The organism is Candidatus Limnocylindrales bacterium, assembly GCA_035571835.1.
Classification (GTDB): Bacteria; Desulfobacterota; Binatia; order UBA1149; family CAITLU01; genus DATNBU01.
The window spans coordinates 173015-255338 of sequence record DATNBU010000045.1; the positions used below are offsets into that span (position 1 = coordinate 173015).

Here is an 82324-nt window from a genome sequence, read left to right on the forward strand (position 1 = left end):
CGTCTGGCAGGTGCTCGAAGAGCTCGGCGGTCCACTTTACGAGGAGAAGTTCTGCGAGTCGCACACGGGCATGCAGAGGAGCTGCATGCATTCGACCGACTGCTCGATCCGCGCGCTGTGGCGCAACATGAACGGAATCCTCAAGACCGCGCTGTCGGCCATTTCGCTGGCCGACCTGACGCGCAATGAAGGTGCCGTCGGTGCGTGGCTGGTGAGGCCCGGCGCACCCGGCACAGAGCCGGCCGCATTCGTGCGCGAGGCGCCGACTCCGTCTGTGCGGGGAGGCGTGTCATGAGCGCCGGCCAGGACGCCCGCGATCTCGTCGAGAGCGGCGAGTACAAGTACGGCTTCGTAACCGACATCGAGAGCGACATCGCTCCGCCGGGACTGTCGGAGGACACGATCCGGCTGCTGTCGGCCAAGAAGAACGAGCCCCAGTTCCTGCTCGACTGGCGCCTCAAGGCGTTTCGCTCGTGGCAGAAGATGTCGGCCGCCGACGGCGAGCCGAAGTGGGCGCAGCTCAAAATCGCGCCGATCGACTACCAGGCGATCAGTTACTACGCCGCGCCGAAGCAGAAGCCCGCGCTCTCGAGCATCGACGAAGTCGATCCGGAGCTGCGCGCGACGTTCAACAAGCTCGGGATTCCGCTCGACGAGCAGATGCTGCTCGCCGGCGTCGCGGTCGATGCGGTGTTCGACAGCGTCTCGGTCGCGACCACGTTCAAGGCCAAGCTTGCCGAAGTCGGCGTGATCTTCTGCTCGTTCTCGGAAGCGGTGCAGAACCATCCCGAGCTCATCCAGAAGTATCTCGGCTCGGTCGTGCCGATCAACGACAACTTCTATGCCGCGCTGAACTCGGCCGTCTTCACCGACGGAAGCTTCTGCTACATCCCGCCGGGCGTTCGCTGCCCGATGGAGCTGTCGACGTATTTCCGCATCAATGCGCAGAATACCGGCCAGTTCGAGCGCACTCTGATCGTCGCCGACGAAGGCTCGTACGTGAGCTATCTCGAAGGCTGCACCGCACCCAAGCGCGACGAGAACCAGCTCCACGCCGCAGTCGTCGAGCTGGTCGCGATGGAGAAGGCGCAGATCAAGTATTCGACGGTCCAGAACTGGTATCCGGGCGACAAGGAAGGCCGCGGCGGCATCTACAACTTCGTGACCAAGCGCGGCAAGTGCGCCGGCGCGCATTCGAAGATTTCGTGGACGCAGGTCGAGACCGGCTCGGCGATCACGTGGAAGTATCCGAGCTGCATCCTGCAGGGCGACTATTCGGTCGGCGAATTCTACTCGGTCGCCGTCACCAACAATCGCCAGCAGGCCGACACCGGCACCAAGATGCTGCACCTCGGCAAGAACACGTCGAGCACGATCGTCTCCAAGGGCATTGCGGCGGGCGAGGGGCAGCAGAGCTACCGCGGTCTCGTCTACGTGGCGCCGGGAGCCGAAGGCGCGCGCAACTACTCGCAGTGCGACTCGCTCTTGATCGGCGACCGCTGCGGCGCGCACACGTTCCCGTACATCGACGTCCGCAACTCGGCGTCGAAGGTCGAGCACGAAGCGTCGACGTCGAAGATCGGAGAGGACCAGCTCTTCTACTGCCAGCAGCGCGGCCTGTCCGCCGAAGATGCCGTCTCGCTGATCGTCAACGGATTCTGCAAGCAGGTCTTCCGCGAGCTGCCGATGGAGTTCGCCGTCGAAGCCCAGAAGCTGCTCGGCGTGACGCTAGAAGGGGCAATCGGATGAGTGTCGAGGGTTCCACGCCAATGCTGTCGATCCGCAATCTTCACGCCGAGATCGACGGCAAGCCGATCCTGCGCGGGCTCAACCTGGAAGTCGGTGCCGGCGAGGTCCACGCGGTCATGGGGCCGAACGGCTCCGGCAAGAGCACGCTCGCGCAGATCCTCGCAGGCCGCGACGTCTACAACATCACCGCCGGCGAAGTCCTCTACGACGGCCGCGACCTGCTCGCGATGCCGGCCGACGAACGCGCGCGCGAAGGCGTGTTTCTGTCGTTCCAGTATCCGGTCGAGCTTCCGGGCATCGCCAATTCGTACTTCCTCAAGGCGGCCCTCAACGCGCAGCGCCGGCATCGCGGACTGTCGGAGCTCGACGCCGTCGATTTCCTCACCACGGCGCGCGCCAGGATGAAGGTCGTCGGCCTCAGCGAAGAGCTGCTGCACCGCTCGGTCAACGAGGGCTTTTCGGGCGGCGAGAAGAAACGCAACGAGATTTTCCAGATGGCGATGCTCGAGCCGCGCCTTGCGATTCTCGACGAGACCGATTCGGGCCTCGACGTGGATGCGCTGCGGACGGTTGCCGAAGGTGTCAACAGTCTGCGCTCCGCTGAGCGCTCGATGCTGCTGATCACGCATTACCAGAGACTGCTCGACTACATCGTTCCCGATCGCACCCATGTGCTTGCCGGTGGTCGCATCGTGCGCTCCGGCGGCCCGGAGCTCGCCCTCGAAGTCGAAGAGCGCGGCTACAAGTGGATGGAGGAACATACGGCGACGGTCGAAAGCAAGGAGCCTCGGGCGATCGCCTGATCGCCGGAATTCGCGATGGCAACGGGCGGAAGCACGACAGCGACGTTCGCGAGCGACTTCGAGCGCGTGCGCGAACGTCTGCCCGGTGCACAGGCCGGATGGCTGTCGGCGCTGCGTCGCGACGCGATCGCCGAGCTTGCCGGGACCGGCTTTCCGTCGATCCACGACGAGGACTGGAAATACACGAGCGTGCTGCCGGCGCTGCGTGACCGCCTCGAGCCCGTGCTGCCATCTGAAGCTGTTCTCGACCAGAGCGCCGCGGCCCGATTGCTCGCGCTTGTCACCGGGCTCGATCCGGCGTCTCCGCTGCTGGTGTTCGCCGACGGATGCTTTCAGCCATCGCTGTCGCGCGCCGATGCGGCAAACGGGCTGCGCGTGACGAGCCTTCGTGCGCGACTCGAGTCCGATGCCGCACCGCTCGAGCGCTGGCTCGGAAAATATCTTCCGGCGCAGACGCACGGTTTTGCCGCGCTGAACACCGCCTTTCTCGACGACGGTCCGGTCATCGAGATCGCCGAAGGGGCGATTCTCGAGCAGCCGATCCATATCGTCCATCTGTCGACGCGCCGCGAGCGGCCATTCATCACGCACCCGCGCGGTCTCGTCATCGCCGGCGACGGAAGCTCGTCGGTCGTCGTCGAGCATTCGATCGGAGAGGCCGGCGCGCGCTACCTCACGAACCTCGCAACCGAGATCACGATCGGACACGGCGCGGCGTTCGGTCATGTCCGGGTCCAGGATGAGTCGCACACCGCGTATCACGTGGCGCGGATCCAGGTGGAGCAGGCGGCGGGCAGCACGTTCGTCTCGCACGCGTTCGGCTTCGGAGCGGCGCTGTCGCGGACCGAGATCGCCGTGAAGCTCGCGGGCGAAGAAGCCGAGTGCACACTGTCGGGTCTCTATGCGATGGACGGATCGCGGCACGTCGATCATCACCTGATGGTCGATCATGCAAGGCCGCGCACCAGGAGCCGCCAGCTCTACAAAGGCGTGCTCGACGATCGCTCGCGTGGCGTGTTCACCGGCCGCGTCGTCGTGCGCAAGGACTCGCAGAAGATCAAGGCCGTGCAGAACAACCCGAGCCTGCTGCTCGGTGCCGGCGCGGTCTCCGAAACCCGCCCGCAGCTCGAGATCTACGCTGACGACGTCGCGTGCAATCACGGAGCGACGATCGGCCGCCTGAGCGAAGACTCGATGTTCTACCTGCTTTCGCGCGGCATCGATCCCCTCGAAGCGCGACGCGTGCTGGTCTCCGGTTTCGCAGCCGAGGTCGTCGCCGGAGTGGTTCCCGAATCGCTGCGCGCTGCGCTCGTCGAAAAGGTCGGAATCCGGATGGGAGAGCTCGGCCGCGGAGGCGCGTCATGACCGTCGCAGCACGGGCAAGCGCGGGACCGGGCGGCCTCGACGTCGCGAACATTCGACGCCAGTTCCCGATCCTCTCGGAAAAGATCAGCGGACACCCGCTCGTGTATCTGGACAACGCTGCGAGCACGCAGAAGCCGCGCGCCGTGCTGGACGCGGTCGCGCATTACTACGAGCACGACAACGCCAATGTGCACCGCGGAGTGCACACGCTGAGCGAGCGTGCGACGGTCTGCTACGAAGGCGCGCGCTCGAAGATCGCGCAATTCGTCGGCGCAGCGGATTCATCGGAGATCATCTTCGTGCGCGGCGCGACCGAAGCGCTCAACCTGGTCGCAATGAGCTACGGCGGCGACGTGCTCGGCGAAGGCGACCAAGTGGTGCTCACCGAGATGGAGCACCATTCCAACATCGTGCCGTGGCAGATGATCTGCGCACGGACGGGCGCGCAGCTGCGTGTGGTGCCGATCCTCGAGAACGGCGAGCTCGACATGAAGGCCTATGCCGAGACGGTCGGAGCGCGGACGAAGATCGTCGCGGCCTCGCACGTTTCGAACGCGCTCGGCACGGTCAATCCGATCGCCGAGATGGCGCGCATCGCGCACGCCGCGGGCGCAACGATCGTCGTCGATGGCGCGCAGGCGGCCGGGCATCGGCCGGTCGACGTCGCGGCGCTCGGCTGCGATTTCTACGCGTTTTCCGGCCACAAGATGTATGCGCCCATGGGCATCGGCGGGCTGTGGGGAAGGCGCGAGCTGCTCGACGCGATGTCGCCGTGGCAGGGCGGCGGAGAGATGATTCTCACCGTCACGTTCGAAAAGACGACGTACAACGTCGCGCCTCACAAGTTCGAAGCCGGCACGCCGGACGTCGGCGGTGCCGTCGGCCTTGCTGCTGCCGTCGAATGGATCGAATCCCTCGGTCGCGAAGTGCTGGCGGACGCGGAGCATGCGCTGCTCGCGTACGCCGAAACGGCGCTCCTGTCGGTGCCGGGGCTTCGCATCGTCGGCACCGCCCGCGAGAAGTCGGCCGTCCATTCGTTCGTGCTCGAAGGCGTCCATCCGCACGACATCGGAACCATTCTCGACAGCGAAGGCATTGCGATCCGCACCGGCCATCACTGCGCGCAGCCGGTCATGGATCATTTCGGCATCGCCGGAACCGCGCGCGCTTCGTTTGCCGCCTACAATACGGCCGACGACGTCGACCGGCTCGTCGAAGGCCTCGCCAAGGTGCAGGAGATGTTCGCCTGATGTCGGATCTTCGCGACCTCTACCAGGAGCTGATCCTGGACCACGGCCGGCGGCCGCGTAATTTCGGCCCGCTGCCGGAGGCGACGCACGACGCGATCGGACACAACCCGCTGTGCGGCGACAAGATCACCGTTCACGCGCGCGTCCGCGACGACGTCGTCGAAGGAATCAGCTTCGAGGGGCAGGGCTGCGCAATCTCGCAGGCCTCGGCTTCGCTTCTGACCGAAGCCGTCAAAGGCAGGAAGATCGGCGACGTGAAGTCGCTGTTTCGTAAGCTGACCGCGCTCGTGACCGGGCGCGACGAAGATGCGAGCCGTGAGAGCGACGTCGAGCTCGGCAAGCTCGCGGTGTTCGAAGGCGTGCGCCAGTACCCGATGCGGGTCAAGTGCGCGACGCTCGCGTGGCACACGCTGAACAATGCGCTGGACGGCAAGGCGGCCGAAGTCGCCCGGACGGAATAGGCATGGACAATCCGGCAGAAGACAAGAACGTTCCGGTTACGCCGCAAGGCGAGGCATCCGCCGGCGCGGCCGGCGAGACACCAGCGGCTACCGCGCAAGCCGCAGCTCCCGCGGGCAGCGTCGACGTCCACAAGCTCGAGCAGCTCATCATCGATGCGCTGCACACCGTCTACGATCCGGAGATCCCGGTCGACATCTACGAGCTCGGCCTCATCTACAGCATCGATATCACGCCGGAAGGCAAGGTCGCGATCACGATGACGCTGACCACTCCGGCCTGTCCGGTTGCCGGCTCGATGCCCGGCCAGGTCGAGAAGACCGTCCGCATGATCGACGGCGTGACCGACGTGACGGTCGATCTGGTCTGGGAGCCGACGTGGGGCCCGGCGATGATGACCGAGTCGGCCCGGCTTCAGCTCAACATGTACTGAGCGGAGTCTCCCGCTCGAGGGTTCGAACCACTCATGTCCATCCTGCGCTTCCTCGGCCTTTCTTCCACCGAGTCGGAAAAAGTTTCGTCCGCGGAGACACAGACGGTTCGCAAGATCGTCGCGAGCCTCGATGCCATGCCGTCCGAGCGGGCACGCTTCGTCGCGTCGTTCGCGTACATCCTGTGCCGGGTGGCGCGCACCGATCTTCACATCAGCGACGAAGAAGCCGCTGCGATGGAGCGCATCGTGATCGAGAAGGCCGGCCTCACCGAAGACCAGGCCATCGTCGTGCTGCAGATCGCGAAGACCCAGGAGCTGCTGTTCGGCAGCACCGAAAACTTCCTCGTTACGCGCGAGTTCAACAAGCTCGCGACTCGCGAGCAGAAGATCGCGCTGATCGACTGCCTGTTTGCCGTCTCGGCGGCCGACGAATCGATCTCGACCGCCGAAGACAACGAGATCGTCCGCATCTGCGCGGAGCTACAGCTTCCGCGCGAGGAAGTGGTCGAGGCGCGCGGGCGTTATCGGAAGTATCTCGAAGTTCTCAAGAAAATACCCGTTACGGAAGCTTGAGTGCTTCGGTCCCCGGGTGGCTGGTGCGCGTAGAAGTCGGCGATGCCGTCAGAGCCGTGCAACAAGCAAGGCGCTCGAAAGCGCCTTGCTCGTTGCAATGAGCCGCAGAAACTACGCGCTATTGCCGGATAGAGGACTGTCCCTGTCCCCGTGCTCCCTCGACGGTCGCGGCTGATACCGGTGCAGGCGCTCCGCATCCCGGGACGCATTTCGCCGTGGCGCAGCAACTCGCGACGCATGTCGATCCGGCATCGCAGGAATCTCCCGCGCCGCAGTCCGGGAAGTCATCGCAGAGGAATGTTCCCGCGGAGCAGAAGCAACTGGAGAGATCCGCGGTCGGGAAGCTGGCGCAGTCGCCACCGCAGGAAATGAAACTGTTGCACTGCGTTTGCGTATCACATGGGCCTGGCAGGGTCGTGGTCGTGCTCGTGGTTGTGGTTGTAGTCGTCGCCGGATCGCAGGGAGTGAGGCACACTCCACCTGCGCCGCAGCAAGTGAAGGTCACACACTGCTGACCTGGGGCGCACTCGCTGCTGGCGGTGCACGAAGTCAGGTCGCCGCAGATATCATTGTGGAAACACGTCGTCTCGCAACCGGTCTGTTCGACGGCGTGTTGCGAATGACAATCCTGCTGGGCATTGCACAACGGCGGGCCGTCGGGGAGCGGGCAGCTGTCGCACGGGACCGGACCGGCCGTCGATGTGGTCGACGAGGTCGTCGTGGTCGACGAGGTTGTCGTCGTGGTAACGGCCACGCACTGGTTGGCGACGCAGCTGCTGCCGGGGTCGCAGGTGCCGCATTCCTGCGGGATGCCGCAGCCGTTGTCGATCGAGCCGCACTGCGCCGAGAGCGCCGCGCAGTCCTGCGGCGAGCAGCAATGACCGAACTTGTCGGTCGGAGGGATGGTGACGCAGAGTTTGCTCTTGCAACTCTTGCTTACGTGACAACTGGCGCCGTCAGGCTTGCCGCCAGCGCTGGCGACGCCGGCAGTCGCGAACATACCCAGCACGAGGATCGAAATGACAAAGCTTTTCTTCATGTGAGAACCCCTTTTTTCCACGCCGTATAGACCATCGCGACTTCGGCTCGATACCATCATGCGACGGCGACTGCGGCAAGGCATTCGGCGTGATCGTGTGCGAGATCGGCGGCGTTTCGGGCGTCCAAAGGAAAAGGATCTTAAGCGAGCACCGCAGGCCAGTCGGCACGGATCTCCATCGTCGCACGCGTGTCGTCGCATTCCTCGCCCTGGTCGATCACGCCGTCGCCGCAGCACGGCGTGGCACCAACCGTCGGGCTCGGCTTCTGCGATCTCAAAATGTGCGACGTCGACCACCGCGGAGGAATCACGGCCGCCGATGCGCTCTCCTATCCTTCGCGAAGCGACAGTCCTCGGCGAGTTCGTCTGCTACTTCGAACTGCTGCCTTGATGCTCGTCGGTGAATTTCGACTTCCTCATGACCTCTCCATTGGTCGGCCGGAAGTCCGGTATCTGTGTGTCCGGGATGGAGACGCACGTGGTTGCGGGTCCCGGTCGAGGGCGAAACACTCACAGCTCTGGCCAATTCCGCGCCCGATATGCAATCGTGCGCAGTATGGAGCGCCGCGACGTGCGAGCCAGCAAAGCCCGACGCCTTGCCCGGTGGGTCACCGCGGCGCTCGTTCTCGTCGCGTCGGCGGCGGGAGCGGTCGACGGTTCGCTCAAAGTCTTTTCTTCCGGTGCCGTCGCGGGCACCGGAATCGTCGTCAGGAACAAGCTGCTCGACGCCTCGACTGCCTCCGTCACCGTCGGCGGTGAGCCCGTCGCCGTGCTCTCGCGGCATCACCATCGCGTGCGGATCCTCGTGCCCGAGCACGGGCCCGGCACCGTTCCGGTCGTCGCGACGAGCGGAAACGACACGTTCCACGGACAGCTTCTGATCGTACCGCCGTTCGACGGCTCGGTCGTCGTGACGCCGGACGACGACGCGGCCGCCGGCGCGGTCGTCGGGCCGGACGGAGGAACGATCGTCGCGACCGACAGCAGCGACGTCCAGTTCGAGCTCGAGATTCCGGCCGGTGCCCTGACTTCGGATACCGCGATCACGATGACGCCGGCAGCGTCCATCGATGGTCTTCCTCTCGCCGGCCCCGCCGCCGCCGTCGATCTCGAGCCCGACGGCCTCGAGTTTGCCGTGCCGGCAACGCTGCGCATCACGTTTCCGGACAAACCGCCGCGACATCCTCTGGCATTCGGCTATGAGGCCGGCGGCGGCGGATTCACGATCGATACGCCGGTCGTCGTCGGATCGACGCTCGAAATTCCCGTCGTGCACTTCTCGGATCGCGGTGGGTCGGGCTCGCGCGCGGAGAACATGGCCAATCTGATCGCGGCCGAGCTCGACCACCTGAAGGGCAAGGATCTGACCATCGGCGAAACCGAAGAGCTGGCGGGCCTGATCTTCGAGTGGCTCGACATCTTCGGCGAGCGGATGTGCGAGGGGCAGGTGCAGCCGATCTGCGTCCAGGCCGCCAACCGCGTGCTCGAAAGCGTGCGCGATCTCCTCGCCGAGCGCTGTCCGGCGCCGCCGGCGACTCCGCCAGCGCCGACGCTGGGCCTCGTCTTCGAGCTGCTGCGCATCGAGAACGTCCGTGTCCAGCTCGCCGACCGGTACGGAGGCTCCATCGTCGATATGCCCGATGCCGGCCAGTGCATCGAGAGCATTTACGCTCTGCTGGTGACCCGCGCCGTCAACGCGTTCGTGCTGTTTCCGGTCGGCGACTCGCTCGACGAAGCCCTGGCCGCTTCCTCCGATGGCGACGAGCTCGACGGCTTTCCTCAACAGAAGACCGTGGCCGACGTCGACGGCGACGGCACCGTCAGCAACGCCGAATGGCTGATCTATCTGTCGATCTCGGCGCGCGACGTCGCGCCGGTGCCGGCGGACACCGCTTTCGATGCGTTCGTGACGACGATGGAAACTGTGCTCGAAGACGGGAAACACACCTGCACGAATGACTACGAGGACGGTCTGGAAATTCTCCAGCGCGGAGCCGCGATCGCCTTCCCGTTCGACCTGCTGGTCGTCGAGTACACCGAGGCCGGTGACGAGTGTGCACAGATCAAGGTGACGCCGGCGGCGATCAAGCTGGCACCCGGAGCGACGACCGACTTCGAAGCCACCGTCAACTACGAGGACTCGCCGCACATCCACTGGAGCGTGACCGGCGGGACGATCAATGACAGCGGAATGACCGGTCACTACACGGCGCCGACCGGCGAGGGCGAGTACACCGTGACGGCGACCGACGTGCTCTACCCGGGCACGAAGGGCAAGGCGACGGTCGTCGTCTGCGGCACAGCGCCGAACGACGCGCCCGGCATGGCTGCCGCCGGCGAAGACCAGTGTCTGGCCGACGTGTTCGTCCGTCCCGCCTCCGTCAAGCTCGGACCCGGCCAGAAGTGGCAGTTTGCCGCGACCGTCTTCGATGTCACCGATCCCCGCGTCACATGGTCGGCTACGGGAGGAACGATCAACGGCGCGGGGCTGTACACCGCGGGACAGACGCCCGGGACATACACCGTCACCGCGATCAGCGTGGAGGATCCGGCAAAGACAGCTTCCGCGACGGTCGCCATCGTCACGACGACCGGGCACCTGGAGATTTACAGCCGGTTCGCGATCGTCCATGCGTCGGGCAACTGCCCTGAGTCGGACGTGCAGTATCTTCCGCCCGATCCGCTCGCTTCACGGCACCCCGCGATTCTGGGCAACTGGAACCATACGGCATCGAGCTGCGAAGTGACGGCAACGCAGAACTCCACCGTGGACGCCAGGCCCGACGGAACGGCGTGGTTCGACGCAGTGCTATCGGGCACCGGAGGCTCGGTTCTCGACGTCGAGTTCTCGGCCGTCGGCGATCCCGTGCTGCTGACCTGCTCCGGAAGCGGCACCGCATCGAGCAACGAAGGGCTGTTCGAGGCGCTTCTCTACCGGGACTCGACGCTCATCGAGACGTTCTTCGTGCAGTTCCAGGCCAGCAGCATCCCCATTGCGATCAATCGTGAGCTCGAGGGCGGTTCGTACCGGATCTACCTGACGTCGGGCAACGCGTCGCTGTCGTTGCGGTGCAACGCCAACGCGCCCGTCATCGCGAGTCCCGACGACGACTGATGTTCACAGCGCGACGACTGAGACCGCTGCCGGATACCGCAGTCGAGAGTGCGTCGAATATCCGGCTCAGACGTAGCGTGTAACCAGATTGTCATGCCGCGCCTTGTAGCCGGCGTACCAGCGGCACAGCGGATACATCGCGGCGACGAGCAGCGCTGCACTGGCGAGTGCACCAGGGATGCCGAACGCATGGCCGAGCCCCGTAAGCTCGACGGCAATTCCCATCACGTAGAAGTGCAGCGCGTAGAAGAACAGTGCCGTCTGTCCGAAGATGGCAAGAGGCCGCAGCATGGCGCCGCGCGCTGCGGCGGCGGCAAAGCCGACGAGCAGCATTCCGAGCACGCCGAGCTCGAATGCCAGAAACGCGAGGCTCGGCGGATTCTTCGAAAGATCGAGCCACTGCTGGAGGCTGCCGTCGAGGCGCGGCGCGAGCGCGTTGCCGAAACCATTGAGCCCGCGCAGCACGAACGCGACCACCACGAGCGGAACGAGCGTTCTCGCCGCAGCGCGACCGATACGCTCGGTGGTCGCTGCCTCGCCGAGCGCGTATCCGGCCCAGCACCAGCCGAGCGCCATCACGCCGATCCACGGCAGCACGGGATAATCGAGGAACACATGCGGCGACGCGCGGCCGCCATTGTATAGCGCTGCGGCCAGGCCCTTCGGCACGTCGAGCCCTCCGAGCTCGGGCGTCAGCACCAGACCGAGCCCGACGATCGCGAGAACGGCACGCGGCAGGCGGCGGAGCAGCGCCATCGATGCAATGCCCGCACCGATTGCGGTCAGCACATCGAGCCCGAATGATTTCCAGAGATCGGACGCGTTGAGCCACACGAAGTCGATCAACACGATGAAGAGTCCGCGCGAGACGAGGAAGCGGTCAATGGCGGCTGCGCTCTCGCCGCGCTCCGTTTTCCGGCGGATCGAAAGGAACATCGATACGCCGGCCAGAGACACGAACGCCACCGGACAGATGTGGGTCGACCAGCGAAGGAAGAACTGATCGACCGGGAACGACGTCGCGCCGCCGTTCAGATTGCGGCTGCCTGGCACGACACGGCCGTGATTCAGCATCGCCGACGCATGGTCGACGGCCATCAGGATCATCGCCAGGCCGCGGGCCCAGTCTATGGGAAGCAATCGATCGGTGCGGATGGCCGGCGGCGGCCGATCGGAGATGTCGGGCAACTACTGCACCACTTCCCACGCTCCCGACGGCGAGTGCACCACGACCAGACGCGGCGGATAAGCCGTGAAGAGCGCGACGCTCGCGCACATCTGCGCGTCGTCGCCTTTGATCTTGTCGAACGCCGCGGGTTTGGGCGGAGCGTAGAGTTTTCCGGCGGAGCTCTGCACCACGACCGCGGGTCCGCCGGTCGTGACCATCTCGATCTTTTCTGCCGGCGCGACTTCCATCCTTACGCCTGCGGCGTAGGCCTTCTCGGCGCAGCCGGCTTTGCGCATCGATGCAATGTCGAGCTGCGGATTCTGTTTCAGCAACGCGTAGAACTTTGCGAAGTCGGGCTTGAACAACTCCGTCCGCTGCGAGGCAAGCTCGGTGAGCGCCTTCCTGTCGGCATCGCCGAGCGCGGCGACGGCAGCGTAGTGATGCCACGGCCGGTCGGTGGCGAAATCGGCCGTGAACTCGTGCTCGAACACGACTTTGCCTTTCGCCTGTTTCGCGTCGACGCCTTCGCCGCTCTGGTTGGTGGACGTGCCGCTGCCGGCGTCGCCGGTCGTCGTCGTCTGGTCGTTTACGATCGCCCAGCGCAGCTCGGCGCGGTACGGCGCCCTGGCGTCCGCCGGCTCGAATTCGACGCGGATGGTGTTTTTGCCACGGCGTACGACAGGGCCGAGCGAGCCGACCGGAACCCAGACGGCCGGTGCGACTTCCCGGTCCTCGAACAGCACCATCACTTCGTGCTTGTCGATCGAGTTCTCGCTGACGGGGATGTTGTTGATGTACACGCGGGCGTTGCCCGGCACGGTCTCGACGCGGTCCGACTTCACCTTGTCCCCGGTAAACGGCGTGAACTCGAACTCGACGTTCAGGACCTTGGCGCTGGCCGCTGCGGGAACGAGAAGCGCGACAAGCAGGACGAGCCTGCGCATCATATGGCGTGCAGAAGCGGGGAATCGCCGGCGGCGAGCCCGGTCATTGCGATGCTCGCTTCCCAGAGCTCCTTCGCGCGTCCCGCGTCGTACGACTGATCCGACGACGGAGTCTCGCACCAGCGTGTATGCGACGGATAGTAGCGCGCGCCGCTGGCGCCCCGCCGCGGGTCGAGCACGAGGTCGGCGAGCGCGCTTCCCGATTTCTCCGCCGTGCTGATGCCGGGCACGAAGCGGGTCAGCCCGGACGCCATCGCCGGCATCACCGATTCCCACACGTAGCGCATCCATCCCGGATACTCGCGCGCGAGACCGGATCCCGGCACCAGGCCGGGGTCGAACGCGTTGATCGCAATCGGCCGGCTCGCGCCGCCGAGTCCGATCGCTTCCATCCGTCGCGCGAGCTCATAGGCGAACCACAGGTTGCAGAGCTTGCTGTTCACGTAGGCCAGACCGCCGTTGTACTTGTCGCGCGACGCATTGCCCGTGGCCGCAAGCGTTTCGAGATCGCCGATCTTCGCTTTGGGCATTCCGGTGACACGCTTCGGGTCGTGGACACCCGACGAGACGATGACGATGCGCGCCGGTGCATTCGCGGCCAGCGTTTCGAGCAGCAGGTTGGTCAGCAGGAAATGCCCGAGATGATTGACCGCGAACGTCAGCTCGTAACCGCGATCGGAAAGCACCGGGCCCTTTGTGAACTGCAGGCCGGCGTTGCAGACCAGCGACTGCAGAGCAAGATTGCGTGCGCGCAGCGCAGTCACTGCGCTCCGGATCGACTCCGGTGATGCAAGGTCCAGATCCATCGCCTCGATGCGATCTGCGCCGCTTTCGGCAGCGATCCTGCGAACGGCCTCGTCGGACAGCCGGCGGTTGCGGCTCGCGATGATCACGTGCCGCCCTGCCTTCGCGAGCGCTCGCGCGCATTCGTAGCCGATTCCCGAATTGCCGCCGGTGACGAGGACCGTCTGTTCACTCATGAAGTTGCCTCGATGAATTTCGCGACGACGCCGGCGAGCTCCTCGCCCTTGTCTTCCTGCAGGAAATGCCCGCCGCCCGTGATGGTCGTGTGGGGCTGGCCGTTGCAGCCCGGGATCATTTTCTGGAAACGGGCGTCGCCTCCGGCAGTCACCGGGTCGTTGTCGCTGAACGCGGTAAGAAACGGTTTGTTCCAGCGCTCCAGTACCTTCCACGCGCGGCGGTTGTCTTCGCTTGCCGGATTGTCGGGCGACGCGGGCACGAGCGTCGGAAACTGGCGGGCTCCGGATTTGTAGGATTCATCCGGAAACGGGGCATCGTAGGCGGCAAGCACGTCCGGGCTCAGCTCGGTCGACGTTGCTCCCTGCAGGATCCGCGAGGTCGGGAACACAGGAACCTCCTGCGAGAACTTCCGCCACGCAAGAAAGGCTTCGCCGGGAGACTGGTCGCCGGTCGGCAGAAACGTATTGGCCGCGACGACGCGGTCGAAGCGGCCTTCCTGCTCGGCAACCAGACGAAGACCGAGCAGCCCTCCCCAGTCCTGGCAGACGAGCGTGATGTGCGTGAGGTCGAGCCGGTCGAAGACGAGCTCACGCAGCCATGCGACGTGTCGTGCGTACGTATAGCTCTCGCGCTCGGCGGGCTTGTCCGAGCGCCCGAAGCCGACGAGGTCCGGAGCAACGCACCGATGTCCCGCAGAGACGAGGACGGGAATCATCTTGCGATAGAGGTAGCTCCATGACGGCTCGCCGTGCAGCAGAAGAACCGGCGCGCTGCCGCGTGGACCTTCGTCCACGTAATGCATCCGCAGCGTGCCGCCTTCGCCGTCGGCGACGTCCGCATAGTGCGGCCGGAACGGATAGCCGGAGAGATTGGCGAAGCGTTCGTCAGGCGTTCGAAGGACTTTCATGGCGCGAGCGTAGGATGGATGACGGCTTGGAGCCAGCGACGACGCCCGGTGCGGGTACGCCCGTGCGACCCGCGCTGTTGTCTATTGCCACGGTCCGGATATCTCGGCGGCCGGCGCCCGCAACGGTCGCCGGAGAGGAACCGCATGCAGCTCATCGGAATGCTCGATTCTCCATATGTTCGTCGCTCGGCGATCTCGCTTCGCATGCTTGGAGTTCTGTTCGAACACCGCGCGGTATCGGTGTTCCGCCACTTCGACGAGTTCCGCGGCATCAACCCCGTGGTCAAGGCGCCCACGCTGGTCTGCGACGACGGCACCGTGCTGATGGATTCCAACCTGATCGTCGCGCATGCCGAAGACGTCGCGCCGGCGGGAAGAACGCTGATGCCCGCCGCGGCTGCCGAGCGTGTGGCGGCGTACCGCGTGCTCGGCCTTGCGCTTGCCGCGTGCGAGAAGAGCATTTCGATTGTCTACGAGCGCCAGCTTCGCCCGGTGGAAAAGCAGCATGCGCCGTGGATCGAACGCGTAACCGGCCAGCTCCTTGCGGCTTGCTCGACGCTCGAGCAGGAGCTGACGAGCCCGCGTGCCCTGTCCGTCCTAACGCCGAGCCTGCAGCCGGGCATCACCGCGGTTGTCACGTGGCGCTTCCTTCAGATGATGGTTCCCGAGATCGTCATTGCGGCCGAATATCCCGGGTGGGCCGCGCTTTCCGCGGAAGCAGAAAAGCTTCCCGCGTTCGTCGAGTTCCCGCCGGAGTAATGCGCCGCAGTCGTGACGCCGCGGCTGCGACCGCCTGGGCGCGCGCGGCGATCCGTCCCCCGGATGCTGCGGCAATGAGCTCCCTTGACCGCCTCGCCACTCGGACGTAGCGTCGGCGCCCTGTGAACACGCAGCGCGCTTCCACTTCTTGAGTGCAACAGGAGGACCTCGCCATGGCCGCAACCGCCGCAGCCTTCCGCACCGATCTGCCCGCGTCCGCTTCGAAATCCGGCAAGCTCTTCATCGACAACAAATTCGTCGATGCCGCGAGCGGAAAAACATTCGAGACCGTTGATCCCTCGACCGAGGAAGTCCTGACCACCGTCGCAGAAGGCGACAAGGCGGACGTGGACAAGGCGGTCGCAGCGGCGCGGCGCGCGTTCGAAAGCGGACCGTGGCCGAAGATGAGCGCGCGCGAGCGCGGCCGCATGCTGCTTCGCATCGCGGATCTCATCATGAAGAACAAGGACGAGCTCGCGCAGCTCGAGACGCTCGACAACGGAAAGCCGATCGCCGAGACGGCTAACGTCGACATCCCGCAGGCTGCCGAAGTCTTCGCGTACTACGGCGGCTGGGCCGACAAGGTCTTCGGCCAGACGATTCCGGTCAGCGATTCGTTTTTCACGTACACGCTGCGCGAGCCGCACGGCGTCTGCGGACAGATCATCCCGTGGAATTTTCCGTTGCTGATGGCTTCGTGGAAACTTGCGCCGGCTCTTGCATGCGGCAACACCAGCGTGCTCAAGCCCGCGGAGCAGACGCCCCTTACGGCGCTTCGTCTTGCCGAGCTGCTGCTCGAAGCCGACGTGCCGGCCGGCGTCGTCAACATCATCACCGGCTTCGGACCGACCGCCGGTGCGGCCATCGCCGAGCACCGCGACGTGGACAAGGTCGCGTTCACCGGCTCGACCGAAGTCGGTCGCGTAATCCAGCGCGCTGCTGCGGGAAATCTCAAGAGCGTATCGCTCGAGCTCGGCGGCAAGTCGCCCAATATCGTGTTTGCCGATGCCGACCTGGCCGAGGCCGTCAAGGGCGCGATGCAGGGGATTTTCTTCAATCAGGGCGAAGTCTGCTGCGCGGGCTCGCGACTTTTCGTCGAGGAGAAGGCGCACGACGAATTCGTCGCGAAACTGGCCGAGCATGCGCGTGCGATCCGTGTCGGCGATCCGCTCGATCCTTCGACACAGATGGGCGCGCAGGTCAGCGAAGAACAGTTCACCAAAATCCTCGGCTACATCGAATCCGGCAAATCGGGCGGCGCGCGTCTCGTCACCGGCGGCGCGCGTGCCAAAGACAAGGGATACTTCCTGCAGCCGACGATCTTCTCCGGCGTGAAGCCGGACATGAAGATCGCGCAGGAGGAAATCTTCGGACCGGTAGTATCGACGCTGACGTTCCGCGATCTCGACGAAGTGGTCGCGGCCGGCAATGCGACCAACTACGGCCTCGCTGCGGCGGTGTGGACGCGCGACATTTCGAAAGCGCATCGCGTCGCGCGCGCGCTCAAGGCCGGCACGGTCTGGGTCAATACGTACAACATGTTCGACGCCGGCGTACCGTTCGGCGGTTACAAGGAAAGCGGCATCGGCCGCGAGCTCGGATCGCAGGCGCTCGACCTGTACACGCAGACCAAGGCGGTGTGGGTCGCGCTCTAGACGAGCGGCACCGATTCGGTCTCAGTCGGTCGTCGCGCCTGCCGAGTGGAGGGTCCTGCGCACGGCGCGGCGTGCGCGGCGGAACGCTTCGGCGTCGCCGTGAAGCTGGAAGGCCCAGTTGGCCTCCTGCACGAATGCGTGGATCTCGAACGCGAGCTGGGACGGGTCAGCGTCCGGCCCGAGGTCCCCGGCCTCGCGCGCCGCTTCCGCTTCGGCTTCGAGAATTGCGAGCCAGCCGCGGGTAAGCTCGACGACGCGGTCACGGACCCGCCCCGGCCGGTCGTCGATTTCCGGCGAAACCGCGGCAAAGAAGCACCCACCGCGAAACGGTCCTTTTTCGAGATAGCGTATCCACGCTTCGGCGACCTCGACGAGTCGTGGAAGTCCCCCGGCGTGGGCTCGCTCCTCGCCGACGACGGCTTTCTCGAACGCCTCGGCGGCGGCGTCGACAATCGCCATCTGAAGGTCTTCCTTCGAGCCGAAATGGGCGAACAGCCCGCTTTTGCTCATGGAAATCGAGTCGCTCAGCCGGCCGATCGTCACTCCCGACAAGCCGTCGATCGATGCGAGATCGAGCGCGCGCTTCAGGATGTCCGTCCGAGTGTCGCGGGTTGCCTGCTGACTTCGCTTCGGCATCCCGCATTTATAGGCCGACCGTTCGCTATCGGTAAAGAGCACGACCGTTCTTTTTAGGATCATGCGGTTAATGGACGATGGTACGCCTCTCGATGGCTGCCCGGCCCACGTCGCCCTCCCAATCCGGCGCGCTTGCCGGTTCGATCTGCGAACCTCGCTGAGGGTTTGCGCGGGATGGAGACCTGGGCCGGCGGGCCCCGGGACGAATCCCCGTTGCTCGTGCCCTGCTTTCAATGTCATCCCGAACATAGCCGGGTTCTGCGGATCTTCGCGTTCGTATATAACCCGCCGACAATCTTATGGACCTTGCCCTCCCATCCTCTGAACCTGGCGCTCCCTCGGTTGAGTCGCTGATCAAGATCTTCAGCTTCTATCGAGATGCCGAGATCCGTGGCGCAGCGCTTCTGATGAAGATGACCCAGTGGGAGAAGGACCCCGAAGCGCAGGTGCTTTTTTCGCGGCACGTCGCCGACGAGACCCGTCACGCATGGCTGTGGACGAAACGGATCCGGCAGCTCGGGGGAATGCCGGTCGAAGTTCCCGACGGCTACCAGCGCAGGCTCGGCAAGGCGATCGGTTTTCCCGCGAACATCGTCGACCTGTTCGCGCTGACGGTGATCGTCGAAGAACGTTCGGTTGCGCGTTACACCGAACACGCCGCGAGCCGCTACTGCGATGAGCTGACGCGCGAAGTTCTCGACGAGCTCACCAAGGACGAGAAGTGGCACATCTCGTGGATGGAGGAGTGGATGCTGCGCATGGCAAAGGAACGCGGCATCGAAGACAAGGCCCGCGCGCAGCTCGCACGCTATCGCAAGCTCGAGCTCGAAGTGTTCGAAGCGTTCAAGGAAGACGAGCGCCGTTGGCTCGGCTTCTCGTTCTCGGATGTCGAGCCCGTAACGGCAGCGGTCGGAATCTGACCCGACTGCCGCACGCACCTGGACCTCCGCGCTGCTGGCAAATGCTTCACTCGTGCCGAATGCTCCGCTAGTGCGAGGCATCCCGATGTTGCCTAACGCCGCGCTCGTCGGTGTTCCCGGATCGCGCGAAAAGCTCGTCACGCCTGCGCTCGTTCTCGATCTCGATATCCTCGAAGCAAACATCGCTCGCATGGCCGACCACTGCCGGCGCGCGGGAATCGCACTTCGCCCGCACGCCAAGACGCACAAGTCCGCCCGCATCGCACGGTTGCAGATCGAAGCGGGAGCCATCGGCATCTGCTGCGCAACGATCGGCGAAGCCGAAATCATGGTCGGGAGCGGAATCGGCGGCGTTCTGATCACTTCGCCCGTGGTGCATCCGGCGAACATCGAACGGCTCGTTCGCCTGCACGGCCGAGCGACCGATCTGATGTGCGTCGTCGATCACCCGGACAACGTGCGCGCAATCGCGGATCGAATGAGCGCGAGCGCTCCAAGTCTTCGACTGCTCGTCGACGTCGACATCGGCCTCGGTCGCACCGGTGCGAGCACGGTGCACGACGTGGTTTCGCTTGCGAAGCAGATCGATGATTCGCCGCATCTCTCGTTCGCCGGCGTGCAGGGGTATGCCGGACACGTGCAGCACATCGAGAGCGTTGCTGCGCGCGCCGAGCTTGCGGCGGGCGGCCTCGCGAAGATGGCCGAAGTCGTCGATGCACTCGCCGCAATCGGAAAGAAGCCGGCGATCGTGAGCGGCGGCGGCACGGGGACGCACGACATCGACTTCCGCGGCGGCGTGTTCACCGAGCTTCAGGCCGGATCGTATACCGTGATGGACGTCGAGTACGCCGATCTCCAGTGGGATGCGGCTACGCCGGCACGATTGCCGTTCCAGACCGCGCTGTTCGTGCGGACGACGGTCATCAGCAACAACGCGGCGGGAATGGTGACCACCGACGCCGGACTCAAGCGCTTTGCGACCGACGGCCCGCGGCCTCGTATCGCACGCGGCGCTCCCGAAGGTGCAGTCTACGCGCTGACCGGCGATGAGCATGGATGCGTGGTCTTTGCCGACGCGTCGCAGTCGCTGCCGCTCGGCGCGGCCGTCGAGTGCGTGGTTCCGCACTGTGATCCGACGGTGAACCTCTACGACCATTTTCATTGCGTGCGCGGAGATACGCTCGTCGACTTGTGGCCGGTCGATGCTCGCGGCGCGTACTGAGCGCGGGCTGCGCGACCTGGAGGTTTTGCCGCCCGCATTTTCGCCGGTGCGGACGATTCGGGTTTGTTACGGAACCGCAGCGCCGGTCGCATCGCCGACGGTGGCAGCAAGCTCGACCAGAACCGGCCTCACGAACGGCAGGAACGAAGACTCGATCTTCACGTCGAGCGCGTCGGTCCCGCCGGAAACCGGAGACGAGAGAGGCGGCATCCGCAGCACGATCTCATCGTCACCGGAAAGTCGTACGGTCGACCGGCTCTCGAGAGCGGTGTCCGGCCGCCGCACCTCGATGCGGATCTCGTCGACGGAGCGCCCGGTCCTGGCCTCGATGCGCAGCACGATGTCGCGCCGGTCCCGAAGCGCGTCCGAAAGCGCAATCCGGCAGTGCACGACGGGAGGCGCGGCCGACCACAGGTCGCGGCGCGCGCGAAGCGGCGGCGGCTGGCACTCTGCGCGCGCGACGGTCGTCGTCTGCGTGATGCCGGCGGCCCGGGCGAGAGCGGGCGGCGTGCGGGGCTCGCGAGCCGACGGGTCGATCTCGCACAGCGAGTAGCCGGTGGTTTCGAGCAGCCTGCTGCGGCAGCGCGGCATCGCGTCTTTGCGACGCGGATCGAAGATCGCGTGCGTCGGTGCGACGGCCGCCGCAGCGGCCAGTGCCTGCGCATCGTCGTCGCCGGCAAGCAGTGCGGCACGTGCGCGCAGCCGTGCTTCGCCGCGCTCGCGGGATCCCGAAAACACGATCGTCGAACGGTCGAGCCCGGCGACGACTCGCCGGGCCGTCAGTGCGGGCAGGCGCTCGGCAAGCTCCGGCGCGGCAACCACGAGAGCGTCGAGCGGCAGCGTGCGAACGGCATGCACGAGCAGATGAAACGGTGTGGCGCGCGGTTCGGCGACGCGCCCGCGAATTTCACCGAGCCGGTCGCGCGCACCGGCTGCCGCGACCGGCAGTCCGAGCGCAACGAGAAGCAGCGTCGCGGCAATCTCGCCGCGTGAAAACCGGCTCGCGAGCGAGTCAGCGGTCAGTGCGACGAGCGGCGCGACCGGCAGCAGCCACAGCACGCGGTAGACCATCCACGGCGGAATGACGGCTCCGGCGAGCGACGGAAGCGGCGGAACGAACGCAATTGCGAGCGGCAGCGTCGTCGCGATCAGAAGCAGCGAGCGCGGAGCGTCGCGAATCGGGATGCGTGCACGATCGCGCTGCGGCCGAAGCAGCACGATCGGCACGCCGGCAAGCGCGAGCAGCATCAGCGGGTGCAGCAGCAGGCGCGGGCTGACGACGAATCCGCCCGAGCGCCCTGCGACCGGGAATTCGATCAACCGGCCCCGTCCTTCGTGAACTCGCACGACCGGATGTCCGGGTTCGGACAGTTCGGCCCCGATGTCCGCAAGCCGCTCGCGAACGATGAGGCCGGAAACCGCCGGCGCAATGGCAATCACGCCGAGAAGTGCGCCTGCTGCGAGCATGCGTTGCCGCCGTTCGGGTTGCGCGCCCACAACCACAGCCGCAGGCAGCAGGATCACGAGCACGAACGCGTACGCGAGGGCATGCACGGCAGCAGTGGCTACCGCTGCCACTGCAAGCAGGACCCAGCCGCTGCGATCCGGATCGCGTACGATGCGAAGAAACGCCGCGCTGCACAGCGGCAGCAGTGCCGCTGCCGCGAGCACCTTGTCTTCGCCGGCGCGAGCCAGGACCGGGACGACCGAGCCGCTCCACAGGAGCATCGTGGCGATCACGCTCAGTCGTGCGCGCCGTCCGCTGCCGAACAACTCGCCGGCAAGCGCGAACGCCGCCGAGCACGACGCGAGAACCACGAGAACCGGGGCGCATCTCTCGTAAAGGAACACCGGATCGACGCCGGACATGCGCGACCACAGCGCAAGCCCGAACAGCCACGGATGAACGCCGAAGCGCGCGAACGACTGACCGGTTGCTAGAAACGGCTCGGCCAGCGAGAGCACCGGCGCCTCGAGCCACGACCGGACGTAGGCGAGGTACCACCAGCGGTCCACGCTGCCGAGCGGCGCGAAGACGACCGCGGCGATCACCGCAGCAATCAGCAGAAGCGCGAGAACGACCTGGACTGCCGGTGACGATCGCGTCGCAGAATCCACTGTCGCGGCTGCGGGCCGCGTCGCCGGTACGAGCCAGCGCAGCAACAGCGCGAGCGGCGCGGTAACCGCTGCCACACAAAGCGGTGCCGCATCAATGGACGATCCGAGCGCAAGACAGGCTGCGAAGGCAGCGGTCAGCATGACGAGCGACGCAGCGAACGCGTATGCCAATCGCTCGCTCGCGGGCAGCCGTATCCGCGCTGACGCAAGCACGGCCGCACCCGGCGCGACGAAGATCGCGAGCCCGGAGACGATGATCGCGATCGCAGAAGCGATCACGAGCGGTCAGGCCGCCGGCGCCATGAGCTTGAGGTACATCGAGCAGATCTCGGGCCCCATGTCGGTCGGAAGCCCGAGGATCGGCAGATCCATTCCGGCGCGCCGCCATTCGGACAGGCGCGTCCGGCAGAAGCCGGGCTCGCCCGCGATCACCAGCGCATCGAGCAGCTCCTGCGAGACGGCGGCTGCAGCTTCCGGCCGCTGTTTGGCCACGTAGAGATCGCGCACGACGTCGCAGTTCTCGCGATAGCCCATGCGCGAAAGCATCTCGTGGTAGTAGACGCCCATTCCGCCGATGTAGAACGAGATGATGCCGCGCGCCGAATGGTAGCTCATCTCCTTGTCGGGCATCGGAATCACCGTCGTGAACGGCGCGACCGAAATGTCGTCGACGCTTCGGCCGCTCTTCGCTGCTCCTTCCGCGAGGACGGCGATGCCTTTCTCGAGCTGCTGATACGGCCAGAACGTCGGCATCCAGCCGTCGGCGAGCTCGCCGACCATGCGGATCGCCTTGTCATTGAGGCATGCGCAATAGATCGGGATGCGCTCGCGCACCGGCGTCATCGCGAGCTGGAAATGCCGGAACTCCCACAGGTCGGCTCCGGCTTCGTTCAGCCGCTGTCCGGAGATCAGGCACTGGATCACCTTGATGTACTGCCGCATGCGCGTCAGCGGCTTGTCGTACGGAATGCCGTGAAATCCTTCGATGACCTTCTCGCCCGACGTGCCGAGCCCGAGAATCACGCGCCCTTCGGAGATCTCGTCGAGCGTCGCAGCGTGCATCGCCAGCAGACCGGGCGAACGGCTGAAGACGTTGACGATCCCGGTTGCGAGCTTGATGCGTCTGGTGTGACACGCGATCTCGGTCAGCAGGCCGAAGGCCTCGTAGCCCCAGGCTTCGGGAATCCAGAACGATTCGTAACCGAGCTCGTCGGCCTCCTGCGCATGGCGCAGCACCTGCTTGCGATTGAAGTTTTTCCAGAAGGCGACGATGCCTGATCGTTCGGTCACCCTGTTCTCCTTGCGAGCGGACCCCGCGGCGATTTTACGAAGAAAGCCGGCAGGCATCGGCGCGGCTTGCGGTCGGCGCGGCACAGATCCGGCCGCACTTAAGAAAGACGGGTCGCGCGAGTCAAATGCCGCGCCGCCGAACCCAGGCCCGCACGATGCATGCTTGCGCCGCCGCGAGATGCCTGCGGCCGCGAGACTTCCTTCGATCGCAGGATCGGCATAGAGCACGTGCCGGAAGACCGGGACGCTCCCGGCTCTCGTACCGGGGCATCGTGAACAATCGTCGAAGCAGTCGTTCGTTCCTGCGCTCGCTGACTGGCAGCGGCGGTCTTCTTCGCGGGCCGCTCGCAAGAACTGCTGTGTTCATCGCAGCCGCCGTGCTCACGGTCGCTGCCGGACGCTGGACGACGGCGGATACCGGGCGAGTTGCCGGGCCGCACCGCGGCGTCGTTCCGGCCGGCGTTTCCGGAAAAGCACGCGTCGTCGACGGCGATACGATCGAAGTCGGCGGCGTACGGATTCGTCTGTTCGGGATCGACGCTCCGGAGCTTCACCAGTCGTGCAGGCGGCCCGGCGGGGAACGTTATGCGTGCGGCGATTTCGCTCGCGGCGCCCTCGTCGCCGCAATCGGAGGTCAGGCGGTGTCGTGCTCGCGGCGAGATGTCGACAAATACGGCCGCATGGTCGGCGTCTGCACCGGTTCTTCCGGCGATCTCGCCGGGAATGTCGTCACGCGCGGAGCCGCCATGGCGTATCGTCACTACAGCCTCGACTACGTTGACGAAGAAGAGCGGGCACGCCGGGACCATACCGGCATCTGGCAGGGGTCGTTCGAGGCTCCGTGGGAATTTCGGCACAACGAGCCGGCGAAGCATGCGTCGCCGGCGAAGCGTACGTACTGATAGCGATGTCGACCATCCGGACAATCCCGCTCGTCGACGATGCCGTGCTGCTGACGCTCGCCAGGCCTCCTGCCAATGCGATCGATGAGCACCTGCTGATCGACCTGCACGCGACGCTCGTCTCGTTGCGGACCGACGACTCGGTTCGCGCCGTGGTCATCACCGGAAGCGGTGCGTTCTTCAGTGCCGGGTTCGATTTCTCCGCGCCCCGTCGCGATGACGAGATCGCGCTCGACCTGTACCGGCGCTATCGCGACTGTCACCTCGCGCTGCTGACGATGCCGAAGCCCACGATTGCGTGGATCAACGGCCATGCGATTGCAGGAGGCTTCGTGATCGCGCTCGCGTGCGACCACCGGATCGCGGCCGGTGGCGACTATCGAATCGGCATGAACGAGGTTGCCGTGGGCGCGTCGTTTCCGCGCACGGCCATGGAGATCGTTCGCCTGCGGCTCACCCATGCGCAGGCCAGCGAGCTGGTTCTCGGCGCACAGCTTTTTCCGTCCTCGAAAGCGGTCGCGCTAGGCCTTGCGCACGAGATCGTTGCACGTGAATCGATCGAGACGCACGTTCGCGCTCTCGCCGGACGCCTCGCTGCATTTCCGTGCGATGCCTACGCGCGAACCAAGCAGGCGCTCGTCGCCGACGCCGAGAGACGCATCCTCGCCGAGACCGACAGCGAAGCGGTCGCGACGATGTCGGTCTGGATCTCCGACGAAAGCCGCGCGGCGCGCCGGCGCCAGCGCGAAAAACTCAACGTCCGGTAGACAAAGGAGAGACCCATGAGCCTTTCGGGAAAAACGCTGTTCATCACCGGTGCCAGCCGCGGGATCGGCCTCGCGATCGGCCTGCGCGCCGCGCGCGACGGCGCCAACGTTGCCATTGCGGCCAAAACCGCCGAGCCGCATCCGAAGCTCGAAGGCACGATCTATACGGCCGCGAAAGAGATCGAGGATGCCGGCGGAAAGGCTCTTCCGTTGATCGTCGACGTGCGCGACGAGTCGAGCGTCCAGGCGGCGGTGGACAAAACCGTCGCGACGTTCGGCGGCATCGACATCTGCATCAACAACGCATCGGCCATACAGCTGACCGGCACGCTCGAAACCGACATGAAGCGTTACGACCTGATGCACCAGATCAACACGCGCGGCACGTACGTGACGTCGAAAGCCTGCATTCCGCACCTCAAGCGCGCGTCCAATCCGCACGTCCTCAATCTGTCGCCGCCGCTCGACATGAAGCCGCGCTGGTTCGGCGGTCACGTGGCGTACACGATGGCCAAGTACGGCATGTCGATGTGCGTGCTCGGCATGGCCGAGGAGTTCAAGGACGACGGAATCGCGTTCAATGCGCTGTGGCCGCGCACGGGAATCGCGACGGCGGCAATCCGCAATGCGCTGGCGGGCGACGAAGGCATGCGCGCGTGCCGCACCACCGACATCATGGCCGACGCGGCGCACTGGATCTTCACGCAGCCGGCCCGGCTGACGACCGGCAACTTCTACATCGACGACGTGCTGCTGTACGCCGCCGGCGAGCGCGACTTCGACAAATACCGCGTCGATCCGACGAGGGAGCTGATGCGCGACTTCTTCGTCCCTGACGACTGCGCGCTTCCGCCGGGTGTATCGCTGGCGCCGGCGCGGACGTGAACCCGGACGAATCGAACTTGAGAAGGGCACGGAGTCCCGGCTCGAGACGCTTGACGTGAGCACCGGCGCTGACGCCCCGGCGATTCCAGCCGGCGTCGTGACCGAAAACGCGGCGATGAAGAGCGCGCCGTTCTGGCGGCGCGAGCCGTACGCCGTGTTCTTCCCGCTCGGCATCCTGCTTTCGTGGGCCGGCGTCGGCCGGTGGATCGAGTTCGTGCTGTCCGGACGGAGCGAAGACTACGTTGCCGTCTACATTTTCCACAGCATGACGCAGATCGAAGGCTTCCTGCTCTCGTTCGCGCTCGGATTCCTGTTCACGATGATTCCGCGCCGCAGCGGCACCTGGCCTCCATCCGTCATCGAGATGGCCATCGGCATCGCTGCTCCGCTGGCTACGGCCGTTGCCGCCGCGAACGGACAATGGGCGCTCTCGCAAGCCGGGTGGATGGCAGCCTGCGTCCTGCTCGTCCAGTTCGTCGTGCGGCGATTCGCATCGGCTGCGGCGCGCCGGCGTCCGCCCGCGAGCTTCGTGTGGATCCCCGTCGCGCTCCTGCTCGGCCTCGCCGGCTCCGTCATGACGGGCGTGGGAGGGGCGCTCGGTGCGTCGTGGATGTGGCTTCACAACCTCGGGCAGCAGTTCGTGCTGCAGGGCGTTTTCATCGCGCTCGTGCTCGGCGTGGGCGGACTTGCGCTGCCGCTGATGACCCGCGGCGTCGCGCCGCCGGACGCGTCATTGTCTCCGAGGGACCTGCGCGGGATCTTCGGGCACGTGCTCGCAGCCGTGCTCGTGGTCGCGAGTTTCTTTGTCCAACTGAACGTATCGGTTCGCGCTGGCTGCGCTCTCCGTGCTGCGGTCATCGCGGCTGTGCTCGTTCTCGGTGCGGAACTGTGGCGGCTGCCGACGCGTGCGGGGCTCAATCGCCGCGTGATCTGGCTGGCGGCGTGGTGCCTGCCGGCGGGCTTCGCATTCGCGTCGATCTATCCGCAGTACTACCAGGCCGGAATCCACATCAGTTTCATCTCCGGCTTCGCGATGCTGACGCTCGGCGTGAGCACGCACGTGATCCTCGGACATGGAGACCGCAGCGATCTGCTGAACGGACAGCCGTGGCAGGTGGCGGCCATTCTCGGCCTGATGATCGCCGCAACGGTTTGTCGTGTCGCAACCACGGTCGACATGGTTCACCGCAACGCGTGGATGGTCACGGCAGCGATGTTCTTTCTGGCGGCGACCGGCGTCTGGACGGTGCTGCTGGTGCCGGTGCTGCGCACGCGCGCGAAAGGATCGGCAGGAACAGGCTTGCCTTGAGCGCTTCGTCGCGGGGCGCATTCGCCGCAACGATCGCAATCACTCCGCTTTCTTCGGCACCAGCTTCATCGTGTACGGGTGATTGAAGTAGTGGATGAAGAGGTCGCTCGAATATTTCTGCGCCATCGCGGCAGCTACGCGCTCGGCCATCTCCGGAGTGTTGACCATCTCGATGTTGTCGAACTGCTGGCCGGCGATCTTGATCGACGTCAGCGGTTTGGTCCTGCTGCAGTCGACACGGCCTGCTGCTCGCGATCCGAGGCGCACCCACGCATCGCCGTCGAGCACGACCACCCAGACGTACGACCAGTACTCGCCTTCGTCGGGACAGTCGGTGCGGAACTGCAGCGTCTCCTCGTCCGTCCATTTTTCCGGTGTCCATTCGGCAGCGTGCGCGAATGTCGCGGCAAACATGAGGAACGTAGCGGCAAACAGGCTGGCAAGTTTCATGGAACCTCCGTCGTGCGCGCGCGCAACGCTGGCGGACGACGGAAAACGTTTATGCGTCCTGCCGTGACGCGGCAAGAGGCGGCACGTGCAGCCAAGGGCGAGGCCGATCACTCGAAAGCAGGGATCAGGCGGCGCGGCTTCGATTGGCGAGGATCACGCCGAGCAGCGTGCGGATCTCGGGGACGCAGGATCCGCAGTTGGTGCCGGCCCTGGTGCAACTGCCGACCTCTTCCGGCGTCTGCAGTCCGTGCCGGTCGATCGCTTCGTCGATCGCCGAGCGGCGCACGTTAAAGCACGAGCAGATGATCGGGCTGTTGTCGGTCGCTCCGGCAAGCGGCCTTCCGGCCAGTAACGCCATGCGATCGTTCTCGTCGAGCGCGGGTTTTGCGAGCAGGCCGGCAATCCAGTCGCGTGACGGCATTTGCGCACGACGCGACAGGAAAACGCACGCGGCAATCCGGTCATCGCGGACGATGGCCGCCCGATAGATTCCAGCGCCTTCGTCGGCGTACTCGAGAAGGTCCGCGCGGCCCGGCTGCACGTTGAGGAGCAGACGTCCGCGTGCGGCGAGATCCTGCTCCGGCCGCAGGCCCGCGAGCTCGAAGCGCACGAATCCGTCGCCGCAGACCCTGGTCCACAGCTCGGCATCCGGAACTTTCTGCGTGGTGCGTCCGAACAGCACGCCGTGCCAGGCCGGCACGACCCGTTCGATCGCTGCGGGCGTATGCTTGAGCTCGGGCTCGCCCGACGCGGGATCGACGGCCGGATTGACGAGCGCACCGACGCGGCCTGAAGCGCAATTCGCGTCGCTCCAGTGCATCGGTGCGAACAACATTCCGCGCGGCATCTCACCGCTGGTTCGCGAGCGCAGGACGGCCGCCCCCCACGCGGTCGTCACCTTGACGAAGTCGCCGTCGTCGAGCCGGATTGTCGCGGCGTCATCGGGGTGGAGATCCACGTACGGCTCCGGCATGTGATCGGAAAGACGCGGCGAGGTGCCGGTGCGCGTCATCGTGTGCCACTGGTCGCGGATGCGTCCGGTGTTCAGGACGAACGGGAAACGCATGCACGTCTCGTGCGACGGACGCCGCGGCGTCGTCGGAACCAGATGCGCGCAGCCGCTCGGATGAAAAAATGCTCCATGTTCGGCCAGTCGCGCCGTTCCGCGATGACCGCGCTCGGGTACAGGCCACTGGATCGGCTCGAGCGATTCGTACTCCTCCGCCGACAGTCCGGCCAGGCCGCCGATATCGAATGCACGCGCGCCGTCGTTGCCAGCGGACGACAGTCGCGCATGCTCGTCGAAGATCTCGTGGACCGATTCGAACGCGAACGCGTCGGCATAACCCATGCGCTCGGCAACCCTGCTCAGGATCCACCAGTCCGGCCTGGCTTCGCCGGGCGGATTCAGGAACGCGCGTTGTCGCGAGATGCGGCGCTCGGAGTTCGTCGTGGTACCGTCGCGCTCGCCCCACGCGGCAGCCGGTAGCAGCACGTCAGCAAGCACGGCCGTATCGGTGTCCGCCGCGCAGTCGGAAACCACGACGAAGTCGCAGCTCGCGATTGCATCGCGCACGCGATCGGCCGCCGGGAGGCTGACGGCAGGATTGGTCGCGACGATCCACAGCGCCTTGATGCGTCCCTCGCGCACCGCTTCGAACAGGTCGACCGCCTTGAGTCCCGGTCGCGACGCGATGCGAGGGCTCTTCCAGAACTCCTGCACGATGCGCCGGTGTCCCGGGTCGTCGAGCGACATGTGCGCCGCGAGCATGTTCGCCATGCCGCCGACTTCACGGCCGCCCATCGCGTTCGGCTGTCCGGTCAACGAGAACGGACCCATGCCCGGTTTGCCGATGCGACCGGTCAGCAGATGGCAGTTGACGATGCTCGTGACTTTGTCGGATCCGGACGACGACTGGTTGACGCCTTGCGAGAACGCCGTCACGACGCGCGCGGTCGCGGCGAACATGCGGTAGAACTCTTCGAGGTCGGAGACCGCGAGACCGCAGGCGGCTGCGACGACGGCCGAGGATCTTGCGCTCTCTCGCGCCGCGGCAACCGCTTCGACTGCACCGATCGTGTGCTCTTCGAGGAAGTCGTAGTCGCGGCAGCCTTCGCGATCGAGCCAAGCCAGCAGCCCGTTGAACAATTCCACGTCGCTGCCGGCGCGGATCGCAAGATGCAGGTCGGCGATGCCGGCGGTTGGCGTCTGCCTCGGGTCGATGACGACGATGCGCATGTCGGGTCGCCGCTGGCGCGCGTCCTCGAGCCGGCGGAACAGCACGGGATGGCACCACGCCAGGTTCGAACCGACGAGCACGACGAGATCGGCAAGATCGAAATCCTCGTAACAGCCCGGAACGATGTCTTCGCCGAACGCCCTCTGGTGGCCGACGACCGACGACGACATGCAAAGCCGCGAGTTCGTGTCGATGTTGGCCGAGCCGATGAATCCCTTCATCAGCTTGTTGAAGACGTAGTAGTCCTCGGTCAGGAGCTGCCCGGATACGTAGAAAGCGACCGAGTCCGGGCCGTGCTTTGCGATCGTATCGCGAAACCGGTGTGCGACGAGCTCGAGAGCTTCGTCCCAGCCGGTATCGCGCCCGTGGACTCGCGGACGAAGAAGACGTCCGCCATGGCCGAGCGTTTCGGCGAGAGCTGCGCCTTTCGAACACAGCAGCCCGCCGTTGGCCGGATGTGCGGCGTCGCCGGCGATCGTCGTATTGCCGTCAGCGGTGGTCGCGACGATCCCGCAGCCGACGCCGCAGTACGCGCACGTCGTGCGCACCGGAGTCGGCTGCTCGCTCATCGGGCTCCCGCGTTCGCCTGGGCCTCGCCGAACAGCAGCGCTTCGCGAATCGACGCCACGTCGCGGCCGTCGCGCATCATCTCGCAGTACCACGCGCCGTCGCTGACGTCGCCGTAGAGCAGCGCTCCCTGCATGCGGTTGTCGCGAAGCACGAGCCGCTTGTAGATCCCGCGCGCCGGATCCTTGAGCACGATCGATTCGGCGCCGCTGCCGCCGCGCACGTCTCCCGCAGAGAAGACGCTGACGCCGGTGACCTTGAGCTGCGCCGGCGCAAGCGGCGAGCGGTAGCGCGAGACGCCGAGCTCGGCGAGATGCGTCGCGCACACGCGCGCCTGTTCCCACAGCGGAGCCACGAGGCCGAACGTCACGCGCCGATGCTGTACGCATTCGCCGATCGCGTAGACGCGCGGATCGAACGTCTGCATCGTGTCGTCGACCAGAATGCCGCGTCCGCATTGCAGCTCGGCCGCGGCGGCAAGAGCGATGTTCGGCCGGATTCCGAGCGCAGTCACGACGAGATCCGCGCGAAGCTCGCTGCCATCGTCCAGCATCACGCTTGCCGCGCGGCCTTCGCTGTTCGAGCCGAACCCGAGCGTCCGTGTGCCGGTCCGGCAGGCGATGCCGCGCTGCTCGAGCGATTCGCGCAGCAGCCGGCCGGCCTCCGGGTCGAGCTGGCGGTTCATCAGCGTGTCGGAGCGGTGCACGATCGTGACAGTCATGCCGCGCTGGAGAAGCCCCGAGGCCGCTTCGACTCCGAGCATTCCGCCGCCGATCACGACCGCGTGACCGCCGCCGCCGGCCACGCGCAGCATCTCTTCGACGTCGTCTACCGTGCGGAAGCGGATCACTCCGGGCAGGTCACTGCCGGGTACGTCGAGCTCGACCGGAACCGAGCCCGTAGCGAGCACGAGCCGATCGTATTCGCAGCGCACGCCGCCGGCCGATTCGACGACGCGGCGTACGCGGTCGATGCGCGTAACCGGATCGCCGGCGTGCAGTGTAATTCCCCGGCTCTGGTACCAGGCGCGGTCGTGTCCGGCGATGTCGTCGAACGTCTTGTCGCCGCCGAGCACGCTCGAGAGCAGCACGCGGTTGTATCCGCCGCGCGGCTCGGCGCCGAAGACGGTGATCTCGTAGCGATTGGGTGCGAGCGCGAGCAGCTCCTCGAGCGCGCGCATTCCCGCCATGCCGTTGCCGACCAGAACGAGCCGCCGTTTCCTCAGCGGGATCGGCGCGCGCACGACCTTGCGCTCGACCATCACCCGCCCTTCGATGAGGCGCACCCGGTGTGTTGCGACCGCGACGTCCGGATTCTCGAGGCAGCGTCCCGTCGCGAGGTTGAAGTGCTGCTTGTACAGCGGCGATGCCACGACGAGCTCACCGCCGATGTCTCCGACGATGCCGCGCGACAGCACGTTGGCCCCGCCGATCGGATCGGCGTTGTCGATGGCGTAGACGCCGGACGTCGTGTGGAAGATCGCGATCTGGCGGCCATCGACGAGGGCGCAGACGCCGGAATCCGGCAGGATGTCGTCGAGCGCGCAGACGTCGCGCCATGTGGTGGCCGCCGGTGCGGGCGTTGCCAGCTTTGCCGTCGCGGTTCTCATGAATTCCCCCCGATATGCTCGAGCCGCTCTTGTTGCGTGGCCGGCCGGATCTGACCGCGCTCCTCGACGAACAGCACGTCGGGATCCTTGCGGTCGTCGTTGACGAAATGGCGGAAGCGGCGAAGCGTGGCCGGATCCTCGACGGCCTTCTTCCATTCGCACTCGTAGCTCGCGACGACCGAGGCCATGTCGGCCTCGAGCTCGCTCGCGATGCCGAGCGAGTCTTCGCAGACGACCGCCTTCAGGTAGTCGAGGCCGCCTTCGAGATGCTCGAGCCACGTGGCGGTGCGCTGCAGCCTTTCGGCCGTGCGCACGTAGAACATCAGGAAGCGGTCGATGAAGCGGACGAGCGTGGCCTCATCGAGGCCCGTCGCGAGCAGGTCGGCGTGACGCGGCTTCATGCCGCCGTTGCCGCCCACGTACAGGTTCCAGCCGTTCTCGGTTGCGATGACGCCAACGTCCTTGCTCTGCGCTTCCGCGCATTCGCGCGTGCAGCCGGACACGGCGAGCTTGATCTTGTGCGGCGCGCGCAGGCCCTTGTAACGATCCTCGAGCCGGATCGCGAGACCCACGCTGTCCTGCACGCCGTAGCGGCACCACGTCGAGCCGACGCACGATTTGACCGTGCGCAGCGCCTTTCCGTATGCGTGGCCGGACTCGAAACCGGCAGCGATCAGCTCCTCCCAGATGAGCGGGAGCTGATGCAGATGCGCGCCGAGAAGATCGATGCGCTGTCCGCCGGTGATCTTCGTGTACAGCCTGTACTTGCGCGCGACCTCGCCGATCGCGATCAGCTTTTCCGGCGTGATCTCTCCGCCCGGAACGCGCGGCACCACCGAATACGTGCCGTCTTTCTGCATGTTGGCCAGGTAGCGGTCGTTGGTGTCCTGCAGCGGGGTGCGATCCGGCGACAGCACGAACTCGTTCCAGCACGACGCGAGGATCGACGCGACGGCGGGTTTGCAGATGTCGCAGCCGCGGCCGCGGCCGTGCTTCGCAATCAGCGTGTCGAAGTCGCGGATGTTGCCGCTGCGCACGAGATGGAAGACCTGCTGGCGCGAGAACGGGATGTGCTCGCAAAGCCTGCGATCGATCGCGACGCCGCGCCTGGCCATCTCGGCGTTGAGGATCTGCGTGACCAGCGACGTGCATCCGCCGCACGAGGTTCCGGCCTTGGTCGCCGATTTGACGGCGCCGAGGGTCGAGCAGCCGCCCGAGATCGCTGCGCAGATCGCGCCTTTGCTCACGTTGTTGCACGAGCAGATCTGCGCCGCGTCGGGCAGCTCGGCCTTCGATGCAGCAGGAGCGCCGTCGCGCGCCGGCACGATCAGCGCTTCCGGCCCGTCCGGGATCGCGCTTCCGCTCTGGACGAGGTGCAGCAGCGAGCCGTAATCGTCGGTATCGCCGACGAGGATCGCTCCGAGCAGGCGGCTGCCGTCTTCGCTGACGACGATCTTCTTGTACGAATCGCTTCTGCCGTCGACGAACGACCAGCAGCGCGCTCCGGGAGTCGCAGCGTGTGCGTCGCCGAGCGACGCGACTCCGACGCCGAGCAGCTTGAGCTTGGTGCTCATGTCGGCGCCCGCGAACTCCGCATCATCCTCGCCCGTTGCGCTTTGGTGGTTGCGGCGGCCGATGTCGGCGGCTGCCACGCGGGCCATCTCGTAGCCGGGTGCGACCAGGCCGAACGTCTTTCCTTGCCAGACGGCGCATTCGCCGATCGCATAGATCGCCGGATCGCTCGTCCGGCAGCGGCCGTCGATCGCGATTCCGCCGCGGGCGCCGACCTCGAGACCGCATGCGCGGGCGAGCTCGTCGCGAGGGCGAATGCCGGCCGACCAGACCACTACGTCGACGTCGAGCGCGCTCCCGCCGGCGAACTGCATCCGGTGCGGATGCGTGTCGCTGCCGGCAATTTCGAGGGTGTTCTTCCCGGTGTGGACCGTGACGCCGAGGCTCTCGATCTTGCGCCGCAGCAGGCTTCCGCCCGCGTCGTCGACCTGGACGGCCATCAGGCGCGGAGCGAATTCGACGACGTGGGTTTCGAGGCCGAGATCGTGAAGCGCCTTGGCCGCTTCGAGCCCGAGCAGGCCGCCACCGACTACCGCACCGCGTGCTGCGCGCTCATTCGCCGACGCCCTCGCAGCACATGCGGCATTGCGGATGGCCTCGAGGTCTTCGATCGTGCGGTAGACGAAGCAGCCTTCGCGGTCGCGGCCCGGCACCGGCGGAACGAACGGAGCCGAGCCGGTCGCGAGCACGAGCACGGCCCACGCGACTTCGCGGCCGGCGGCCGTGCGCACGACGCTCGCGTCGCGGTCGATCGAGACGACCCGGTCGTCGAGCTCGAGCGTGATCGCGTGCTTTTCGAAGAACCCCGGCTCGACCATCGAGAGGTCGCCCGCGGTCTTTCCGGAAAACAGCGACGTCAGCTGCACGCGATCGTATGCGGCGCGCGGCTCTTCGGTGAAGACGGAAATCGCGAGGCCGGGCGCTGCCGCGACGATGGTTTCGAGAAACCGCTGGCCCACCATGCCGTTGCCTACGACGACGAGTCCGGCAGTGCTTCGCGTTTCCATCCAATGATTCCTCGACCCAAAAAAAACGCTGCCGACAAGGCGGACCATCCTTTCGGATGGATCCGGTTGTCGGCAGCGCTGCCCTTCGGACCCCACACTAGGCCCGTTCCATTCGTGCCGGCGGAGATGAACCGGCACTCGGCGGCTGTAACTGCAACGCACGTGCCACGACTGCCGCGTCAGGCAGCTCGCAAAAACACCGTTGGAAACGCTCGAATTGCGAAATCCGCGGCTTGGGGAAGACGAGACGAGATGCACAAGCGTCGAGCATCGCGTCGCATCTGCACGCAATTCGGGCATCGCCCGGGCTCTTCAGACCCGTCCGTCAGCCATCACGCCGGTATCGGTCCCGGGTGCGAACCGCGTGCGAATTGTCGCTCGCGATGCCTCGCGGCGCCCATCGATAGGCCGGCGCACGGCCGATGGCATGGACGTTGCTCAGCACCCGGCGAGGCCTGTTTTGTATTTCCGCTGCACAGATCCGCACGAGACCGGATGACCGAGCCGTCGCTGCGCATTCTCGTCGTGGATCCCGACAGCATCCGGGCATCCATCGTCGAGGACGGTCTGCGCGAGGCGGGCTACGAGAACGTCACGATCATCCGTGAGATGGACAACCTCCTGCGACGCATCGTCGACGTCGATCCGGAGGTCATCTTCATCGATCTCGAAAACCCCAACCGCGACGTGCTCGAACAGATGTTCCAGGTCTCGCGCTGCGTCCACCGCCCGATCGCGATGTTCGTCGACGAATCCGACAGCGGCATGATCGAGGCCGCCGTCGACGCCGGCGTCGGTGCGTACGTCGTCGACGGGCTGCGCAAGGAAAGGATCCGCTCGATTCTCGACACGGCGGTCAGCCGCTTCAATGCATTCAGCAAGCTTCGTGACGAGCTCGACCGCACGCGCCAGGCGCTCGAGGAACGCAAGCTCGTCGAGCGCGCCAAGGGAATCCTCATGAAAGCACGCGGCGTCGACGAGGCCGGCGCCTACGAGCTCATGCGCAAGGCCGCGATGAACGAAAACCGCCGGATTCCGGACGTGGCCCAGAGCGTCGTTACCGCGTCGAGGCTGCTGCGATGAGCGATCTCATGCCGGTGACGGTCGGCTTCATCCCGCTCGTCGACTGCGCGTTCCTCGCGGTCGCGCGCGAGAAAGGATTCGCTGCGGCCGAGGGAATCGACCTGACGCTGGTGCGGGAATCGTCGTGGGCGAGCATCCGCGACCGCCTGATCGTCGGCCATTTCGACGCCGCGCACCTGCTCGGTCCGATGACGGTGGCCTCCACGCTCGGGATTCGCCACGTCGCAGTTCCAATGATCGCGCCGTTCGCGCTCGGCCTCGGCGGCAACGCGGTCACGTTCTCGACGGCGCTGCGCGATGCGGTGTACAGAGAAGGCGCGCCGTCGGGCCTGCCGCCTCGCACGTCCGATGGATGGCGCCGCCGCGCGCTCGACGTCGGCGAGGCGCTGCGGCGCGTAGTCCGCCAGCGCGGCGCGCTCGGGCTCGAACCGCTCACGTTCGCCGTGGTTTTTCCGTTCTCGTGCCACAACTACACGCTTCGCTACTGGCTCGCCGCGGTCGGAATCGACCCCGATCGCGATGTCCGCATCGTCGTCATTCCGCCGCCGCTGCTCGCCGACTCGATGCGCGCCGGTTATGTGGACGGCTTCTGCGCCGGTGAGCCGTGGAACAGCGCCGCGGTGGCCGGCGGAGTCGGCAGCATCGAGTTTCCGACCACGGCGATCTGGCGTCAGTGCCCGGACAAGGTTCTCGGCTGCCGTTTCGACTGGGCAGAGCGTCGCACCGACGACCTCTTCGCGTTGATGCGAAGCCTCTACCGCGCTGCGGTCTGGTGCGACGAAGCCGGCAACCACGCCGAGCTGGCGCGCATCCTCGCCGAACCGAGCTATGTCGGCGCCGCGCCGGAGATGATCGAGCCGGCACTTTCCGGCGTCTTCACGCTTTCGGAGGCCATGCCCGTCGCCAAAGTCGACGACTTCCATATCTCGCTGCGCAACGCTGCGACGTTTCCGTGGACCAGTCATGCGCTCTGGTTTTATTCGCAGATGGTGCGCTGGGGACAGACGGTGTGGTCGGAAGCGGGCCTCGCACGCTCGGTCAGGACGTACCGTCCCGATCTGTACCGTCGTGCGCTCGCATCGGTTGATGTCGACATCCCTGCAACCGACTCGAAGATCGAAGGCGCAAGCAACTCGGAGATCGAGCTTCCTTCCTCCAGGGGCAGGCTTCGAATCGCTCCATGTGGTTTCCTCGACGATCGCATCTTCGATCCATCGGACGTTCGCGCATACGTCGATGGCTTCGAAGGCGACGAGCCGATCTGATTCGTCGCTCGCGCTGCACGGATTTCATGCAATGCCACGACTCGGGTGCACGGCGCGTGTGCACGCGCGGAAGTCAGCGTTGCCGCGTCGCGGCGTAAGTGTGCGCCACTCCTCATTCCACACACTTGCTGCACACCTTCCGATTCGATGGCACATGGGTTGCACTGTGCCGGCCAGGCCGACCGCGGACTGCGCGTGCTGCGCAAACCGCATGGACGGCCACGCGATCCCAACAGCGGGATCGCACGGCAGCGACGCCGACTCTCGCGCGCGACATCCTGGTTGTCGCCGCACGCGAAGGTCGGCGTCTTTTTTTTGGTGCACAGCCGGAGGCGAATGTGAGCGGACAGGTCGATATGAAGATTCTGATGCCGGTCGTGACCCACCATGAGGACGAGGAGGACGCCGAGATAGTGCCTGCTCCGCCCGCGCCTTTGCCGAGCGGCAGGCTTTCGCGTGCTCTGTCGATCGATTCGCTGCTTCGAGGCCTGACGATGGCAGGGCTCGGATTCGTCGTGCCGATGGTAAAGCTGCTGCGCGGCGAGGATCCGCGCGAACAGCTTCGCGAGCTCTGGCAGCTGGTCGGCGTGCCGCTGGTCGCCATCGGCGTTTTCCTGCTGCTGTGGAGCCGCTTGTCGGCTGGAGTCCAGACCAGCCTCGGGCAGATTCCCGGACCGGCTGCGGTTGCGCACCAGGCAGTCGTGTTGTGGGACGCGCACAAGGCCGGAAGAGCCGAAGCGGCCGCATTCTACGAGCACCAGGCGGTTCGCAATGCGGAAAAACTTGCCGCGGACCCCAAAGCCGAGGTCGTGGTCCGCAAGTACACCGGCCGGCCGACGTTCATCGACCAGATCTTTACCAGCCTGAAGACCGTGTTCGTCGGCTTCCTGCTGGCATCGATCGTCGCGATTCCGCTTGGCGTCGTCTGCGGGCTCAGCCCGACGATGAACGCCGCGTTCAACCCGCTGATCCAGCTGTTCAAGCCTGTCTCGCCGCTGGCGTGGCTGCCGATCGTCACGATGGTGGTCAGCGCCGTCTATGTGAGCGACAACCCGGCCTTCGAGAAATCATTCCTGAATTCGGCGATCACCGTGACGCTGTGCTCATTGTGGCCCACGGTGATCAACACGTCGCTCGGCGTCGCATCGATCGACCGCGACCTCATCAACGTGGCGCGCACGCTGCAGCTCGACTGGCGCACGCGGCTGTTCAAGCTCGTGCTGCCGTCGTCGCTGCCGCTGATCTTCACCGGCCTTCGCCTCTCGCTCGGCGTCGGCTGGATGGTCCTCATCGCCGCCGAGATGCTCGCGCAGAATCCGGGGCTCGGGAAGTTCGTCTGGGACGAATTCCAGAACGGCAGCTCGGATTCTCTGGCGCGCATCATGGTTGCCGTGCTGGCGATCGGCAGCATCGGCTTTCTGCTCGACCGCGTGATGATGACGATCCAGGGCCTGTTCAGCTACGAGAGGCGCTGAGCGATGGCACTGCTCGAGCTCGACGGCATCGCAAAGACCTACGTGCGCGGTTCGGTAACGACCGAGGTCCTCGCGGACATCCACCTTTCGATCGAAGACGGGGAGTTCCTGGCGATCGTCGGATTCTCCGGCAGCGGCAAGACCACGCTGATTTCGATGCTGGCCGGGCTGCTCGCGCCCGACGCGGGCGAAATCCGGCTGCGGGGAAGCAAGATCACCGGTGCAGGCCCGGATCGAGGCGTCGTCTTCCAGAGCTACTCGCTGTTTCCGTGGCTCACGGTGACCGGCAACGTTGCGCTCGCGGTCGATGCATGTTCGCCGGATCTTTCGCGCGGCGAGCGCGCGGCCGAGGTTCGCAAGTACGTCGAGCTGGTCGGGCTCGCGCACGCGTGCGACCGCCATCCGGCCGAGCTTTCGGGCGGCATGCGGCAACGTGTCGCGCTCGCCCGCGCGCTCGCCACGAGGCCGCAGATCCTGCTGCTCGACGAGCCGCTGTCGGCGCTCGACGCGCTGACGCGTGCCAACATGCAGGACGAGCTCGAACACATCCGCCGGCACCAGAAGCGCACGATTGTGCTCGTGACCAACGACGTCGACGAAGCGCTGCTGCTCGCGGACCGCATCGTCCCGCTGACGCCGGGGCCGGGTGCGACGCTCGGGCCGGAATTTCGCGTCGACATTGCGCGCCCGCGCGATCGCCGCGCCGTCAACCACGATCCGGCTTATCGAAAGCTTCGCGGCGAGATCACCGAATACCTGCTCGACCTCGCCGCTTCGCGCGCGGTGCCGCTGGACGATCAGCGCGAGGCTCCGACCGCCGTCCCGAAAAACCTGAGCAAGGTGAAGAGGCCCGCGCGGATGGTAACGACGAAGGATCTCTCGCCGCCGCGGCTTCCGTCGGAAGATGCCGGCGAACCTCTGCCGGCGGTGCTTCGCAATCTCGGCCGCAGCCACGTCCACGACAGCCGGCGGTTCGTCGAGTTCTCGCAGGTCACCAAGACCTATCCGACCAGGGACGGTCTGCTCACGGTCGTCGACCGGATCGATCTCGATGTCGCCAAAGGCGAGTTCATTTCGCTGATCGGACATTCGGGCTGCGGAAAGTCGACGCTGCTGTCGATGGCCGCCGGCCTTACCGACGTGACCGGCGGCGGAATCATCCTCGACGGCCGCGAGGTCGAGGCTGCCGGTCCGGATCGCGGAGTCGTCTTCCAGGCGCCGAACCTTCTTCCGTGGCTGACGTCGCGCGAGAACGTCGCGATCGGAGTAGATCGCGTCTATCCGCACGTTGCCGCTGCCGAGCGCCGCGACATCACCGAATATTATCTGTCGCGGGTAGGGCTGGCCGACGCGATGGATCGCAAGCCCGGCGAGCTTTCGAACGGAATGAAACAGCGTGTCGGTCTTGCGCGCGCGTTCGCATTATCTCCGAAGCTGCTGCTGCTCGACGAGCCGTTCGGCATGCTCGATGCGCTCACGCGCTGGGAGCTCCAGGAGCTGCTGATGGAGATCTGGACGCGCACGCGCGTGACGGCGATCTGCGTGACGCACGACATCGACGAGGCGATCCTGCTTGCCGACCGCGTGGTGATGATGACGAACGGTCCGCGTGCACAGATCGGAAAGATCATGGCCGTCGATCTTCCGAGGCCGCGAAGCCGCAAGACCGTCCTCGACCATCCCCGCTACTACGAGTATCGAGAAGAGCTCCTCACCTTCCTCGAGGAGTGTGTGCACAGCAGCGCTGCAGACGCGGCGTAATCAGGTTACGAAACCAGGGACACCCGAAGGCCGTTTACGGAGGACACGTCATGTCTGAAAAAAGGGGAATGAGCCGCGCGTTTGCGGCGCTTGCGATCGCACTGCCGCTTTCTGCAGGGATTGCCGCTGCCGCCGGGGAAACCCCGGCGGCGGCCGACGCACCGCACTCGGCGCTGTCGAAACTGAAGATTTCCGGTGCGTGGAGATTTCGTAACGAAGTCTGGGATTTCTTCGAGCCGTCGGGTGTTGCTGGGGCGAACAACACGTACGACTTCGTCGGCAGCGACCTGCGGCTTGCCGCGACCTGGACCGACGACTGGTTCGATGCGCTCGTCGAAGGGCAGGGCGTGTTCCTCGGGAATCTTCCCGATCATGCGACCGGCGGCCCCACGGAAGGACCGCTCGGACTCGGCGCGCTCTACCGCGCGAACAACGGCGACAACGAAAACGAAGGCGACGTGTATCTTCGCCAGGGTGCGCTCAAGCTGAAGAAGCTCGGCGTTCCGGGCCTGTGGGTCCGGGGCGGGCGCCTGTCGCTGTCCGAAGGCAAGGAGGCGATCTCTGCAGAGCCCACGCTCGCATGGCTTGCGAACATGCGCATCGCGGAGCGACTGATCGGCCCGTTCGATTTCACGTATGCCGGGCGCTCGTTCGATTCCGCGCAGGTCTCGTGGACGCACGATGCGTACAATGTGACCGCGTTCGGCGGCAAGCCGACGCAGGGTGGAGTGGCCATCGACGGAATGGACGAGATCGACGATATCGCCGTCGGCTATGCGTCGGTCAACCTTACGAGCCCGTCGTACGCGAAGAACACGGCGGCGCGCCTGTTCTACATCTACTACGAGGACGACCGGCCGGTCGACAACAAGCCGCTCGTGATGCTCGACAACCGGCCGCTTGCGATCCGGCAAGCCGACGTGAGCAACATCAGTATTCATACGATCGGCGGAGACGTGCTCCAGGTGGTGCCGACTCCGATCGGTCCCGTCGATCTGCTCGGATGGTTTGCCTACCAGGGCGGCGACTGGGGTTCGCTCGATCACAGCGCGTGGGCGTTCGCATTCGAGGCGGGTCTCCAGCCGTCGAAGCTCCCGTGGAAACCGTGGCTGCGCGCCGGCTTCGACATGGGCTCCGGCGACAACAACAACACCGACGGCGATCACGAAACGTTCTTCCAGATCCTGCCGACCGCGCGCGTCTATTCGTGGTCGACGTTCTACAACCTGATGAACAGCGAGGACGCTTTCGTGCAGGTCATCCTGCGGCCGAAAGCCGGCCTCGTGTGGCGAACCGATCTTCACGTCGTGAGGCTCAGCGACGATGACGATCTGTGGTACTTCGGCGGCGGCGCGGCACGCGAGCACAAGCAGCCGGGATTCGGTTTCGGCGGGCGCCCGTCGGACGGAAAGGACTCGCTGATGGAAGTTCTCGAGACGCAGGTCTCGTACAACTGGAACGATTACGTGGCGACGACGTTCTACTACGGCCACATGTTCGGCGAAGACGTCGTCGAGTCCGACTTCAGCGGGAAGTCGGCGAACTACGCGTTCATGGAGTTCACGCTGAAGCTGCCGCCGATGGGTCCGAACTAGCCGCCGGCGCCGCAACGCGCGGAAGCGCTTGCGGCTTCCTCCGAAGCGAATAGTTTTTCCACGCTTCGCACGGAGGGATACTCATGGGACGGATACAGAGATGGAACGTAGTTGCGCTGGCGGCCGGTGTCTTGCTGACCGCTTCGACTTCCGCCATGGCAGCGGCGGCGTGCGGTGACGTCAATGCCAACGGCACCGTGACGTCGTCCGATGCACTGGCGGTGCTCAAGGAGGCCGTCGGCCAGCCGGTGAATCTGCAGTGCGGGGCTCCGGCGCAGCCGCTCAAAACCGGCGACACGATCAATCGCGGGTCGCGTTCCGACGGGTTTCTGGAGACCGGCGTCGCCCGATCGTTCCTCGACAACGGCGACGGCACGATCACCGACGACGCGACCGGGCTGACATGGGAGAAGAAGGACAACGCCGGCGGCATTCACGACCGCGACAACGAATACACGTGGTCGACCGGAAATGGCGAGATCAACGGCACGATCGTGTCGGACTTTCTCGCCGGCCTGAATGCATCCGGCGGATTCGCAGGACACACGGACTGGCGCATTCCGAATCGTTTCGAGCTCGAAACGCTGCTCAACGCCGGCGAAGAGGTACCGTCGACGTGGCCGGTGTTCGCAACCACCTGCAACGGCGGCTGCACGATTCATACCTGCAGCTGCACGCTGTCGGGATACTACTGGACGTCGACGACGTTCCAGAGCGACACGAGCGGCGCGTGGGCCATCCGTTTCAACGACGGCGGAGTGAACGCGATCCTGAAGACCACGACGCTTCACGCGCGCGCGGTGCGCGGCGGGCTGTGACGCGACATCGCGGGATTACGGAACGATTGTCACAGCGGTTACCGCAATCTCGGCCGTGATTCCGACAGCATCGGTATCGGTCGCGTCGTCAACCACGACCGGAAAATCCTCCGGTACCGGTGCGTCGGAAGCTCGGAAAATACACCGCGCGAGATCGATTGGCGCGGCAATCGGGCCCAGTGAGATCATTCCGAGTTTCAACGTGCGGATCGCTTCGACATCGTTCGGAGCGAACAGCGCGCCGCTGACAAGGCTGGTGCAAGCGGCTCCCGCTCCCGTACCCACGAACCCGCCCGGGACAGCGGAGTAGTCCGTGTGGAACTGCAGCGCGCCGGCACCCGCACTTGCCGAGGTCAGGCGGAAAAGCACGCTGTAGTCCCGGTCGGGTTCGTGCGTGTCCGTCGGACCTTCGGTGGTCGAAGGCGGGATCGTCGACGGAATGGTCGTCGTCCCCACGATCTCGTGGCAGTCGATGTTCGAGACGACGACGTCCGGCAGCGGCGTGACCGGAACGAGCACTGTAGTCGACGCTTCCGTGACGGTGATGGCGAAGTCGGACGCGACCGGCGTCGTTCTTGCTGCGAACGCGCAGTCGGCGACGAGTATCGGGCCGGTAAATCCATCCAGGCTGATGACGCCGGCGGTCAACGTCTCCCGCCCGTCGTCATCGCTGTACTGCGACAGTGTGCCCACGAGCAGCGAGGTACACTCCACATCCTCACCAGAACCGGAAAACTCGCCGGGCGCGGCGCTGTAGTCGGTGTCGAACACCAGCGAGCCGAGTGTGACATCGTCCGTCAGGCGGAAGTAAACGTGGCACGCGAGAGCGCCTCCGAGCGTGCTCGACGTGGTCGAAGACGATGTGGACGTGATCGCAACCGAAGTCGACGTGATCGCAACCGAAGTCGACGTGGTGGTGGTCGGCAGGGCGCAGACCGGAAGGCGCCGGCAGTACGGCTCCTCGCAATCGATCAGGCCGTTCTCGTCGTCGTCGAACCCGTTATAGCAATTTCGTTCGGGCGGCAGGCCTGATCCGTCGTTGCAGCCGGTCACCAGGACCGCGAGCGTAAGAGTCGCAGCGGTCAATCCGATCCGGCGAGACCTTGTCGTCATTCGATAGCCTCTGCCGGTCGGGCCGAGACAGTACAAGGGCCGAAGGCATTCTCGCACAGGTTCGCGCGCGGGCGCTAGGGCCGGCCGTCGCCGAGCTCGCTGCGGCTTGACGACGTCGTCGCGCGCTCTTGACGATCGTCGTCGCGCGCTCGCTTCGCCTTGACGATCGCTGTCGCGCCGCCTATCGAGTCGCCATGACTGCTGCCGAGTTTGAAGCCGCGGGGCTGTACGACCCCAGGTCACCGAAAGCGGCGCAGCGCCTCGAGCTGCTCGAATGGCTCGATGCGCGCGGAATCACGCTCGACCAGATGAAGCACGCGAACGCGATCGGTCAGTTGCAGTTCGTCGCATCGATGTCGTTCATTCGGCCCGGCCCGTACCTGACCCAGCAGGAGCTTGCCGACCGGCTGGGATCGACGATGGAGCAGGTCGACGAGTTTCGGACTGCATTCGGACTTCCTCCGGTCGCTTCGGATGCGCCGTGGTGCAACGAGGCCGAGGCAAAAATGTTCGCCGCAGTCGGCGGCGGTCTCGGACTGTTCGGAAGCTCCGGCATGCTTCGGCTTTCGCGCGTCATCGGCTCGTCGGTCGCACGCATCGCCGAGGCGATGGCTACGACCAATCACGAGCGCATGCGTGCGATTGTCGGCAGCGGCGCGTCGGAGCTCGAGATCGCGAAGGCCAATCTCCGCGCCAGTCAGACCTCCGATGCTCCGGCGCTCATCACCCATGGGTTGCTGCCGCTTCACCTGCAGCTCGCGTCGATTCGGCTTCGCGAGCGCCGCCGCGAGTACGAGCAGCTTACCGTGCACGGCTGTGTCGGATTCGTCGATCTGGTCGGCTCGACGACCTTGTCGCGCAAAGTATCCGTAAGCGACCTCGCGTCGATCGTCGATCGATTCGAAGAAGTGGCCTACGAAGTCGCGACCAATCGCCGCGGACGCGTCATCAAGTTCATCGGTGACGAAGTCATGTTCGTGACCGGCGATGCAGCATCGGCATGCGACATCGCGCTGACGCTGATCGAGCGTTTCGCCGACGACGACGCGGTGACGCCGCGCGCGGGCCTTGCCGAAGGCGAGATGCTCGATCGCGGAGGCGACTACTACGGGCCGGTCGTGAACCTTGCCGCCAGGCTGGCCGAGCTTGCGGTACCGAACGAAGTTCTGCTCTCGGCCGATCTGGCCGATCAGGCGTCGAGCAAAGGGCTGCGGTGGGAATCCGCAGGACGGCGGATGCTGCGCGGATTCGACGAACCGGTTTCGCTGATCAGTGTCAGCCGCGCGTAGCCGGACCGGCTCTGTTCGCAACGAGCCCACGAACCGGCGGTGCCTGCGCCCGGCGAGTCGGCGAAGATTGCGCGATCAGCGTCGCACGCGCGCCGCGACCTGACGCAGCAGGCCCTCGGCAAGACCGACTCCGGGCGTGAGCGCCTTTGTCACTTCGGCCTCGCGCATGATCATCCGCAATACGATCGCGGCGATCACGATCACGTCCGCGCGATCCGGCCGCAGCTCGAGGCGTGTCTCGCGCTCGCCGGGCGTCATCTCGAGCAGCCGCTCGATCATCGAATCCAGATCCGAGAGCTTGACCTTGCCGATCTTGCTCTTGCCGAGAAGCGCGACGCGCAGTCGTCCGAGCGCGTTCGGATTGCCGCCGGTTGCGACGCAGACCTCGACCGGCTTCTTTTTGAGCTGCGCGCGGATCAGGTCGGCCGCGGCGCCCTGGAACGGTACGAGGAGCTCTTCGAGATCGCGTTCCGATTTTCCGGCGGCACGCATTTGCGAGAGCAGGCGAACACCGCCCATCGGAAGCGCAAGGCATCCGAGCGCAACGCCGTCACGCGCAACCGTGATCTCCACGCTGCCGCCGCCCATGTCGACGAGCAGCGACGTCTTCCCGAGCAGATCGACTTCTGCGGCCACGCCGGCGAAAACCAGATGAGCCTCTTCGAGACCGTCGATGATCTCGATCTGAATGCCGGTTGCCGCAAGAACGTGCGCGACCAGATCCTTGCCGTTGGCCGTATCGCGAGTCGCGCTGGTTGCGACGGCGCGGTAGTGCTCGATGCCGTTGGCGCGCATCAGTCCGGCGAAACGTTCGAACGCACCCGCAGCCGCGGCGAACGTAGCCTCCGAGAATTGCCCGTGTGTGAACGCATCGGCACCGAGGCGCACCGATTCGCGAATGTTCTCGAGCTCGCGGAATGCCCCGTTCGCTTCCACGCGGCCGATCGCGAAACGGATTCCGTTCGAGCCGGCGTCGATGGCGGCGACGAGAATGGGTTGCGGATCGCTGGTGGTCGTCATGGGAGCCCCTGAAGCTGCGACAGGGGATCATGCCCGTTTTCGCAACGGAAGTGAGCCGGTGCGAAACGGCGCTCAGGGGAGCCCGTGCGTGTTTCTCCTGCCTCGTCGAGTGGCGTAAGGTTCCCGACCATGTCGACAGCAACCGCCGAAACCTCCGTCCTTCCGATCGACTGGAACGAGATCACCGAGCACGCGACGAAGCTTCTCGGAGATTACATCCGCATCAATACGACGAATCCGCCGGGCGGCGAGGAAGCCGGCGCGGTGTTCCTGCGCGAGGCGCTCAAGCGCGAAGGGATCGAATCGAAATTCTACGACGCGGGCAGCGGCCGCGTGTCGATGTCCGCGCGCGTCCCGGCAACCGTCAATCGCGGCAACAAGCCGATCGTGCTGCTGTCGCATATCGACGTCGTGCCGGTGGAGCCCGAGCACTGGAAGATGGATCCGTTCTCGGGCGCTGTCGTCGAGAACGCGATCTGGGGACGCGGCGCGCTCGACATGAAAGGCATGGGGGTGATGGAGCTGCTGACGATGGTGCTCGCAAAGCGCCACGCCATCCCGCTCGATCGCGACCTGGTCTTCGTTGCCGTCGCCGACGAGGAAGAGGGCGGCATCTACGGCGTGCATCATCTGGCCGAGCATCACGCCGACATCCTCGAGTCCGACTACGTCTTCAACGAAGGCGCCTACGGGTTCTGCGAGTTCATGGGCCGTGAAGCGAAGATCGTCGGCATTGCGCCGAGCGAGAAGAGCCCGTGCTGGCTGAAGCTCAAGGCGAAGGGAATGCCGGGCCATGCGTCGGTGCCGCATTCGAAGAACGCGCTCGTCAAGCTCGTCAAGGCGCTCGCGCGCGTCGAAGCAGCCGAGCGGCGCATCGTGCTGACGCCCGCTGTCGAAGCGATGCTGCGTACTCTCGCGCAGAAAGGCTTTCTACCCGCCGATCTCGATCCTCGCGACGAAGGCGTCCTGACCATGCTGACGTCGATGGATGCGCACCTGTCGGCGATCACGCACGACACCTGCAGCATCACGAGCGTTCATGCCGGACAGAAGATCAACGTGATTCCCGCGGGAGCGGAAGCGACGGTGGATTGCCGCCTGCTGCCGACGACCGATCCGCTCGAATTCGTCGCCGAAATCCGGCGCGTCGTTGACGATCCGGACGTCGAGGTCGAGATCGTCTACCAGCACGACTCCGGCATGTCGTCGATGGATACGCCGGTCGTGAGCATCGCCGCGCAGGTCATCCGCGAGAAGCTCGGCGAGGATGCGTTCCTGATGCCGCAGCTTTCACCGGGGTTCACCGATTCGCATGCGTACCGTGCGGCCGGCGGGCAGGCGTATGGCTTTACGCCGGCGTTGCTCACGCGCGAGGAGCTTACGACGATCCACGGGCACAACGAGCGGATCAGCGTCGCGAACCTGCGGTTGGGGACGGAGGTTCTGTTCGAGGTCGTGCGGAGGCTTGCGTCGCACGGCTGAACGCCGTCTCGATCTGCCGAATCGCGTATACGAGTCAGGGGCAGCGGTAGCGCATCGCCACTCTCGCGGCGGGATCGAGTCCGCGTGCGGTTTCGTCCCGAATGACTTCGAGAAGCTCCGGCGACAGCTCCGCTGGCGGAATCTCCTCAAATCCCATCCGTGAGTAGAACGGCATGTTCCACGGCACCGACCGGAACGTCGTCAGCGTCAGTTCCTCGTAACCGCCCTTCACCGCCCATGCGCAGATCGTGCGGACGAGCGCCGCACCGATGCCGCGGCGACCGTGATCGGGATGAACGTCGATCTCGTTGAGATGCGGCATGCCGTCCGCGAGCATCTCGACGATCGCGAAGCCGACGGGAACGTCCTCTTCAAGCGCAACCCAGAGGCGACCTTGCGCCTGCGCTGCGTGAAGGGCGTCAGGATGCGTGCTCTCGGTGAGGATCGACTCGGGCGCATGACCAATGAGCAGCCGCGCGGCGGCAAGCTCGATCGCTGCAAAGCGACCGACATCCGAAGGTCGTGCGAGTTGGATCGTAAACATGCGCAGAGCAGAGCCGATTGTCCGCAACCTTCAACCGAGCGGAGGTCCTTCCTCGAAGTACGGCAGGTCGTCGGCAAGCTGGAGCCAGCCGAGTTTGTGGCTCATCCAGCTGTGCGCCATCGGCGGAAATCTCTCCGGGTCGTCGAGACTGCAGGTCGTCACGTCGAGCGCATTGACGTAGCTCGCCAGCACGTACGTCAGCGGCGTGCCGCAGCGTCCGCAGAACGTCCGCGTGACATTCGGCGACGAGTGAAACTCCACCGGTTTGCCGGAGGTGAATGAGAAACTTCCGGTACTGACGTGCAGCCACGGCACGACTGGTGCCGCCGAAGCCTTCCGGCAGGTGCGGCACAGGCATGTGCCGCTGCTCAGCGGATGGCCTTGAATACGATATCGGACGTCACCGCAGAGACATCCGCCTTCGACAGACTCACCCATGCGTCACCTCGCTGGCGTCGATCACCTCAATCTGACCAGTCATTCTCGGAACCCGATGCGACAAAGCCTGCTTGCCGGATGGATTCGAGAACATCGTCGGGCGACCGCCATGTGTAGAAGAACAACCTCGGGACTACCGTGCGCCGATTGTGATGAATCTCGAGGCCCCATGACAGGTAGCGTATCCTTACGAAGCGTTTGAGCGAGGTCACTTCGTTCGGCCGGAACGAGACCTCGCCGGTTTCGGCGCTGATCCGGAGCTCATTCGACGACGCAAAGAGCCGGGCGCGGCCCCATCTGGCAATGACGTGACTGCGCCCGCCGGCTGCGAGCCCTTTTTGCGATCGCTTCGAGATGGGGCAGCGTCATGATCTCCCGGCTATCGCGCGCCGCACACCGAGGCTTGCCCACACCAGCAGCGAAATGCCAGCCAGCGCGAACTTGACCGAAGCAAACGTGCCGGCTCGCATGCCGTATGTGGAAGTGTCGCCGCCCGACACGATCTGAATCAACGAATAGTTCTCGAGCGCGTCCGCGAGGCCTGCAACGATGGAGCCTGCAGCAACCAGTTCGACGAGCCGCCGGAGCCGCGGCTCGAGACTCACGGAAGTCAGCAGCAGACCGACGCACAGCACGCCGGCGTAGGCGAGCATGAACAGATAGTCGAGCCCGAGACTCAACATTGCGGACTCCCGACCTTTCGCGCCCCACTCTTCGAGTATCGCGGAGCACGATTCAGCAAAACCGCAGAACTCGAATGATACGATTCCGTGCGGGGAGTGCACCGTTCTCAGATCGACGTCGATTTTCCCCATCGCAATGGCTGTTGGTACAAACAGTGTTGTGAGGATCCAGAACGATTGCTTCAACGTCATGTGCAAGCCCGCTCCTTGTTGCTTATGTCTTCGACCGCTCCATGCGTATCGCGACGTTGCGCGAGACTGCTGCGGTGATCACCACGGCGAGTACGGTGATCGAGACCTGGATGATACCCCGCAACCAGTAGTCCGGAGTGTCAATCCACATGTCGTGCCCGATCGGAAGCCCCGTGAATGTTCCATACACGGTGACGAGAACGATGGGCGGTACGGCGAGCCACAGTCCGTTCGTCAAAGCCTCGCGTGCAGTACGGGACACAATGCCGGCGGCAACTATCGCGGCGAGAATCGGAAGAAGGTAAGCCAACCACCACACGATTGGTACGTGTCGCATTTCCGGAAGCCGAGGGATGATCCCCAGGCGATAGATCAACTCGGACGCCACCCAGGCGGAGATTCCGAGCGCCGCGAGTGTAAGAGATTTGCCAGAGTGTCTCATCGCCGAATCAGTTCATGCGAGGGGAGAGAAGAAAAACCGTTTCGTATCCGATGGCCGAGCTTCAGCATAGAGGCTGCACGGCGGAGCGGGCGCGACTCTTCGCGTCGCTTCCTCGGAATCAGCGTACCCGCTCCTCTACTGCTCCTCGCGACGCCAGCGTTCGAAGTCGCGGGCTCCATGAATGAACGCAAGAATCGTGATCCTGGTCTCGGCTACGCGATAGAGCAGCCGGTAGGCGTAGACGAAAGTTTCCCGAACCAAGGGGTCGTTAATTTCGGGAACGATCCGACCGCGCTCGCTCAACGTGGAGAGTGAACCTGCGGCCTCCAACGTCCGGTGGGCGATTGACTGCGCGCCGCTTGGCGAATCCTTTGCGACGTGTGCGAGTACTTCTTCCAGCTCACGTTGCGCGCTCTGCGACCAGACTACTGGCCTTGGCCGAGTTGCCATTTGCGGCGCAAGGCATCGGCCACTTCGGCGTGAGGAATGACCCGCCCCGCCTCCGCGTCCGCAAGGCCCGTCTCGACGGCCTGAATTACGTGCAAGTGATAGAGGACCTCTTCCAGCGTACAGTCTTCCGGAAGGCGGTCGAGAAGATCACGGACAGCCTGTTTCGTCTGCATTGTAGGTCTCACCTCAACAATACGAACTCTACTCCCAAACTCGCCCGGCGGTAAATGATATAGAGAGACTGACGTTGTGCTGAGTAGCCGGCCAGAAGACCACCTGTCCCGCTCCCACCGCCCGAATTGGCCCTTGCCGCCGGCCTTCAATCCTCCACAATGCCCCGTCGACCAGGAGGAACAGCGCATGTCCGAACTCAGATCCGCCGCCGCCACGCATCCTATGACCGACGTCGTCCGCGGCGCCATCGTCGGCGCACCGCTCGCGGCGCTTCTCGGCATGGAGCTCGTCGATGTCGAAGACGATGCGGTCCGCGTGCGCCTCCCGTTCCGCCCCGAAGTCACGACCATCGGCGACCTCGTCCATGGCGGCGCAATCTCCGCGCTCGTCGATGTCTCGGCAACGGCTGCAGCATGGACTCGCGCCGATCTCGCGCGCTCGCCGCGCGGCACGACGATCGGCTTCAGCCTGAACTTCCTGCAGGGCGCGGTCGCAACCGACCTCGTCGCGGCGGCCCGCATCATCCAGCGCGGCCGCTCGGTCCAGGTCTGCGAAGTCGACGTGCGAAACGCGGCGGGCGACGCGGTCGCGCGTGCGATGGTCACCTACAAGCTCGATCACAAAGCCGAGGTCCGCTCGGCAACCTGACGTCAGCCGGACAGAGTCGCCGCGTACTCTCGAATCGCATCGAGAAACGCATCGCCGAATCGCTCGAGCTTGACCTCGCCGACACCAGTGATCGCCGACAGCGCATCGCGCGACGTCGGCACGTCGCGCGCCATCTCGCGCAGCGTGACGTCGCCGAAGACGATATACGCCGGCACCGCCAGCTTGTCGGCGATCTCGCGCCGCAGCGTGCGCAGAATCTCGAACAGCGTCTCGTCGCAGACGATGTCGCCGGCGCGTCCCTTCGGCGTGCGCGGTGCGGACGCATCTCCCGAGCTTTTGCCGGCGCGCGTGCTTCGCTCCGGAAGCTGCGCAAGCATCACCTGGCTGCGCGAGCGAAGCACTTCGATGCCTTCTTCGGTGACGTCGACGGTCGGAAACTCGCCGGTCGACGAGCGCAGATAGCCGAGCCGCAGAAGCTCGCGCCCGATCGACTGCCATTCGCCGCGCGTGTGCTCTTTCCCGATGCCCCACGTCGTGAGCTTTTCGTGTCCCCAGCGGCGGATGCGCTCGGTGTCGCCGCCGGTCAGCACTTCCGCGTGATGCGCGAGGCCAAACGTCGCATCGCCGCGAAACCCGGCCACACGGGCGCGGATGACCGTGCTCAGGAACTTCTGCGCGGCAACTGTTCCGTCTCGCAACTCGCGCGGGACGAGGCAGTTGTCGCACGCACCGCAACCCTCGGCAGCGGACGGATCGCCGAAGTACGCGAGCAGGGAATGGCGGCGGCAAGACGTCGTCTCGGAGTACTCGATCATCTGCCGGAGCTGGCGCTCGGCGATGCGCCGTTGCGCCGGATCGGAGATGTCGTCGAGGAAACCGATCTGCTTGGCGGCGTCGGATGCGCGGAAGAGCAGCAGGCATTCGGCGGGAAGACCGTCGCGGCCGGCGCGGCCCGTCTCCTGATAGTAACCTTCGACGTTCTTCGGAAGGTCGTGGTGCACGACGAAGCGGACGTTCGGCTTGTGCACGCCCATGCCGAACGCAATCGTCGCGCAGATGACGCGTGCTTCGTCGCGAAGAAATGCTTCCTGGTTGCGCGAGCGCTGCTTGTCAGTGAGCCCCGCGTGATAGGGCCGTGCGGCGATCCCGTGACCCGACAGATGCTCGGCGAGCGACTCGCAGGTCTTGCGGCTCTGGCAGTAGACGATGCCGCTGTCGTGCGGACGCTCGCGAAGAAACGCGAGCACCTGCGCCGACGGCTTCTCCTTGTCGGCGACGCGGTACGTGAGGTTCGCGCGGTTGAAGCTCGCGACGAAGATCGCCGGATCGCGAAGCTTGAGCTGCGCGAGGATGTCCTCGCGGACGCGTTCGGTCGCCGTTGCAGTCAGTGCGAGAAACGGGACCTGCGGAAGCATCTTGCGAAGCTCGGCAAGACGCCGGTACTCGGGACGGAAATCGTGGCCCCACTCCGAGATGCAGTGCGCTTCGTCGACGGCCACGGCGCCGACGTTCCATTCGCGCAGGCGTTCAAAGAACGAGCCGGCAAACAGCCGTTCGGGCGCTACATAAAGCAGCCGCCAGCGGCCGGCGAACAGCTCGCGAAGCCGCGAGCGCGCTTCGGCTTCGTCGAGCGTCGAGTTGAGGAACGTTGCGGCGACGCCCATCGCTTCCAGCGAATCGACCTGGTCTTTCATCAGCGCGATGAGCGGAGAGATGACGATCGTCAGGCCGGGCCGCAGCAGGGCCGGAAGCTGGTAGCACAGCGACTTGCCGGCGCCGGTCGGAAGAAGCGCGAGGACGTCGCGTCCGGCGAGCGTCGCGGCGACGATCTCCTCCTGGAGCGGGCGGAATCTCTCGTAGCCGAAGACCTGCTTCAGCGCGTCATGAAGTCGTCCGGAGCCCTCGGCGACGATCTCCGGCGCGGCAGTCAGCATCGCGCGCAACTACCACGTTGACGGGGCAGCCGCGATGCCATCGAAGGAATGAATGGCGACGGCGCACCGCGCGATGTGCACAATTCTTCGGCCCGGACAGGTGCAGAAGTATTCCTGGCTCTTCGGCCAGCTGTTCCCGCAATGCGCAAAAGCTCAGGGGAGGGCGGCTCGTACTGGCATCGAAAGGGCCGCATAGTAGCTGCGAGCGGGAGATCCGCGACACGGAATGAACGTACTGTTCGTGCATGGCTTCGGGGGAGCAAAAGGGCGAGTGGAACGCGCCCTTGCGGACGCGGCGCGCGGCGGGCCGCACTACCTGCTGTCGGTTCGCTGGCCGAGCGGCGACCTGCGCGAGATGCGGGCGAGGGCCGTCGTCGAAGTGGCGAGGAAAGTCGCCGAGCACAAAAGCATCTCGAAAGGTCTGATGCAGGCGGCGATGTTCGGCAGCCAGCAGGCATCCGATGCGTGGGCGCAGGCCGTTGCGAACGTGCCGGCGGGCGCGGCCGAACTGGCCAAGGCACTCGAGATGTCGCACTCGACGGGCCGGCCTGTGTCGCTGATCGCGTTCAGTCTCGGGTGCCGCGTCGTTCTTTATGCGATGCGCGCCGGTGTGATTCCGCCGGGAAGCGTCGAGCGCGTTGTGTTTGCCGGGTCGGCCGCGCCGGCGTCGGCCTTCGATGTGCTGCCGCCGGTGATCGAAAGCGGGACCGGCGTCACGCACGTGTTCTCGCGACGCGATGCGATCCTCGACCGGCTTTATCCGCTCGGGAAAGACACGGCGCGGCCGTCCGGCCGCGAGCCGCTGGAAATCCCGGGGGTCGAGAACCTCGAGGTCGACGTCGGACATCGAAGTTATGCGTCGATCGCGGGAACGCTGTGGGGTCTTGCGCTGTCGCCTGGCAGCCGCCCGGTCATCTCGCTGTAGACCGGCGCGACCTTATCTCGCCACCCGCGAGATCATTGAAGAAATAAAAATGTACCTGTCCCCATTTTATTTTTCCTCGGTGTCTTCGGTGGCTTCGCGCACGGCTTGGCCGGTGTCGTGGGCGGCGTCGCGAGTGGCGTCGGCGGCGTCGTGCGCGCCTTCGCGGATGGCGTGGCCGGTTTCGTGGGCGGCATCGCGAGTGGCATCGGCTGCGTCGTGGGCACCCTCGCGGACGGCATGGCCGGTTTCGCGTGCGGCCTGGCGCGTTCGCTGGGCGGCGTGACGGGACTCGGCAGCGGCGCGGCGGGCAGCGCGCCTTGTCGCACGGGCTGCACGCCTTGCTTCTCGACGTGTTGCCCGGGCTGCGCGCCGTGCCGCCCGAGCGGTGCTGTCGACCGCATGCTCGGCGGTATCTGCGGCCGCGTGCCCGACGGCCCGTGCCGCGTCGCCTGTTGCGTGAGCGGCATCGCGCCACGGATGATCCGAACCTTGTGCTTCGGCAGAACCCGCCGGGCCGAATGGGAAAGTAATGGTCGCGGCCAGAACCGAGGCGGCCAGCGCCGGGCAGCGGCGGAGAATCGATCGGCTGGTCGTAGGGAAGCTCGTTGTGTTCATGCGACCGAGCTTAAACCCGCAGCCGTTCGCGAAAAAGGTGCGAGCGCACGCATTTCATTCGAGTTCGGCCCGCTGCGCAGGCAGGTTAGCCGCAATCGGAAGTCTACGAGGCGTCACGGCGCGTCGTAAGGTCCCTCAAACGTGGCACTCAAAGAGGAATTTGCGTCGTCGGGTGCATGGTTGTTCCGCTGGCGGAGCTACCTGCCGCTCGTGCTGCTGCCGCTGTTCGTCTACGGCCTCAGCGGCTTCGCGGAGAAAAGCGTCGACGAGAGCCTCGGCGAGCGCTTCGAAGTGTTCTGCATGCTGGTCTCGTTCGCGGGACTGCTCGTAAGAGCCGCGACCGTCGCGCAGACGCCGGCTCGCACCTCGGGCCGCAACACGCTCGAGCAGGTCGCCGACTCGATGAACACGACCGGCATGTATTCGATCGTCCGGCATCCGCTCTATCTCGGAAACTTCCTGATCTGGCTCGGCGTTGCGATGTTTACGCAGAGCATGCTCATCGTCCTCGTCTCGGTGCTCGCGTTCGCGCTCTACTACGAACGCATCATGTTCGCCGAAGAGAGGTTCCTGCGCTCGAAGTTCCGCGAGAAGTTCGACCGGTGGGCCGATCGCACGCCGGCGTTCCTGCCGGATCTGCGCCGCTGGAAGGCGTCGGCGATTCCGTTCTCGTGGAAGCTGGTGCTCCGGCGCGAGTACTCGGGCTTCTTCGCGATCGTCGTCACGTACACCGTGTTCCACGTGCTGCGCGGGTATTTCGAACGCGGATGGTTCCGGCTCGAGCCGGCGTGGGCGATGTTTCTGGCGTTCGGCGTCGCCGCTTACGTGGCGCTTCGCTCGGCAAAGAAACGCGAGCGGCGGGCGGCGGGAATGTCGCGGCTGTGATGCGGGCGGCTGCACCCGCATCGCGCTGATTCTACGGAGCGCCCTTCGCGCGCTCGACGGCAATCGTTCCGGGTTATCCTTGGGTGCGCACGCCCGACCAGTCATGCGCCTGTTCACCCGCGGCCGGTTTCACGTCGACGAGAAACCCCGTGAGATGCGCCATGCCGGAAACTTTCTCGATCCTCCCCGGCCCGTCCGGCGACAACAGGTTCACGTTCACGCCGCGCGTCTTGCTTGCCACGCTGAGACCGCTTGCAGCCTGATGTCCCCAGCCATGTGGCAGCGCTACGGTGCCCGGCATCAGCTCCGGAAGCAGCTTGATCGGGACGCGCACTGTCGCCGTGTCGGTCGTGACGTCGGCGAGCGCTCCTTCTGCAATACCGGCCGCGCGCGCGTCGTCCGGATGCATGTAAAGGTAGTTCGTCACGCGGTCGGCTTCGACGAATTCGTCGAGGTTGTGAGTCCACGAGTTGTGCGTGGTCACGGCGCGGCGGGTGATGAGCTTGAGCTTGCCGGCATTGGCGAGCTCTTTGTCGAAATCGGCTTCGAGCTTTGCGGCCTGCTCGACGAGCACTGGCGGCGCGAGGTCGACGCGGTGGTCGGAGGTGATCACGCGTTTTCCGAGGAACGTCTCGGCCTGATGATCCGGACGGATGCGGCCGTGCGGCTCGCGCATGAGCTTGTTGAAGCCGCCCTGCTTCGTACCGCGCAGGATGAGCGACAGGATCGCCTTCTGCGGAACGGAGGGTTGCTGCTGGCGGCGTCCTGCCGAATGCAGCTTCTTCGAAAGCTCGAGCGCGGCCTGCACCGGCTTCGAGCCGAACAGCGACACTCCGCTCGCACGCGCGAGGTCGACGTAGATGGTCGCTTCGTCGCGCTGCTCACCTTCCGGCTCCGCGACCCGGTCGGTCGCCTGCAGATACGGTTTCGACTGAAGCCCGAGCATCAGCGGAAAGATGAACGGAAGATCGGGACGCTGAAGCGGCGACGTGCACGGCAGGTTGTAATGCGCGAGCTCGCCGGTCTCGGTGCGGAAGATGTCGAGCGTGACCAGGAGCTCGAGCTTCTTGAATGCATCGCGAAGCCGGCCGCCGTTGGCCATCGTCAGCAGCGGGTTGCCGCCGGTCACGAACAGTGCGCGCACCTGGCCGTTGCCGGGCGTTTCGATCTCCTCTGCGAGAATTCCCCCGGGCAGAGCATCGTTGGTGGCGGTAAATCCGCCGACGCGCGACTTGTGATCGCTCAGCAGCGTTCCGGTCTTCTTGCCGAACGCGATGAAGTCGGTGACGCCCATGCCGACGAGCGTGCCGCCGCGACGGTCGAGATTGCCGGACACGGCGTTGATGCACTCCTGGATCCAGAACGCGAGCGAGCCGTTGCCGCCCATGTTGACGCCGGTCGACGAGTACATCGCTGCACCGTTAGCGTTGCGGTACGCGGCGACCATCTCGCGAAGCTTGTCGGCAGGAATCTGCGTGACTTCGGCGGTGCGCTCGGGCGTCCACGGCGCGCAGAGCTGTTCGAGCTCGCCCATGCCGCGCATGTGCTGCGCGACGCGGTCGCGGCTGACGCCGCCTGTCGCAATCAGCTCGCGCAGGAACGACAGGAAGTAGAACACGTCGGTACCCGGGCGGATGAATACGTGTTCGCCGGCCACTTTTGCGGTTTCGGTGCGCCGCGGATCGACGATGTAGATCTTCGCACCGCGCGCCTCGAGATCGCGCAGGCGCTTGATGGGATTGGAAACCTGAAGAAAGCTCCACTTCGAAATGGCCGGATTCGCTCCGGTGATGATCAGGCATTCGGTGTGGTCGAGGTCGGGGAACGGCTGCGTGAACGGAAAGCCGTACACCTGGCGGGACACGGCGAACTTGTTCGCACAGTCCTGCGTTGCCGACGAATACATGCTCTTGCTGCCGAGCCCCGTCATGAAGCCCTGCGCGAACGCGGGATGCAGTACGCCGAAACCGGCGGCGGTGCCCACGTACATGGCGATCGAGTTCGGCCCGGTGTCGCCGCGAATGGCCTTGACCTTCGCACCGATCTCGTAGTTCGCCTGCTCCCACGAGATGCGCTGCCAGCGGCTGCCGATGCGCTTCATCGGATACTTCAGCCGGTCGGGCGAGTCGTACATGCGGTGCTGCTTGAGCCCCTTCGCGCACGCGAAGCCGCCGGTGACGATGTGCGCGGTATCGGGACGGATGTCGGTGACCCGTCCGTCCTCGACATCCACTTCGAGGCCGCACAGCGCTTCGCAGATGCGGCAGAACGTCTGGCGGGTCTCCTTCATCGGGCTCCTTTGCGCGAAGTGTCAGCGCATGCCGTCGAGGAACGCGGCCTGGTCGGCAGAATCGAGGCGCCGGTAGTAGCACGTCTCGCGCGTGTGTCCGCGCGAATCCTTTGTGTGGCAGCATCCGGTGCGCGTCGGGCGCACGATGTACAGCAGCGAGTTCTGCTCGCAGTTGATGCGCACGTCGACGAGCTCGAGCACGTCGCCCGAGGTTTCACCCTTGCGCCACAGCTCGTTGCGAGACGTCGACCACAGCACTGCGCGGCGCGTCTTCAGGGTCTCGGCAAGCGCCAGGTCGTTGGCGTACGCGATGTACAGGACCTCTTTGGTATCGGCATGCTGAAGGACGACCGGCACGACGCGCTGCGGCTGCTCGCCCGCCGCGGCAATCTTGGCGAGCTTGTGAAAATCCAGCGCGACGGTCGTTCCCTCTTCGAGTGCCTCGAGATCCTTCGACATACATGCCTCCGGGCGCCGTCTTAGCGGGAAGGGCGGCCGGAGTCATCCGCGGCATGATCGATGCCAGGCGAGGGCAATCACTGTACGTGCCCGCGGGCGCTGTCTTATCGAAAGGCGCCGCCGGGCCGGCCGGTTCGCCTGGGAGAAGATCTCGACGCAACACGTCGAGCATCGAGATCCTCTGTCGTCGTCATCGGCCTTGTGGGCACCGCGTCGGCGCTCGCTGCTGCGCTGATTCGTCGCTCAGCAACTCCATTTCGCTGCGGACGGAACGGGACGAAGGCGCGTTCGCAATGGTCACAGTGGCGCATGAGTAGTAAGTAAGGCGGATGAGTGCCGCCTTCTCCCGAGCAATTGCGATGCCGGCAACGCTTCGGCTCGCCGCGGCAGACGCCGATTCGTACCCGGACTCCGATGCCGTCCGCGCTTACATGCTCGTGCAGACAAGGGCGATACTTCTGTCTCGCGCGAGCGCCGTGGTCTGGACGATCCTTGCGGCGATCGTAATCTTTTCGGCTGCCAAGGCGTGGTTCGAACCTGCGACCGGATATCTCTGGTACGGCCCCGCTCTCGCGCTCGCCCTGATACAGGTCGTGATGCTCGGCCTGCTTCGACAGCATGCGACAACCTCGCGGCTCGAAGGAGTCCTGCTTGCGGACACCTGCGCAGTGTGCGCGCTCATTGCGTGGCTTGGCATCGCTGCAGGGCGAACGACGGGCGCCGACTTCTTTCTCATTGGTCTGGCCATCAATACGGCTGCAATCGTGCCGTGGGGGCCGCGTTCTCAGGCATGGCTGGCTATGGGCGCGGCCGCAGCAATCGTCGGCAACGCCTATGTTGTCAACGGAGCACTGTTCGGTTCGCTGGATTTCCGAACCTTCGTTCCGGCCGTGGTGCTGATCGGCGCGTCGATCTACACGAGCTCGATGCTGGAGTCTGCGCGCCTGCGAAGTGCGCGCGCCGATCTGCTTCGTGAACGCGCCGAAGCAGAAACTCGCGAGCTCAATGCCACGCTCGAGCAACGCGTCGTCGATCGAACGGCCGAGCTGCGGGCGGCCAACCAGGAGCTCGAAGCATTCGCACATTCGGTATCGCACGATTTGCGCGCACCGCTGCGCGCGATGAACGGCCTGAGCCAGGCCCTGGTCGAAGACCACGCCGAGAGCCTGCACGAAGATGCCAGAGACTATCTGCAGCGGATCCGCGCGGAAGCGACTCGTCTCGGTGAGCTCATCGACGATCTGCTTCGGCTCTCGCGCGTGACGCGCACCGTCATGACGCGGTCCGACGTTGACTTGAGTGCGCTCGTGTCCGAGATCGCGGAGAGATTGCGGACTTCTCGACCGGACCGCGACGTAGTCTTCACGATCGCCGGCGGGCTGCATGAGCATTGCGATGGTCCGCTTGTCAGGGTGCTGCTCCAGAACGTTCTGGAGAATGCCTTCAAGTTCAGCCAGAAAACCCCGGTTGCCCGGATCGAATTCGGATGCGAGCAGCATGGTCGCGATCGGCGCTACTTCGTCAGGGATAACGGCGTCGGTTTCGAAATGAAGTTCGTCGACAAGGTCTTCGGCGCGTTCGAACGGCTGCACAGCTCCGCGGATTTCGAAGGCACCGGCATCGGGCTGGCAACGGCCGACCGGATCGTGCGACGGCACGGTGGAATGATTTCGGCCGAAGGAGAGCCGGGCAAGGGCGCGACGATTCGCTTTACCCTGTGTCCGGCGCGGGAAGATCTCTCATGACAGAACCTACCGTGCTTCTCGTCGAGGACGACCCCAATGACGAGCTGCTCACGATTCGGGCGCTCCGCAAGGAAAACATCGCGAATCACATCGTGGTCGTCCGCGACGGTCAGGAGGCACTCGATTATCTTTTCGCTACCGGGGCCTACGCCGGCCGCAACCTGGCCGTACTGCCGCACGTGATGCTTCTCGATCTCAAATTGCCCAAGGTCAATGGTCTCGAAGTTCTTGCGCGCGTGCGCGGTGACGATCGGCTGAGCACGCTTCCGGTCGTAATTCTCACATCGTCGGCGATGGATCGCGACATCGTCGAAGGTTATCGCCTCGGCGCCAACGGCTACGTTCAAAAACCGGTGGGTGCGGACGAGTTCCGCGACGCCGTGCAGAGACTCGGACTGTATTGGCTGCTGGTCAACAAAGTACCGGCAAGCTCGTGAAGCCGGCCTCGGCAGTCCGTCCGTCGAGCGCCGCCTCCAATATGCCGATCCCTTTAAGGCTGCTACTCATCGAGGACAACGAATTCGATGCGGTCCTCATCTCCAAGGAACTCGCGCGAAACGGGTATGACGTTACCTGGGAACGGGTCGATACGGCGCAGGCACTCGCCGCCGCGCTGGAACGCCCCTGGGACCTGATTACCTGCGACTGGATCATGCCGCGCTTCGGTGCGCCGGCCGCCCTGGAAATCCTGCGGCAGCATGGCGTGGACTCGCCGATCATCGTTCTTTCCGGAGAGGTCGGCGAAGAGATGGCCGTGACCGCCATGAAGGCCGGAGCACACGATTTCGTGGGGAAGAACAACCTCGCGCGACTGGTTCCGGCCCTTCAGCGCGAGCTGCAGGAAGTCGAGATCCGGCGCGCACGCAAGCGCGAGGAGGCACTGCGCGACGAAGAAATTCGCAGGCTGGCGTTCCAGCATCAGTCTGTCGAGAACGCGCTTCGTGACACCGAGGAGCTCTATCGGCTGACCACCGAGAGCTCACGCGATCTCGTCACGATCATCAACCTCCGCAACGAGATCCGTTTCATGAGCCCTTCGGTGTTCGCGCTGATGGGACGCAACGTGGAACAGGAGATGAATACCGCCGCTTTCGCCAACGTGCATCCCGACGACGTCGAGGAACTGATCGGACTGTGGGGTAAGGCTTTCACCGGCGAGACGGTCAGCTACTGCCACCGCGCACGTCATGAGGACGGAACCTGGAGGTGGCTCGAAGGCTGGGGCCGTCTCGTCGAGTTCCGCGGCGAGAAATGCGCGCTCGCCGTGTCGCGCGATGTAACCGAGCGCAAGCTCGCCGAAGAGGCCCTGCGTTTGAGCGAGGATCGCTACCGCGACCTCATCGAGAACGCCCACGATCTGATTTACGTGCACGACCTCCAGGGCAATTTCCTCTCCGTCAATCGGGCCGCCGAAATCGTCAGCGGATATTCGCGGGACGAGCTGCTGACGATGAACATCACCCAGATCGTCGCGCCGGAGCACATCGACCGCGGCCGCGAGATCCGGCGCTCGCAGATCGCCGGCGACGCGCCTTTCGAGTCAGAGATCGTGATCGTGACGAAAGACGGGCGGCGCGTAGCGCTCGAAGTCAGTCCGCGCCTGACCGAACGCGATGGTGTAAAGGCGCTGCAGGGCATCGCCCGCGACATCACCGACCGCAAGCGCGCGGAGGAACAGAGCCAGACCCATCTGCGCATGCTGCAGGGTATGGAGAAAATCGACCGCGTCATCCGCCTCGCCGACGACCCGGACGACATGATGGCCGATGTCCTCGACATGGTTCTGTCGCTCTTCCAATGCGACCGCGCGTGGCTCCTGCATCCGTGCGATCCGGATGCGGCCTCGTGGCGCGTTCCGATGGAGCGTTGCCGTCCTGAATATCCGGGAGCCTTTGATCGCGGGCACGAGATCCCGATGCTTCCGGAGGCGCGCGCGGCATTTCGGGCGGCGCTCGATTGCGACGGCCCGGTCGTTTTCGACCAGCACTCCGGGCGCGAGATGCCCGCGCAGACCGCGCTCGAATTTTCGATCCGCTCCCAGGTGTTCCTCGCGGTTCATCCGAGACGAGGAAAGCCATGGCTTTTCGGGCTGCACCAGTGCTCGTACGAACGCGCCTGGACGCCGGAAGAACTGACGCTCCTGACCGAAACGGGGCGGCGAATCGCCGACGGCCTGAGCAGCCTGATGTTTCTTCGCGAGCTCCGCAGCAGTGAGCAGCGCTACAGGGATCTGTTCGAGAACGCGCCCGACGTCATCTACCTGCACGACCTGTCGGGAAACTTTCTGAACATCAACCGGGCCGGAGAAAAGGTCACGGGTTATACCCGTGAAGAGCTGCTGTCGCTCAATCTCGTGCGCCTCGTCGCGCCCGAAGACTTCCCGCGCATGCGTGACCTGCTACGGGCGCAGATCTCCGGACAGGCGCCGGTGGTCGCAGAACTGGCGATCATCGCCAAGGATGGCCGCCGCGTGACACTCGAAGTCACGCCGCGACTGACGCATGTCGGCGAAGACCATGTCTGGGAAGGCATCGCGCACGACATCACCGACAGAAAAGCCGCCGAGGACCAGATCCGCGCGCTCAACGAGAGCCTCGAGCGTCGTGTCGCCGAGCGAACGAAGAACCTCGCCGCAATCAACCACGAGCTCGAGTCGTTCAGTGCATCGGTTTCGCACGACCTGCGGGGACCGCTTCGGATCATCAATGGTTTCAGCCGCGCGCTGGAAGACGAATTCGCGCGCGTGCTCGAAGAACGAGGCCTTCAATATCTTCATCGTATTCGCAGCTCGGCGACGCGCATGGGCCAGCTCATCGACGACTTGCTGGGACTGTCACGCGTCACTACCGGCAAGCTGCAGTGGGAATCGGTCGACCTCAGTGCGATCGCGCGCGCGGTCGCCATCGAGCTGCAAAAACCCCACCCCGAGCGGCGCATCGACTGGCGCATTGCGTCGGGACTGGTCGGGTGCGGCGACGCCGGTCTGCTTCGGGTCGCGCTCGAGAACCTGCTCGGCAATGCCTGGAAATACACGAGCAAGCACTCGAACGCGCGCATCGAGTTCGGCGTAATGCCGGGCGCCGAGTGCCTGGAACGCACGAGTGTCGATTCCGCTGTCGAGCCGGACGATCGCGTCTATTACATACGGGACGATGGTGCGGGCTTCGACATGAAGCTGGCAGACGAGCTGTTCAAGGCGTTCCGGCGGCTCCATTCCGAAGGGGAGTTCGAAGGCAGCGGAATCGGGCTCGCGACCGTCCAGCGGATCGTTCACTGCCATGGTGGTCGCATCTGGGCGGAAGCAGCTCCCGAGCAGGGAGCTTCGTTCTACTTCACCCTCGGCAAACCCGACACGGAGATCGAGTCTTAGCGCCGCGGACTCCTTGCTGGAGCCGCGGACGGCGCCGGCGGCGCGCTCGCGACAGCGGCCGCAATCGCGTCCGCCAGGCGGTCGATGCAGCGGTTGAGCGCTTCGACAATGCTTGCCGGATCGTTTCCAGCGGGCTCTTCGAACACCGACTCCGTGCCGGCGATCACCGCGCCGGTTGCGGCGACTTCGACGCTCCACCGCGCGTCGAGCACGGCGCGGCCGTCCGACGTCGCTTCGAAGCGCAGCACGTCGACGGGCACCTTGAAGTCCACGCGAGTGGTCGAGTACCACGGATAAGCCACCGCGTGCCCGGTGCCGATGCGCGAGCCGGTTCGATAAAGCAGCGCTCGCGAAAAGCTGTCCTTGACCGACTCCGCCCAGAACGCGTCCGGCACGTACTCCACGCTCCCGCCGGCGCCCATGCGAACGATGTTCTGCGTGTCGAGATAGCCCGGGAGCTTGACGGGGCCGAGACCGAAATGAATGTCGGAGCGGCCGCGGGACGTGACGGCGGATGTTCCGCTCGACGAAATGACGAAGTATCGCGAGCGATCGGGAGCGGCGCGCAGCAGCGAACAGCCGGCAGCGAGCATGGCGGCGGCGAGCGCTGCCGCGCGCAGAACCGTGTGATGTCCGGCGCGCAGTCTCGAAAAGGCGTCAATCACTGCTTCCTCACTTTCATGGCGTCGTTCACGGGGCAGCCTCCGGCGCCGGTGCTTCGCGGTTTCGCCTGCGTTCTCCCTTGCCTCGCAGCAGCGCGTCGGGCTGGCGTTCGAGCAGGGCCGCGAGGTCATGAACGGTCTTCGCGGTCACGGCCGCATCGCCGAGCGTCTTCTCGAGCGCGACGATGAGCGGCGAATCCGGCTGCAGCACCGCGCCGGCATTGACGGACGCCACGCGAAGATCGGCGAGCGTCGCGCGAAGCTGGGCAAGCGTCGGCTCGATTTCTTTCTTCAGCGGCTCGAGCGTGGCCCGCGTCGTGTCGGAGGTCTGCTTCAGGCTGGTCAATGTAGCATCCAATGTACCGAGAGTATCGTCGAGATGATCGATCGCGTCGTGCAGGCCCTGCGAGTCGAGCAGCGTCCTTGCCGACGTGGCCGCGGTCTTGATCTCCTCCACAAGCCCTTTGATGTCGATCTGCTGGAGGTCGGCGAAGAACTGCGCGGCCTTCGTGGTGGCCTGTTCGAACGGCGTGGGAAGCGTCGGGATCTCCGGGTACGGAGAATGGGTCTGGTCGCCGAGCCGGAGGCCGCGCGTTGCCGGAAACAGGTCGAGCTTCACGTACAGCACGCCGGTGACGAGACTCTCGCTGGAAAGCTGCGCGCGAAGGCCGCGCGCGACCAGGTCGGCGATCGTCGGCGGATCCGGCTTGACGAGCGAGCCCAGGTTCGAGGTCTTGTCGGCGTCGAGCTCGATCACCACCGGAACGTAGAATTTCTCGCGCGTGCCGGTAAGCGCAGCCATGTCGCCGATGCCGAGCAGGATGCTCGAGACGGTGCCGATCTGGACGCCTTTGAGCTTCACGTTGGCGCCGACCGAAAGGCCGCTGACGTCGCTTTCGAAATAGAGGATGTACTTGTAGCTCTCGCGGAAGAACCGACCCGAGCCGAAGATCGTCACTCCGACCAGCCCGAGCGCGACCGCACCGACGACGAACGCGCCGATCAGGGTCGGGCTACTTTTCTTGGACATGGCCTTGGTCCTCGTCTCCTGCGCTGCGATTGAGGAAGCGCCGTACTTTCGGATCCGGATGCGAATCGCGCAGCTCGCGTGGGTTTCCCTGGGCAATCATCGTTCGCGTGTCGATGTCGAGGAAGACGCTATTGTTACCGATTGTGAAGATGCTCGCGAGCTCGTGCGTGACGACCACTGCGGTCGACCCGAGGCTCGCCTGCAGCTCGAGGATCAGCTCGTCGAGCAGGCGCGAGCTGATCGGATCGAGTCCGGCCGACGGCTCGTCGAAGAACAGGATGTCGGGATCGAGCGCCATCGCACGCGCGAGGCCCGCCCGTTTCTGCATGCCGCCGCTGATCTGCGACGGATAATAGTCCTCGAAGCCGGCAAGGCCGACGAGCGAGAGCTTGAGCGCAGCGATCTCGCGGATCTGGGCCGGCTTGAGGTCGGTGAACTCGGCGAGCGGAAGCGCGACGTTTTCGGCGAGCGTCATCGAGCTCCACAGCCCGCCGCCCTGATAGAGCACGCCGAACGTGCGCAGCATCTGTTCGCGCTTCTCGGGTGACGCGTTCGTGAAGCTTTCGCTGCCGTAGAAGATCTCGCCTTTGGCGGGCTCGAGCAGGCCGATCATGTGGCGCAGCAGCGTGCTCTTTCCGCAACCGCTCGCGCCCATGATGATGAACACGTCGCCGCGCTGGACGGTGAAATTGATGTCGCGCATGACGACGAAGTCGCCGAACGCCATCGTGACATCCTGCACCGTGATGCGCGCATCCGGATCGACGGCGGGCGCGCCGCTGTTTCCCTGCTTCAGGGCGATCGCGGCCGCCGTCGCGGCGAGCTCTGCATCAGATGCCGAGGACATAGAACACCACTGCAAAGATTCCACACGCCGAGATGATCGCGACGATGCTGCTGACGACCGCCCTGGTCGTCGCTTCGCCAACGGCCGATGAGCTGCTTCCCGACTGGATTCCGCGCAGGCAGCCGAACAGCGCGACCAGCACCCCGTACACGGCGGCCTTGACGAGACCGCCGACGAGATCGTCGAGCGTAACCGCCCACTGCGTGTACTGATAATACGTGACCGGCGACAGCCCGAGGCCGACCACGCCGACCGCCGCTCCGCCCAGAATTCCGACCGCGTCCGAGTACAGGCACAGAAGCGGCATCATCAGCGCCAGCGCGATCATCCGCGGGATCACCAGGAATTCGAGCGGGGAGATGCCCATCGTCGAGAGTGCGTCGATTTCCTGGTTCACCTTCATGCTTCCGAGTGCGGCGGCGTACGCGGCCCCGGTGCGTCCCGCCATGACGATTGCGGTCATCATCGCGCCCATTTCGCGCACCATCGCGATGCCGACGAGATTGGCGACGTAGATCTCCGCACCGAACTGCTCGAGCTGTACGGCGCCGACGAACGCAAGGATCGTCCCGACGAGGAAACTGATCAGCGTAACGATCGGGAGCGCTTCGACGCCGGCCTCCTGCATGTGAACCGACAGGTCCGAGCGGCGAAACCTCGCCCGGCCGCGAATCACGCTGCCGAACGCGATCACGATGCTGCCGACGAACTCGAGCGCTTCGAGGGCATTGTGGCCTGTGCGCGTCGTCCACAGCCCGATGCGCGTGACGACGCTGGGCTGAACCTGCTGCGCGCGGGCACCTTCGCGTTCCGGAACGGTCTCGGCGAGCTTCAGCATGCTGCGCGCGCCGTCCGGCAGCCCCTGACGGTCGAGATGAACGCCGTGCTCTGCAAGCAGATGCGTGAACCGGATCAGGAAGACGAGAAGCCCCGAGTCCCAGCGCTCGACCGCCGAGGTGTCGAAACGGACCACTTTGTGACCGAGTGCAATGACCTGCCTGGCGGCATTTTCCGGCTCCGGCAGGTTCTCGCGGATCGACCAGACGCCGCTCAGGTTGACGACAGCCTCATCGTGGTCGCCGCTGACGACGATCGAGGACTTCGTGTCCTCCATATCGATGGGCTCGGCAGCCTCGCTCCGGGCGGCTTCGTTCGTCGCGCTGCGCAGGGCCATCCTCTACGGGATATCGGCCAGCGGACCGGCTGGCAAGCCTTGTGTGGCAATCGGGGGCGACCCTTCGGATTACGGTGATCCGTTCGAGTCGGCGGCGCGCGAAGCCATCGAGCCCGGGATTCGTGGAAGTTGGAGGACCGGGCGATCCCGGCTACCGTCGCCCGCATTGAGACAGGCTTTCACGACGATCGAAATCGGAACCCGCGAGCCGGGTTTGTTCGAAATCACGCACGAAGTTTCCGAGTGGGCTTCGGCGAGCGACATCGCCGACGGCCTGCTGACGATGTTCATCCGGCACACATCGGCGTCGCTCGTGATTCAGGAGAACGCCGATCCGGACGTGCTCACCGATCTCGATGCATTTCTTCGGCGGATCGTGCCGGAGGACACGCGGCTGTACCGGCATACCGCCGAAGGCGCCGATGACATGCCTGCGCATATCCGTTCGGCGCTGACGTCCACGCAGCTTTCCGTTCCGCTGCGCGGCGGCCGGCTCAGGCTCGGCACATGGCAGGGCATCTACGTGTTCGAGCATCGGCGCGGCCGCTTCCGCCGCAGCGTGGACCTTCACATCGTCGGCGACTGACCACCGAACAAATCGAGGACCACTCCGATTCCGGCCTTCCGGTCCGGCCGGTCAACCGTGACGTGCCGCGCGAAATGCTTCCATGTCGTGCGCCGGGGGCGGCATCGGGCGGATCGGCACGGGCTCCGGCATCACGACTCGCGCGCCCATCGACGGGGCCAGACGGTTGAGCGATTCCCTCAGGCACGCGAGTCCCTTGGTCATCGTCGGCCGAAACAGCATCCCGAAGATCGGATCGAGCAGCACCAGCGGTGCGAACAGATGGATGTCGGACGTCCACCGGATCCGCGAGCCGCCGCGAAACGGCGTCACGGTGACGCAATCGGTGACTTTCGTGATGAGACTGCGCCCCATGAACATCACACGGCGACCGGGCTCGTACACTTCGACGTGGTAGTCGAGCGTCGTGTTGACGCCCATCAGGCGCATCGTGACGCGGAATTCGGTTCCCAGCCCGACGGCACCCGGCGTGCACTGTTCGACCCGCGTGATGCTCGGATCCCAGGACGGAGCGTTGTTGAGGTCGCTCAGATACAGAAATGCGCCGGACGGCGGCGCATCGGTTACGATCCTTTCGTCGAAATTCATTCCGCGGAATGTACCTGAACCGAACCGCTCGTGTCCGATTTTCGGTCCCTCAAGCGGGCGCGATATTTAACGCGCGTCGCGTTTTTGCGCGAGCAAAATCCGCGCCGCCCGCACAGCCGCACGCCGAACGTGGCCGCGCGAGCGCAGGACGTCGACGTGATGGCCCAGGATTATGCTCGTGATTACGCAAAGTGATCGCGTGCGAACCGACCGATCATTGCGACGCCCCTTTCTGCCGGGCACCGAACGTGACTTCGATCGTCGTTCCGCCGCCATCGCGCGCCACGGCACGCGCCGTGCCGCCGTGACTCTCGGCGATGCGTCGAACCAGCGCCAGCCCGAGCCCGACTCCGCCCCCTTCGCCCTCGCTCGTGCCGGATCTCCTGTAAAAGGCCTCGAAAACCCGCTCCCGCTCGACATCGGGAATACCGGGACCGCGATCGCTCACGCGCAGCACCGCTCCGCCACCCGGCGCCGGTGCGACATCGGCTTCGATTGCCGACCCCGAGCCGTAGCGGCGTGCATTTTCGAACAGGTTTCGAGCAAGCCGCCGCAGCAGCCGCGCGTCGCCGCGTAGCGTGACCGCGGTGCCGCCTACGTCGGCGCCGACGCGCGCACCTTCTTCGGCGACGAGCGCAAGCAGATCGACGTCGTCGTTCCTGTCGACGTCCGGCGAAGCGTCGAGCCGGCTCGTCAGAAGGATTTCGCCGATCAGATCGTCGAGCTCGTCGATGTCGCTGGCGATCCTTTCGCGCACGTCGCGCCGCGTGTCGACGCCAAGCAGCTCGATGGCGACGCGCATGCGGGCAAGCGGTGAGCGCAGCTCGTGCGACGCCGTCGCGAGCGCATCCTTCTGTGCGTGCACGAGACGTTCGATCCGCTCGGCGGCGCGATTGAAGCTGCGCGCGAGCTCGGCGATCTCGTCGCTGCCTTCGACGTTGACCCTGGCGCGAAGGTTGCCGCTGCCGAGAGTGTCGACTCCGGCGCGAAGGCGCTCGAGCCGGCGTGTCAGCCGGCGCGCAAGCGGAAGGCTCGCGAGCGCGAGCATTGCCGCAAGCACCGCAATCATCAGCAGCGCACCGAGCGGCCGGTGGCGGCCGGCGTGATCGGCGAGCAGCCGCCTGCCGTCGGGCAGCGCCATCACTGCGAGCATTCCATGACCGGCAGAGTGCGCGATGCCGCTGCCGGAAAAGCGCGTATGCGGCGCCGCAATCACTGGGCCGGCGCTGGCAACAGGCCGTCCATCGGCATCGAGCAGCGTCAGGTCGGCCTCGAATTTTCCGGCCAGCCGTTCGAGCGCGATCTTCTGCTCGTCGGCCGGACGATCGGGGGGTGGCAGCACTTCGCCGATCAGCTCGGCCATGCCGCCGAGGAACATTTCGGCCTCGCGATCGCGCGGCGCGATCCACCACAGGCAGCTCGCCGCGACGGCAAACAGCACGAGCGCCGTGACCAGCGCCAGGTAGATCTGCAGATAGAGGCGATGGCGAAGGCTGTGGCGATGAAGCCGCTTCAAATCTTTTCCTCTTCCGCCGGCATCCGCTCAGCTCGCATCCTCGTCCTGGCGGCGCGCGAAAAGGTAGCCGGTGCCGCGGATCGTCAGCACGCGGCGCGGATGCTGCGGATCGTCCTCGATCGCAGCGCGGATGCGCGAGACGTGCACGTCGATGCTGCGGTCGAAAGCCTCGTGCTCACTGCCGCGCACCTTGTTCATGATCGTGTCTCGCGTCATCACGCGGCCGGCGCTCTCGGCCAGCGCGCACAGAAGATCGAACTGGTACGACGTCAGCGGCTTGTCGTCGCCGTCGACGCGAACAGTGCGGGCATCGCGATCGATCTCGAGCCGGCCGAAGCGGAGAACCGAATCCGCGGCGAGCACTGGCGCTCCGGAGCGCCGCAGCACGGCTTTGAGCCGCGCCAGCAGCTCGCGCGGATTGAACGGCTTCGGAAGATAGTCGTCGGCACCGAGCTCGAGTCCGACGATGCGATCGGTGTCTTCGCCGCGCGCGGTCAGCATCACGATCGGGACCTGCGAGCGGCTGCGGATCGTGCGGCAGACGTCGAATCCGTCGCGGTCGGGAAGCATCACGTCCAGGATGACCGCGTCGAATTCCTCTCGCGTCAGCGCGTCGAGGCCGCCGGCGGCATCCCCGCGCGTCGTCACGTCCATGCCCGACTTGCCGAGGTACTCGGCCACCATCGCGGCCAGCGCGCGGTCGTCTTCGACGATGAGGATACGTTCCGACATGTTGCTTCCGGCGCCGGGCCTGCAGCTCGCGCTGCGCCGGTTCGCGAATCTATGCGCTCAGTGATGATGGCGGAAGCGGTCGAGGTGCTGGATGAGCTCGGCGCGCTGCTCGGTGGTCAGCACCTCGGCCGTATCGCCGAGCGCCGACGCGACGACGCGCGACAGGTTGTCGGCGAGACCGATCTCCTCGACCCGCAGCCGTTCGATGGCCGCGCGGTCGATCGTCGGCGCTTCCAGGATCGCGTGAAGCTGGTCGCGGTTCGAGCGGTGTTTCTCGACGATCGGGAACAGGCTGTCGACGGTTCCGTCGATGATCTTCTCGACGCGCTGCTGCTGGTCGGGCGTGGCGTCCAGCCGGTGAAGCGCGAACGCCGCGAAGAACTCCGCGTGGTCGCGGGCTTCTTCGAGCGTCGGGGGCCCGTCGCCGGCGCGCGAGATCGCGCCGAGGGCGGCCTCGGCAACCGGCATCGTCGCTCCGATCGCGAAACCGATCAGGCCGGCGCCGATTACGCCGAGGACCAGGCCGGCCACGAAGCCGCGCCGCTTTCGGTTAGGGCACGAGGATTCGGGGACTTCGTGGTTCGGGTCTGAAGAAGAGGAGGACGGGAGGGCGGGGGTGTCGTAAGTGTTCATACAGGCTCCTTCTTTTCCGGCGGCTTCTCGCCGGATGCTATGCGGCGGTTTGCGCCGGATGCTTGCCGGGACGGCATCGGCGGCCCGGTTCTGGCCGGAATCTGTCCGGCTCGGGAAGGAGACTAGGCGCGCGAGGTTTCGGGGATTGGTCGCGCAGGTAAAGTTTCGTAAAGGCGACGCGGCCAGGATCGGACGCCGCCGCAGCGCCGCGCGCTACTGCGCGGCCTGCACGGAGTCGGGATCGTCTTCGGTCGGCGTCATCGTCAGCACGAGCGCGGCGGCGACGATCAGGCCGATGTCTTCGCGAAGACGCAGCTCGAACGCGAGCCAGGTCCCCATCGCCGCCCAGAACAGCGGCACCGCGAACAGCACGCGCGCGTACGGTGCGCGCGTCAGCAGCAGCATTCCGAACGTGAAGATCGTAACCGGCGTCGGCACTCCGAAGCTCGGCGACGTCGGATGCGCGTGGCCGAGCAGGGCGGCCAGCGCCGGATACGCAACCAGCGAATAGAAGATCAGCAGGATGCCGGCGAGGTGACGCGGGCCGGTGTGCGTCCAGAAGCGCACGTCATGGCGGGCAACGCCGAAATTGAGCAGCAGCGCCGCCTGCATCGCGAACACCGCGCCGAATACGTAACCGAGCGGCGTGATGCGGCTCAGGAATCCGCAGCAGTAGATCAGGCCCGACCACGCCCACAGCACCGAAAGCAGCGCGCACGCGATGCGGTCGCGCTGCGATCCCGGGAATAGCGCGAGGCACACCGCGACGAATGCGACGAGGCCGAGAACTTCGGGCGCAGGCCACAGCGCCTCGTTGTAGGCGGTGAACACGCCGAGAAATTCGTCGCGTCCGAGATTGAGCGGCAAGGTTCCGGCCTCGTCCTGTCAGGCGGACGCGCCGAAATAATCGGGTTCGTTGCCGGGAGTCCACTTGATGTTGCAGCCGAGACTCGGTCGCTGGTCGGCGGCGACCTGGCGTCCGGCAAGCAGCGCATCCATCGCAGCACGAAGGTCGCGGCCGCTTACCGGCTCGCTGTTTCCCGGACGGCTCGAATCGAGCTGGCCGCGATAGACCAGCGGGCGATGGCCGTCGGCTGCGGCCGGACCGAACAGGAAAAAGTCCGGCGTACAGGCCGCGTGATACTGCCTGGCCACCTGCTGCGTCGAATCGAACAGGAACGGGAATCTCCAGCCGAGCTCGACGGCCAGCGCACGCATGTGCTCGGGGCCGTCCTGGGGATGCGTCTCGATGCTGTTCGCATTGATTGCGACGATCGAGATCCGGCCGTCGTAGTCGCGTGCGAGGCGCGAGAACTCGCCCCGTACATGCACGACGTACGGGCAGTGGTTGCAGATGAACATGACCAGAAGCGGACGCACGGCCGGGAAGTCGCTGAGCGCGACGTCACGTCCCGTCACGGCATCCGGCAACCGGAAGTCCGGTGCCGGCGTACCGAGAGGGAGCATGTCGGATGCGGTTTTGACCATGGGCGAACGTCCGCGCCGAACATAGCGGGAACGGTTCGCTCTGGGGAATCCTCAGAAATTGTACGCGATTGCGATGCCGCCCGGGTGCGGAGCGAAATGCCATTCGCCGAGCTTCGAGAGGCGCGTTCCATCGAACTGCTGGTGATAGTCGTTCCAGTCGTTCGCGGCACGCGTCGGGTGCGTCCACAGGAACGCTTCCGAAGAGACCTCGCTGACGGCGAACGACGTCCAGCCGTCGGACTGGTCGTGCTTGAACGCTTCGGCGATCACGAGCCCGTGCGCGAGGTTGAGCGTGAGGCTCCACACGTGGCGCTTCCAGTCCCAGCGCATGTTCGCTTCCTTGGCGGCAGTTTCCATCGTCTTTTCGGCAAGGTGCAGGCGCTCGGTGCAGTTCGCGCTCGACGACTTCGGAATCGCGCGGACGCGGTCGGCGCCGTAACGCGCGACATGCGGCCGGAACGTGAGGTCCGCCATTCCGAGCACGGCCTTTCCTGCGGTGATGAAGTTGTTGACCTGCGCGCCGTTGTCGTCGTGCAGAGTACCCTGCGTAACGCCGGCCACGACGCCGATCGTGAAGATCGCCATCCAGCTTCCCCACCAGAGCTTCGCGCGGGGCTGGCCGTCCTCGAGTCGTGTCTCGAGGAAATCGAGACGGGCTTCGGTGTTGGGGTCGCACGCCTGGGCGCTCGCGATCGACGGCGCGAGAAGGGCGACTGTGACGAGCATCGCGGCGAGGCAGCGACGGGGGGCACGGGCGATCTGCATGGCAATTTCTCCGATCCGGACGGTTCCGGGATTGTCAGTAGGGCACGGTCTTACATCGATGGTTCACGGGAGAACAGCGATCTGTCAACGAGGATCGAGGATGATCACGGGAATCTCCCGCATCGTGCGGGCCTGGTAGTCGGCGTAGTCGGGATACATCCTGCACAGCGCGGGCCAGTAGTGACTTTTTTCTCCGGCATCGCCGCGCCGGGCCTTCATCGGGCGCCGGGTCCTGCCGATTTCGATCTCGACGTCGGGGTTCGCGTCGATGTTCTTTACCCACAGAGGGTCTTTGGCCATGCCGCCCTGCGAGCCGACCACCACCACGCGCGGCCCGTCCTCCAGGTAAAGAAGCGGCGCTGTTCGCCGCTCGCCCGACTTCCGGCCGACCGTGGTCAGCAGCAGGATCGGGGCGCCGTGCATCCAGACAGCGCCGAACCGGCCGCCGCTCCATCGGTAGATCCAGGTGTTGACCAGCGACATCACCCGGATGATCGGCTTGGCAATGCGCTCCTCGGTGGCGGTGAACGGGCGCGGCATTTTTACGGCGTCAGCCATTTGTGAAGGATCCTTCTGTCAGCAGGAAATCGGAAGCGACTCGAGCCCGCGAAAGACGAACTGGTCGCGGAAGTGTGCGTCGCCGGCTGCTGCGAGCTTCGGGCAGCGTTCGAGCAGCCGACCGATCGCGAGCACGGCTTCTCCGCGTGCGAGGTTTGCGCCGAGGCAGAAATGGATGCCGCTGCCGAACGACAGCGGTTCGATATCCTTCCGGCGGACATCGAGCGTATCGGGATCGGGGTACCTCGCCGGATCGCGATTGGCGGCGCCGAGGATCGTGACGATGCCTTCGCCTGCGCGGATGCGATGCCCGGCAATCTCGATGTCTTCGAATGCGGCGCGCCCCGAGAGCAGGATCGAGCCGTCGAAACGCACGAGCTCTTCGATCGCGTTCGGGACCAGCGACGGATCCGCACGCAGCACATCGATCTGGTCGGGATGGCCGAGAAGATGGTGGACGCCGTTGCCGATCAGGTTGGTCGTCGTCTCGAAGCCCGCGCCGAACAGCAGAAGGCTCATTCCGACGATCTCGTCGTCGCTCAGGCGATCGCCGCCCTCCTCGGCCTGCGCCATGCCGCTCATCATGTCGTCGCACGGTGATCTTCTTTTGTCGGCGAGGAGTGCGTGGAAATACTCGGACATCCACGCGACCGACGCGTCGGCGGCTTCGACGTCGGCGCGCGTCACGTTCATCTCGAGCGTTCGCGTGTTGAGTCGCACGCCTTCGCGAAACGGCGCGCGGTCGGCTTCGGGCACGCCGAGAAGATCGCCGATCACGGTAACTGGAAGCGGAAACGCGAGCGCATCGAGGAGGTCGCCGCCGCCGGCTTCCACGAGCGGATCGAGCAGCTTGTCGACGGTTGCGGCCATGCGCGGTTTGAGCCGCTCGACGGTGCGCGGCGTAAAAGCCCTGGCGACCAGGCGCCGCAGCCGCGTGTGCTGCGGAGGATTGGCGAACAGCAGGGTCGAGTCGCCGTAGCCGAGCGACTGGTGCTCGCGCCAGTCGTCGAACCCCGCGCGTTCCATCATTCCGGGCCAGTCTTTTCCGCAGCGCGGGTCGCGCAGCGCGCTGTGGCAGTCGTCGTAGCGGGTCAGGACCCAGTTGCCGAAGCTGCTCTTGAAGATCGGAGAAGCGCTGCGGACTTCATGAAGCGTCGGATACGGGTCGCGGCGAACCTCCGGATCCATGATGAGCGTAAGGAACGCGGCATCGGCGCGTGCCGGATCGTCGTGCGCTCCCGAATGTGCAGTGCTCATGCTGATCCTCCGTCCCCGCCCGGGACCGTACTTCCAGGTTTCATCGAACGAAACCGCGACAGGCCCCGAGCTCCAAGGTACGAAACCGACGGCCCGATTTCTACGGCTTCGGCTTGAGTGAGTCGACGACACGGGTTCCGACCGGTTCGTCGAGCTCGGTGTCGGTGCATTCGGTCAGCCGCGCGAGCATCTGGTAGTAGCCGATCGTCAGGATCGTCTCGACGATCTCGCGGTCGCTCAGGTGTTTCTTCGCTGCAGCGAATGCCGCGTCGCTGCAGCGTACCTTCTTTGCGCTCTCGTCGACGAACGCGAGGAACGCCTTCTCCTTCTCATCGAAGCACGATGCTCCGAGGTTGCCGTCCTCGATGGCCTTGATCTGCTCGGCCGTGGCGCCGCACGCTTCGGCGATCGGCACGTGCTGGATCCATTCGTATCGCCCGCCGTACGAATGAACGGCCTGAAGGATCGCATACTCGCGAAGCTTCGGCTCGAGCTGCTGCGCCGACAGGATCGACTGGCCGAGGCGCATGAGCGGCCGGAAGCTCATCGGTGCATGCGCCATCATGCGGAAGATGTTGAGCGGCACCGGAAGTGCGCGAAAGGCCGACTGCACGTCCGGCGAAGCGCTTTCGATATCGACGAGAGGAATTCGCTGCATGAGCTTTCTCCAGTATGCGGTCAGGCCATGAACAGGCCGCCATTCGTATCGAGCGAGACACCGTTGATGTACGACGCGTCGTCCGACGCGAGGAACGCGATCGCGCCGGCCTGCTCGTCGGGAGACGAAAGCCGGCGAATCGGCATGAAGTACTCGTAGGCGGCGATGCGCTGGGCGCGAGCCTGAGCCTCTTCTTCGGTGGCGGCCTTGCGGACGCCGCCGGCGCGGATCATCGGCGTATCCACTCCGCCCGGGCAGATCGCATTGACGCGGATGCCGCGCGGGCCGTAGTCGAATGCGAGATGCCGCGTCAGCCCGAGCAGGCCCGCCTTGCTCGACGTGTAGGCGAGACCGCCGTTGGCGCTCTTGGAGCGGCCCGCAAGCGACGAGACGTTGACGACCGCGCCGCGGCCGCGTGCGGCCATCGACGGCATAAGCGCGCGGCAGCAGTGAAACGGTCCGCTGAGATTGACCGCGAGCACACGGTTCCAGCGCTCGTCGTCGAGCGTTTCGATGCCGTCTCTGGTCGCGGTGTCGCCGGTGCCGGCGACGTTGGCGAGGATGTCGACTGCGCCGAGCAACGTCTCGACCGCGGCTGCGGCTGCACGGACACTCGCGGAATCGGCGACGTCGCATTCGATCTCGATCGTGCGCGCACCGAGAGCTTCGATTTCGCGCCGAACCGCGGCGGCACCCGCGGCGTCGCGATCGACGCATGCGACCGCAGCGCCCTCGCGCGCGAATCGAAGCGCGGTTGCGCGTCCGATCCCGCTGGCGGCGCCCGTCACGAACGCAACGCGTCCGGCAAATCGAGTGACGTCCACCGGCGCCTGATAGCGGTCACGACCGGCGCGGTCCACAGGGCGCCGCTCCTGCATGTAACCGCCGCGATCTGCCGGCGTCCTGACGCGGCAGGGAGACGATCATGAAGCCGATGAACCCAATCGCCGCCGGCGCGGCGCTCGCGTTGCAACTGTGGAATTCCGCACCGGCTTCGGCCGTCGAGCTGTCGGTACCGACTGACTTTCCGACGATCCAGGCGGCCATCGACGCGGCTCCGGATGGGGCAGTGATCTCGGTCGCTGCCGGCACCTGGTTCGAGGACATCGACTTTGCCGGCAAGGATATCGTCGTCCAGGGCGAGGGCTCGGATTCGGTCATTCATGGAACCGGCACCGGTCCGGTGGTGCGCTTCACGAGCGGCGAGGGCCCGGGGGCGAAACTCGATTCGTTCACGATCACCGGCGGGTTTGCGCAGACCGGCGGCGGCATCGAGATCGTGGGTTCGAGCCCGACGATCGTTCGCAATGTCATCGCCGGCAACTCGGCAAGCCGTGTGGGCAGCGGGATGTTCATCGGCGGTGCATCGTCGAGCCCGCTCGTCGCGAACAACCTGATGATGTTCAATACCGGTGCGGGAGGAGATCCTCACACCGTGCAGATCGAGGGCTCGTCTCCGCGACTCGTCAACAACACGATCGTCCGCAACGACAGCAACGCGATCCTGACGTCGGGCGAAGGCCATCCGGAGATCCGCAACAACATCCTCGCCCGCAACGGCACTCGCATCAACGGCTCGCCGGTCAAGGGTCGCGGCATCTGCGATTTCGCAGCCGGCACGATCACAAAGTACAACCTGTTCTTCCGCAATGCGGTGGCGGCGATCCTGACTGCGGGGAAAGATTTCCGCCGGATCCGCAGCGCCGAGTACGAGCTTCAGGACGAACGTCTTGCCGACAATCTCGACGGCGCGACACGATTCTCCGCCGGACGGATCCCGCGAACGCTGTCTGCCGCGACGCCGGCCGGGTTCATACCCCGTGAAGATGCACCCGGCGCGAGCCGTGCGGCGCACGGCGGCGATCCATCGCCCGAATACGCAAACACCGACGGCAGCCGCAATACGATCGGCTTTACCGGCGGCCCGTTCGCGCCGCTGCTCGAAGAGCGTTGAACGAAAATCGGGGTCAGACACTGATTTCGGAAAATCAGTGTCTGACCCCGATTTCCACGAATGTCCGTCCCCGATTCCTGCGCTACGACGTGAGCTGGCGGAGGATCGTTGCCGAGTCGAAGTAGACGCGTTCGCAGACGAGGTTCTTACCTTCGAACACGAAGAACGCGGTCATGCGGCAGCGGAACTCGCGGCCGGTCGGATCGATGCCGGCGAGCGGGCCCTTGTGCGTGCCGAGCAGCCAGAATTCGGTGATCACGGCGTCGTCGGCGTGGTGAAGCGCAATCAGCTCGTTGCGCTGGTCGGGAAATGCCGTGCGGCTGGTACGGAAGTAATCGCTGACCGCCTCGGCGCCGTCGTGGATCTGATCGGTCGGGATCAGCTCGTAGCGAGGGTGGTGGAACGTCGCGAGCGTGCGGTCGAACTCGTGGACGTTCTCCGACTCCATGTGCTCGCGCACGATGCGCTCGCGATGTGCACGCAGCTCGGCGCGATCAGACTGCTCGCTCATGATGCTTCCTCCGCCGCACTCGTGCTGCGGTTCTGTTCGATGATCGTTGCGCGCGCGAGCGCGAGCAGCCTTCCGGACGCGTCGGTAAAGCGGATCTGCGTGTGCATCGTACGGCCGGACCGATGAAGGATCTCGCCCTCGACGAAGAAATCTCCGTCGATACGGTGGAAGTAGTCGACAGTCAGGCTCGCGGTGTTGAGCCACGTGCTCGGCGGCTCGTGGCGCCCACCTGCACGTCCGGTAAAGACTGCGATGAAATCTGCATACGTCGGCGTGAATCCGCCGAACAGGTCGCCGCGCGGGTTTCGAACCTGCGGCGGCAGATGACACGAGACCTTGAGGAAGCCCGTGCGCTCTTCGACCACGGTCCAGTCGTACGCTTCGAGAAAATCGCCGACCGGATGGCCGCGACCGACCAGGCGCGCCGGATCGGTCGTGCGCCATTTGCGCGCGAGCGTTTCGATCGAGCGCGAAGCGCCTTCGCGCGCGCCCGGCTGCGCACCGTCGGCCATCAATGGCCTCCGTCGTCGACGCCCGGATCCAGCGACGGCTCCGGACGCGAAGGCGCGGACGGTTGGCTCGCAGCCGCTGCCGGCGCGGAACCGGCTGACGCTGCGGGCGGCGAAGCGTCGGATTCGGTTTCGGGAACCGTCGTCGCCGCCGCACCGGCCGATTTCTTTTCAGCGTCCGCTGCGGCGTCGGCCTCCTCCTTGCGGAACTGTTCCTTCGCTGCATCTCCGCGCGCGGTGATCGCGGCGACTGCGTTTCGCTGCTCGGCCGCGAGGTCGGCCTTTCCGGCTTTGTCGTACGAATCGGCCAGCGCCTGGCGGTTGTCGGCCACATCGGGCGCAAGCTCCACGGATTTGCGCAGCGCATCGATGCTGGCGTCGTACTTGCCGGCATCGTAGCGGCAAAGTCCGATGTAGTACCACGCAAACGATGCGAGCGATGGATCGAGCTGCATCGCCTGCGACAGTGCCGGCTCGGCGACTTCCGGTTTGCCGAGGTCGCGATAGACCACGCCGCGGTTGTAGTAGATCTGCGCCGCAAGCTTCTTCGTCTCGGCGTTCTGCTTCTCGATCGGCGCGGGCATCATCGACAGGGCCGTGTCGTACGTCTGCAGAGCTTTGTCGGAGATCCCGAACTTCTGGTAAATGAAGCCGAGCGCGGCCTGGTTGTCGTAGGAGTCGGCTTTCTCTTTGACGAGCCGGCGATAGGGCGAAAGTTTCTCCGCCAGCTCGGTTCGCGTCTGCGCGATCATGCTCTGCGTCTTGGCGTTCGACGGCTGCATCTTCAGCGCCTGGTCGAGCGTCTCGAGACTCTTCCCGTAATTGCCGGATACGCGGTACGTAACCGCGAGCGCCTGCACGTACTCGACGCGCTTCGGATCGGCGGCAACCACCTTCTTCAGCGTCGCGATCGCCTGCGGGAATTTCTCCCGGCCGCGGTACGACCAGGCAAGATAGTAGAGCGCCACGGGATCGTTCGGCCGCACGGCGAGAACTTTCTTCGCTGATTCCTCGGCGTCGCCGTACGACTGGAGGTCGATCAGCAGGTGCATCAGCTCGACTTGCGGCTCGATCGACGACGGCCTGAGCTCGTACGACCGGCGGCAGTCGCCGATCGCATCGAACGTTTCGTGGCGTGCGGCGCGGTCGCGGCAGCGGGCGAGCAGGTGATCGGGGTTGTCGTTGTCGAACTTGTCGGGCGGCGGCGCCGTCGCAGGAGGAGCGCTCAGCGGCACCTGCACCGAACCTTCGCCGGCCTCGAGCGACGGAATCGGTGCAGGCGTCGTGGCCGAGCCGCCGCTTGCCGCCTGTGCGAGCGCCGCGTGCTGCGCCGCCTTGATCCCCTCTTCGACGCTCTCGTCGCGCTTCGACGCGCATCCCGCTGCCAGGACAAGCAGTGCGCCCGACGCAATCATCCGGCCGGACGCACGAAACCATCGGTTCGTCATAAGGCCGACATCCTAAGAGACATCGCGCGAAGGATCCATGCGCGACGCGGCCGGAACGGGCGGATCAACGGCGGAGACAACTCGAATACCGGGACAGTCCCGGTTCTCGTGAAGGTGCGGGCAGCGGCTTTTCGTGCAGGTGCGGGCGCGGCTTCTGGTGCGCAGCGCGGCGCAGCTAGCGCCGGTCGGCACAGCGCGCGGCCGCGGTCGAGATCCGAACGATGCGCAGATCGCCGAACGGTGTGCCGACGCCGCTGTTCAGCGTCAGTGCGACCGACAGGTTGCGATCGAGGTCGGCCCACGCGCCCGATCCGCCGAAACCGAAGTGGCCGATTCCGTGGCGGACGGTCGTTCCCATGCCGAGCGTGAACGGCCGGTGGTAGCCGAGCCGCCAGTGCATCGGGAACGGGATCACGCGATCGAGCGTGCGGTTCTGTACCGTGGAGGCACGGTGAAGCGTCTTCTCGGACATCAGCCGGACACCGTCGAGAGCTCCGCCGCCGGCCAGCGCGGCATACATGCCGGCGAGCGCGCGCGCGGTGAAGATCCCGTTGGCCGATGGGATGCAGGCCGCTGCGAACTCTGCGGAATTGAAATCGAGCTCGTCGATTCCGTGCGGCATCAGCGCGCGCTCGGCTTCACGAAGGTCGACCGGAATTCCGATCATCTGCAGCCAGCGGCTCGCGGCGGCCAGATAGCTGCGCGTGCGATCGGCGCCGCCGCGCTGCCCGTGAAGCCCCGCAAGACCGAGCGTCGCCTTGCGCCCCGAATGCGAATCGGGAAGCCCGACGAACAATCCGTCGAGCTGAAGCGGCTGAGAGATTTCCTCGTCGAGCACCTGGCAGAACGGCTTGCCGGTGATGCGCTGGATGATCTCGCCGACCAGATACCCGTACGTGAGGCCGTGATAGCCGTGGGCTTTTCCCGGCTCGTGAATGGGATGCGCGGCTTCGAGCGCACGGATCATGTATTCCCAGTCGAGCATTCGGCGCGCGTGATCGATCATGCCGCGGATGTCGTAGAGGCCCGCCTCGTGGCTCATGATCTGGCGGATCGTGATGTTTTCTTTGCCGCTGTGCGCGAACTCCGGCCAGTGCTTCGAAACCGGCTCGTCGTAATCGGCGAGGCCCTTGTCGACGAGGATGTGCAGCAGCGTCGATGCGACGCCTTTGGTCGTCGAGTACGAGACCGACGCGGTGTCCGAGCTCCACGGCGTACCGGCCGCGTCGATCGTCCCGCCCCACAGATCGACGACCTTCTTTCCGCGGTGATAGATGCACAGCGCGGCGCCGCCCGGGCCGGGCGACGGAATCAACGACTTGAACAGGCGCGCGACCGACCAGAAGTCGGGATGGATGTAGCCTTCGGCGAGACTCGGATGCTTCACGCCGGACGCGAGCCGGAGCACGGGCGCCAGACCGGTCATGGTTTTTTCCGACGAGAAGAATGATGCCATTGGTCCCTGATCCTAATCCGATTGCGCCGGCCGAAGACAATCCGAATGTGCGAACGGACCCACTCCTTTGCAACCCTGCGAGCCGAGAATCACGACAGTTGCGTCGATCCGTTGGCGCCGTGGGGCGCGTCCGCGTTGGCGCCGTGAGGCGCGTCCGCGTTGCTGCCGTGCGTCCCGTCTGCGCTGCCGCCGGAGGCCTGCGGAGCCTTCGCGGCCACTTTCGCCTTCGTCGTACGGCCGGCTTCCTCGCTGCGTCCCGCCGCGCCCGCCGAGGCCTGTGCACGGGCCGCAAGCGCCTGAAGCTCCTCGAACGCTTCGCGCGTCGCCTTCACGTACGCATTCAGGTCCGGAATCAGGTCGTAGTCGGCGTTGAAACCCCAGCAAAGCTTGCCGTCGTAGCTGAGCAGCGCGATCCCGAGGCCGAGATTGTCGACCAGCGGCACGTGCGGGAAGGTCTCGAGAAGCTTCGCGCCGAGCATGTACATCGGGAACTGCGGTCCCGGCACGTTGGTGACGACCATGTTGAACGGGAGCAGACGCGTCATGTTGCGTCCGGCGAGCGACAGCAGCGTAGACGGCGTCCATTCGGCAACCTGCGTCAG

The 82324-nt window shown here is 65.4% G+C and carries 77 protein-coding genes (1 of these 77 only partly in view); 34 read left to right on the top strand and 43 right to left on the bottom strand.

From position 1 onward, the window contains the following. From VN634_21985 to VN634_22025, 9 genes are all read left to right on the top strand, one after another. On the top strand, positions 1 to 295 hold the 3' portion of the coding sequence (locus tag VN634_21985; protein HXC53573.1) for an Rrf2 family transcriptional regulator. Its footprint begins 224 nt before the window's first position; the window shows 295 of its 519 coding nt (coding positions 225–519); its start codon lies beyond the left edge, outside the window; its stop codon occupies positions 293 to 295. Then, positions 292 to 1749: a Fe-S cluster assembly protein SufB gene (sufB, locus tag VN634_21990; GenBank protein HXC53574.1), complete on the top strand. Its 1458-nt coding sequence runs from the start codon at positions 292 to 294 to the stop codon at positions 1747 to 1749. Before VN634_21985 ends, sufB begins: the two co-directional genes overlap by 4 nt. Further along, a complete protein-coding gene (sufC, locus tag VN634_21995) occupies positions 1746 to 2552 on the top strand; it encodes a Fe-S cluster assembly ATPase SufC (GenBank protein HXC53575.1) in 807 nt (268 codons plus the stop codon). The genes sufB and sufC overlap by 4 nt, the downstream gene beginning before the upstream one ends. Before the next feature lie 15 nt (positions 2553 to 2567). After that, on the top strand, positions 2568 to 3917 hold the full coding sequence (gene sufD, locus VN634_22000; protein ID HXC53576.1) for a Fe-S cluster assembly protein SufD: 1350 nt from the start codon (positions 2568 to 2570) through the stop codon (positions 3915 to 3917). Beyond that, complete coding sequence (locus VN634_22005) at positions 3914 to 5167, top strand: cysteine desulfurase (GenBank protein ID HXC53577.1); 1254 nt, start codon at positions 3914 to 3916, stop codon at positions 5165 to 5167. Before sufD ends, VN634_22005 begins: the two co-directional genes overlap by 4 nt. Beyond that, on the top strand, positions 5167 to 5628 hold the full coding sequence (locus VN634_22010; protein ID HXC53578.1) for an SUF system NifU family Fe-S cluster assembly protein: 462 nt from the start codon (positions 5167 to 5169) through the stop codon (positions 5626 to 5628). Before VN634_22005 ends, VN634_22010 begins: the two co-directional genes overlap by 1 nt. A gap of 2 nt (positions 5629 to 5630) precedes the next feature. Further along, positions 5631 to 6059: an SUF system Fe-S cluster assembly protein gene (locus tag VN634_22015; protein ID HXC53579.1), complete on the top strand. Its 429-nt coding sequence runs from the start codon at positions 5631 to 5633 to the stop codon at positions 6057 to 6059. Between the two features lie 33 nt (positions 6060 to 6092). Then, complete coding sequence (locus VN634_22020; protein ID HXC53580.1) at positions 6093 to 6632, top strand: TerB family tellurite resistance protein; 540 nt, start codon at positions 6093 to 6095, stop codon at positions 6630 to 6632. A gap of 719 nt (positions 6633 to 7351) precedes the next feature. Beyond that, positions 7352 to 7513 (top strand): hypothetical protein, encoded by a 162-nt coding sequence (locus VN634_22025; GenBank protein ID HXC53581.1) that lies wholly within the window; start codon positions 7352 to 7354, stop codon positions 7511 to 7513. Between the two features lie 298 nt (positions 7514 to 7811). Here VN634_22025 and VN634_22030 read toward each other — a convergent pair whose 3' ends face one another. Continuing rightward, positions 7812 to 7949 (bottom strand): hypothetical protein, encoded by a 138-nt coding sequence (locus VN634_22030; protein HXC53582.1) that lies wholly within the window; start codon positions 7947 to 7949, stop codon positions 7812 to 7814. A gap of 293 nt (positions 7950 to 8242) precedes the next feature. Between VN634_22030 and VN634_22035 the strand changes: the two genes are divergently transcribed. Further along, positions 8243 to 10786, top strand: coding sequence for a hypothetical protein (locus VN634_22035; protein HXC53583.1), 2544 nt, complete (start codon positions 8243 to 8245; stop codon positions 10784 to 10786). Positions 10787 to 10852: 66 nt separating this feature from the next. Here the strand turns inward: VN634_22035 and VN634_22040 are convergent, their stop codons facing one another. The 4 genes from VN634_22040 to VN634_22055 are packed head-to-tail and all read right to left on the bottom strand — an operon-like array spanning position 10853 to position 14786. Then, a complete protein-coding gene (locus tag VN634_22040; GenBank protein HXC53584.1) occupies positions 10853 to 11974 on the bottom strand; it encodes a heparan-alpha-glucosaminide N-acetyltransferase domain-containing protein in 1122 nt (373 codons plus the stop codon). Next, a complete protein-coding gene (locus tag VN634_22045; GenBank protein ID HXC53585.1) occupies positions 11975 to 12901 on the bottom strand; it encodes a hypothetical protein in 927 nt (308 codons plus the stop codon). Further along, complete coding sequence (locus VN634_22050; protein ID HXC53586.1) at positions 12898 to 13878, bottom strand: SDR family NAD(P)-dependent oxidoreductase; 981 nt, start codon at positions 13876 to 13878, stop codon at positions 12898 to 12900. Before VN634_22050 ends, VN634_22045 begins: the two co-directional genes overlap by 4 nt. Then, the gene (locus tag VN634_22055) at positions 13875 to 14786 is read right to left on the bottom strand and encodes a haloalkane dehalogenase (GenBank protein HXC53587.1); all 912 of its coding nucleotides are present in this window, start codon (positions 14784 to 14786) and stop codon (positions 13875 to 13877) included. The genes VN634_22050 and VN634_22055 overlap by 4 nt, the downstream gene beginning before the upstream one ends. Positions 14787 to 14930: 144 nt before the next feature. Here VN634_22055 and VN634_22060 point away from each other — a divergent pair, with 144 nt between their 5' ends. Both VN634_22060 and VN634_22065 read left to right on the top strand, forming a co-directional pair. Then, positions 14931 to 15545, top strand: a complete 615-nt coding sequence (locus VN634_22060) for a glutathione S-transferase (protein HXC53588.1) — start codon at positions 14931 to 14933, stop codon at positions 15543 to 15545. Positions 15546 to 15718: 173 nt separating this feature from the next. Further along, entirely contained in the window at positions 15719 to 17200 is a 1482-nt protein-coding gene (locus VN634_22065; GenBank protein ID HXC53589.1) for an aldehyde dehydrogenase family protein, read from the top strand. A 21-nt stretch (positions 17201 to 17221) separates the two neighbouring features. On the opposite strand, the gene VN634_22070 is transcribed toward VN634_22065, so the two are convergent. Beyond that, a complete protein-coding gene (locus tag VN634_22070; GenBank protein ID HXC53590.1) occupies positions 17222 to 17836 on the bottom strand; it encodes a TetR/AcrR family transcriptional regulator in 615 nt (204 codons plus the stop codon). Positions 17837 to 18243: 407 nt separating this feature from the next. Between VN634_22070 and VN634_22075 the strand changes: the two genes are divergently transcribed. Together VN634_22075 and VN634_22080 are read left to right on the top strand one after the other, a co-directional pair. Further along, on the top strand, positions 18244 to 18756 hold the full coding sequence (locus VN634_22075; protein ID HXC53591.1) for a ferritin-like domain-containing protein: 513 nt from the start codon (positions 18244 to 18246) through the stop codon (positions 18754 to 18756). Positions 18757 to 18841: 85 nt separating this feature from the next. Then, entirely contained in the window at positions 18842 to 19978 is a 1137-nt protein-coding gene (locus VN634_22080; protein ID HXC53592.1) for a DSD1 family PLP-dependent enzyme, read from the top strand. 66 nt (positions 19979 to 20044) lie between these two features. On the opposite strand, the gene VN634_22085 is transcribed toward VN634_22080, so the two are convergent. Together VN634_22085 and VN634_22090 are read right to left on the bottom strand one after the other, a co-directional pair. Beyond that, positions 20045 to 22375: a DUF6077 domain-containing protein gene (locus VN634_22085; GenBank protein HXC53593.1), complete on the bottom strand. Its 2331-nt coding sequence runs from the start codon at positions 22373 to 22375 to the stop codon at positions 20045 to 20047. Positions 22376 to 22381: 6 nt separating this feature from the next. Next, on the bottom strand, positions 22382 to 23386 hold the full coding sequence (locus VN634_22090) for an LLM class flavin-dependent oxidoreductase (protein HXC53594.1): 1005 nt from the start codon (positions 23384 to 23386) through the stop codon (positions 22382 to 22384). A gap of 272 nt (positions 23387 to 23658) precedes the next feature. Here VN634_22090 and VN634_22095 point away from each other — a divergent pair, with 272 nt between their 5' ends. From VN634_22095 to VN634_22110, 4 genes are read left to right on the top strand one after another with little or no spacing between them, the layout of a single operon-like run. Continuing rightward, positions 23659 to 24288 carry a thermonuclease family protein gene (locus tag VN634_22095; protein ID HXC53595.1) on the top strand — a complete coding sequence of 210 codons (630 nt, stop codon included), beginning with the start codon at positions 23659 to 23661 and terminating at the stop codon, positions 24286 to 24288. A 5-nt stretch (positions 24289 to 24293) separates the two neighbouring features. Further along, positions 24294 to 25055, top strand: a complete 762-nt coding sequence (locus VN634_22100) for an enoyl-CoA hydratase/isomerase family protein (GenBank protein ID HXC53596.1) — start codon at positions 24294 to 24296, stop codon at positions 25053 to 25055. Positions 25056 to 25070: 15 nt separating this feature from the next. Further along, positions 25071 to 25940 carry an NAD(P)-dependent oxidoreductase gene (locus VN634_22105; protein ID HXC53597.1) on the top strand — a complete coding sequence of 290 codons (870 nt, stop codon included), beginning with the start codon at positions 25071 to 25073 and terminating at the stop codon, positions 25938 to 25940. A 55-nt stretch (positions 25941 to 25995) separates the two neighbouring features. Then, positions 25996 to 27249, top strand: coding sequence for an NnrS family protein (locus tag VN634_22110; GenBank protein HXC53598.1), 1254 nt, complete (start codon positions 25996 to 25998; stop codon positions 27247 to 27249). Positions 27250 to 27288: 39 nt separating this feature from the next. On the opposite strand, the gene VN634_22115 is transcribed toward VN634_22110, so the two are convergent. The 4 genes from VN634_22115 to nirB all read right to left on the bottom strand — a co-directional run bounded on the left by VN634_22115 (position 27289) and on the right by nirB (position 34694). Continuing rightward, positions 27289 to 27699: a hypothetical protein gene (locus tag VN634_22115; GenBank protein HXC53599.1), complete on the bottom strand. Its 411-nt coding sequence runs from the start codon at positions 27697 to 27699 to the stop codon at positions 27289 to 27291. A gap of 124 nt (positions 27700 to 27823) precedes the next feature. Further along, the gene (locus VN634_22120) at positions 27824 to 30508 is read right to left on the bottom strand and encodes a molybdopterin-dependent oxidoreductase (protein HXC53600.1); all 2685 of its coding nucleotides are present in this window, start codon (positions 30506 to 30508) and stop codon (positions 27824 to 27826) included. Next, positions 30505 to 32115 (bottom strand): nitrite reductase small subunit NirD, encoded by a 1611-nt coding sequence (gene nirD, locus VN634_22125; GenBank protein ID HXC53601.1) that lies wholly within the window; start codon positions 32113 to 32115, stop codon positions 30505 to 30507. The genes VN634_22120 and nirD overlap by 4 nt, the downstream gene beginning before the upstream one ends. Next, positions 32112 to 34694 carry a nitrite reductase large subunit NirB gene (nirB, locus tag VN634_22130; protein HXC53602.1) on the bottom strand — a complete coding sequence of 861 codons (2583 nt, stop codon included), beginning with the start codon at positions 34692 to 34694 and terminating at the stop codon, positions 32112 to 32114. The genes nirD and nirB overlap by 4 nt, the downstream gene beginning before the upstream one ends. A 495-nt stretch (positions 34695 to 35189) precedes the next feature. Between nirB and VN634_22135 the strand changes: the two genes are divergently transcribed. From VN634_22135 to VN634_22160, 6 genes are all read left to right on the top strand, one after another. Then, positions 35190 to 35777, top strand: coding sequence for an ANTAR domain-containing protein (locus tag VN634_22135; GenBank protein HXC53603.1), 588 nt, complete (start codon positions 35190 to 35192; stop codon positions 35775 to 35777). Beyond that, on the top strand, positions 35774 to 37042 hold the full coding sequence (locus VN634_22140) for a CmpA/NrtA family ABC transporter substrate-binding protein (protein ID HXC53604.1): 1269 nt from the start codon (positions 35774 to 35776) through the stop codon (positions 37040 to 37042). The genes VN634_22135 and VN634_22140 overlap by 4 nt, the downstream gene beginning before the upstream one ends. Positions 37043 to 37380: 338 nt before the next feature. Next, positions 37381 to 38517, top strand: a complete 1137-nt coding sequence (locus VN634_22145) for an ABC transporter permease (GenBank protein ID HXC53605.1) — start codon at positions 37381 to 37383, stop codon at positions 38515 to 38517. Positions 38518 to 38520: 3 nt separating this feature from the next. Beyond that, a complete protein-coding gene (locus VN634_22150; GenBank protein ID HXC53606.1) occupies positions 38521 to 40278 on the top strand; it encodes an ABC transporter ATP-binding protein in 1758 nt (585 codons plus the stop codon). Between the two features lie 50 nt (positions 40279 to 40328). Next, positions 40329 to 41873, top strand: coding sequence for an alginate export family protein (locus tag VN634_22155; GenBank protein HXC53607.1), 1545 nt, complete (start codon positions 40329 to 40331; stop codon positions 41871 to 41873). An 83-nt stretch (positions 41874 to 41956) separates the two neighbouring features. Beyond that, the gene (locus VN634_22160; protein HXC53608.1) at positions 41957 to 42691 is read left to right on the top strand and encodes a DUF1566 domain-containing protein; all 735 of its coding nucleotides are present in this window, start codon (positions 41957 to 41959) and stop codon (positions 42689 to 42691) included. Positions 42692 to 42706: 15 nt separating this feature from the next. On the opposite strand, the gene VN634_22165 is transcribed toward VN634_22160, so the two are convergent. Continuing rightward, positions 42707 to 43804 (bottom strand): hypothetical protein, encoded by a 1098-nt coding sequence (locus VN634_22165; GenBank protein HXC53609.1) that lies wholly within the window; start codon positions 43802 to 43804, stop codon positions 42707 to 42709. Between the two features lie 194 nt (positions 43805 to 43998). Between VN634_22165 and VN634_22170 the strand changes: the two genes are divergently transcribed. Then, positions 43999 to 45093 carry an adenylate cyclase regulatory domain-containing protein gene (locus tag VN634_22170; GenBank protein HXC53610.1) on the top strand — a complete coding sequence of 365 codons (1095 nt, stop codon included), beginning with the start codon at positions 43999 to 44001 and terminating at the stop codon, positions 45091 to 45093. A gap of 75 nt (positions 45094 to 45168) precedes the next feature. On the opposite strand, the gene VN634_22175 is transcribed toward VN634_22170, so the two are convergent. Further along, positions 45169 to 46113, bottom strand: a complete 945-nt coding sequence (locus VN634_22175) for a hypothetical protein (protein HXC53611.1) — start codon at positions 46111 to 46113, stop codon at positions 45169 to 45171. Between the two features lie 129 nt (positions 46114 to 46242). Between VN634_22175 and VN634_22180 the strand changes: the two genes are divergently transcribed. Then, positions 46243 to 47595 carry a M20/M25/M40 family metallo-hydrolase gene (locus VN634_22180; protein HXC53612.1) on the top strand — a complete coding sequence of 451 codons (1353 nt, stop codon included), beginning with the start codon at positions 46243 to 46245 and terminating at the stop codon, positions 47593 to 47595. A gap of 34 nt (positions 47596 to 47629) precedes the next feature. Here VN634_22180 and VN634_22185 read toward each other — a convergent pair whose 3' ends face one another. From VN634_22185 to VN634_22210, 6 genes are all read right to left on the bottom strand, one after another. Beyond that, positions 47630 to 48139, bottom strand: coding sequence for a GNAT family N-acetyltransferase (locus VN634_22185; protein HXC53613.1), 510 nt, complete (start codon positions 48137 to 48139; stop codon positions 47630 to 47632). 30 nt (positions 48140 to 48169) lie between these two features. Then, positions 48170 to 48577, bottom strand: a complete 408-nt coding sequence (locus tag VN634_22190; GenBank protein ID HXC53614.1) for a GFA family protein — start codon at positions 48575 to 48577, stop codon at positions 48170 to 48172. A 365-nt stretch (positions 48578 to 48942) separates the two neighbouring features. Next, a complete protein-coding gene (locus tag VN634_22195) occupies positions 48943 to 49452 on the bottom strand; it encodes a hypothetical protein (protein ID HXC53615.1) in 510 nt (169 codons plus the stop codon). Positions 49453 to 49474: 22 nt separating this feature from the next. Beyond that, positions 49475 to 49789, bottom strand: coding sequence for a hypothetical protein (locus tag VN634_22200; GenBank protein ID HXC53616.1), 315 nt, complete (start codon positions 49787 to 49789; stop codon positions 49475 to 49477). A 240-nt stretch (positions 49790 to 50029) separates the two neighbouring features. Next, on the bottom strand, positions 50030 to 50344 hold the full coding sequence (locus VN634_22205) for a type II toxin-antitoxin system RelE/ParE family toxin (protein HXC53617.1): 315 nt from the start codon (positions 50342 to 50344) through the stop codon (positions 50030 to 50032). Then, entirely contained in the window at positions 50320 to 50517 is a 198-nt protein-coding gene (locus VN634_22210) for a hypothetical protein (GenBank protein HXC53618.1), read from the bottom strand. The genes VN634_22205 and VN634_22210 overlap by 25 nt, the downstream gene beginning before the upstream one ends. 187 nt (positions 50518 to 50704) lie before the next feature. Between VN634_22210 and VN634_22215 the strand changes: the two genes are divergently transcribed. After that, on the top strand, positions 50705 to 51166 hold the full coding sequence (locus VN634_22215; GenBank protein ID HXC53619.1) for a PaaI family thioesterase: 462 nt from the start codon (positions 50705 to 50707) through the stop codon (positions 51164 to 51166). Positions 51167 to 51168: 2 nt separating this feature from the next. Here the strand turns inward: VN634_22215 and recQ are convergent, their stop codons facing one another. Further along, positions 51169 to 53061 (bottom strand): DNA helicase RecQ, encoded by a 1893-nt coding sequence (gene recQ, locus VN634_22220; GenBank protein ID HXC53620.1) that lies wholly within the window; start codon positions 53059 to 53061, stop codon positions 51169 to 51171. Between the two features lie 271 nt (positions 53062 to 53332). Here recQ and VN634_22225 point away from each other — a divergent pair, with 271 nt between their 5' ends. Both VN634_22225 and VN634_22230 read left to right on the top strand, forming a co-directional pair. After that, the gene (locus VN634_22225; GenBank protein HXC53621.1) at positions 53333 to 53986 is read left to right on the top strand and encodes a DUF726 domain-containing protein; all 654 of its coding nucleotides are present in this window, start codon (positions 53333 to 53335) and stop codon (positions 53984 to 53986) included. Positions 53987 to 54742: 756 nt separating this feature from the next. After that, complete coding sequence (locus VN634_22230) at positions 54743 to 55486, top strand: isoprenylcysteine carboxylmethyltransferase family protein (GenBank protein HXC53622.1); 744 nt, start codon at positions 54743 to 54745, stop codon at positions 55484 to 55486. Positions 55487 to 55559: 73 nt separating this feature from the next. Here VN634_22230 and VN634_22235 read toward each other — a convergent pair whose 3' ends face one another. Both VN634_22235 and VN634_22240 read right to left on the bottom strand, forming a co-directional pair. Then, complete coding sequence (locus VN634_22235) at positions 55560 to 57776, bottom strand: molybdopterin-dependent oxidoreductase (GenBank protein ID HXC53623.1); 2217 nt, start codon at positions 57774 to 57776, stop codon at positions 55560 to 55562. Between the two features lie 21 nt (positions 57777 to 57797). After that, on the bottom strand, positions 57798 to 58235 hold the full coding sequence (locus VN634_22240; GenBank protein HXC53624.1) for a phosphoribosyl-AMP cyclohydrolase: 438 nt from the start codon (positions 58233 to 58235) through the stop codon (positions 57798 to 57800). Positions 58236 to 58594: 359 nt separating this feature from the next. On the opposite strand from VN634_22240, the gene VN634_22245 reads away from it, so the two are divergent. Genes VN634_22245 through VN634_22255 form a run of 3 tightly spaced genes read left to right on the top strand, consistent with a single transcriptional unit; the run spans position 58595 to position 63350 of the window. Then, positions 58595 to 59980: an ATP-binding protein gene (locus tag VN634_22245; protein ID HXC53625.1), complete on the top strand. Its 1386-nt coding sequence runs from the start codon at positions 58595 to 58597 to the stop codon at positions 59978 to 59980. Beyond that, complete coding sequence (locus VN634_22250) at positions 59977 to 60417, top strand: response regulator (protein HXC53626.1); 441 nt, start codon at positions 59977 to 59979, stop codon at positions 60415 to 60417. The genes VN634_22245 and VN634_22250 overlap by 4 nt, the downstream gene beginning before the upstream one ends. Continuing rightward, positions 60414 to 63350, top strand: coding sequence for a PAS domain S-box protein (locus VN634_22255; protein HXC53627.1), 2937 nt, complete (start codon positions 60414 to 60416; stop codon positions 63348 to 63350). Before VN634_22250 ends, VN634_22255 begins: the two co-directional genes overlap by 4 nt. Here VN634_22255 and VN634_22260 read toward each other — a convergent pair. Genes VN634_22260 through VN634_22275 form a run of 4 tightly spaced genes read right to left on the bottom strand, consistent with a single transcriptional unit; the run spans position 63347 to position 67063 of the window. Continuing rightward, entirely contained in the window at positions 63347 to 64015 is a 669-nt protein-coding gene (locus tag VN634_22260; GenBank protein ID HXC53628.1) for a PqiC family protein, read from the bottom strand. The two genes, VN634_22255 and VN634_22260, sit on opposite strands and share 4 nt — an antisense overlap. A gap of 25 nt (positions 64016 to 64040) precedes the next feature. Continuing rightward, complete coding sequence (locus VN634_22265) at positions 64041 to 65042, bottom strand: MlaD family protein (GenBank protein HXC53629.1); 1002 nt, start codon at positions 65040 to 65042, stop codon at positions 64041 to 64043. Then, a complete protein-coding gene (locus tag VN634_22270; GenBank protein HXC53630.1) occupies positions 65026 to 65889 on the bottom strand; it encodes an ATP-binding cassette domain-containing protein in 864 nt (287 codons plus the stop codon). Before VN634_22270 ends, VN634_22265 begins: the two co-directional genes overlap by 17 nt. Beyond that, on the bottom strand, positions 65873 to 67063 hold the full coding sequence (locus VN634_22275) for an ABC transporter permease (protein HXC53631.1): 1191 nt from the start codon (positions 67061 to 67063) through the stop codon (positions 65873 to 65875). Before VN634_22275 ends, VN634_22270 begins: the two co-directional genes overlap by 17 nt. Positions 67064 to 67229: 166 nt before the next feature. Between VN634_22275 and VN634_22280 the strand changes: the two genes are divergently transcribed. Beyond that, positions 67230 to 67649: a secondary thiamine-phosphate synthase enzyme YjbQ gene (locus tag VN634_22280; protein HXC53632.1), complete on the top strand. Its 420-nt coding sequence runs from the start codon at positions 67230 to 67232 to the stop codon at positions 67647 to 67649. A gap of 51 nt (positions 67650 to 67700) precedes the next feature. Here the strand turns inward: VN634_22280 and VN634_22285 are convergent, their stop codons facing one another. The 11 genes from VN634_22285 to VN634_22335 form a co-directional block, all read right to left on the bottom strand. Next, the gene (locus VN634_22285; GenBank protein ID HXC53633.1) at positions 67701 to 68237 is read right to left on the bottom strand and encodes an SRPBCC family protein; all 537 of its coding nucleotides are present in this window, start codon (positions 68235 to 68237) and stop codon (positions 67701 to 67703) included. 214 nt (positions 68238 to 68451) lie between these two features. Beyond that, entirely contained in the window at positions 68452 to 69753 is a 1302-nt protein-coding gene (locus VN634_22290) for a HAMP domain-containing sensor histidine kinase (protein ID HXC53634.1), read from the bottom strand. A gap of 27 nt (positions 69754 to 69780) precedes the next feature. Beyond that, positions 69781 to 70485: a response regulator transcription factor gene (locus VN634_22295; GenBank protein HXC53635.1), complete on the bottom strand. Its 705-nt coding sequence runs from the start codon at positions 70483 to 70485 to the stop codon at positions 69781 to 69783. Between the two features lie 57 nt (positions 70486 to 70542). Then, positions 70543 to 71016, bottom strand: coding sequence for a Spy/CpxP family protein refolding chaperone (locus VN634_22300; GenBank protein ID HXC53636.1), 474 nt, complete (start codon positions 71014 to 71016; stop codon positions 70543 to 70545). A 315-nt stretch (positions 71017 to 71331) separates the two neighbouring features. Then, positions 71332 to 71985: a DUF6064 family protein gene (locus tag VN634_22305; GenBank protein ID HXC53637.1), complete on the bottom strand. Its 654-nt coding sequence runs from the start codon at positions 71983 to 71985 to the stop codon at positions 71332 to 71334. Between the two features lie 18 nt (positions 71986 to 72003). Further along, the gene (locus tag VN634_22310; protein ID HXC53638.1) at positions 72004 to 72606 is read right to left on the bottom strand and encodes a thioredoxin family protein; all 603 of its coding nucleotides are present in this window, start codon (positions 72604 to 72606) and stop codon (positions 72004 to 72006) included. A gap of 51 nt (positions 72607 to 72657) precedes the next feature. Then, positions 72658 to 73371, bottom strand: a complete 714-nt coding sequence (locus VN634_22315; GenBank protein HXC53639.1) for a hypothetical protein — start codon at positions 73369 to 73371, stop codon at positions 72658 to 72660. 84 nt (positions 73372 to 73455) lie between these two features. Beyond that, positions 73456 to 73929 carry a nitroreductase family deazaflavin-dependent oxidoreductase gene (locus tag VN634_22320; protein ID HXC53640.1) on the bottom strand — a complete coding sequence of 158 codons (474 nt, stop codon included), beginning with the start codon at positions 73927 to 73929 and terminating at the stop codon, positions 73456 to 73458. A gap of 18 nt (positions 73930 to 73947) precedes the next feature. Further along, positions 73948 to 75186 carry a cytochrome P450 gene (locus VN634_22325; GenBank protein HXC53641.1) on the bottom strand — a complete coding sequence of 413 codons (1239 nt, stop codon included), beginning with the start codon at positions 75184 to 75186 and terminating at the stop codon, positions 73948 to 73950. Positions 75187 to 75286: 100 nt separating this feature from the next. Further along, positions 75287 to 75844 carry a carboxymuconolactone decarboxylase family protein gene (locus VN634_22330; protein ID HXC53642.1) on the bottom strand — a complete coding sequence of 186 codons (558 nt, stop codon included), beginning with the start codon at positions 75842 to 75844 and terminating at the stop codon, positions 75287 to 75289. Positions 75845 to 75864: 20 nt separating this feature from the next. Continuing rightward, a complete protein-coding gene (locus VN634_22335; protein HXC53643.1) occupies positions 75865 to 76704 on the bottom strand; it encodes an SDR family NAD(P)-dependent oxidoreductase in 840 nt (279 codons plus the stop codon). Between the two features lie 65 nt (positions 76705 to 76769). Between VN634_22335 and VN634_22340 the strand changes: the two genes are divergently transcribed. Continuing rightward, complete coding sequence (locus VN634_22340; GenBank protein ID HXC53644.1) at positions 76770 to 77798, top strand: right-handed parallel beta-helix repeat-containing protein; 1029 nt, start codon at positions 76770 to 76772, stop codon at positions 77796 to 77798. An 82-nt stretch (positions 77799 to 77880) separates the two neighbouring features. On the opposite strand, the gene VN634_22345 is transcribed toward VN634_22340, so the two are convergent. From VN634_22345 to VN634_22365, 5 genes are all read right to left on the bottom strand, one after another. Beyond that, positions 77881 to 78309, bottom strand: a complete 429-nt coding sequence (locus VN634_22345; GenBank protein HXC53645.1) for an ester cyclase — start codon at positions 78307 to 78309, stop codon at positions 77881 to 77883. Then, positions 78306 to 78821 (bottom strand): PaaI family thioesterase, encoded by a 516-nt coding sequence (locus tag VN634_22350; GenBank protein ID HXC53646.1) that lies wholly within the window; start codon positions 78819 to 78821, stop codon positions 78306 to 78308. Before VN634_22350 ends, VN634_22345 begins: the two co-directional genes overlap by 4 nt. Beyond that, positions 78821 to 80266, bottom strand: coding sequence for a tetratricopeptide repeat protein (locus VN634_22355; protein HXC53647.1), 1446 nt, complete (start codon positions 80264 to 80266; stop codon positions 78821 to 78823). Before VN634_22355 ends, VN634_22350 begins: the two co-directional genes overlap by 1 nt. Before the next feature lie 175 nt (positions 80267 to 80441). After that, the gene (locus tag VN634_22360; protein HXC53648.1) at positions 80442 to 81722 is read right to left on the bottom strand and encodes a serine hydrolase domain-containing protein; all 1281 of its coding nucleotides are present in this window, start codon (positions 81720 to 81722) and stop codon (positions 80442 to 80444) included. A gap of 89 nt (positions 81723 to 81811) precedes the next feature. Further along, positions 81812 to 82324: WS/DGAT domain-containing protein (locus tag VN634_22365; GenBank protein ID HXC53649.1), on the bottom strand; the 513-nt coding region annotated here is incomplete at its 5' end.

Excerpts from the sequence above, each read along its gene's own strand:
- sufB (HXC53574.1), top strand. The coding sequence starts at position 292 with ATGAGCGCCGGCCAGGACGCCCGCGATCTCGTCGAGAGCGGCGAGTAC.
- sufC (HXC53575.1), top strand. The coding sequence starts at position 1,746 with ATGAGTGTCGAGGGTTCCACGCCAATGCTGTCGATCCGCAATCTTCAC.
- sufD (HXC53576.1), top strand. The coding sequence starts at position 2,568 with ATGGCAACGGGCGGAAGCACGACAGCGACGTTCGCGAGCGACTTCGAG.
- VN634_22005 (HXC53577.1), top strand. The coding sequence starts at position 3,914 with ATGACCGTCGCAGCACGGGCAAGCGCGGGACCGGGCGGCCTCGACGTC.
- VN634_22010 (HXC53578.1), top strand. The coding sequence starts at position 5,167 with ATGTCGGATCTTCGCGACCTCTACCAGGAGCTGATCCTGGACCACGGC.
- VN634_22015 (HXC53579.1), top strand. The coding sequence starts at position 5,631 with ATGGACAATCCGGCAGAAGACAAGAACGTTCCGGTTACGCCGCAAGGC.
- VN634_22020 (HXC53580.1), top strand. The coding sequence starts at position 6,093 with ATGTCCATCCTGCGCTTCCTCGGCCTTTCTTCCACCGAGTCGGAAAAA.
- VN634_22045 (HXC53585.1), bottom strand. The coding sequence starts at position 12,901 with ATGATGCGCAGGCTCGTCCTGCTTGTCGCGCTTCTCGTTCCCGCAGCG.
- VN634_22050 (HXC53586.1), bottom strand. The coding sequence starts at position 13,878 with ATGAGTGAACAGACGGTCCTCGTCACCGGCGGCAATTCGGGAATCGGC.
- VN634_22055 (HXC53587.1), bottom strand. The coding sequence starts at position 14,786 with ATGAAAGTCCTTCGAACGCCTGACGAACGCTTCGCCAATCTCTCCGGC.
- VN634_22060 (HXC53588.1), top strand. The coding sequence starts at position 14,931 with ATGCAGCTCATCGGAATGCTCGATTCTCCATATGTTCGTCGCTCGGCG.
- VN634_22065 (HXC53589.1), top strand. The coding sequence starts at position 15,719 with ATGGCCGCAACCGCCGCAGCCTTCCGCACCGATCTGCCCGCGTCCGCT.
- VN634_22070 (HXC53590.1), bottom strand. The coding sequence starts at position 17,836 with ATGCCGAAGCGAAGTCAGCAGGCAACCCGCGACACTCGGACGGACATC.
- VN634_22075 (HXC53591.1), top strand. The coding sequence starts at position 18,244 with ATGAAGATGACCCAGTGGGAGAAGGACCCCGAAGCGCAGGTGCTTTTT.
- VN634_22080 (HXC53592.1), top strand. The coding sequence starts at position 18,842 with ATGTTGCCTAACGCCGCGCTCGTCGGTGTTCCCGGATCGCGCGAAAAG.
- VN634_22100 (HXC53596.1), top strand. The coding sequence starts at position 24,294 with ATGTCGACCATCCGGACAATCCCGCTCGTCGACGATGCCGTGCTGCTG.
- VN634_22105 (HXC53597.1), top strand. The coding sequence starts at position 25,071 with ATGAGCCTTTCGGGAAAAACGCTGTTCATCACCGGTGCCAGCCGCGGG.
- VN634_22115 (HXC53599.1), bottom strand. The coding sequence starts at position 27,699 with ATGAAACTTGCCAGCCTGTTTGCCGCTACGTTCCTCATGTTTGCCGCG.
- VN634_22120 (HXC53600.1), bottom strand. The coding sequence starts at position 30,508 with ATGAGCGAGCAGCCGACTCCGGTGCGCACGACGTGCGCGTACTGCGGC.
- nirD (HXC53601.1), bottom strand. The coding sequence starts at position 32,115 with ATGAGAACCGCGACGGCAAAGCTGGCAACGCCCGCACCGGCGGCCACC.
- nirB (HXC53602.1), bottom strand. The coding sequence starts at position 34,694 with ATGGAAACGCGAAGCACTGCCGGACTCGTCGTCGTAGGCAACGGCATG.
- VN634_22135 (HXC53603.1), top strand. The coding sequence starts at position 35,190 with ATGACCGAGCCGTCGCTGCGCATTCTCGTCGTGGATCCCGACAGCATC.
- VN634_22140 (HXC53604.1), top strand. The coding sequence starts at position 35,774 with ATGAGCGATCTCATGCCGGTGACGGTCGGCTTCATCCCGCTCGTCGAC.
- VN634_22150 (HXC53606.1), top strand. The coding sequence starts at position 38,521 with ATGGCACTGCTCGAGCTCGACGGCATCGCAAAGACCTACGTGCGCGGT.
- VN634_22155 (HXC53607.1), top strand. The coding sequence starts at position 40,329 with ATGTCTGAAAAAAGGGGAATGAGCCGCGCGTTTGCGGCGCTTGCGATC.
- VN634_22160 (HXC53608.1), top strand. The coding sequence starts at position 41,957 with ATGGGACGGATACAGAGATGGAACGTAGTTGCGCTGGCGGCCGGTGTC.
- VN634_22165 (HXC53609.1), bottom strand. The coding sequence starts at position 43,804 with ATGACGACAAGGTCTCGCCGGATCGGATTGACCGCTGCGACTCTTACG.
- VN634_22170 (HXC53610.1), top strand. The coding sequence starts at position 43,999 with ATGACTGCTGCCGAGTTTGAAGCCGCGGGGCTGTACGACCCCAGGTCA.
- VN634_22175 (HXC53611.1), bottom strand. The coding sequence starts at position 46,113 with ATGACGACCACCAGCGATCCGCAACCCATTCTCGTCGCCGCCATCGAC.
- VN634_22180 (HXC53612.1), top strand. The coding sequence starts at position 46,243 with ATGTCGACAGCAACCGCCGAAACCTCCGTCCTTCCGATCGACTGGAAC.
- VN634_22185 (HXC53613.1), bottom strand. The coding sequence starts at position 48,139 with ATGTTTACGATCCAACTCGCACGACCTTCGGATGTCGGTCGCTTTGCA.
- VN634_22190 (HXC53614.1), bottom strand. The coding sequence starts at position 48,577 with ATGGGTGAGTCTGTCGAAGGCGGATGTCTCTGCGGTGACGTCCGATAT.
- VN634_22195 (HXC53615.1), bottom strand. The coding sequence starts at position 49,452 with ATGACGTTGAAGCAATCGTTCTGGATCCTCACAACACTGTTTGTACCA.
- VN634_22200 (HXC53616.1), bottom strand. The coding sequence starts at position 49,789 with ATGCGACACGTACCAATCGTGTGGTGGTTGGCTTACCTTCTTCCGATT.
- VN634_22205 (HXC53617.1), bottom strand. The coding sequence starts at position 50,344 with ATGGCAACTCGGCCAAGGCCAGTAGTCTGGTCGCAGAGCGCGCAACGT.
- VN634_22210 (HXC53618.1), bottom strand. The coding sequence starts at position 50,517 with ATGCAGACGAAACAGGCTGTCCGTGATCTTCTCGACCGCCTTCCGGAA.
- VN634_22215 (HXC53619.1), top strand. The coding sequence starts at position 50,705 with ATGTCCGAACTCAGATCCGCCGCCGCCACGCATCCTATGACCGACGTC.
- recQ (HXC53620.1), bottom strand. The coding sequence starts at position 53,061 with ATGCTGACTGCCGCGCCGGAGATCGTCGCCGAGGGCTCCGGACGACTT.
- VN634_22235 (HXC53623.1), bottom strand. The coding sequence starts at position 57,776 with ATGAAGGAGACCCGCCAGACGTTCTGCCGCATCTGCGAAGCGCTGTGC.
- VN634_22240 (HXC53624.1), bottom strand. The coding sequence starts at position 58,235 with ATGTCGAAGGATCTCGAGGCACTCGAAGAGGGAACGACCGTCGCGCTG.
- VN634_22245 (HXC53625.1), top strand. The coding sequence starts at position 58,595 with ATGCCGGCAACGCTTCGGCTCGCCGCGGCAGACGCCGATTCGTACCCG.
- VN634_22250 (HXC53626.1), top strand. The coding sequence starts at position 59,977 with ATGACAGAACCTACCGTGCTTCTCGTCGAGGACGACCCCAATGACGAG.
- VN634_22265 (HXC53629.1), bottom strand. The coding sequence starts at position 65,042 with ATGTCCAAGAAAAGTAGCCCGACCCTGATCGGCGCGTTCGTCGTCGGT.
- VN634_22270 (HXC53630.1), bottom strand. The coding sequence starts at position 65,889 with ATGTCCTCGGCATCTGATGCAGAGCTCGCCGCGACGGCGGCCGCGATC.
- VN634_22275 (HXC53631.1), bottom strand. The coding sequence starts at position 67,063 with ATGGCCCTGCGCAGCGCGACGAACGAAGCCGCCCGGAGCGAGGCTGCC.
- VN634_22285 (HXC53633.1), bottom strand. The coding sequence starts at position 68,237 with ATGAATTTCGACGAAAGGATCGTAACCGATGCGCCGCCGTCCGGCGCA.
- VN634_22295 (HXC53635.1), bottom strand. The coding sequence starts at position 70,485 with ATGTCGGAACGTATCCTCATCGTCGAAGACGACCGCGCGCTGGCCGCG.
- VN634_22310 (HXC53638.1), bottom strand. The coding sequence starts at position 72,606 with ATGGTCAAAACCGCATCCGACATGCTCCCTCTCGGTACGCCGGCACCG.
- VN634_22315 (HXC53639.1), bottom strand. The coding sequence starts at position 73,371 with ATGCAGATCGCCCGTGCCCCCCGTCGCTGCCTCGCCGCGATGCTCGTC.
- VN634_22320 (HXC53640.1), bottom strand. The coding sequence starts at position 73,929 with ATGGCTGACGCCGTAAAAATGCCGCGCCCGTTCACCGCCACCGAGGAG.
- VN634_22325 (HXC53641.1), bottom strand. The coding sequence starts at position 75,186 with ATGAGCACTGCACATTCGGGAGCGCACGACGATCCGGCACGCGCCGAT.
- VN634_22330 (HXC53642.1), bottom strand. The coding sequence starts at position 75,844 with ATGCAGCGAATTCCTCTCGTCGATATCGAAAGCGCTTCGCCGGACGTG.
- VN634_22340 (HXC53644.1), top strand. The coding sequence starts at position 76,770 with ATGAAGCCGATGAACCCAATCGCCGCCGGCGCGGCGCTCGCGTTGCAA.
- VN634_22345 (HXC53645.1), bottom strand. The coding sequence starts at position 78,309 with ATGAGCGAGCAGTCTGATCGCGCCGAGCTGCGTGCACATCGCGAGCGC.
- VN634_22350 (HXC53646.1), bottom strand. The coding sequence starts at position 78,821 with ATGGCCGACGGTGCGCAGCCGGGCGCGCGCGAAGGCGCTTCGCGCTCG.
- VN634_22355 (HXC53647.1), bottom strand. The coding sequence starts at position 80,266 with ATGACGAACCGATGGTTTCGTGCGTCCGGCCGGATGATTGCGTCGGGC.
- VN634_22360 (HXC53648.1), bottom strand. The coding sequence starts at position 81,722 with ATGGCATCATTCTTCTCGTCGGAAAAAACCATGACCGGTCTGGCGCCC.